We start from the raw sequence: 115,343 nt of genomic DNA, 5'->3' as shown, positions 1-115,343 counted from the left end.
AGCACAGCATTGGCACAAGGAGAACTACTTGCATTCCATATGACACAAAACTCAATGAACAAGCATAGTGAATCGATACAAAGTGGCAGTAAGCAACAAGGAGATTTTCCAACAAATAATCATTTATGTATCGGTGTTTTACCTTTTGACGTTTTAGAAAACATCCCTGACCTCTCCATCCAAAAAAACAAGGTAAATGAAGTGGACTTTTACCATAGTGGTAAGGATATCGCTCGCTGGTTAATTAAAAAAAGTGAATACAACAAAAATGGATTTGACTTCATTTAAAGAAGTCAAATCCTTTTTAATTTATAACTTATAAAATTGAATTAATTCCCTCAGCTGATCTGCACTAATAGACAACCTTTATGGAATGGTTGTTTTCATAGTACTTCCTGTGCCAGTTGTGCGAGACGATTTTTATCAATAATTTGGTAGCCTGTCTTACGCTTTTCCAATATCCTCTCTTCACAAAACTGTGCCAAGACATATAGTAAATGGCGATAAGAGACCCCTAAATATTCGCAGATTTCCGTATGTTTTTCCTTGTAGACACCTTGGTCGGCTGATAATTGGATAAAGGCTGCTAAGCGATTTTCCAGCGGATAGGCCTGATTTTGTGTATATTTAGATGTCATTTTTGTCGCTTTTTCCCCTAAAAATACACAAAGTCTACGTAAAAACAAAGCATCCGCAAGTAACTTCTCCTTACATGACTGTGTAATCGAATAGCAAATTGTTTTGGTGACGGTTTGTATCCCCTTTGTATACCTAGCCTCGTTTAACAATTCAATTTCCCCCATAAAAAGAGGAGCCTCTAGGTATTCAATAAGTGAAACCTTCCCATTTTTATGTGTCATATAGAGCTTCGCCTTTCCTTCTATCATGTAATACACGGTGTCTGGAAAGGAGCCTTCCTGGAAGATCCACTCCCCCTTGTCAAACTGGCGGACTTCTAAATAGGGATTGATATCAAATGAGAAAAAATCATCAATCGGATATTTTTCAAGATAATGGGTACGGGCTTCAGCTGTTAAAATATGCATTTTTTACTCTCTCCTATAAAAAATATGAGATATCTCACATTATTGTAGCGATGAACATGCTATTATTCAACATAGTTAATGGAGGTACGGAAATTATATGAACAATCAACGATGGCTTTCTCAGAATTTCTTTACATTTTTTATCACTTGGGGCATTTTCTTACCCTACTGGACAGGTTGGCTGGTGGATGCGAAACATCTAACCGTCTCGCATGCAAGTGTAGTGATGGGCTGTGGGCTCCTAGCTCGTGCCACATCCAATCTCTTCTTCTTCCCAACACTTGCAAAATACGTACACAATAAACGACTCATTACAATTTTAGCAATAGGCTCGTTGCTAACTGCCTTGCTCTATATTCCAAGCACAGGCTTTACAGCATTATTAATCGTGACCATTTTATTTAGTGTTTTTTACCCAGCACTATTACCTGCTGTGGAAAGCAGTGCCGCTACGCTTGTGCAGTATGGCAATATTCATTATGGTAAAAGCCGTTCCTATGGTTCATTTGGCTTTGTCATCGCTGTTTTAATTATTAGTATGCTGACAGGCGTTTTTGGAAAGAACATCATCTTCTGGAGCATGATTATAGGGTTGGTGGGCATGTTACTTATGCAACAATTAGCAACACCAAAGGAATTACTCGTAGTACCAACAAAAGAACAGCGTGCAAAATCATTGTCGATGAAAACACTATGGACTATCAAAGGCTTCCCGATTGTTTTATTCATCGTAATCTTGCTACAGGGTGCACATGCCTCCTATTATAGCTACGGTTATATTTATTTAGAAGATTTACAGGTTGATCCATTCTATATGGGTATGATTATTAATATCGCTGTTATTTGCGAAATTCTTTACTTTATGAAGGCTGATACGTTATTGACGAAATGGCGCTCATCATCCTTATTACTCTTAGCAGCGAGCGGCTCTTCCCTACGTTGGTTACTTATCTTTTTGTTCCCAAATGTCTGGGTATTTATCGCTTCTCAAACCTTGCACGCACTATCCTTTGCATTAGCCCATTTTGCCTTTATTCGCTACTTAACAAAAGCGCTACCAAAGGAACAAATCCCCAATGCACAAGGTTTATACTCTGCATTAGCTATGGGCTTAAGTACCGCCATCCTTACATTTTTAGGTGGCTATTTATACGAAATATCACCAGGTCTGTCCTTCGCAGCCATGCTCATTTGTACAATACCAGCCATCGCTATTTTGCTAATGACACGCAAAAAATATCAATATTAAACAAAAAGCAGGTGGAGAACTTCCCACCTGCTTTAATTATTTCGGATAATAGGAAAAACCAGGATATTTTACAACCGGCCATTTTTCTTTTCTGAGAGCCTCAAGCAGCTCAGGACCGACCTGTAAATTACTTTGCACCAATTCTGTCGGCGTTAACGCCATCCATTGATTTAAGGATACATCCTGGAATCGATCACTTTTAAACATTTCTAAAAACCATAATGGCTCTGTTCCAGTATTTTCAATATAATGCCCCGTCGCAAATGGGACATAGCCAACATCTCCCGCCCGATAATCAAATGTTCGAGCCGTTCCATTCCCTGTGAAAACTGTCATACGGCCTTTTCCTTGCAGATAATATTGCCATTCATCGTTGTTAGGATGCCAATGCAACTCCCGCATCGCCCCTGGCTCAATTTCCACCAGTGCAGCCGCGATATTTTTAGAAATTGGGAAATTAGTCGAATCGACAATGCGCACACTGCCTCCAGGTGTTTTTAATGGAGGCTGTGCCAACAGACGATGTTTAAAGGTTTGCGGAACCTCCCCATATGGAGATTGCACTTTCTGAGAATCAATTGGCCCCGGAACCCGATCCTGATAAATATATACCTGTTCACTCGGGATGTGATCGAAAGCATGAATAGGAACCCCAAAATTCGCTGATAACACTTCTTTTGGCGTATGAGCAAACCAATCTGAAATTGACAGTGTGTTCAGATCGGAGAAATGCCCATCATCAAATACTAATAAGAATTCACAGCCATCCTCAAGTCCTTGAATGGAATGAGGAATGCCAGGTGGAAAATACCATAAATCACCGGGTCCCACATCCGATATAAAGTTACAACCATTCTGATCGACGGCTGTAATGCGAGCATGGCCAAGCAGCATATAAGACCACTCTGCCTGTTGATGCCAGTGCAGCTCACGTACGCCCCCTGGTGTCAAACTCATATTCACACCCGCCAAAGTCGTAGCAATCGGTAATTCACGAACCGTAATTTCCCGTGACCACCCACCTTGATTTAAGGTCATATGCGTGTCTGAAAACGAGAATCGTAAATTAGGAATCAAACCCGCATCAGTCGTTGGTGGCACTAGCATATCAGGATTTTCTAAGTCCCTCATAATATCCCGTGGCCCCTTATCCACCCCTCCAGCCCCATCACCTCGTATAGGCTGAGGCACCTGAAAATAACCCGGTGGCAAATTTTCCAATCGTTCACCTCTTTATGTTTGTAATCAAAATAAAATACTTCTATTCTTCTAAAATGTATGGATACACAGCTTGGATTATTCACTTTCTTTTCTGGCAGTGGGTTGGCTGACTAAGCATAGATACTTTATTGAGAGAGGAGCTTGCTACATTGATCACTTTTCGCTAATTTTCGAGCGGGTTCTTCAGTTGTTTGATCACTTCTCATCTACTTTGGAGCGGATTCCTTACTTGTTTGATCGTTTCTCAACCACTTTAGAGCGGGTTTCTCACTTCTTTGATCACTTCTCAACCTATTTAGAGCAACCTTCTCTCGTTTCCCTAACTTCAGGGTAAGTCCTTACTTACTCTTTCGTCCAATAGCCTCCACCGCACATTCATGTAGGATTTGTACTCCTTCCTGTAATTCTTCATAGGTTGCATAGGCGTAGGATAGACGAATATGTTGATGATCTTGTGGATCGTAGATATAGCCGGGATTGATTAATACTTGCCGCTGCAACAGCTTCATAAAGAAGTCTTTATCTACAAGCGGCTCATGAAACTTGAGCCAAATATAAAAGCCTCCCCTTGGTTTGCTCCAATTCGCCACATCTGTAAACTTCTCCTTTAAAAGCTGTTCCGTAAAATCGGCTCGCTCCTGTAATTGTTGACGTAATCCTGCGAGATGCTTTTCATATTTTCCTGATTGCAGCCAATGTAGGACAATTTCCTGAGAAATGGCACTTGAGCCATAGTCTGTTTGCATTTTTATATCGGCTAATCGCTCAATCACAGTGGTTGGACCGATGAGCCAGCCAATGCGTAACCCTGGGCTTAAGGTTTTAGAGACGCTGCCAATATAAAGAACTTGTCCACTATTATCCATGGCCTTAAGCGGCGGTGATGCCTCTTCAAAAAGCAATTCATGATAAACATCATCTTCTACAATCGGAATCCGTGATGCCTGACAAGCTTCATATAGCTGTTCTTTTTCTCTTGTTGTCCATACATGACCTGTTGGATTATGTAAAGTAGGAATGGCATAAAACACGGCTTGTTTCTTTCGTTTCCTTTGCGCTAATGTTTGAGCAAGCTGTACATCGCGTTCAATGCTAATCATTTGCATGCCAACTGACTGAAAAGGGTGAACAGAATTTAAGTAGGAGGTTGGCTCCTGAAACACAATAGACCCTTGCTCTAATAAGCCAACAGCAATCAATTGTAGTGCCTGAAGTGCACCTGAAACAATACAGACGTTTTGAGGTTCAGCAGGAATGCCTCTTTTTTGAACATATTTACAAATAGCTTTACGAAGCTGATCATTACCTTGTGGCGAAGAGTAGCCTAATGCTTTAGGTTGAAAGGATAACTCTCGCAGTGAAGCTTCTATTTGCTCCGTAGGCAACAAACTGGGTGCTAGCTCTCCCGTTCCTAAACGAATTACATCCTTGCGCTGTTCGTATTCGTTAATTAATTGGATGGTGTGGTAGTTTGGCTTGTGGATGCTTGTTTCGATATAAGTTTGCCAATTCGGCTGTGTTTGTTGGATTAATGCATGCCAGGAATTGTGCGTAACATAAACACCAGAGCCTACCTTTGCTTCAAGAATGCCCATTGCTTTTAATTCCTCCAAAGCCTGCTGAACTGTGCTTCGATTCACATCGAACTGCATGGCCAGCTGTCTTTGGGTAGGTAGTTTTGTCCCTGCTGCCCAGTCTCCTCGCTCCACATTGGCTGTTATCCACTGTACAATCTGCTGCTGTAATGTATTATCACTTCGTCTATTCGGCTGCCAGCTCATGTTCCTTCTCCTTCCATGCAATGAAATTGGGTGGATAAAAAACCATCCAATTGGTCGTTTTCTTTTAGTTATACCATATCTAAAATAAGTAAAGAAAGGAGGAATGGTCATTGGAAGCTTTTCTTCATGGGATCATTTTAGCATTTGGACTCATTTTGCCATTAGGTGTACAAAATGTTTTTGTTTTTTCACAAGGTGCTACACAACCAAGTTTATTACGCGCTTTGCCAGCAGGTGTGACTGCTGCGATCTGTGATACACTGCTTATTCTACTTGCGGTATTCGGTCTGTCATTAATTGTTCTACAGTTTGAATGGTTGCGTATCACTTTAATGACTATTGGTATTATTTTTTTACTTTACATGGGCTATAGCATTTGGCGTTCAAATCCAGCAAACACTGAAAATAGCGAAGCATTGCCTATAAAAAAACAAATTCTCTTCGCACTCTCTGTATCACTTCTAAATCCACATGCTATTTTAGATACAATCGGTGTTATTGGTACAAGCGCATTAAAATATAGTGGAACCGAGCAAATAATGTTCACTGTTGCTTGTGTGTTCATTTCCTGGCTATGGTTTTTCGGTCTCACATTGACTGGCGCCTCGTTCAAAAAACTAGACGGCTCTGGAAAATTGATGCGACTATTTAATAAATGCTCCGCCGTCTTTATTTGGGCAACAGCATGTTATCTCGCAAGTGGCTTATTTTAACGTACATAGAAAAAGCTCAGGAGGTAACCCTGAGCTTTTCTTTTATAGAGAAACAAATAAAGTGAGCTTTTCATTAAACAATGCCGTCTCAATGGATTTTGCATGAGGCCATTGCTCACCATAATGAATTGCTTTAACTAATACATTTTCTTGTAATAAAGCTTCGTGCTGCTGAATCATGAAAAGTACCCCTGCACTACCATTAAAGGCAATCGATACATATTGCGCCACTGGTAGCTGCCATTTTTTTCGTGCATCTTGTATAGTACGAATCAATTCTCGTATTTGCCCTTCTTGTAGTAAGCTCTCTGTAAGTTGAACATTCATCAAGACACGGCAAGTGCTATCCTCCGCTAAAATATAATGGTCCTTGACGATTGATTCAGCTATTACATGTTCTCTTAATAATGTTAGCTGTTGACCGTCCATCATGAGATCCACAGTTTCATGATGTTGTAACCTTTGTTTCTCTTCCTCTGTTAATGCCAACACATACTCTTTTACTTGATGAACCTTTGGACCAAATGCCGCTCCCGCTGTTTTAAAATTCAATTTATAATGCACGCTTTCATAGGCTGAAAAATCATGTGTCCATCTACAAGCTTTGATGTTTAACTCATCCTGAATGAGTTCGCTATAGGCTTGGTAATCCGACAGTTCACCTTTTAGGGCAACAATGAGTTCACTTAAAGGCTGCTTGACCTTTATTCCCTGACTATTGCGAATGCTACGTCCAAGTTCCACAACTGTTAAGACCGTTGCCATTTCTTGTTCAAGCTTCACATCCACTAGTTGATCGTCGAATAGTGGATATTCCTCAAGATGAACACTTTTTCCACATAGTTGACGGTAGATATCCTCTGCTATAAATGGTGTAAACGGTGCTATTAATTGACAAATGGATGTCAGTGCCTCGTAAAGTGTGCTAAATGCACCTCGTTTATCTGCTGTCATTCCATTTGCCCAAAATCTAGCACGTGAACGACGTATATACCAATTGCTTAACTCTTCCACCAATTGACCAATTTCCCTTGTAGCCTGTGTAAATTGATAATCATCCATAGAGGTTGTGACAAGCTGGATAGTGTGATGTAAGCGAGACAATATCCAATGATCTAGCTGTGAACGTGTACCTGTATTTGTAGCATCATACGTAAAGTCATCGATCTGGGCATACATGTCATAAAATTTAAACGTATTGTCGAGTGTATCCACCAGCTTAGATTTCGCATCTAAGACAATTTTCTTCGAAAAACGCTTTGGATTCCATGGGGAGCTATCAACTAAAAATGCCCAACGTAGAGCATCTGCTCCATACTCCTGTATTAACTCAACAGGCTCTAATGCATTGCCTTTACTTTTGGACATCTTCTGTCCATGCTCATCGAGTACATGCCCTAACGATAGCACATTTTTATAAGGTGGTTTTCCTGTAAACAAGGTCGATACTGCTAATAAGCTATAGAAAAATCCTCGCGTTTGGTCGATGCCCTCAATGACCACATCTGCTGGAAACTGATGATGAAAGTTCGCTACGTCTTCAAAAGGATAATGCTGTTGGGCAAATGGCATCGAGCCACTGTCAAACCAAACATCGATAACTTCAGGCGTACGTTTCATGTCGCCCTGGCAGACAGGACAGGTACAGACAATAGCATCTATAAATGGCTTATGGAGCTCTAATTGTTCATTGACTGCTCCTTTGGCTAATTGTTGTAGCGCTGCAACACTGTTAGGTGCCTCCTCATGATTGCAATCCTGACAGATCCACACATTGAGTGGTGTCCCCCAATAACGATTACGACTAATATTCCAATCCACTAAGTTTTCTAGGAAGTTGCCAAATCGTCCATCCTTAATATGGCTAGGGTACCATGTCACCTGCTGATTATTTTGTAAAAGCTGCTCTTTTAATGCCGACATTTTGATAAACCAGCTATCTGTTGCATAGTACAATAATGGTGAATCACAGCGCCAGCAATGCGGATAGCTATGCTCATATTTTTCTTTAGCAAATAAAAGCTCTTTTGCTGCAAGCAGTTTAATGATATCGACATCACAATCTTTCACAAATCGTCCAACAAGCTCAGGTACCGCTTCTGTATAACAGCCTTTAAGATCAACTACATTGACAAAGGACAAGCCATGTTGCTGCACCGTTTTATAATCGTCCTCTCCATAAGCAGGTGCTATGTGTACAATTCCTGTTCCACTATGCTCTGTCACATAATCTGCCATGACAATGATATGCCCTTTATCGACGGTTACATAGGAAAATGGCGATAGATAGGAAACACCTGCAAACTCCTGTCCGTCATGCTCACTTAATATTTCTACAGGCTCTGAAAAAACCTTTGATACCAACGATTTAGCTAGTATATAGATGCTGTTTGCATGCCTTACACGGACATATCGAAGATCAGGATTCATAGCCAAGGCTACATTGGCTGGTAATGTCCAAGGCGTCGTTGTCCAGCCTAAGATATATTCGTCTCGATCCTCTAGCTTAAACATTGCAGTAACGGATAATTCCTTAACATCCTTATAGCCCTGTGCCACCTCATGAGAGCTTAAGGAAGTTTGACAGCTAGGGCAATAAGGTGAAACGCGATGTCCTTTGTATAACAGTTTTTCCTTGTGAACATGGCTTAAAATATGCCACACAGATTCAATATAGTCATTACTTAATGTTAGGTAAGGATCATCCATGTCAAGCCAGTAGCCAAGCTGCTCTGTAAAAGTACGCCATTTTTGCTCATAGGTAAAAACGCTCTTCTTACATGCTTGAATAAATTGCTCCACCCCATAGTTCTCAATCTCCTGCTTTCCTGAGATTCCTAATGCCTTTTCTACCCCTAATTCCACAGGCAACCCATGTGTATCCCAACCTGCTTTGCGTTCAACTAAATAGCCTTGCATTGTTTTATAACGTGCCACCACATCTTTTATGGTTCTACCAAATGCATGGCCGACATGTGGTAAACCATTCGCTGTTGGGGGTCCCTCATAAAATACAAAGGGCTGCTGTTCAGCACGATTACTTACAGATTTTGCAAAGGTCCCTTCTTGCGCCCATAATGTACGAATCCTTGTTTCTCGTTCAACCGTTGTTTCTTTCTTTTGTTCTTTCTGCATATTAGTTCCTCCTATACAAGCAAATTTGTATAAAAGGCATACAAAAAACCCCGTCCCAAGGAAAAGGGACGGGGTTAACCGCGAATACCACCCTAATTCTATTGACACGATGGCCAATAGCACTCAGCAACGTACAATCATACGTGTTCTTTTTAACGGTAGACACCCGGATTAGCTTACTCCATTCAGCTAATCTTCTCAGAGAGGATTTTCATGTAACACCTGCACACCGACTTCCACCAAATGTCGGCTCTCTGTAGAACAAAGTGAAACACTACTCTTTCTCATCAACGAATTTGTATGCTTTTATTGTCCTTCATCTTAGCAAATTACCAATTGTCTGTCAACGGTGGACAATCTTAAAAAATTTCGTTGAAACAAGTGGCAATACTTTGATGGAGATCAGCATATTGTGGCTGTTGAATGGTTTGAATCAAAAAGCTCTTCAGCAATGTTTTACTATTGAATAGCACGAGAATGTCTAGCTTCTTGTTAGTGAGATTCCTTTATTATTTTCATCTCTACGATATCCTTATAATCAATGAATGGCTGAGCATCATCGTTCCCAATCGACTGTATATATTGAACTTCTACTCGATCTCCAACTGATAGTGTTTGCGGGACATCCACTAGAGGAAACCATGTACCATTACTATGTTTTTGCACTAATTCATCGACAGATTTTTGCCCAACCTCGCTAGCCAATACGCCTGAGACAACTAAAAATTCATGTTCCTTGATCGCTAAGACGGTTCCACTTCTGATGAGCTTCATTTGGCTGTCCTTTTCAGGGATTTTATATTTTTCTCGTAAGGAAGCAATGTCTTTATGATAATGTTGTTCTAAATAATTCATGGCTTCTTGCTCGACAAGCCATGTACGAATGGGATTACTTACATCCTTATAATCGGCTTGGCTTGCCTCCCATAACAAGTCAAATGTAGCCATTTTATAGGCAATTGGCTTGCCATAGTTCTCTATAAACCCTTCGTTTGTGACTTGCAACATTTGCAGAAGCTTATCATAAGTTGGCCGAGTATCATCCTCATAGCTCCACTCTTCCATGAACTGTTCGAGTGCCTTATCTACTTGCTCTTGTGTAGGTACTAGTTTTTTCGATTGTGCATAAGCAAAGGTCGATTCAAAATATAAAAAGTTATCAAAGCTTGCCTTATATAAACGATTCTTTCCGTTCATAAAAGAATCAAGTTGTAAATATAGCTCTAAAATCCGCTCATCTAATACGGGTGGAATAGTAGAAGCTTGCTGTTGTTGTTCATTATATTGCTGATATATAAACAGCCCTATGCAGACACTTAAAATCATAGCCAAAACACCATATGGCCAGCGTTTTGCAGATTTTTTTTCATGGCGTTGCTGTAAATGCTGAACCACATTTGTCATCACACGCTTTTTACTTTCTGATAAATCCCTTACTACGCGTGCATCCATTTTACTCATGCAGGAGCACCTCCCATTCAACATGCTGTAATTGTAGCTTCAATAACTCTCGCCCACGACGTAGCCTTGTTTTGACGGTGCTTTCAGGAATCGTTAACAGCTCTGCAATGTCTAATACAGGCATTTCTTCAAAATAAAAATGTATAATGACCTCTCGCTGTTTGAAAGGGAGAGCTAGAATCGCATTTTCAATCAAAGTACGTTCATCTTGCTGTACAAGCATATCTCTTCTCATAACGGTTTGCTGCGGAAAAATCTTCTGTTGCACTTGAATTTTCCGATAGGTCCAGCTGCGTAAATAATCTTTACTTCGATTACTAACTAATTTCGATAAATACGCCTTTAGCTCCCCGCGTTCCTCATAGTTTTGCTGATTATCATAGAACTTAATAAAGACATCCTGTACGATATCTTCAGCACTTTGTAAATCTCTCACATAGTAAAAGGCAAGACGAATAAGCCTCTCTGTATGCTGTTCCATTATTCTTTCCAGTTCATGAATTAGCAACATTCTTCCTCCTCTCTACCCTATAAACGGTGCTCACGGCTTCGAGGTTTGCTTTTTTTGTCATTTACTCCAAATCATTGTCAGCAAATGGTGTAATCACTTGTTTTTCCGTTGAAGATAACACGATATTAGTAGAAGGTGTGCCATAGGGCATAGCCGCATCAATAAATTGTTCTAATGTTTCTACTGAATAGGTCGCTAATTTAACAATATAGCTAATTTCCCCAGCCACTCGATAACATGCCAAAACATCAGGATGAGCATTACAAAATGAAGAAAGACTTTTACAATCAATGGACTTAAATAAAATAATGGCTTCAATCGTACGCTCCATCTTTTTCAGATTTACCTTTGCATGATAGCCCTCAATCACACCCTGCTCCTCTAGCTTTCTGATTCTTTCAATAACGGCAGGAGAGGATAAATGAACGGTAGTGGCTAATTCCTTCATAGAGATTTTGGCATTTTGCTGTAACTGCTGTAATATTTGTGTATCAATATGATCCATGGTCCTTCACCTTTCTAAATAAATTATTTATGACATAATACCTTTTCAAATAAAGTTTTTTACCTAAAATCCATTATACAACGTATGTAATCTTTTCTCCCTTTTGTTTACAATAATATCAATAAAGGAGGCAAATCAAACATGAAAAAAATATTGTTACTATTAGCAAATGGCTTTGAAGCGGTAGAGGCAAGCGTCTTTACTGATGTGCTCGGCTGGAATAAGTGGGAAGGTGATGGTACAACAGATGTGGTTACGGTCGGCCTGCATGAACAGCTGCAATGCACCTGGAATTTTAAAGTCACTCCTGAAAAATTGCTCCATGAAATTGTATTAGAGGATTTTGATGCATTAGCGATTCCTGGAGGCTTTGAGGAAGCCGGTTTTTATGAGGATGCGTTTAGCGAGGAATTTCAGGCAGTCGTTCGTCACTTTGATGAACAGAAAAAACCGATTGCAACAATCTGTGTAGCTTCTCTTATTTTAGGCCACAGTGGAATTCTTCAGCATCGTCAAGCAACAACCTATAATCATCCAACAAGTAAACGTTTAGCACAGCTAAAGGGCTATGGTGCAGCAATTGTCAACGAGCGCATTGTGCAAACTGATCATATCATCACCTCCTCCAATCCAGGAACAGCCTTTGATGTTGCCTTTCGCTTACTAGAAACTCTAACATCTGCTCCAAACACAGCGAAAGTAAAAGAATTAATGGGCTTCCACTAAAGCATAAAAAAAGTAGGCTTACACCAATATACTTGGCATAAACCTACTTTTTGTATTATTTACTTACTGGTGCTGTTTCTGATGCACTCAAATCCATTTCCTTTGCATTGTCTAGCACATCTTTTGGAATCGTAATTGTCGTTACCGCATTGAAATCATGATATTTGATCGTTGTTTGCTGTCTTGTTTTGATCGAATTGCCTTCTACTTGCATCTTTAATGTCATGTCCATAGCAATTTCTTCTACATCGAATGTTTCTTTATTAATCAATAATTTATATGTGAGACCATCAAAGGAAATATTGCCTAATTGTGCCTCTAGATCCGCTTCCATTCCTAAATCCATTGCGCCAAGCTGCTGCTTCACTAGCTCTGTGAATTTATCGCCAGAGCCTTTTAATGTTAATTCATAACGGTTTGCTGATTCTACTAATGTAAAATCTTCGGCAAATGCTTGTAGCATCTCCAATTGTTCAGTTGCATCTGGCTGCATCCCTGTTTGGCTCAATACATCTTCAAATAATTGTTTCGGGAACTTTACCCAGGCCTTTTGTTCTGCCTCATACATATACATACCATCTTTAGCCGTCATATACATTTTAATCGGCAAATTAATCGCTTCACCACTTGTTGGATCTGTTAAAGCCATTGAACCATCAGCAAAGAATTGCATTGGCTCTGTAACAATTTCCATCTTCATGTTGCCTTTAGAATCCATTTTCATGGTTTCCTTACCATCGTTTGCCTCCACTGTCTGAGAGATCGTCATGGTAGCCTTCATGCTTTTTAGCTCTTTTTGCTTGGCTAATGTTTTCGTAAATACTTCCTCTAACAAAGCACTATCCTTTGTTGTAGTAGGTTGTTCTTCTGTTACTTGCTCCTCTTTAGGCTCTTCCTCTTTTACTTCTGTTGTAGGCTGTGTATCCTCAGCTATGCCTAATGCGTTCACAATAAATGTTGCTAACTGACCACGAGTAACATTTTTATCTACACCAAATTCTGTGGCAGTAACACCCTTCGCAATGCCTGCCTCATACAGAGCTGTTACTGCATCTGCAAATGGACTATCTTGCTGTACATCTGTGAATGGACTTTTACCTTCTGCTGTTAAACCTGCAGCCTCTGCTACCATTACTGCCATTTGACCACGAGTAATAGTGTCATCTGGACGGAATGTATCATCCTCATAGCCTTGTACGACGCCAAGATTAACTAATGTAACAATCGCTTTATAGTATGGGCTAGATGAGTCGACATCCTTGAAATTCGGATTCTCGACAGCCGTATCCGTTGTAGTTAGATGAAAAGCACTTGCTATCATCTTTGCTGCCTGTCCACGTGTCACATCCTTTGAAGGCTTAAATGTACCATCTGGAAAACCATTAATGATGTCTGCTGCATGCAATGTAGAAATACTATTAAAATGCGCATAATCCTCACTCACATCTGAAAATGGACTAGCCGCCGATACAGGTACTACCGCAACAGCAGTAACCGCCATTGCCGCTGTTGCCGCTGTATAAAACTTATGTTTTTTCTTTGTCATAATCAATCGTCCCCCGTTTATGTAAATTTAATGCTTACCTATTAATTTTAGCGAAAGAATTGGAAAAATGCTAGGTTCATTGGAAATTAAATTATAATTATCCATTAAATCCGTCATTTGGTGCTATTTATACATATTTTGGTCACTTCTATCCAACACTCTCTTAATAAATAAAAAAACCGACCTCCTAAGAGATCGGTTTTTATGGTGATGATTACTCAGCAGCTTTTGCGCGTAGAACCATTTGTAGGATACCACCATGGCGGTAGTAGTCTACCTCTACTTCTGAGTCGAAACGAGCTAAAGCTTGGAAAGTTTTAACTGTGCCGTCTTCAGATTTAGCAGTTACTGTTAAGATTTCACGTGGTTTTACGTTGTCAGTAATGTTAACAGAGATTTCTTCTTTACCAGTTAAGCCTAATGTATCAGCAGATTCACCTGGCATAAATTGAAGTGGAAGAACACCCATCATTACTAGGTTAGAACGGTGGATACGCTCGTAAGATTGTGCGATAACAGTTTTCACGCCAAGTAGGAATGTACCTTTCGCAGCCCAGTCACGAGAAGAACCCATACCGTAGTCGTTACCAGCAAGTACGACTAAGCCAGTACCTTGCTCTTGGTATTTCATACATGCGTCATAGATGTACTCTACTTCGCCTGTTGGCCAGTAAGTAGTGAATCCACCCTCTGTACCAGGAGCAACTTGGTTACGGATACGGATGTTTGCAAATGTACCACGCATCATTACTTCGTGGTTACCACGACGAGAACCGTAAGAGTTGAAGTCACGGATTGCAACACCGTTTTCAATTAAATATTTACCTGCAGGTGTATCTTTACCGATTGCACCAGCTGGAGAAATATGGTCAGTTGTGATTGAGTCACCGAACTTCGCCATAATGCGTAAGCCGTCTAAGCCTTTAATAGCTTCTGGCTCTTTTGCAAGACCTTGGAAGAATGGTGGGTTTTGGATGTAAGTTGATTTGTCATCAAATGTGTATAGAGACTCAGTTGATGTTTCAATTGCATTCCATTTTTCGTTCGCTGTGAATACAGTTTCGTATTCTTTTTGGAATAACTCACGGTTAACAACAGTACCTAATACTGCATTAACTTCTTCAGTTGATGGCCAGATATCAGCGAAGAATACTTCGTTACCATCTTTGTCTTTACCGAATGAATCTTTTTGTAGATCGATATCCACTGTACCAGCAAGTGCATAAGCAACAACAAGTGGTGGTGAAGCTAAGTAGTTAGCTTTTACAAGTGGGTGTACACGGCCTTCAAAGTTACGGTTACCAGAAAGAACTGAAGTTACGAATAAGTCATTTGCTTTAATTGCTTCTTCGATTTCAGGTAATAATGGACCTGAGTTACCGATACATGTTGTACAACCGTAACCTACAGTGTTGAAACCGATTTGGTCAAGGTATGTTTGTAAACCTGAATCTTCAAGGTAACCAGTTACAACTTTAGAACCTGGTGCTAAAGAAGTTTTTACCCATTTCGGCACTGTCAGACCTTTTTCTACAGCTTTTTTCGCCACTAAGCCCGCAGCAATTAATACGTATGGGTTAGAAGTATTTGTACAAGAAGTGATCGCAGCAATCGCAACAGCACCTGTTGGAATTTCTACATCGCCTTCAGCGAATTTCGCTACAGAAGTTTTTTCGAATTCATCTTCTGTTAAACCGAAACCTTGTGTACCTTGTGGTGCCACTACTGCTTCTTTGTAACGAGAACGCATTTGAGATAGTGGAATTAAGTCTTGTGGACGTTTAGGACCAGAAAGGTTTGGTTCGATTTCAGCTAAGTTTACTTCTAAAACGTCTGTGTAAACTGGCTCTAATGTTGGATCGAAGAACATGTGGTTCGCTTTTAAGTAAGCTTCTACAACCGCAATGTGCTCTTCGTCACGACCAGTTAAACGCATGTAGTTTAATGATTCTTCGTCGATTGCGAAGTAACCACATGTAGCACCATATTCAGGAGCCATGTTAGAGATTGTCGCACGGTCAGCTAGTGGTAATTTAGATACGCCAGGTCCGAAGAACTCAACGAATTTACCAACTACGCCACGTTGACGTAATACTTGTGTTACTTTTAATGCTAAGTCAGTAGCAGTTGTTCCGTTTGGAAGATCGCCAACTAATTTAACACCGATAACTTCTGGAATTGGGAAGTATGAAGGCTGACCAAGCATACCTGCTTCAGCTTCGATACCACCTACGCCCCATCCAAGAACGCCGATACCGTTGATCATTGTTGTATGAGAGTCAGTACCTACTACTGAATCTGGGAATGTTTCGAATGTGCCGTCAGCATTTTCGTTTACGTGTACAACTGGAGCTAAGTACTCTAAGTTTACTTGGTGAACGATACCTGTTGCTGGTGGTACAGCACGGAAGTTATTGTAAGCAGTTTGAGCCCATTTTAAGAAGTTATAACGCTCAGCGTTACGTTCAAATTCTAGGTCCATGTTTGCTTGTAATGCAGATGCATTACCATATTTGTCAACTTGTACTGAGTGGTCAATTACAAGGTCAACTGGAATAGCAGGGTTGATTTTGCTTGGGTCGCCGCCCATTTCTTTCATTGCAGAACGAAGAGATGCAAGGTCAACAACTACTGGTACACCAGTAAAGTCTTGTAATACAACACGAGAAGGTTTGAATGGTACTTCTGCCTCTGGGTCAGCACCGTTACCCCATTTTGCTAATTCGTTTACGTGTTCTTCTTTAATTACATACGCATCATATTGACGTAAAACAGATTCTAATAATACTTTAATTGAGTAAGGAAGGTTTGAAACTTTTGCAACGCCAGCTTTTTCAATCGCAGCTAAGTCATAGTAATTGTAAGTTTTACCATTCACTTCGAATGATGCACGGCTGTTGTGTAAATTACCTTGTGCCATTTGCGGATCCCCCTAATATATCTTTTTGAAAAGGCTTTAAAAATGTGTAGCATCTTTTCTCCAATACCCATGATAGCGCATTTATATTCATAAGTAAATTACATTAATATTATCTTTTTTGATAAGCATAACTTATGACCTTGGTTTCTATCCTGATATTTTTAATTTTTTGATGTGCATAGTATCAAGGTTTTGTATTAATGAGGGTTTCTATACCTGTCTAACGAAGTGTATCTAAATGTATTTAACTGCGGTACAGATTGCGGTACGAGCTGCGGTACGCGGACTTTTTGTAAAAAGTGTACCCCAATTTGTAAAATGTAAAACATGAAGGTTTTGGCAGGTATTATTATAAGGAAAGAACAATATGAATTCCTTTAAAGTTAATAGTATTTCTTTGTCACAAACTGTGGCATTTTTATTTTTTAATATACAAACAACATTCTACTATATTAATACTTTTTTATGATTACAAATAACTACCAAGAGAGTAATTCATTATGAAGATATTCTTTTTTTTATTCGACACTTTTAAAATTAGGAATAGTATACTTTTTCTACTTTATATAATGTCTGCTCGATAGTCGAGCAGAGAACGGCATCCGCTTTGTAAAATTTAACTCGAAAGTATAAACTTTTCAAAAAGTTCTTTATATTATTTTTTTGCTTAAAGGCAGGGAGAAATTCTGAATTTTTCTCCACATCACCAAAACTTTGAATCCACTGCTCTACACAAGTCTGACTAAGTATTTTTCTATTTAAAACACTAATTATGGATTTGACCATTCTCTCATCTTCCCCATCGGAGTAAATTCGCTCTGTTATAGTCATCTTTTCGTAAACCAAATCGAGGATAGTTAAGAGGTCGCTTTTATCCAGTTCGGAACATTGAGCCAAATCATCTAAAGCATCTGCTGCATGGGCTATGGCATGAGCCCAGCCTTTTTCTTCATCATACCCACGGTAATCTCGTTCTTCTTGTACATTGTAAAATACTTTCTCTTTTATGTGATGAATTTGCTCTCTTGAGAGAAATGGTAATTCTCTATGCCTCGTTAAGAGGAGCGGTATGACTAGCATGGAGAAAGACCGAGTGAAGACAGAGTCTGTATTTGTTTCACCAAGCTTAAAAAGCAAATGGTTTTTATCCAAAACAACCGGTAAAAGTTGTTCTAGTTCGTTTGCGGTGAGAGATTTATCAAGAATCCAGTGTGATAAGGTTGTATAAATTAGCTCATCACGTAGTTGGGCATCCAAAGAGCCAATGTTATTTATCATTTCTAGTATCAACTGAAATCTATCGGGAGGTGCTTGGTACCCATTTTCTTTTATTAATATCAACTTTTCTTTTAAATTCATTTTACACGCTCCTATTAGAAAAATTTGTTTGAAATCAACCCTTTATTGATTAGTAAAGTATTCAACTTACGCCTTTTCTTAATTCGCTCAGTTTTTCTACAACAAAATCATTCAAATCTTTTAGTAATTTATTTAAATCATTTATGTAATACTTATTTTGCCATCGGAACGTTTCTTCTAGTTCATTTAAATTACCTATCGAATCTAAACTATTAATTATTATTTCGATATTCTGATTAACTGTATGTTCGTAACCATTAATTTGGTCTGATAAAATTCCGATGTAAATATTTTTTATAATTAAAGTATTTAAACAAACTGTTAATTCGTTTCGCAGTTTTTCGAATTTCAGATTGTTTTCGACCAAATCCCTTTTAGCCATATCATAAATTCCGTCATCTTTACGTTTTAAAGAAAATCTATCCTCATATGTGTTAATTAAGATTTGGTGTGTTTTAGTAATTCTGAAATTATCCATTATTTTTTTGTAGATTTGAGTAGATTTTATAATTTCATGGTTCAACTCCTCTGCTTTGGTAAGGATTAATGCAATGTAATCTCTATCCCTTGCCTGCTTATCTTGTTTTTTTAACGAATCCTCCACTGATTTTTTGTTTGCTTCGATAATGAAATAAGTAGTTACAATTACGCCTGCCATTCCTATTATCCCACCCACTATACTACCTATAAGTCCATTATCAACTTTTAATCCATCGATCAATATTGTATCAATTACGAATGATGTCCCTAAAATTATGACAACAAAAAATATGATTCCAATAAAAATGTTTTTAATTTTATCTGACATTATTTATCCTCCCACTAAATCATAATCTGAGAGATAATAAATTGGAACAATTTTCTACAAATTCCACTTTCAAAACATCACCAAACCCTGCCATCTCAACTCATAGCGTTTTGGCTGTTTGATGCTGTTTTCAAAGCAAAAGAAAAAGCCACAACCCATATAAAGTGTACCCTTTGTAAAGGGTACACTTTAATTTTAGACGTGACCTTTAATATTGTTTTACATTAGATTTGTTTTATGGAATTTTCTTCTAATTACTTTTTCAATGGATTCATATTTGGTAATTCCATTTTCTATTAGTGTTAATTTCGGAAGTGTAAAGTAAATTATTATTGCAGAAGTAATTCCAATAAGAGCACCTACCATTACATCTAATGGATAATGAACTCCTACCCAAATTCGTGAAATTCCGACTAATATAGCAAGCAAAATCCATAGAATCCATTTTCCTTTTTTAAATAACCAAAAGGACATACAGAATGAAAAAAATAATATGGTATGATCGCTTGGAAATGAATTATTTATTGCTTTTTCTATCAACTGATTTGTATTCGAAAGGACAGCAAATGGTTGGTGATTAAAATGTAATAACCCTGCAAATTTCCCTATAATTTCAGCCAAAACGAAAGCTATGCTTGCGCACATGAGCATTATTTTATTTTCTCTATCTTTGGTAAACCAGAACAGAATAACAAAAATAGCTAAAAAAATAACTGTGTATTCAGCAATAATAATCATTGGTAAATTGAAGAATTGAAATTCTTTTCCTAAACTATTAAGCATTCTAAATAAATCATTATTTATTTCTAATATATTCAAGACATTCTCTCCTTTATAGCTTAATAAAGCTATGTTAAGAAAAAATGTATCTTTAAACCATCGTAAAAGGTGACAATTAATTGCTTAAGCTAACATTATTGTCACTTTGATTTGAAAGCCTTTATGATTAGTTGTATCAATTGCTCGTTTCTGACATACACGTACAAGTGAACGTGTTTATTTTACATATTCATAATGTATATTGACTCAATCTGAATAGTGAAATATTTACCAGTTTATGTTATCCTTATATAAATTATTAGGAAGCCTCGGGGGTTGTTTTGTGTTGAAAATACATTCTACAAATAGATATATCATATTTATTTTTGGCATTACTTTGATGATAACTGGATTAGGAAGATTATCTGGTTTCTTTGAATATGATTCAGTTATTCCAAATCAATCTGTTGCACTACTATACATATCTATGGGCGTTTCTGTAATGTTCATTTCTTACTTTGTTAAACCCAAAAAAGAAAAAAGTTAAACGTTTACCATTCCAGATCTTTCAAGCATGTTCCTCATATTGTGTAGTTAGAAACTGTAAACAACCATCCTTGAAATATCTCTTTAATTCTCTTTTCCTAACAACCATTTCTTTATTGTTATTTACTAATCTTACATACTATTCTTTGTTAGCATGAAAGTATAACTTTCGTCTGTTTCTCCTTTAAAACCTATGATATAGGTTCTGCGATACTCTAATTTGTTAGGTAGCCAACCCAGTTTATGCCGTAACATAAATGGTTTCATAAAACATACCCCTTTATTATAAATTCATATAATTTACTGACAGCCCATATTGACTTTTGTACTTCTTCCATCAACCTCAAATACTCCTATTGTGCAATAATCAAACCGAACCATATTTTCAAATATTACCTAATCATGTTATCCTTTTGTAAGTTATTACCTAAATATCAGGAGTTGTTATAAAATGAAAACACCTTCTAAAATTGGACATATCATATTTGTTTTAGGCATCTTATCGCTTTCAATCGGATCAGCGAGATTAACAGGTGCCCTAGAATACAATTCATTTATTTCAAATAAATCTGTTGCAATACTTTTCATTGCTATAGGGGTTTCTGTTATGTTCATTTCATTCTTTGTAAAACCTCTAAAAGTTAAATAACTTTACAGAACAATATCTTTTAAATATCTAACTCCAATTGACCTGTTATTTCTTGTACATGATCATTCCAAGCAATTTGATAATTACTTGCTATCAGAGTTAGCTGGAACAAATTTAAAAGCCTCTAACAGTCGAAGGGATAGTTGCAAACTACGTTTTAAAAAGACCATTAACGATATAACCAGTACTCATATTATTTTATAAGTGACCTGACTTTACTGAGAAAGTGAATTAATATCTTTATTACGAATATGAACAACTCCTGTATTACTAACTTTTATATTCACTTCTGTAATGCCTCTTTTTAAAATATGTTCTATTGCATATCTAATCTCCCATTCTTTAACTTGACCAAGATCATTTGAAATACTAGCATGGCTGGATTTCTTATTTTCACTATGAATAATGACTGTCCCTTCACATTCATATACCTTTACAACACCACCCATAAAACCAGAAGCAAAAGTTACAACATCGACTCTTTCTTTTGTTATATCTCGAAATGCTTTAGTTGGAAAATTATATATTTTCGCCATTTTGACCTCTCCTTCCACAGAACGTTTGTTTGTATTTATATTAGAACAAACATTCGCTCTTTAGCAAGGAGAAATTTATGAAAATATAAAAAGTATGTTATGTAGATTTTTTTGAGATTAACGCTTATTCTATGTACAAATTAATCTGCTAATTATTGATAGTTCTTTAACCACTCATAATGCATGTGTAACACCTACTTTTTAATCAATTTCATAACCAATAGCCACCATCCGTTGCTATAAATACCAATATATGTTTAAATGTAAATTACTAGGGGATTATACTAGAATGGAGGAATAATAATGGTAAAAACAATTAAAGGTCGCATTTTTGGTTTTGCTCTACTCTCAGCTTTACTTGTTTCATTTTTCATCTATCCATCAGGTAATGTTTCAGCAGCCGAAATCAACGTTGTTCAAAACTCTACTAGTATAGACAATGTTAGTCCAGCTGCTGTGTATACTAAATATGTCACAGTTAATACAAGAACTTCAACGTTTCCACCTGGACAAATTTATCATGTTGAATGGGATGGAGATTTTAAATACGCAGGATACCTAACAAGATTTGATTATGCATACGATCCTGATGCAGGTATTTACTTTGCAACATATAAAGGAAATATTACAATTCAATAAAATTGAATAAACACCTAATCCCCTAGAGTTTTAATAAAGCATAACTAAGCATCCTGGTCACTTTTAATAGAAGTGACCTTTTTCTTTCGATTAATCCTCGATAAACTTAATTAATTGTCTACCTTCTCCTCGCTAGTACGCTTTTGATGTCAAGTAAAACTTGATAAATTTATCATCAATCTTGAATTGTTTATCGTTTATCACTTTGTACAATGCACATTCAGCTGCTATTGACTCCCCACTTTCTTTCCAGTAGTCCAAAGAGCAATTTTCGCATTTTTTTAAGTAGTTTCTTTACAAATCATTAGTAAATTGCCATCTAAATCTTTGAACACAAAATAAAAATTATCCTGAATCTCTGTAACCAGTTCAACATTATTCTCTTTCATAAATTGATAAGAAGCTTCAATATCATCGGTCAAAAGCTGAATTGATGGAACTTGATAAGTGGTAATATCACCATCTTCTTTTCTCCACTTTGGCATGGAATCTAAAATTAATCCAGCTGTACCTTTCATGGGTACCACGAATAAATGTCCAAAATATTCTTCTCCCCCTTCCAAACCAAGTATTTTTCTGTACCATTCTTTTGCTTTCTCTAGGTTACGAACTGGAACAAATACACCGCCGATTCTGTTTTTTATTGGTGATTTATAGTCATGGCTAGTCACAAATACATCCTCCTTACTAATTTATTTCTACTTCTATTTCAACGTGATATTCTACTATTCCTTCTTGCACACCTTCTCGATAAGTTGAAGAAACAACACTTTTAGAAATAACTAAATAGAAGCAGCTTAAAATATTGTTTCTCACCTTCAGACGTTCGTTTCAAACGTTCAATTAGAACGTCAAACAGCTTTAATTATTGGTACATTCTTTTTCTTTATTTTCTAAACACATCGTTAAAACCAGCAATTTTCTTCTTTATTTTTCTCTAAAAGGTGCTTTATTTTATTATCTATATTTAATAAAACCTGTTTAATTTGTTTAAGCTGATGTTCTCTTTGTAACATCTGCTCATACTTTTCTTGGAATATAACTTTTATTTCAAGTAGATTTTGTATTTCTTCTTTTGTCAGTTTTTTATTTTGATCAATATTTCCCGACCAATCAAAAAGCATTTTGATTTCTTGGAGAGAAAATCCCGTTTGTTTAAGTTTAAGAATTGCTTCTACTGTATCAATGTCTTTCTTGTTATAATAGCGGTGCTTATTTTTAATTTCCGGTTGCAATAAATTCATTTTTTCATAATAACGAATAGTATCTTTACTAAGACCAGTACATATTGCAAATTCACCAATTTTCATTAAAATCTCCTTCTATAATATAAATTTATAAACCATTAGGGCAATTATACAATGGAAAATGAAGCGAATGATATGATGGCTGAAAGTAATTCGTCCATTTGTTAACTTCCCTTCTATAACTGCTAGTATATGTAACAAGATAAACGCAATTATCAGTAATATAAATAACCAACCTTTGCTTGGTATACATAATATTAAGAGAATACTAATTGATATGATAACAAATATGAATGTTCGTACTTCAAATCCAACTTCTTTCCATTTTTTTATCCCTGCCACTCCTATTAAAACCGCATATAACACAATTAGTATAGTTGTCAAAATTACCATCCCATCACTCCATTCTTTGATTTCATTCATCTTAAAAGATGGAGCCGACTCCATGTCAACAGATAAGAAATAGTTCCAAGCTCAAGTATCTTAATCTTCCTCACGAAACGCCCTAGTCTAGCCCTTGACATTTCAAAGTAAAAGAAAAGCCTCCATTTAGGAACCTCCCTAAATGTTTTTTTATTCGCTTAATTAGTACAACCGTGCTAAAATAAATACATGAGTAAAAAAAATAAAACAACTAATCAAAAAGAAATGTCATTTATTGAAAAAGCTCGTAGAACTCAAATTGTGGAATGTGCTATTGAAACCATTGCAGAGGTGGGTTACGCTCAAGCTTCTTTAGGTCAAATTGCAAAACGGGCACAAATCAGCAAGGGGGTTATCTCCTATCACTTTGCAAGTAAGGGGGAATTGTTAGAGCAAGTAATTTATGATTACTATATGGCATGTCAAGCTTATACTGCTCCTCTAATCGAAAATCAAAAATCTCCTATAGATATGCTTAGCATTTATATTGAATCAAACCTTAGATTCATAGATGAAAATCGGCAACATGTATTTGCTGTCATTGAAATTGTTTCTAATGAAAGAACTGCTGATGGCAAACTTCGATTTGCGGCGGATCATGATGATACTATTTTTCTACCCATTGAAAACATACTTACACTAGGAATGCACGCGGGTGTCTTCGGAGAATTCACCAAATTGGCTTCAAGAGTAATGGCGTTAACGATACGAAATTCTATTGACGGATTCACTATTGAATTAATGAGAAATCCCCAGTTAAATGTTGAGGAATATACGAGAGAACTGATTACAATATTCGATAAATCAACTAAAAAGTAATATGTCAGAAAACTTGAGGAGGATAGCTATGCATTACTATGAGGTAATTTGTTCTAGTTGTAGAAATAAATTCAGAGTATACGAGGGGTCACTGAGATTTAGACAGTTAAAGGAAAGAACCGATAAGATTTTTCGTTGCGAAGAATGTTACAGCAAAATTCGTATGGATGCTATTAAAAATTTCTTTAGATAGCTCCTTCAGCCGATTTAGAGAATAATAAAAGGGATTACAAGTTAAATAAGTATAAAGCCCAGGCTCAAAATTAATGAGTATCTGGGCTTTGTGGAATCATTTAGTTCTATCTCTACTTACAACTATGCTATCGTCAGTCGTTTCTCAAAACAAATTCTATCATTTTATTATGCCTATCCATGTTTGCATTAAGAATTTGCTGCTGACATTCTACTTTGAACACAAAACCTTTGCAAAAATAAAAAGCCATCAAGAATCAGGAACAACTACTACTGCCCAACTCGATTGCACTCAAAGCATTTAAAAAGAACACCTATGTTAGGTGCTCTTCCGATCATTTTTTCTTGTTTAAATCATCTGGATAAACTATCGTGTTAATTACATCTCCATTTGATTCATCTTTAAAAATTACTTTGACTTTATAATCCTTTTCATCCACACCATTAAATAATTGATAGTACATACCTGTTAAAGCTAGCCCGAATGAGGCCATTGTGTCAAGACTATTATCAAATTCTTCTTTGTTTACAGATAAAGTGAATTCTGAAAAAGACTTGTCATAGGTTACATCTTTAATAGATTTGAACTCTTCACTTGCTTTAAGCTCATCTACACTTGCTAGAATGCCTTCTTTTAAACCTTTCATCATTTCTTTATGTTCTGTTTCAGACATTTTATAAGTTAAAGAACCATCCTCATTCTTACTGACTTCCTTCATCCCACTGCTTTTTGCCTTTGAAATAACAGAATCAATGTCCTGACCCTCAAAAAATAGAGCTGGAATAGTTACTTCTACATCACCACCATCTTTGCTACCTTTTTCCTGACCCTCACTACAACCAGAACTCAAAACACCTAGTAATATAAATAATGGTAGCATCCATTTTCTTGCCATTAAATCTCCTCCTCATACACCAATATACAGAATATAAAGATATTACACTATACTTTATTAACATAAAGCTCTATTTCTTAACCGCTTCTATACATGAAAAATCATTTCTTTTTTGAGAAACTGATTATCGTTATCTTAATGTGTTTGGTGACGTTCCACATCATAAATAAAATCTATTTCTTACTTAGTGTTCAGTGCTTAATTTTATAAAATTCAACACGTACTCTGATATAATCAATCATGCGTTGTTTTACATTTCTTTTTCTTTACATTTTCTTCAACAAAGGTTGTGATGAATTTTTATGTTTGCAGTACTTTTGGCTATAAGTATTGGAGCTATTCTTGCTGTGCAAACAGCCATTAATGCTCAATTAAGAAAGTTTGTGATTTCTCCTTTTTTAGCTTCAATGATTTCCTTCGCTGTTGGTGTCATCTTCTTAACTATTACATTAGTAAGTAGTGGTTCATCACTGGGGATTCCATTAGATTTATTGTTGAACCAACCTATCTATATATGGTTGGGGGGAATTGGTGGCGCTATTGCGATAACTACTAACATTCTCTTGTTTCCTAAATTGGGAAGTGTGCAAACAACTATCCTACCGATCTTTGGAATGACTCTCATGAGTATGTTAATCGATCATAATGGCTGGTTTAATGCAACACAATATTCCTTTGGATGGAATCGAATCTTTGGCATATTACTAGTCTTACTAGGCGTCCTTTTAGCTACAGCTATACGAAGCAAGAAAAATGAACAGTATTCTCCCCAAACAAATAAGGAGAGTGTGCGGAATCTATGGATTTGGCGCATAGTAGGGATTCTAGCAGGAATGTTACTAGCTATCCAAATCGCTGTTAATGGACAATTAGGAAAAGTTCTTCACTCTTCTTCTCATGCTGCCCTTGTTTCATTCTTTGTTGGTACTATTACCTTGATTATAATTGTTGGGTTAAAAGATCGATCTTACACAAGTATTAAAGAGCCTTTTAAACAAGCTGCTCCTTGGTGGATATGGATTGGCGGGATCTTAGGAGGATCTTATGTTCTCATCAATGTATTTCTTGTCAATCAAATTGGAAATGGCCAAACTGTAGTTCTTGCTTTATTCGGTCAAATCACTGGTAGCTTGCTGGTACAGCAATTCGGATTGTTTAACTCGCTAAAGAATCGAATTCAACCATTACAAATAATTGGTTTAATGGTGATGATAGCCGGTGTATTTTTAATCAGGATATTTTAAATAATTTTCTTTGCTAATTTTGATCGATGAAACTCTTTTTCAAGAATGGATGCGACATTTCCCCAAAACATAAAACCAGAGTTCATCTACAAAATGTAGCATAAACTCTGGTGACAATGGTGGTCTAACTTTATTTTATGAATTGCCTCATGATTATTTCTTCGCCGATGCGTCCTATTAGCCTTTCATTCGTATCTTCAAAACCTACTTTTACATATAGTTTCTGTGCTGGAATATTAGCTTTGTCTACAACTAAAACAATTTCATCGCAATTTGGAAATTCTGCTTTAACAAACTCAACTAGTAATGTCATTCCTTGTTTTGCATAGCCCTTCCCTTGTTCTGTATGATTAATTGATAATGCAGATAATAGCATCGCATTTCTATTCGTAGAATATTTCTTAACTCGTTCATTTGCATTTAGGAGAAAGAAACCAACAGGTGTATTTTCACTTAGAATTACAATGCGATGCTGTCCTTCATTAATTTCCTCAAAATTGCTCGGCAGTGCAGAAAATTGTTTTTGCTCTTCAGTAAGTACAAAAGCGTTCAGTCCTTGCATATATTCACTTGAAAAATGTTTTAATTCAACCTTCTTCAGTTTTTCCATTACATAATTCTCCATTCACTTTTTCTATACTTTACCACTTTATTAGGTTGTGGTCATTCATTTATTTGAAATTTCGAAAAACAACACGTTCGTTAGATAAATAAATCACGTAAAAAATGCCCAGGCTCAACATTAATTTGAGTACCTAGGCTTTGTTGTTACTTAGTATATTCATTCTAGTTACGTTTGTGGATTTGCCGCTAACACTCTACTGGCTTCATGTTGTACTTTTGTTAGCAATGTATGTAATCTTTACTTGATTTCGTTCACTAACACTGCCGTATTTGGAGCAACAATCGCTTCAATGCCCGAAGCTTTGTAGCTAACTCGAATTGAGTCGTTGCTTTTATATAAATGGAAAGTATCCGAACTAAAAACAAATTCCCCGTTCTCATCTAAAACCGGTGAATAGGTGATATCATAATGGAACTTTATGTCCTTTGCATCGGCTGGCATATCTGGTTCAGGTTGATAATCCTCAGGAACTTCCGTTGTAACGTATCTAAAAAATAGTTGTATGTCGTTATCATCTATTTTTTTCCAAAGGTCATATGTATTTCCTTGCGTCTTCATACCATCAAAATAAGTTGTTTCCTTTTCTTTATCAGTAAGGGGCAGATAGGGAACGGCCGCTTTTGCTAATTCCGTTATTTTTATTCTTTTCGTTTCTTTCCCTACGGCATTATAAACCAATAGTGTTTTGTCTATACTTCCAAGCAAATCATCTCTTTTTCCAACGAGAAGATGATTTTGAAAGGTTAAAAACACCTCATCAGTTTGCAAATTTACATTATATTGATTTACAACTTTATTCATCTCTTTATTCATTAAATGTTCTTCAAGGATATATTTTAAATTTCCAAATCCCAATAAAGGAATTATTGCTGCGATGATCATGCTTAAAAACAACAAACCAAATTTTTTGGATAAACTAATCTTATTTTTAATAAAGATGATTGGAATACCCACCGCAAAAGTAAAACCTAATAAGCCAATATATGCAAAAAATTGCATCAACCCTAATTCATCTATTTCGTACATATTAATATATACACACACACCAAGTAGAGCGATAGCGATTATTCGTATCAATTGATTTTTCATAAAATACTTCCCTTCCTTTTACAAACCCTCTAAAAGCTATGGTCGCACTAAGAAAAGTTCGGATAATTTCTCTACAATAGTTTCTCTATTCTCAATTATCAGCTCTGTTTTTCCTTTCTTTATTACGTAAGGACTGCCATTTCTGCTCCTATATTTTATTTTGACTACTTTTTTAATTGTCCCTAAGTTTAGACCTATGTACCATTTTTTAAAGTTTGTAATGACTAATTAGCGTTCCATTCCAATTCCATCGAATACTTTACCTATCAAATCTTAACAATGTCTCACCTAATTTTATATATGTAATATTTTCCTTTTTCTACTTCCCTTCTTCATAAATGGAAGGAGCATTACTTTTAGAAATGTGCAACTAACTAAGAAACGTTAATGTAAATATTGGAGAAGACTGAAATGGTGCATAAGACATTTTTCTTACTTTATCGTATATTGTTTATTTTGTAATCGTACTTTTCTTAACTTATTGTATCCAATGGGTGACTGTGCTTTTTATGGGAGGTATTTGATTTACAGCTGCAGAAAGTTATCCAGGGGATTTGAGTAGTATTTCTTTAGTTATATGGAGCTTCTTATTTTCTTGCATTCATTTTGTTATTTTAACAATGTATTTATTTCTTCATCATTTAGTGTTGTCTCTCTTTAAAATTAGGTTTCAAAGCAAGATAGCATTTTTGTTTAATACTTTTGTGACTGTTTAATTTTCTATTACTTAAAATCATTTTTATAGAACGTATCAGCAAGATAACTCGTTACTTATGAATAATACTACTCTTTAGGATCAATATCACAAGTGTGTCTCTACAATCTCTAGACACCAAGTATTTAAATCTCAATGGATTACTTTCTCTTGGATATTGTTACAGGGAGAGTGGCAACCATTAATATTAACCCTAGATAGAGAGGATATTTTAAACATTCATTCGTTGAATACCCCAATAAATAAGGCATACCTATTAAGGCCATTACTACTCCAATTACAAACAAACCCATTTCAATTTTTCTAATCATATTTTTCTCCTATCCCTTAACATTTCTTATTCATTTCTCCCTACAACCAGAGAAGCTTAATCTAAGAAGCTTCTTTAAAATAAAAGACACCCCTCAGAAATAAGGAATGTCTAACTTTTTATCTATACACATCTAACAGATTTAACAAATATCTTTCTAATTCATTAATCGCAAACAAAACTTCCTTATGAAGTCTATCCTCGACGACGCTCTCATCATTAAAGACCTCTAAGTATTTATTCACTTCTACAAAGAATTTTTCATACTCCTGTAAAAACTTATCAATCGTTTGATCACCAGGTGTTACAGATAAATAAATTGTTTTAAATAAATTAAAATCACTATACGCATTACTTAAAAAATAGATAGCCAGTATTCTATCGCTATTAATATACAATTTCACAAAAGATAGATTTTGCTTCAATTTTTTCAATGCATTGATAAGATTGTTCGTTTGCTTCAACATATTTGCCGTATTACTATACATCTGATAATCACCTCCATCTTTATAATAAGCAGAAAACCAACAAATTGGAATAATTTTCTGCAAATTACTAGCTGAAAACTTCCTTTATAATACAATTAAGTCGAAATATTAATTAAAAATACTAAATGTATGACAGAAAGGACCCCCATTGGATAAATAATGGATCTTGAAAAGCTATTTTTAAATTCATTTCGAGGATGCCTTTCAAAAAATAAATGCAGGATTGCATGAATGATAAAGAATAGATCAAGGACCCAAAAAATGATGGTTTGATACTGACTGAAAAGTAAGGAAAGGATTAATACGTATAGAAACAGGTGAATAAAAGTGAATACTTTATAAGCCTTTGAATCTTCCATATCTTTAAGTATTATAAACAATCGCCACTCAGAGCATTTTATTGCATCCATTTCGTGCAAAAGAAATAAAGAAAAGTTAAATAAAAAAAGAACGAGTAATAAATCAGGCATATAAAACCTCCTACAGACTATATACCAAATATTACTATAAAACAACTTTCGAAATACTAAGTAAACATGCCTAAATATGTCGATTTGTAGGCATATGGAGGCTTTCATTCTTTCCCTTATATTAAGCAACATAACCTTTTTACTTCATTCATTTTTGCATAAAGACATTTAAATCCATCTTAAATTTAGTTCCAAATGATATTTTATCAAGTGGGCACCATTCTAAAATTGTCCACTTTCCTTGAGTAATCTTCTAGAAGTAAACAAAAGCACACAATCAGAAGGCTTTTCGTTGGTAAATAATATGTGTAATTCCCCAAGAAATAATATAGATTAGCATAATAAAAAACGTCGCCCCTGTATATAAAACCGTAACGGATGTATTATCTACAAAATCAATAATTGTTGTTAAGTGTTCATTCATATACAATGCAATCGGTCTTGAAATCCAAGTTAAGAGGATAAAGCTAATAAGTATAACCGTTGTAATATAACCCTGTTTAAATATCTGAAATAATGGGAAGGTAAGCGCAGCAAATAGTAAGAATAAGCCACTACCAATGGCAATGTCAGATACCGTAAAATGTTTATTGAAAGCTAGAAGCGCTAGACTTGTAACACCTATGGATAAAATCATATAGACAATCGCTCCAAGATAGCGGGATGCGATAATTTCTGTACGTGTGTATGGCAAGGAGTTTAATAATATGTTCGTCTCAACTTTTTCATCGTATGCATACGTGTTAAAGGGAATAAAAATACTGGCGACCAGAAAAATTAAAACGGGCGGTGCCCCCAACAAAATAAAAACTAAGATAAAAGGAATAAAAAGCAATAGCTGCCTTTTCTGTAGTATGACATCGCGTTTAATTAAATTAAGCATGATGGATGCCTCCTTTAAAGTAATACATGATATCTTCCAGAGAGGCACGTTCAATAATAACTGTGTCTCCAAAAATATTTTTCGCTGCTTTAATATTATCCGTTAATGCTTCAAATCCTGTGGATGCACGATGAACATGGACAAATGCTTTTTCAGTGTCTCTATCAAGTAGATTCAACTCACCTTTAACGAGTGCATAGTTTTCAGCTACATCGTGTATAGATTGATTAAATACTAATTCCCCTTTCTGTATAAAAGCTATGTAATCTGCGATACGATCTAAATCAGTTGTAATGTGCGTAGAAAAGAAAATAGTGCGATTGCCATCAACCATTAATTCCTGTAATAGATCTAACAGCTCCCGTCTAAAAATGGGATCTAATCCTGCTGTCGGCTCATCCATAATGATTAGCTCTGCATGATGTGAAAGGGCTATTGCTAATGAAGCCTTCATTTGCATCCCTTTAGAAAATGTTTTTATTGCTTTGTTAAGTGGTAATTCGAATTGTTCTACGTATTGATAAAATATTGTATCGTCCCAGCGTTTGTAAGCAGGTGCAACTATACGTTTTATATCTTTTAAGTTCAACCCTTCAAAAAATATATTGCCATCGTATACAAACCCAATGCGCTGCTTAATCTCCTTCTCATGCGTCTTGTAGTCTAATCCGAAAAGCTTTACTTCTCCAGCATCTGGCCTTAATAGATTCATCATCGTTTTTATCGTTGTAGACTTACCAGCTCCATTTGCTCCAATGAAACCCGTTACAAAGCCTCGCTTTACCTGTAAATTTATATGATTTACGGAAAAGCCTTTGAACCTCTTTGTGACATTCTTTAATTCGACTACATTTTCCATACCTTTCACTCCTCGTATAAAATCTTCAATAATTCCTTTAGTTCATCAAGAGACAGGCCTATTTCTCTGCTATTCGCAATGACCGCACTTAGCTGTTCCTCAATAACCTTCAGCTTCTTTTCCCGTATAACCTCCAAATTTTGCTCTGCTACAAAAGATCCTTTGCCAACAATGGAATAGATAAAGCCCGCCTTCTCCAATTCTTCATAAGCCCGTTTTGTCGTTATTACACTAATTTGTAAATCCTTTGCGAGGTTACGCATGGAGGGTATTGCTGTGCCCTCCTGTAGTTCACCTGCTAAAATAAGTGATTTAATTTGATTCGTAATTTGTTCATAAATTGGCTCCTTTGAACTGTTCGAAATAATTATTTGCATGCCAATCCCTCTTCTTTATTTTTTTGAGAATATCGTTGAAATAATATTCCCTAGTGCTGCAATCAGTATAGCAATAACATGGATTGTGATGAACATATTAAAAAAAGGAAAGGAATAAGGTGTTATCCATTCGGTGAAAAGCCTCGAATCCAAAATCCATCTTCCCATTCTGGCAACTAAATTATTACTATCGTTCATGTTCGGCTCAAGAGCAGTGCCATCGACCGCGATAAAGATCAATTGAACAATTAAAAATATACCAATAGTGATGATCCATCGTTTTAACAGATTACTTTCATCCGCTTTTTCAGTGCCTATCACTTAAACAATTTCCCCCACAAATTTATTATATTGTATATATACTATATAAACATTATATACACAAATAAAAAATTTGTTCAACCACTTTTTTTAAAAAGGAAATTTTATACCATGAAAAGATCTATGACATTCAAATACAAAGAAGGAGCCTGTTTTGATAGCTATTATCAAAACAGGCCCCTATTAACAACTTGCCATTCATTGTGTCTTGTCATTCAAATATGTTCATTCTACAGTTGCAATCTGATAATTTATGATATAATGAATCATCTGACTAAATTGGCAAGACAATGGCTGTAGCGTGTGACGACGCTGCGGCTTTTTCTTTGTTTTTTCCTTACATGATTAATTTAAATATTTCCCCTGCTTGGGTAGTGCGATTTGTTCAAAATCATCGACAAGTTTTTTTAGGTTGCTTGTCAGCTCTTCGCCCTTCATTGGTAATCCATGCCCTGTGATGGCAACTGAAGGTTTTAGTATTGCTAATTTTTCGATAGATGCTCGAGCAGCCAGCCAATCTGTTGTAAAATATTGAGGGGGACCACTGATTTCTTTTGTCTGCGTAATCACCTTATAAAGAGATTCTTGTTTGACCGTAACAAATGCATCTCCAGCAATAAGCACCTTATCCTTCTCACGGAATAAAGATATATGCCCTGGTGAATGGCCTGGCGTATGAATCCATCGGAAACCTGCCATAAATGGAACACTACCATCAGAAGGTAAAACTTTGAGGTTACCACCTAAATTTATAGCTTCATTTGGAAAAATAGGTGACATTTTAGCAACCAAGCCGTTATTTACCGTTGGATCAGGCTCGGGATAATTTTGTTTTCCAGATAAAAAGGGTATTTCCAATGTATGCGCATAGACAGGAACACCCCACCGCTCTATTAATTCTATGATTCCTCCGACATGATCAAAATGACCGTGAGTCAGTATGATTGCCTTCGGTCGAGACTTAGAACCATAACGTTCTTCAACAACTGAAATGATCTCATCCGCACTTTTGGGCATCCCCGCATCTATTAGCACAAAATCTTTCATCTGCGGTTCACCATAAAGTACAATATTTACAATTTGAATCGTGTATTGATATAAATCAGGTAATATGTCTATACCTACACCGCTTCCAACAGAAGTTGCTGGGATAAATTTATAATCTTCCCCGTAATTCAAATTCTTGTCCATTTTAAATCATCTTCTTTCAATTAAGTCATTGGAGGTTCAAGCATTAACTATATGAAAATGCCACAACCATTGATGATGGCATACTTACCTTCTTACTTCTTTTCTTTTTTATTGAAGGGCTGTTCTTTCTGTTGCTCTTGTTCCTCTTTTACTGCTTCTAATTCTTCAGGATTAAATTCCATTGCTATTTCTTCTTGCTCTACTTCATTCTTTTGCTTTTCTTTTGTCAAAACACTCACCTCCAATATGCTTTAAAGTGGCCTTTCTTAAGAAAATCTATACTTTTCACTTTTTCAAAGCTACATTAAACGTATAACTAAACAAAAAACATCCATTCTATAAGTGCGTAGTGTCTCACTACTTAAAGAGCTGCAGAGATTTCTTTCTCTGTGGCTTCTTTTAATTTTTACATTAAAAATTTTATTAAAAGTGAATTTTACTTATTTTTTCAGCCATACTAACATGGCTTTAATGGCGAAAAATAAGAAAAGGATGTGTACAGATGGGTATTCTTGGTGGAAATCCAAAAGATGAACCGTTGCATTATGGTGAGGTATTTAGTGTTTGGTCGGGTTTAATTGCAGACTATGGCATGATTTCTGGCTATCAAACGTTTTATAATCATGCTGGTGATGAAGATCTTAAAAAAATTATTGAAGATATCATCGAAACATGCAGGGAAGAAGTAAAGCAATTAGAAAAAATTCTAAAAACAAACGGGATCGCACTACCTCCTGCATCACCTGAAAGACCTGTAGCAAGACTGGAAGATATTCCTCCAGGTGCAAAGTTTAATGATCCAGAAATAAGCGCTGCTCTAAGTGCTGACCTAGCAGCTGGATTAGTTGCATGTAGTCAGGCAATGGGTACTTCTACTCGTGAAGATATCGCATTAATGTTTGGGCAATTCCATATGGCTAAAGCTCAACTTGGTGCAAAGCTTTTACGTTTAAACAAAAATAAAGGCTGGCTTGTACCACCACCATTACATGTTAATTATCCTGAAAAATAAAGACTATTCCCCTGAATTGAGGAAAGTAAATGTATTATTATAAAGAAGAATTGATAAACATTATTAAACCTGACAAACCAGATCCTCAAGCAGCACGAGTAATGCAAGAAATACTTGGTGGTCATTATGGTGAAATGAGAACCATGATGCAGTACTTTTTTCAAAGCTCTAATTTTAGAGGCAAAGAAACCCAATATCGTGATTTATTACGGGGTGTTTTCTTAGAAGAAATTGCACACGTTGAACTTGTACAAAATACAATCAACCAATTACTAAATGATTCTGGGGAATCCTCTGCTCCTGGAAATAACGGCATGGACCAAGCACCTTTAGATGAGGCAGTTAAACATGCCAATCCACACCATTATATTGTGGGTGCACAATCATCTTTGCCTGTAGATGCAGCAGGTAATCCCTGGAATGGTTCGTGGGTTTATGCACATGGAAACCTTATTGCAGATTTATTGGATAATTTAGTATTGGAGTCAACGGGTGTACTTCAAAAGACACGTATATATGAGATGAGCTCTAATCAGACATTTAGAGAAACACTTGCTTTTCTAATTGTTCGTGACAATGCTCATCAAAATGCATTTGCCAAAGCATTAGAAACTTTAGGGGTAGATTGGGGAAAATTATTCCCTGTACCGAACTACGATATCAACAAATACCCAGAGTGTAGAAAGTTTGTTGAAATGGGTTATCACAATGCTCAATTTAACTTTAGATTAGATCCAACTCGTATCGGGGAAATCTTTCAAGGACAAACTCCAAGTAGAAATGGTGGAGAATTAAATGTGACCCCTCCACCAGAAGGATTCCCCGTACCTGTTATGCCAGAGATGCCAAATGAACACAGTCCTGGCCTGAAGGATATGAATAACTAAAATACTTTTAGCTGTAGCGTTTGTCGACGCTGCGGCTTTTTGAATGTATAAATCCCTATATTTACACAAACTATTAATAAGTGTATCGCACAAACTTTCATAGGCTGTGGCGTTGTCATAGTCTTATTTTTATTTTAAAGGCAATAAACTATGCACAATGAGTTAACTTTTCATATAAATAGTAGTGTTAAGCTAATCTAGTTTAACATGTACCTCCCGAATTGTTACTTAGGGTCACTTTCAGCCGAGTGACCCTTAAATATTTATTCATTTATATAAACCTCGTTTTAAAGGAGATTATTTGGCCTGAAGCTTTCTATACTTTACATATTCTAGATTTTCGAAAGGAGGGACTTTCATATGGGATATGAAGTATACGGTTCAAACTATGGCAAGCATGATAATTTATCATTCGCTCTAATTGTTGTCCTCTTTATTCTTTTAATTATTGCTGGTGCTACTTTCTTATATCATTAATAATTACCTTCTATTATCCTCAAATATTCATGCTATGATCAAAGGGTCGTCTTACACCCTGGTGACCCTTTTTTACTACTTACTTTGTTGCATAGAAGAATGTATGTAGGAAGTTTGTTGCTTAGTGTACTAATCTAACAAACAGTTCATAAAATATATCAAGCATAATTTGGGCTAAAAATAACAAAGGAGAATGCCTATGAGCATTGATTTTATTACACTTGCCCCAACAGTCATGCAGGTGTTTAAAGCAGGAGATGCAAATCCCAAAAAAGTAAAGCGCATTGTTTATGGACAAGCTACCTCTGATGCAAATGGAATAGCCACATTATATTTTACAGACAATGCATTAGCGAATGGCAATCCTCTCTTATCTACTATTGACTATGCAGTGGCAAGTGTATACTCGACAAATCCAACGATAAACTTAAGACCGAGGGTTCAAATGAGAGAGAAGAATATTAGTGGGAAATATGTCTCTGCTAATATTACAAATATTAGTGGTGTGACAGTATTGGGAATTAATGTATTAGGATCGGAAAATCCAGTAAGTGGCGTGATTGTAGATTTTATGATTTTAGGTAGTTTTGATTTGTAAACAGATCATACTGAACAAACTCCCTCGTACATTCTTCTTGGTAAAACCTCATATCCTCACTTCTTTCATCGAGAATAGGCAAGGAACAAATGTATTTTGATTTGAAATGTAATGAGAAAAAAATAAAGACAAAGTCGAAAAAATCGACTTTGTCTACTGAAACCACTCTATTTAAGAATGTTTTTCTTCATTTAAAAATTAAAGTTTAACGATGTTAGCAGCTTGTGGTCCACGTTGACCTTCTTCAACTGTGAATTCAACTTTTTGACCTTCTTCAAGTGATTTGAAACCTTCACCTTGGATAGCTGAGAAGTGAGCGAATACGTCTTGTCCGCCTTCTACTTCGATGAAACCAAAACCTTTTTCTGCGTTAAACCATTTTACTGTACCTTGTGTCATTTAAATGACCTCCAATAATGTTATTAAATAAAATCATACTACTTCCAAAGAAAAAAATTCACATATTACAAAAAGTAACTAACAAAACACGATTACTCTTTGTAATATGTGAATTTATTATTTCTTTAAGAAAGATTCTATTACATACAGTATATGATAAAAAATCGTATTAGTCCAGTGAAAAGTGAATTTTTTTATCAATGAAGGCTAAAACCTGCACGTACAACCATTTTTAAAGGTTAAAATTAGTCATTTCACCGCATTAAGTAGCTAGAGGCAATTGTTTTTGTATTTCAATAGCGACATTCCTTCCCCTCATTAATCCGTATATTTTTTGAAGCTGAATATTACATTTTAGGACTTATTTGCCCTTTGCATCCTTAGGCTCTACATGGACATGCACTTCATAAACCCCTTGCTCTTCCACCATATTTTTTTCAACAACCGAAGCAACATCATGCGCTTTCGTGATATCTAACTTTGCATCTACAAGTATAACGACATCAATTACCTCATTATTCCCATAATTTCTTCCTCTGATTTCTTTCAATCCTTTAACGCCATCTATTTTTAAAATAATCTCTTTGTATGTTTGAAGAATTTTCTCATCAAATCCATCCGATAGTTCATGAGAGGCTTCCTTGAAAATCTCCCAAGCTGTTTTACAAATGATGAAACCTACGACAATCGCAGTACCCGTATCTAACCAAGGCATATGTAGTTGTGACCCTAAAATTCCTACAGCGGTTCCAATACTTACCCAAGCGTCTGACAAATTATCTTTAGCTGCAGCCATAACGGCTTTACTATTGATTTTTTTAGCCAATTGTTTGTTGTAACGATAGACTAAATACATCACCAATGCTGATCCTATCCCTACATAGGCTGCGACCATATCCGGCGATTCTTTTCCACCTTGAAAAATGGAAGAAAACCCACCGACCAATACTTGAATACCAACGGCCATCATAATAAATGAAGCGACCATTGATGCAATGGTTTCACTTTTCCAATGACCATAGCGATGATCATGATCTGCTGGTTTTTGTGAAAGCTTTAGTCCAATAAGTACTGCAATAGAGGCAATAATATCTGTCGTATTATTCAAACCATCCGCTTTTAAAGCTTCTGAACCACTCAAGTAACCAATGCCAACTTTTATGATGGATAAAATTATATAAGCAATAATACTGATAATGGCACCACGTTCACCTAATTTAAGATTATTATATCTTTCTGCTTCCAATTCACTTACCTCCCACTTACGTACATCATCATCATAACAACCCAACATCGAGTGGGTCTACAGCAACCTTTTTGCCTTGCTATACATAAGTAGGAGGACTATAAAAGTGTTGATGTGGGGAAAAAATAAAGCCCTTAGGAAGATACGCTGTCACTGGTTTAAAGCCTAGAAATTATTATACTAACCGAATAAAATAGTAGTGTATCTGTTCTTTAAGATTTTTTCCTCCAACGAACACACCTAACAAACCTTGGTCATTTCCAATTTCGGGAGTGACCCTTTTTACGTACATATAAGCACGTAGAAAAGCCTCGCCACAACTGTAGCAAGGCTTTTAATCAATTATCCTCGTAAAAATCCGCCCTCTGAGTGGATTATTTGACCAGTTATCCATGTAGCCTCCTCGCTAGCAAGAAAGCTAATCACCTTGGCCACATCCACTGGTGTCCCAATCCGCCCCATTGGAAATTTGGGTAACAGATAACTTCTAATCTCATCATTCATCCATGTAGAATCTGTTGGCCCTGGATTGACAGCATTGACGGTAATGCCCAGCGGTGCTAGCTCCTGTGCTAATGATCTAGTAAAGGCTGAAATTGCCCCTTTCGTTGCCACATAGGCTAGCTCTCCCATCATAGGACCTAAATCTTGACCAGAAGTCATATTAATAATTCTCCCTGAGTTTAAATTAGCTTTTTCAAAAAGACGTGCAAATTCCACACAAAGTAGTAGGGTTGACCTTATATTCACCGCGTAATGCTCGTCTAATGTTTGAGCATCTAATGCTAGATAACCATCTTGTGCTGAATGGGCAGCATTATTCACTAAAATGGAAGGTACACCTAGTTTTTCGAAAACCGTTTGGAGTATCGTTTTTGGAGCTTGGGAATCTGATAAATCAATCGACAATTCTTCACATGAAACACCCTTACTCAAAATTTCCTGTTTGAATTCTCCTATCCACTTACGATCAGCATGCCAGTGTGTGAAAAAAACATTAACACCATCCATAGCCAATCTTCTACAAATAGCTGTTCCAATATCTTGAGGGTGGCTTGCACCCGTAATGATTGCTATTTTATGTTGTGTTTTATTCATTTCTTTTTACCCCCATGGTTATTGAGATTATTAATAAAAAAAGAGCATCACCATAATGGTCCGCTCCGTTTTTAGAAATCAAAACCCTTACACTGCACTTCTTTGAAAATGACCATCATACCTTGACACACACCTATAAAGGAAAAAGATACAGAGTTTGTCACATGTAGAGTATGTATTCCCCTCTTCATCTAATCTGAATTATTTTTTAATCTAAAGTTTTCATCGTATTTTGAACATCAATAGAAAAGGCTTCTACATCAAATTGATGCTGCTTTATCGTATCTTCCGCTAACTGTTGAGCCTTCTTTTTAGCCTTGTGATTTTTCTCTTGTGTTAAATTAATTCTTACTTGAATTTCCTCAGACGTCATACTATGGTCAATGCTGAAAGTGCCAAAATTTTCTGCAACCATCGCCTCAAATAGATTGGCCATGACATCATTATAACTTAGCCGAGTTGAGATCGCTTCTACTGGCTCATAGAGTTGTTTTAACGTTATTTGAAAAGAGATGGGGTTTAATTCATTAGCTTTGATAACGTCCAGCATTGTTTCTTCTATATGTTGCTTTGTCTTGTGATCGACCTTGTCGGGTAATGACACAAGGAGCTCTATTTTTCCATTAGGTAAAATTCCATAATCTAATAGAAAGCTATAGGATTCTTTGCGCAATGTATAGGAAATCTCACTAATTAAAAATTGATATTGCTGAATATAACGCAATAATTCATCATTACTAGGCTGTGGCATAGAAACATTGGTTTTTTCAGCATATTGAATAGGTGCATTTGCCAAAAAGAAAAATGCACCACAAACAATGCTTAAAAGTAGAAACCATAACGTAAATAACCTTTTAATAAACATGTATAGCCCCCTTATTCGGGACTATATGCCAACTATCGAAAGTAAATTACGGTAGAATTTTATAAAACAACACACGATCTTGATTTTCACCACCATAATTACTATGAATGGACATATTATCTAACACTTTGTCACCTTTTTCCATTCTAAAACCCAGATTCGTATGGAAGGCGATGGATACTTCATTAATAGGCGACGTGACACATTTCACAATATTTCGATGGTATTGCTTCACCACATGAAAGAATACATCATATAATCTTTTTGCAATATTCTGTTTTCTGTAATCAGGATGGACCCCAACAAAATGGATGAACGCTTCATTTGTTTTGGACTGCGATAAAAAGCCAATGAGGAAACCGATTATTTCGCCATCCTTCTCCATAATAAGACTTGTATTTGTAAAGTGATCAAAAAATAATTTAGGCAGCTTGTCTGACATATTCCTACCACCCCACCACTCATTAATCAATGGAGATAAAGTATAGTAATCTGAACTCTGTACACTACGAATGTTCATGGAATCCCTCCTCCTTTTCAAGTCATACAACATATTTATAGTCTGAATGTATCTACAGCTAATATATAAATGGTGACAATCACCATAGCATACCCCACTACAAATGCATATTTAAGTTATTGTGCTGAGGCTCATACAAACTCAAAAACAATCACCACAACCAGATATGGATAAAACAATGTAGATGAATACTATCTCTATACCCTCCATCTAGGAAGGTTAATCCTTCTCTTATTTTACCCTACCATTTATTTCAATATCAATGGTTCTATTATACCTTTGCCATCACTAATGCCTTTAACGTGTTACTTAAAGCCTGAATATGATTTGTTGTATCCGTCATGCTTACTAGAAGCTGATTTTCGTCCTCCACTGAATGTAGAATAGCACCAGTAGAAGCCGCATTTTGCTCGGTCATGTGATTCAGTTTTTCAATTTGCTTTTGGATTACCTCGAATTGTGAGATGGCACTGCTTAATTCATGCATCCCTCTTGTTAAATCTGTATTCGTTTCCGTAAAAGAATCCTTTAAACTATTAAAGAAATGACTGACATCCTGTAAAAGCTGTTCTCCATGCTGGAGTGCCTTTTCACCGTCATCAGAGCGCTGATGAGCCTCTGTCGATTTTTCAAACAAGGTTTTTGTGACATTGGTAATGCTGACAGTAATTGCAGCGCTTTCCTCTGCTAGCTTACGCACTTCATCTGCTACAATAGCAAATCCTTTTCCATGTTCTCCCGCTCTAGCTGCTTCTATCGCCGCATTTAAGGCCAATAAATTAGTCTGTTCTGCAATATGGGTAATCCCCTTTAATAGACTATCCACTGTTTGCAGGCTGTGTTGCAGCTCGTTGACAGTTTCCGCAGTTGAGCCCATCGCATGACTCATGACGCTCATTTGAGTCATTGCATCCTGCATTTTATCCCACCCTGCTAATACTTCTTGTTGTAGATCAGTAGATTTAGCGACCGTATCCTTCGAAATCGTCAATGTTTTATTGACAAAATGAACCGAGTCACCCATTGTGCCATGAATCATTTGTAAACTAGATGCCTCCTGCTGAATACTTGCAGAAATATCCTCTGTCGCTACTAAAATTTGCTTACTAGAGCCAGAAATCCTTTGCATTGTTTGTTGGAATTGCGTGACATGTTTGTCCAATGCCTGACTGCTCTTTTCGATTTCCTGAAATGTATTTTGTAGTTGATTGAAGGATGCTTGCACTTCATTTTGCTGGATTTCTGCATGTTGAATCAATTCATTTCCCCATTTTGCCAGCAAATAAAAAGCAATAATGACCCCATTCATAATTGCCAGAAGTGTCACAAAGACAATGGTGTCATCAAATGGTCCTAACAATGATGATGAGTTGACCATATATAAAATGAAAAAACTAAAATTGGTTAGAATCCCAAAGAAAACAATCAATTCTTTTTTAAAATACAGGGCAATAATGGCCACTGTGCACAGTAAAATATAATGTTTATTTAATGAGAAGCTATCAAGCAAAAATAAGGTAAACACAACACTTGATGGAATGAGACCAAAAATAAAGCCTTTGACATACGTTTTTATAGGTAAAAAATAATTACATACCGCCAAAGCAATGACAGCTAACCCAATAAATAAAAAATGGATGCCCTTTGATAGAATCATAGGTCCACATATTAGAATGGCCAAAATTGAGATAATAGCCAAATTTACACGATGAACTTTTCGTGTATCATAACGAATTTTATGCTCCATTACTATCCCCCTAAAAAAATGAATAGACATTCAGTTTAATTTTCTATTATTATATAGTATAACAACTACTTTTTGTAGCTAAATATTGCATTTATAAGCATAATTAGCTTATTTTTGAAAAAAAGGGGGAAATTGAATTGACTAGCGTCCAACAAATCGCACCAAATTTCTACTGTATCGATACACATGATTTAGGTCGAGAGCAGCGAACAAGCTCCTATCTATTAATCGATGAAAAGATTGCTCTCATCGAAACTTCGGCCAGTCCATCCGTACCTTATATTATGGAAGGGTTACAGAAATTAAATATTGCCGTAGAGGATATAGACTATGTCATCGTGACACATATTCATTTAGACCATGCAGGCGGAGCAGGGTTATTTTTGCAAAGCTGTCCCAATGCTAAATTAGTGGTTCATCCACGAGGCGCAGCCCACATGATTGATCCAAGTCGTCTTATCCGCAGTGCTAAAGGGGTTTATGGCGCTGAATTTGACCGCCTTTTTGATCCAATTGTGCCCATTGACGCTACAAGAATTATTGAAGTCCAACACGAACAGCTATTACAATTAGGTCAACATCATTTAACGTTTTATCATACTGAGGGGCATGCTAAGCATCATGTTTCAATGCTTTATTCCGCAACAAATGGCTTGTTTGTAGGAGATACAACAGGTGTTCGCTATCCCGAAATGGATGAGGAAGCAATTGATTTAATCATTCCGTCCACCTCTCCAAATCAATACAACCCTGAAACAATGGAACAATCCTTAAAATTGTACGAAAAGCTACAAGCAAGTGAATTATACTTCGGTCACTATGGGGCTTATAAAAATCCAGCTGAAGCCTATCGTCAGGTGCGCTATTGGACACCGCTCTTTTTAGAAGAAGGTAGAAAAGCGCAAGCAGCATCCAGCCAGTTCCAAGAACAAGTTCACTACTTAGATGCTCGCTTAAAGGAACTTTTATTTAACTATCTACAGGAAAACGGCATTCCGTCCGATCATCCTGTCTATCAAACCATCCCATTCGATACCATTGTGTCCGCAATGGGCATACTGGATTATCTCGAAAAAGCAAATGCGCAGATTCCACTTTAACGGCAATAAGAGGTGTTCCCAATGACATTGGGGACACCTCTTTTTTAGAAGCGTTTATAGTACTGGTCAATGCAAGCTTTTTGTAAAACCTACCCTTTTACATCGGAGGGCACTCTTTTTTCAGGTGAACCGCTCGCTTTACATCGCACTGCGCTTATGCCTGTCCAAGCTTTCCCTATCTCCATAAGTGTCCTCATTCCTTTAATTGATCTAGAACTGCTTGAAAATTTTGTTGCTCCCCTACTTCACGAAATAATTGAAAGGGATTGCTCATTTTTTTCATGCGCTCCATGACAAAGGGAATCGTAAAAAGTGTTGGCGTTAGGTTTTCATTGACCTCCTCCCATAGAAGCGGTGTTGCTACTAAACCCATTTCATTGCCACGAGTGGAATACGGGGCAATGATAGTCTTGCCCTCTGCATGTTGTACATAATCTAAATATAATTTTTCATGACGATTCTTTTTTAAACGCTCAATTGTATATAGATTTGGCTTTTGCTCACATAAAAAGCGACAAACAAACTCTGTAAATATACGTACCTCTTCATAAGTAAATGTATTTGCGGGTAAAGGAATATACAGCTGTAAACCTTTTCCACCTGATGTTTTGACAAAGGATTGGAGCTGAAAATAATCAATAATGTTCTTTAAATCAAGTGCTCCTGAAACGGCTAATGAAAAATCTTGTACTGAGGGAGGATCTAAGTCGAAAACGATTTCTGTCGGGTACGAAGAATGATGTGTTTGAAATGGAATGTGGAGCTCTAATGCCAGCTGATTTCCAAGCCACAATAACGTTTCCAAGTTATTACACACGATATAATCAATATCATCCATCACAGCTGTTGCCACAAAATTAGGCATTTTTTCTGGTTTACTTTTTTGATAAAAACTTTCGCCTGGAACACCATGTGGATAGCGTATTAGCGTTAGAGGACGATCCTTTAGAAAAGGCATTAAATAGGGCGAAATATTTTGCAAATAGAACAAGTATTGATCCTTTGTAATACCCATATTCGGCCATACAGGCTTGTCTGGATGTGTGATAGCAACTGAATCAGGGATAGGATACAGTTGACGTTGCATGTGCAGCCAATGACATTCCTTAGGTGATATCTCTAATCGAAAGGCATGAAATCTAGGTTCCCGAAGCTTACTACCATCAAAATCAATACAGGCAATATCAACACAAATAGAAGGCTCAAGTGCCCATAGCTCCTTTTTACGCAGTCCATTAGTCTGAAAGAATTTGACAAGTGTTTGATGCTCTTCCTCTGTCATACCATGCTTAAACGTAACGACCTCTCGTAATTGATTGTCCTCAAAAACTGCACCATGAAAATAACTATTGCTATGGTCATATTGTGTGACAATGACTGTGACATAACGCCAATTTTTTATCTTTAACCAGTGATTTGATCGTATGTTTTCAAGCCATTTACTTGTTTTCTTCTTAGCAACAATGCCTTCCCCATTGTAAAGTTTGATGGACTGCCATAAGCTCTCATGCTCCTCACTACCATGTATGACTTGGATAGGCGTTGGATTCTCATAGTTTACGCTTGGCCATTTGAACTTCGTCGCAAGCTTGCCCAATTGCTCCTTACGCGTTTTTAAATAGTGGTTTTGGAGAGATTCTCCTTTAAGGGTTAAAACATCAAATGCTAGATAGTGAAAAGGACATGAATGAGCATGTTCCTGAATCACGTCTTGATTTTGCATTCTCCCCCTCTTCTGAACAACGGCAAAATCACTTTTATAATGATTGCGTAAATAAACTAACTCCCCATCCAAGGTTAGGGGTAAAAAGGTTTGGATGGATGTATATATTTGCTGACAAAAAGCTAAAATTTCGGGAAACAAGTGATTTAAATGTCGTCCATTTCTGCTAATGAGCTTCGGCTCCTCATCCCAAACTAATAAGCAGCGAAAACCATCATATTTCGTTTCAAATAGCCATTCATCTCCACTAGGAATATCGTTTGTTTCGGATAAAAGCATTGGTTTCATTCCGCTATACCTACTTTGCTTTTTATATTCAGTGTTTGAAGATTTCATTTTAAGATACATAAAAAACCTCAAAATACATCATAGTAAGAAAAACGAGGTGACAACAATGCATACAGTGTGGAAAGGCAGTATTTCCTTTGGACTTGTTAATATTCCTGTGAAACTACATGCTGCAACTGAAAATAAAGATGTCAAATTGCGTCAGCTTCACAAAGACTGCCATACGCCGATTAGCTATAAAAAGGTTTGTGAGGGCTGTAACCAAGAGGTAACAGATGAGGATATCGTGAAGGCTTATGAATATGCCAAAAATAAATTTGTTGTGTTGGATCAAGAGGATTTAGAAAACTTGCGTAAGGAAAATGAAGATAAGGCTGTGGAAATTATTGATTTTGTGCAATTAACTGAAATCGATCCAATCTATTTTGAACGCACCTATTTTTTATCACCCGATTCGACGGGAGCCAAAGCCTATTCATTGTTACGAAAAACATTAGAACAATCAGGGAAAATTGGCATTGCCAAAATCGTTATCCGCTCTAAAGAGCAGCTTGCCATTGTGCGTGTTTATCAAAATGCCCTTGTGATGGAAACAATTCACTATCCAGATGAGGTAAGAAGCATTGGCGATGTCCCTAATATTCCAAGTGAACAGGATGTAGTACAAAAGGAGCTCGATACAGCCCTCATGTTAGTGGAACAGCTAACAACTACATTCAACCCTGAAAAATATACAGATGATTACCGCAATGCTTTATTAGAACTAATTGAAGAAAAGAAAGCTACAAATACGATATCTACAAGCGATAAACAACGTCCAATTCCTGAAAATGTCACGGATTTAATGACAGCTCTACAGGCCTCTTTAGAAAAAACAAAAAAGCCCGCTACAAGAAAACGGACTACACGGACAAAGAAAAATGCCTAAGAACAAGCGTATCCTGACATCGGGATACGCTTTAGAATTGTCGAAAATAGGAATCTAAATCCTTTTTGCGCTGAATCATTAAAAGTTTAGCCAATACAGCATGTTGCTGTATAAAGAATTTAGGCTTTCCTACCCTTTCAAAGCGTTTATTCCAACGAAACATTTTAAAAAAGATCGAAAAAGTAGGTTGATAGTGAGCTTTTTCGAAGCCCATTTTTTGTTTTATAAATCTTTTTATTATACGAAAGACTCGAATTTTATAAGGCGTATCGAGAAAGATAATGCAATCAGCTTGCTGGAAGCTATCAACAACCCACTCCTCCTGATGGATCTCCTCTATAATCCAACTGTTCGTTTGGAGAATGGTTTGTAAGTGCTCCTTTTTTTCTTCATCTGTTCTTAGAATATCCCCTGATTCCTTTCGCATCCATGCCACATTATCAAGCTCATAATAAGGAATCTGCAAGGTTTTAGATAACTTCCTCGCCAATGTCGTTTTCCCACTGCCAACGGACCCAATGATATGTATTTTTTGTGGAAACGCTTTTGTCACAGAACCCCTCCATTATATGTACCTTTGTAGAAATAGTTCCTTTATTATACAATAGATTTCAGCTTACATAACGATAGTTTCCCAAGAACATTCGTTCCTAATTATGGTATAATAAGGGAAAAACTAGGAGATCTTTATTCATGACAATACATGAGCAAATGTCGCAACAACAAATAGCTGGCCTCAGCATTGCCTATATAAAGGATGGTGAGCTTCAGAAAGCAGAGTGCTTTGGTCTATTAGAGGTCGGGAAAACTAACAGAATCAATACGGAAACCATCTTCAATGCCTGTTCAATTAGTAAACTAGTTACAAGCATTTTAGTGATGAAGCTGGTCGAGCAAGGTATAGTAGATTTAGATGAGGATATTAATCAAAAGCTCACATCTTGGAAGATGCCAGAGCATAGCTACACTCAGGAAAAAAAAGTAACATTACGACATTTGTTAAGTCATCAGGCCGGAATTATTGACCCTAAAGGCAGCTTCTCTCCCTTACATTCACTATGGCAGAGGCCTTCGATGGTCGACTTATTAAAAGGTACAACTCCTTATTGTTCCATACCAATCGATAGTACTTTTGAGGCCGGGCAAGAATTTCACTATTCTGATGCTGGCTTTTGCATTGTTCAATTGCTAATTGAGGATACAATAGGCTCAAGTTTTTCAACACTTATGACAGACGTGATTTTCCGACCACTAGCCATGACAAATAGCTTTTTTTCTTCCGCAGTCCCAACTGCCAATACAGCAAGTGGTCATCAGAAAGATGGCACCCTAACAGCACAAAGATACCCTATTTACCCGTATGATGCAGCTTGTGGATTATGGACAACACCGTCAGATCTAGCAAAATTATTACAAGAGGTAATACAGGCCTTAAAGGGAAAGGGTACACTTGGTTTAGCTTCAATCCATGAGCTAATTCGTCCTCAGGGCTGTAAAGAATGGATGGGCCTTGGTGTATTTCTTGATGGTGCTGGTGAGCAGCTTGAAATATCCTCGCTTGGCTGGGGCGTTGGCTATCAATGTATGCTAGTGGCCTACCCCCACCTAGGCAAAGGCTTTGTTGCCATGACTAACACCGATACAGGCGTCCATCAAATGCAAGGTCTCTTAGGAGAAATCTATCGTTCCTTTATCAAATAAAGAAGAGGCTTGATTCAAGCCTCTTTCCTTACCTCATAATGTAGTTGTACCATTTGACCATATCGTTTTGTTTCCAATAGCCTTAAGTTTTCGAATGGACGGGGAGATTTAAACAAGGGTATCCCTGAGCCTAGTAAATGGGGTGTAATCGTAATAATCCATTCGTCAATTAGCCGCTCCTGTAAAAAAGCATCTAGAAGGTCCCCTCCCCCTACCATCCAAATCTTTGTGCCTTCTTGCTCTTTTAAACGTTGAGTAAATGTGATGACATCCTCTTGGATAAACGTCACATGCTCATTTTCCCCAGTTTGAGTTGTTGAAAACACATAGCATTTTTTATCAGGATAAGGGAACGGTTTAAGATGTTCTAGGATATAATCATATGTCCGTTTGCCCATAATGACGGTATCAATGGTTTGATACATATCAGCGTAGCCATTATCACCCTCTCCCTCTGTTTCCTCTAGCCACTGTAGATCATCATTTTCCTTGGCAATAAATCCATCTAAACTCCCTGCAATAAATACCAGTATTTCTCGTGACATTACGTCAGCTCCTCTTCTTTTGAAAATCTCTTGTACAATCTCTATACTAAATATAAAACATGACAACTATTGGCATGATTAAATAAAAAGGTGAAAAAATATGACCAAAGCTAAACGATTAATTGATATTTTGCTATTCGTCAGTGTGAAAAAGAAATTTACAGCGCAGGAAATTGCCGACACCTTCCATATTTCCGTGCGAACGGTGCATCGTTACCTTTTGGATTTAAGTGATATGGGGCTACCCATTTACGCGGAACAGGGAAGACATGGGGGCTATACGGTGCTATCCAATGCCATTCTCCCCCCGATATTATTTACTGAGGAAGAGGCGGTCGCCATTTTCTTTGCATTCCAGTCTTTGCACTATTATCGTGATTTACCCTTTAATACTGAAATGAAGTCTGTCTCTCAAAAGCTGTATGAATCCTTACAGAAGGAAGCCAAGAAAAAGGTGGATACGCTGCAATCCTATATTGCCTTTTGGAACCCTAAAAGAGCCATTACAACACCACTCTTAACGGACGTTTTAGAGGCTATCATCAACCAATCACAATTGCATATCCAGTATGAATCGAAGTCTGGTATCACCTCTAAGCATATCCAGCCTATTGGCGTGTACGCTCATGATGGCTTATGGTATATGCCTGCGCTACTGCTATCAAATGAAAGAATATTACTCTTCCGTGTAGATCGAATTAAAGGGATAAAAATTAGTGAAGCAACCCATAAAACGACGATGAATTTGCAGCAATGGCTTGAAACTGACTATGAGCCACAGCTGCCTATTCGGTTATATGTAGAATTATCAAGCGAGGGCGTTCGTCAATGTTTAAGTGAGCCCCATCTTGAAAAAGCGGTTGTTCGACATAGTGATGGAACAGGCTATATCGATACGATTATCGATCAACATGAGCTCCACTTTAATAGCTCCCTATTCTTTCGCCTTGGTCAACATGCAATTGTCAAAGAACCATACGCACTAATTCAGCTTATACGTCAGCATGCATATGAGCTATTAGCGATTTACCCTGAGCCAATAGAGCCTCTATAAGATGACAATTTTGTTAGATTCACGTAACATTCATCGTTACTACTTTTAAAAGATCTTCCTTATAATTGGTCTTGAAGGAGGAGATATACGTTGCAACCGACCAACAGTAATAAACGAATTGATACATTAGATTATTTAAGAGGGTTCGCCTTACTGGGCATTATTTTAGTCAATATCCCCTCATTAATGTGGATTGAACCACCTGAATTGGCAAACGATATTGCCTATAGCCGCTTTCTGACACTTTTTGTAGAGGGTAAATTTTTTATCATTTTTTCATTTTTATTTGGAATAGGATTCTATCTCTTTATTTCACGCGCACAGGCAAGGGGCGAAAAAGCCTATGCCTTATTTAGTCGTAGGCTTTTGATTTTACTGTTTATGGGGCTAGTGCATTTTTATTTCCAACCAGGTGAAGCCTTAACTGTCTATGCTATCTTTGGCTTTGTAGCCTTACCTTTTTATAAAATGCGCAAAGACATCAATCTCATCCTTGGATTCATCCTATTAGCCATCACTGCCTATTTTGGTCTAAAAATTTTAATGCCATTTCCACTGATTTTACTTGGTCTAGCTGCTGGTCAATATCATTTATTTGAAAATATCTCGTTACATCGAAATAAAATCATGTTCGTGACGATTGTAATGGGCTTTATAAGCATGGCTAGCTGGTTTTATCAATGGCAGTATGTCCCTGAGCCTCTTGTAAATATTCAGCATTTGCCCAAGGATCAGCTAGCGGCTCATATTACAAATATTGAGCAATTTTCATTAATTGGACTACAGTTTAGCCCATTCGCTTCTGCCTTTTACATGGGAACAATCATCCTATTATTACAAAGCACTTTGTTCCAGCGACTATTGGCACCGTTAAAAGCATATGGGCGCATGGCCTTGACTAATTACCTGGGGCAAACAGCGCTCATTCTCTTAATTGGCCATACTTTCGGTTTAATTGGACAACTTCGCTATCTTGAATCTTTGTGGATTTGTCTAGGCATTTATGGTTGCCAATTGCTCTTTAGTAAGCTATGGCTATACTTTTTCCGCTTTGGCCCTATGGAATGGCTATGGCGAATCGGGACATATTGGACAATTCCTCCCCTACGACAAAGTACGAAAGATTATTTATCGTAAAGGATAAACACCTATCAGCTTGGTGGTAAACATCATATATTGGTAATGTACCCTACTCGCTTTCCATCTTTGCTCATATCTTCAGCAAGAAACACATCCCCATTTTATTTAGTCACCAAAGTGACTAATTTAAAAACAGCGTTAAGCCATTGTTAACGCTGTTTTTTTACTTTTATTACATCTAACCTAAGTGAATCATTGGGGTTACTTTGTGGGGAATAGGTATTAAAAGCTAATAAAGTTACTCGGACATAAACATACAAGTCACTGGATTTTAAAATCCAGTGACTTGTATTCATTACCATTATTTTTCTCTTGCAAGCAAGTATAGCTCTTCATCTTGATAATTGGTTCACTGTACTAAATACGGGTTAATGCGCCATCAGGTTTGGGAATTTCTTGAACTGTTAGCTGATTCATTTTACAAAAATGTTTAAAGAATTGTTGTGCCAACTCCAGTTCTTTTGGGTCACTTTTCAACGAAATGATATCAAGTAAAATTTGAGCCATCCATAAATTTTCGAAATAACGATATTTCCCTGTTTTCCATGTCATTTTTTCGGGGAATTTTTCATTGATATAATATTGCCAGAAAAGTAACTGATCCGATTCCTGTTCTGTCAGTTGAATTCTGTATTTTGAATGAGCAGGAATATGTCCATCTTCACACAGCTTGCCGACGAATTTTTCATTCACCATATAGACACCTAAGATGCGTCTATCACTTTCAGGCTGGCTGGAATCTCTTGCTGTTAAAAGGACAGCGCTATTTTGGTGCAAGCGGCTCGGCTTGTTTGGCTTCCCTTTATTATTACCACTCTTTAATATACCTGAAAAAACATTCCACTCTGAAACAGAACTATTCTGTTCCTCTGAATCACACCAAAAAACCATCTGTGATGCGGGATGAAGTTTATGATTACTCATAAGTTTTTCGTGTTCCAAGCGAAGCAAGAGTTCTTTCCGTTGAAGTTCTTTGGCCTCTTCCATCCGCGATTCTTCTTCTTTTCGTTCAATTTCTTTTTTTTGTATAATTTCCTCAAGTAACTTAGCATCACTTTTATCATGTATTGTTAGGTGCTTTCCAAATACATCTGGAAAAACAAACCTTTTATTTTCTGATGCAAAATGTATTTCAATACTTGAATCATTTTGATTAACTATACTACCTATGCCAAAACGCTTGTGTGTAACTTTCTTATTAATTAGATTCATTCATCTAGTCCTCCTTATGGAATAAAAATTAAGTTACTATTAGATAGTAAAATTTCAAATAACTTCTTTAAAACAATTTCGAATTTTTCTTCTGTTTAAAAATAAAAAAACGTATCCAAATTCTTTCTGCAAAATAGGACATCGGAATTCGAAATACGTTTATAAAAAAATGATCGTAAGACTATTATAACATTTTTTAATAAAATTACAAATTTATTATTGACAACACATTTTTACATGAGTTAAAATATTTATTTATTCTCTGAATGTCATTAGAATCCTGTTAGACCATAAACTTCTAAAAAACGCCTTATAAAATCCAACTTTTCCTTGTTACCTATTTGATGCCCATAAATTCTTCACCTGTTTCTTATTCTTAGCATACAATGCAAATAATACCCTTTTTTGTAGGGAGGATTATATGAAGCAAAATAAAGGTAATCGGAATAATGAGGGATTGGAATCCGTGAGTCAAGCAGCTAAGTTGGCTGTCATTGCGGGGGCGATTACAACACTTGGAGACGCTCTAGCGACCATTGCGGCTGGTCTTGCTCTAGAGGATGAGTTGAAGGAAATTGAAAGTAATAGCAATGATATTGACAAACTACAAAAGCAAATTGACGAATTAAATTATGAAATGAAACAATTAAAAAGGATGTTACGTTAATACCGTCTGTACACAAAAACGACAATACCACATGGATATTGTCGTTTTTTAGGCTATTTAGCAGCCCAAAGTTCAATCTCTATTTTTATATCTGGTAGCCCCAATGCAGATACATAAGCAATAGTCATAGAGGGATAGGAATGACCAAACATTACTTCCCATTGCTGATAGAAATGATGCCAATCAATCTCCTCTGTCGCCCATATATTCACCTTTACCACATGAGATGCATCCAATCCCTCAGTTGCTAAAAGCGCTTCAATATTTCTAAATGTATTGGTGGTTTGTTCAATTAAATCTACTGGCAGTTGATCATCTTGATCAACCCCAATTTGTCCAGAGAATGCATACATTGTTGCATCTTTCGGGATGATTGTGATGTGGCTATATTTCCCAACAGGGCTAGGTACCTGCATTGGATTTTTACGTACTATGTTAGTTTTCATATTCTTTTCTCCTTTAGGATTGTATTTTTTTCTAAAAAAGGGCAGACTTATCCCTTGTTTGTTGATTTTAGAAAAAAACAGCTGTGGAGAACCCTATACCCATGCTTAAAAAACGAATAGCTCTTTTTTTCATATGAATTCTCCTCCTTGTCCCTAAAGTTATGTTCACTTTACCATTTCTATCCTAGACAATCAATGAAATACCCAAACTCTTTTGCATTTCATCGATTATTTCTCAGGCAATTAACTATTCAACCATAGCAATCACAACATATATATAGTAGTGTAAAGCTAAATTAGCCTTACACCTCCGAAATTGTTACTAGGGTCACTCCATCCCAAGTGTCCCTTTGCATAAAAGAACTAGGTACCCCTCTTTGGCGGTACCTGTTTTTTTTGTTATTTGGGGTCGAGTCGCACTTATGTTGGCTAAGTTTTGTCCACCTGCATTACAGCTAGTTTTAATTCATCTGCAAGTAATGCTGAGGTGTAGAATTCTTATACGGAAATTTACCATTGCCAATACAAGAACTATAAACTTAAATATAATTACACCGCACACTTCCTTAATGCGATCCTTTTGCTTTAAGCTCAAATACTAGAGATTCTTTGTCTAAGCATTGTTTATACAACAAATATAGAAAATGAATGCAGTATGCAACAAAAATGTTAAGCTTAGTAATTATGAGCCGAGTCATGTTTACATAATTAAGAGATAAAAATATGAATCCCTCCTGTAATAACACTTAATGCCGCTATTGAGATATGGATTGTTCGCAAGCTTCGATTTTTTCTATAGTTGAATAAATTCATTCCTATAATAGCAGTAATTGATAAAAGAATAATTGCAATTAAGCCAATAATTCCTTCATTCTCCAATTCACCCTCATTAAAGTACATGATTATCCCATGACCAATACCTAACAACAATGCCATTGTGCCAAAAAGAATATGATATCTACCTATTAACTTTGCTACGTATAAATATAGCCCTTTAGATTGTGGGAAAGTACGAGTTACAGACTTCAAGAAAGTTCTAATAGGAAAAATCATACCCGCTGCACCAATTCCTATGAATGTACACCAACCAATTAATTCACCAAGGTCCTCATAACGCCCTTCTTCGTGTTGTTGTCTACCGTTACCCTCATCATACTCATCTTTTCCTTCAAAAATATCATCTGCATAAATGGGATTTACATCATACAAAAAAAACATAACTACCAATACTATCCCAAACATTTTTAAATATCGCATAGGAGATCTCCTTCCATATTGAGGTTCAACATTAGTCTAAGCAACCAATATGAAAAAAATCTGAAAAACGGTACTAGAAAAAATTACGATATTTAATTTAAATTTCTTTTTTGGCTTAGAATAAGTAGAAGATTGGTCGCACAAAAAATTCAGGTGGATTTCATAATGTTGTTATAAATTAGTTATATTGAATATAAAAAAGGTAGGAGGAGCTTCGTTGAAAATACTGATAGCAGAAGATGATAATCGATTAAGAAAAAACATTGTTCACATCATTCAAAAAGAATTTCATCAGGTGGATGCTGTAGATAATGGTCAGCATGCATTAGAATACATACTGTTTCATACATACGATCTAGTCATTTTAGATTGGATGATGCCAGAAATAAGCGGTATTGATGTGTGCAAAGAAGCTAGAAGAAATGGTTATGAAGGTGGCATTTTAATACTAACAGCAAAGGATGATTGCAATGACATCATCTGCGGATTAGATGCAGGTGCTGACGATTATGTTGTTAAACCATTTAAAATGGAAGAACTCTTAGCTAGAATACGTGCCATTTTAAGAAGAAAAAATAAATCCATTCATCAAATCATTCAAATTGATGATTTAAAGTTATATTTGGATTCCAGAACACTTTTTAAAGATAATCAAGAAATACTATTAACTAAAAACGAATTTTTATTGTTAGAGTACCTTTTTATCAACAAAGGCATCATTCTTACTAGAGAACAAATTTACACACAAGTATGGGGCTTTGATCATGAAATGACAAACAACAACCTTGATGCGTTAGTAAAATTAGTTCGTAAAAAAATCGATCATAATCGTCCAAAATCCATTATTGAAAACATTAGAGGAATAGGATACAGAGTGAGGTAGCATGTTTAAGAAAACTCGTAAAAAACTAACTTTATTTAACTCCATTTATTTTATAGGCTTTTTCTTTGCTTTTCTTATTATTCTATATTTTTCATTAGTTCAACTAATGGATTATCAACAAATAGAAGAACTAGAAACTTATTATAAAGAACAATATCATGACTTTTTTGAGCACAAAAATGATAATGAAGGGAAATTAGAATTTAACCCAAATGGTATGTATTTTTACTATATTTATACAAAAGACCAGATACTAGTCCACGGTGACGAAAACTATCAAGGTTTATTTAAAGACCTAGAAAAAATCATTCGAACGGAAGATCCTTCTAAACGTTTTGTAAAAAATATTAAGTGGCGCGATAAACATCTTTTAATTTTATCGAAACCCATTCAGCCGAACGATGAATTTCTTGGATATATTGTTATAGGCAAATCGACCACATCACAATATCATTTTTTTCAAAAAATGATCTTACTGTTTATTGTTTTAATTATAATTTTTACAATAATAATTGGATTCTTAAGTTACTACATGGCAGGAAAAGCCATGATTCCCATTCAACATGCACTTGAAAAACAGAAAAGCTTTGTTTCAGATGCTTCTCATGAGTTAAGAACACCGCTAAGTGTATTTTATAGTTCACTCGATATTTTAGAAACTGATGAAGCTAATAATATGAGTGATTTCTGTAAAGAATTGATTGAAGATTTAAAGCATGAAGCAGAGTTAATGAAAGAGCTATTAGATAAACTATTATTTTTAGCCCGACATGACAAAAATCGTATTCATTCAACTAAAGAAAAAATCTCCTTAACAGAGTTGCTACTAACGATTAGTAGGAAGTTTAAAAGAGCGTTACCGAAATCAATCGTTTTCGAAACAGAAATCCAACCTGATGTTGAATTTATTGGAAATTCAAATAATATAACTGAATTAATTTATATATTATTAGATAATGCCGCTCAGTACACACAAAGAGGATCAATCTATCTAAAGCTTTTACAAACTGATAAAATGATATATATCTACATTGAAGATACAGGCATTGGGATTTCTAAGGAAGACCTCCCTTTTATTTTTGATAGATTTTTCCGGAGTGATGCTGTGAGAAACAGAAACGGAACAGGACTAGGACTTGCTATAGCTGATTCTATTGTTCAAGATCACGGAGGAACACTCACAGTTCAAAGCGAATTGGAAAAAGGTACAACATTTTGTATTCAATTTCCTCTTTATACTAAATCGTTACATGATGGATAAACCATAGAATGGCATTACATGTATCAGTAGTGCCATTCAACTAGTTTATTTTTTTGAGCTACTTTGGCAGTCTAGCTAACATGGAGAAACTGCCTTTCATCCATTCATGCACCGCTTACTTGCTAACCCCTTGCTTTTGATCTTTCTTCTTAAATCCATCACTCATCAATCTTACAAGTAGTGCGGTAATTATAACCATTACCGTACTGCTATAAAATAAAATTACCAACATTTGATTAGAGTCAGTACCAATGAATAGCCCATGAATAAGTGATAATATCCAAGCAGGTAAAACAAGAAAATGTATCTTCTTCCAAAGTGAAAAGTTCATTTTATTTATCCATATATCTGATGTTAAAAGAACTATTAAAAATAAATAAAAAGCTATGGTTCCTAGCCCAGACAACAATGCCTGATAGTTAGCGCTAAAAGGTAATACGATTTCAGAAATAGTATAGGGTTCGTATTGATCAATCATTAGTAAAAGTAAATGTACAATAACAGTTATAAATCCCATCCATCCACTCATTTGATGTAATTGAAAGTATAAGTTTTTATTGGACTTGAGAGTAGAAGATTTCCTTAGTAAACCAAAAAAAATTGACATACTGAAGTAAAAATAACTTAAAAGCCCTAATAATCGAATCCATTCCCAAGTACTAAATAACATCTAATTTTTCTCCTCCTTTCAGCCAATATATACTTCCATCATCTTTTGCTATTAAGCAAGCACAAGGCATCTGTAGTTTGTCAAACCATACTTGTAATTCTTGTTCATTTAATAAAAAAGCCAGTTTTGTTGCCACTTCTGCTTGACATAATGAGTTTGTTATTATCGTTGTTTGAAGGATTGGGCTAATGATTACCTCTCCGGTTCTTCCATCTAATAAGTGATGCTTTTCTTTCCCCTGCTGTTTCCAACTTCTGAATATACGATTCGATGTGGCAATTGCTCCGTTTTGAATTCTAATTGAACTGATCTCTTCGTGTATATGAAATGGATGAGCAATCCCAATGGTCCATGTCTTTTTGCCTGGCGACCACATTTTCATATCTCCACCACCATCTACAATTCCAAACTCTGGAGAAACCTGTCTAAGCCAATCAGCTATTTTTTCAACTACGTATCCTTTGGCAAATCCACCTAAATCAATTAATTGATTATCCGTTTTTAAAACTTCATTGTGATCCAAAAAAAGAAATGGCTTATTTGTTTTTTTTTCTATTTGTATTGGCTTATACGTTGATTCTTGAAAAGGAAAGGATCGATCATACCCATGTTGTTCTAAATGTAATTTTAAATACGGAGAAAATATATTATTAGTTAATGTATAATAGTTGTCTGCTGCTTTTAAACAATCATATAATGCAGGAGAAATTCTACCTATTTCTCCTACCTTTAGTTGATTAATTTGATTTAACTCATTATTTGGCTCAAATCTCGACCACTCTCTTGCAACGTGTTGCAACCATTTCACCACTTTGTCTTTCCAATCCATTTTTTGCGTTCCAGCAATTTCAATATAAAAGTTTGTATTCATCGTGTTTAATGAAAGGGTATCCAAGCAACTTCAACTCCACTTCAAACTAAGTTTAGGATCGTTTGGTAGTTCGATCGGTACGAATTTTATTTTGTTGTAGTTGATTCACTCCAACAATTTCAAAATTTGTCCAATCTAATTGAACAAGTTCCTTTTCTCGGTCTGACATTTTTTTTGATTGTTCATTTGTCAAATTTAGATCAGCTATGTTTATATCTGATGGAAAATTATTAAATTGCGTTAATAGTAAAGAAGATAATATTACTCCAGAAGTGCCTAATATCCATTTAGCTTTCTTTTGATCTTTCATTCAATCATCTCCCTTTTTTATTTTAATAACTTCAATACAACAGCGTTATTCATTTCTTGCCATTCAGCCACATAGCCCAAACCATTTGAAATTACACTAATTGGAACATATATATTATCATTCAAGTAAAATGTAACAGCTGGTATCGGTGTTTTTATCTCGTTATAGTACACTACATTTGTCCCCGCACGAAAAATTAGTTCTGTACCAGCTTTATTAATTTCTAATATTTTACTATCATCATAATTAACTACTTTTGCACCTAAAAGTTCAGCAACAATTTTACCTGGCACATATATTTCACCATCTAAAGGAATCAAGTAAAGTGACACTGTATTATTATTATTTTCTAGTTTTAATTGAATTTCTTTTGCTTCTTTTAGGGGTAACTCTCCTTTATTTACATAAGTCGATCTTGTCCAAATATTCCATGTATTACTATTTGTTTCAGGGTCTCTTTGGTCATAATATTCATATTCATCCTCTTCTTTATAATAATCATAATCATCATCTTCCTCGTCATCATCATAATCATCATTGTGCTTTTTATGAACATCACCCTCGTATTTTTTATAATCTTCTTCATCATCCGCATTTGCTATGTTGGCATCAAGAAATGGCCAAATTAAACTAATAATTAGCAGTATTTTGATAATCCTCATTTTTTCAGCTCCTTTATGATATTTCCATCTTAATTAAGCTAAATGAAAAAATACTGAAAAAACAAAATCATTCATTACAAATTTAACAAATGTATAGACTGCCATTTTTGTTTCGATAGAGAAAGTTAATTTTCTATGAGAACTTAAATAGCATTCTTGATTGAAATCAAAAAAAATTGCCTTCTGCAAATATAGAAGGCAACTTCAGTATTTTACTAGGCTTTTAGGATTCTCCCCCATAATACCTAATACATTTAATTAAAATAAATAGATCGAATTGCAATTTGTACCCATGAAATGTTGTCACTAAAGAAATTACTAATATTATCTAAAGATTTTATGCTCATAAAGATAGTCATAGGAAAGGTCAACAAACAAATATTCATGCTCGTTGATGGCAATGGAGAATGTTCTTGTAATTTCTCCTGTTTCAATATCCCGATACAATTCAGAGATTTCCCCACTTTGATCGTTGCGCATTTTGATAATCGTTTGAAGGAAATAAGGGCGCCAGCTCCAATTTTTATTGATGGCACGTGGCTGTAGCTCCCAGTTCCCATCAATTCGCATAACGTTAGGCGTTAACTGGAACCCATCCTCATTACAAATATAGAGACGGAAGGAGTAGTTATCCAATAATTCAGCTAAATACTCTAAATGGGAGACATTGTCGCTTGTTGGTTTCACACGGTGAACAATCGCCTCTAATTCCTCCCTTAATTTTTTCAACTGCAAATATTGCGCCTCCAGCATTTTCTTTTCGGAAGTAATAAATTGCTGGCATTCTTTTTTAAAACGTTCCTTTAATATATCCTTATCGACAAAAGTCATAGCTGGATTTGCTAGGTATGGCCCTTGATAAAATCTACCGCCATTTTTCCAAGCAAATTGTAGCTGATAAACCGTTTCAATATCTTCAAATAATAGATTCGCTCCAATTTTATAAGCTAGGCTACCAATGGCAGAAATCATGTCCGATTGAGCGGACCAAGAATCGTAATTTAAATCACGTGTATTGACCTTTAAGATATGTGGTGCCAATAGCGCAATATGCTCTAAATGACTTTCGGCTCCTACTTCCTGAACGGCAATTTTTACCCCAAACGTCGTAAAATAGCGTAGGGCGTGATGTAATTTGTTAATATCCCCTATAAAACGATGCTCTGATACCACAAGTACGATACGCTGTAAATCTTTTTCCTCTATATATTGTTGGATAATATTAAAATGACTTTCACCAAAATCTTGCATCAATAAATTTGGATTGCTTGGGATATAAATATCAATTTCTGGTGCAATTTCATCAATTTTGGCTAATGCCGCATGTAAAATTTTATGTTCCATATCAATTCGATATTCTTCTGGAATATCTTCATTGTTGACAAAATCCTTTAAATTAATTTGCTGACCTTGAATTTGTAGATATCCGGAAATTTCGTAGGCAATCACCGTATGCGCATCTGCGCTAAATATCGGTTGATAATACCCATGTATTTGATCTAAATTTGTTAACACTTCAATTGCGTCCATCATCGAAACCTCCAATATGAATAACGTTTTCATTGTTATTCAAAAATAACATTACATTTATCATGACTAGCTTAAAAAATGCTCTCTGACTGTATAATAAGTTGTTTAAAGTAAAATCGCAACTTCACTTCTCATCATTAAAGGAAATCCGTCCTAATTTTTAACCACCATAATTGCATTATTTCTAACGACTTTCCTACATAGTAGGTTGCTTGTTACACCATCTTGCAACGTTATGCTTTTGTCCAACCAAGGCTGTTCTGATATTTTACTCTCCCTTTAATCTATGCAACTTGACGCAATGACAGCCGTGATAATGGATGATGATTATCCTATACCAGTCAATTAATTCAGTCATTTACCCAGTATTTAAGGACATTTTTATGAAAAAAACAGTATCCCAAAAGGACAATAAGAGGCTCCTACTGGCATACTGTTTATTATTATTCAGACATAAAGAAATACCAAATCAGAGCGATTACTGCTAATGATAAAATAACTGCAATTGTCACCCGAAGCGGTGAAATAGGGGCATTACCACCAACTCGACCCGTTTGTCCATTCACCATAAAGCGGTAAATCTTCTCCTTATAGCGGAAAGAAGATAACCAAATCGGTAACATTAAATATTTGTATGTAATATCATCATGGTTTGTGGAAAAGCGTAGATTGGATACTACATCCGCCCTATTTTCCCAACGGATTTTGGATGTAATCTGCGCATGGAGGTGATCATGGATTTCACTTTTTGCTTGGCTCCAGCCATCCTGCAAACCAACACTGTAACGCTCTGATAAAAATCCAGCTACATATTGAGGTTTATAGGCCTTATTATTAAAAAGATTAAATGGTTCAATTTTTCGCATCATATCTCGATCATAGCGTGTTGTGGCACTCACTAAATGATCGTCTATAAATTCCTGATAAAACCCACTTGTTGAATACCAATCCGTTTCAGTATGCGTTTTACCATCTTTATCCGTAACCGTTCGATGTCGTCCATATCTTGCGGAGTATCTGGAGCTTGTTTTTGAATCAAACGTCCAATACGGGAGGTATACCCCTTTAAAGGCATCAGGCTTTGCACTTATTTTGGCAGCCTTTGGTGTAAACCATCGACCTTTGATCCATTTCTGAAAATGTTCTCCTGCCTGCTTATCCGTTACTTCAAAAGCACATACGCCATTGGGAGCAAGCGTATTTTCAGCGCTCGCTTCCATGACCTGATTTGAGCCGCAGTAAGGACAACTATCAGCGACCTGCAGAGCATCATAAATTGTCTCGGCCGCGCAAGCTTTACAAATAACTGTTTTCTTCTCCACGCCCCAATTGAAATTCCCACGTTCCTCTGCTTTTAAGAAGTCCATTTCCTGTGCAACCTTTTCCTCTTCTTGCTCAGGGGTTGCAATTTCAGATTCAAATCCACAATACGGACAGGTCAGCTTACCTGTAGCAGGATTAAACTCAATTGATGCACTACAGGATGGACATTCCGCATCAAAGTCAAGGTTTACTTGTTTGACATGTTCAACTTCTTGCGTTGACATAGGTCATCATCTCCTTACTTGACATCCTTTTCATCAAAAACATCGCCGCATTCTGGACAGAATTTAGGCGGATTGGCAGGGTCCTCTGGTGCCCACCCACATTTATCGCATGCATAGAGTAAAGCACCAGCTGGTTTTTTAGAGCCACACTCGCTACAAAACTTTCCTTTATTCACCGCTCCACATGTACATGTCCAGCCCTCTTCCGCTGGTTTTGCTGCGCCACAATTTGAACAGAATTTCCCTGTGTTGTCATGACCACATGCACATGTCCATGTACCAGATGCTTTGGCTGATTGATTTTGCATCGCAGCCTGAGCCATTTGCGCTTGCTTATTTTGCTCATTCATTTGATAAAGCTGACCAGCATTGACTCCACCTGCTTGTGCAGCCATATTCATCCCCATAAAGCCTGCCATAGCGCCACCATCATTGTTAGCAGCTGCAATCATCGCTTCTGCCTGAGCGCCTGTTAAATGGGCAGCAGCCATACCTGGATCACGCATAACCGCATTGCGTTGTAGTTGTTTTATCATGGCTTCGTCTTCCTCAGAAGCCTTTAGGGTACTAATCCCAAATGACACAACAGCTAAACCACGTGTAGCAAGCCACTTTTCTGATAATACCTTATTGAGTGCGTCTGCTAACGCAACCGTATGCGCAGGTATTTCACTATAACGAACGCCACTTGCTGAAATTTGTGCAAAGGCTGGCTGTAACGCTGTCATTAATTCTGATTTTAACTGGCTATCAATTGCCTCTCGCGTATATTCACGCTCTACATTTCCACATACATTTGTATAGAATAATAATGGATCAATGATTCTATAAGAATACTCACCATGACAACGAATGGCAATGTCGATATCTAATCCGATATTACGATCAATAACACGGAACGGAATTGGTGCCGGAGTACCATATTTATTGCCAACAATCTCCTTTTTATTAAAATAATAAACTCGCTGATCTTTAGCAGGTTCTCCACCAAATGTAAAACGCTTGCCTATCTGTTTAAATGTTTCCATAATGCCATGAGATAAATCTGAGCCGTACATAATCGAAGGCTCTGTAGATGTATCATAGACATATTCCCCAGCTTCTGAAGAAAACTCTACAACCTTCCCCTGTTCAACAATCATCATACATTGCCCTTCATTGATGGCAATAATCGAGCCATTGCTAATAATGTTGTCATTTCCTTTATTTGAACCTCGTTTAGAAGTGCGTTTAATACCTTTAGTTACTAGAACATCTGAGGATAATGCCTCACAATAAAAATATTCACGCCATTGATCCTCTAAAACACCTGTTAATGCCCCTACGCCTGCTTTCAATAAACCCATAAATATTCCCACCTTCACATTGATGTTTAGCTTATTTTAACATCTCTTCATACTATGTAATACGCAAAATCAGACAAATTGTTTCATTTTCTTCTTATCAACAAAAAAACGAGAAGCGCCAATGATATAAATCATCAGAACGTTCTCGTTACTTTTTCTGTATTAGGATAAGGCAGCAATTATAACAAGCACCCACGCAACAATAAATAACATGCCACCAATTGGCGTAATCGCACCTAGCTTTTTCACACCTGTCACGGCTAGCACATATAGACTACCAGAGAAGAATACAATCCCTGTAAACATCAAGTAGCCTGCCCAAGAAAGTAGACTTGAGCTTCCTAAAAATGCATCATTGGATAGAATGCCAAGGGCTAGAATCCCTAAAGCATGATACATCTGATATTGCACAGCCGTTTCCCAAATGGCTGCATAATGCGGTGAGGCAAACTTATCCTTGAGTGCATGTGCACCAAAAGCACCTAAAACAACACCAAGAGCTGCCAAAATAGCGCCTAAAGCTATAAACATTTCCATCTATTGTTCTCCTATTTTGCCTCGACGGCAATTTCTTTATATTTGGCATCCCAAGCTGGGTCAATCTTACTTAATGATACCGGTCGCAATGTATCCTTATGCGCAAGAATATGTACGGATTGAGCTGTGGCTGCTACCGTGCCATCCTCATGTAAAATTTCATAGCCATACGTCGTTCGTAAACGATCATGCTTTTCTACCCAAGTGCGCACCGTCGCCACTTGTCCATAATGCATGGCTGCTTTATACGAAATCGATAAATCCATCACTGGCGATACATAGCCATCTTTTTCTAAGGCAGCATACTCAAAGCCCGCATCACTTACAAGCTGGGTACGCCCAATTTCCATCCAAATGATATAGTTTGCATGGTACACCACGCCCATTTGGTCGGTCTCTGCATACCGTATTTCAATCTGTTTTTCACTCACAAACATTTTCTTCACCTCGTCCTACATTATAGCGCAAAAGTGTTGATTTGGTGGGGTTTTTGCTCTACTGATTAGAAAAAGTTAATAAATTGTAATTTAAAAAAATTTGAAATTAGATTCAGAAAAATATTTAGTAAAAAATGTTGGTTTCCGTTTTTACCCGTTGTGCCCCATTTATTTGGGGTACACTGGGATACAAAAATTTAAAAATAAAAGATACTGGGCAGGTGCTGGAAATCAAAAATGTAATTTTTTTTAACAATGGAATTCGAAGCAAAAAAAGTTTTAGTTTATAAGTTTTCGATAAATATGATTGAGAAAAACCACTCATCACTTTATTAGAACTGCCCCGTAAAAGTTAAACATCAATCTAACTTTACGGGGCAGTTCACACACAGAGTTGTCTTTTATTCATTTATTATTTTATTGACTATCCAAAAATTATAAAAAAGGCAATAAAAAACATCATTGCGAATGAACCTATAGCAATTAATACATTTACATATGACAGCAATTCACTCGCTCTTTTCCATCCTTCTAAATAGACCCATGACAAAAGTAAACATACCTATATTAGCAAACACACTTGTTAACAGCTTTCCTACCCAATCTTCCTTCTTTGCAAAGGTTGAATGTGCAATGCGAGATGATATAATTACAATAGCTATTAGACTAACATAGAAAAAAATCCATAAATCTCCAATATATCATTTGGGTGCAAAATCCATTAGATACATCCTTCACTTTGCATGAAATCTTCAATCTTTTTCCGTACTACTGCTGGGGAAATTAGTTGAATATGTTCCCCTTTATCGTCACATGTAAAAATTCCTTTGAAAACTTCAGGCATAGCGTCGTACTGTTTTCTTAACTGTTCATTAAATTTTTTGAAACAGTCATATTGATATTTTTCCAATAAATAAGGTATTAGAAAAGATGAACGCAAGATTTCGTATTCCTGATAATTATATGGTGTACTTTCTGGTCGCCTTTTTAAGATTTCCAACATCTTTTTCATTAAAATCGCAACTTCTTCTTCGCTTGCATAGGCAGCATATCCTCTAATCGCAGTTAGCCGCATATCCAAATATCTCTCTTTTTTATATACTTTGAGAAAAAAGTCCTTTCCGTTCTCAGGCAAGTCAAATACTATTTGTTTTAATAATACATTACGTTTAGCAATATCCTTTGTATTAAAATATATTTCCATTATTGAATTTCTTTTGTCCATATTTCACACATCCATTCCTAAGCTACGAAGTTACATTTTGTTTTTTAACAATACGGTACGAAATAGTTACTATATTTCTGTTATGTCAAGCGTACCATTTCCAACATGTCTTTACGATTTTAAGTGTTAATTTTCAATATCGTTTTTAACATAAATATCTAAAAACTTATTCCTAGGAATGACTACTTCCTATCCTAAATTGTTGACTCCATTCCTCGTAACTTACGAATGGTACTACAACACTTGGAGGCTTCACCTCTTTGTACGCCTTATTAAAGGCTTGTTTGTAATTTAACCCTAAATCATTCATATAAGCATCAATACGAACAGCCGATTGCTTTTGGTAGGTATCGTCCATGTAGTCTCTGCCTCATCGATACTCTGGTAACTTGCCATTCCATATATATTTTGTGCCAGCGACACTGACTATCCATCGATGCAATGCCCCATACCATAATGTTAGTAGCCTTCATTATCAGCTTTCTGACCATCTAGCTTTCTATGTGACTTACGAACCCTTGTATCAAGTGATGACATCCAGACTTTAGTGAGCCGTTTTAATTGTACTAATACTACTATTTATTGTATTTTTCGGCGAAGAAATATTAGAATTTTTCAAAGATGCCCTTCCTGAAGACGATTTCTCATATTGTGCAGTAGTTTTTTGATTAGCAGTTTAAGCTCGCTATGCTAATCTAAATTAATAATCGAAACCGTAATAATATGTTAAGATTAACTTATATAAAATTAAAGGAATGATCTTATGAAAAAAGCAGTCAAATTAGCTTCCTAAAATTATCTAGATTTTAAATTTTAGGAGGCTTTATAAGATGAAATTCAATAAAATTGATATTAATAATTGGGAACGAAAAGAAATTTTCAATCATTTCTTAAATCAACAAACGAGCTTTAGCATCACCAGAAATATTGATATTACTGAACTTTATAAAATTACAAAAGATAAGGGATATAAATTCTATCCTGTATTCATCTTTTTAATTACTCACGTGGCAAATTCAAATAAACATTTTAGAATGAACTTTAATTCTGCTGGAGAGTTTGGCTACTGGGATAAGGTAGTCCCAATGTATACTATCTTTGATAAGACATCAGAGTTATTTTCAGCCATTTATACAAATACAGATGAAGGTTTTAAAAAGTTTTATGAGAACTATATTTCCGATACAGAGAAGTACAATGGTACAGGAAAACTGTTTCCTAAAACACCGATACCTGAAAATGTCGTCAATATTTCTATGATTCCATGGACTTCTTTTACTGGTTTTAACTTAAACGTGAATAATAGCCCAAATTATTGTTTGCCGATAATCACTGCAGGTAGGTTTATCAATAAAACTAGTAATATTTATTTACCTTTATCCTTGCAGGTTCATCATTCTGTCTGCGATGGTTACCATGCAGCTCTATTTATGGATAGATTTCAGACTCTTGTAGAAAATAAACTAGAGTTTCTTATATAAAGAAAACACGAAACACTGACTAATCTCTTTTAGTTGGTGTTTTTTACTAACCTGTAGGAAAACAGGGTAGTATTATGTGCCTTATTTTGTGTTCCTTGTATCTGATTATTGTCTTTCTGCTTTCCTTCTATATCCACTCAAGTTACTGAACAATATCTTTCTAGTAATCGATTAACCAATTGAGTTCAATGCTCCTTGCATCTGCGTTTTCGCATAGCCAATCATTGTTTTAAGGTTTTCCAATTCCCTTTCAACTTTCAGGCGGTTACCCTTTTCATTTTCATACATTTCAAGTATTTATTCTTTTGTATTTTCCTGCTTGCCCAATTTAGTGATCTGTAAGAATCCCTAAACTGTTCAAACGTGTATTTCCTATCGTTCTTTATAGCGTCTGCCAGTAAAAAAACAGAATAAAAAGCCACTCAAAATGAATGGCTCAATCACAAACTTAGTATTAAATTCTCGGACTAAAAATTATTACTTATCTTGCCAACAATTTTGTTAGTGGCACTACATTTATTGTAATCGCTCTAAATCCTGATATTCTTTCATATAAGGACCATCTTCTGCAACAAATGAATGATACAATGCCTTTACTGCGAAATTTTTCTCTAAACCCATTTCAGATTTTAGCTTTTTTAATTCATCATGCAATGTTCGATGTTCATTTATAAGCTTTAGCATAACTGTCTTATTATATTTCATTACATCCGTCCTTTTTATTTACAACATGAAAGCTATAATACACTATTTTCACTTATAATCGCAAGAACAGCCTTGAACACCCCCACCTCCATCGTCATTTGTTTGTTTTGGAATGTTTACATCAAGTTTCTTTATATAATAAAAACACCTCATATGAGATGTTTAGTTGCTTCAATCTAGTAAATTGTATAAATTCTTCATAAATCTATATTACTGTCCTAAAATCTCCTGGATAGATTGTTCTAAAATATCCATAGCCAGTTCTAATTCATGTTCCTTAATGATAAGTGGTGGAGTGAGAGTAAGCACATTTCCTTGGGATACTTTAAAGCTTAATCCCTTTTCCATACATTTATACATTACTTGCTCTGCTTCAGATATAGCTTTTTCTTTCGAATTTCGGTTTAATACTAATTCTACTCCGTATAAAAGACCGATTCCTCGAACATCACCTATAATTTCATACTGTTCTTGCATCTTTTCAAGACGTATCCTCATATAATTTCCTAATTGATTAGCCTTATCAATTAATTTAAACTCCTCGATATAATTAAGAGTAGCCAATGCTGCTGCACAACCTAATGAACTTTTTTCATGAGTGTAATGACCAAGTGCAATATCTTGGGCAACATCAAGTTCTCCTTTTACCAGCATCGCTGCCATTGGAAAAACGCCTCCACCCAATCCTTTTCCCAATAATACAATATCTGGAATAACTCCAAAGTTTTCAAAAGTGAACATTTTACCTGTTCGCCCTAAAGCTGTTGGAATTTCATCAAAAATCAATAATATATTGTTCCTATCACAAATATTACGTAAACGTTGATAGTACTCTTTTGGTGGGATATGCACGTCTGTACAACGAACAGGCTCTAAAATAATTGCACCGATTTCATTTTCTCTTTCAAGTATATACTCAAGATAGTCAAGAGATTTAAATCTACCATTGTCATCATCAAACAAACCACGATATGAATTGTAAGGAGCTATATGCAGACTCCCTGGCATTAAAGGACCCATACCGTTACGGAAAAGTGCTTCTCCTCCAACTGAAATAGCGTCTAAAGAAGCACCGTGAAATGAATCCCACATAGAAATAGTTTTAAATTTGCCTGTTACCTTTCTAACAAGTTTTAAAGCCATTCCAACAGCTGAAGTTCCCCCAGGAGTCAACAGTACTTTATTTAAACTTTCTGGTGCAATATCAACTAATTTTTTTGCTAGCTGGATCGCAACTTTATTTGTATAACGTCTTGGTGAGAATGGAAGGATATCTAACTGCTCTTTTACTGCTTGAATAACATATTCATTACCATAACCTATTTGATGAACATTATTTCCATGAAAATCCATATACTTTCTTCCATCTATATCCTCTATGTAAATTCCATAGCTTTTTTCAATAATATTTAAACAAGGAGTAGAAAGAGATTGATGTAAATAATACTTGGAATCATCGTTTAAAAGCTCAAATGATTCTTTGCTCAAGTGTTTTCCTTGCCATAAAGTACGAGTTTTTGTTAAATTAATGTCCCCTTCTGTTCTTAAAACTTCAATGTTTTTTTCCATTATTTCTTCTCCTCTCATTATAGGTAATTAATTTTTTTACTTAAACAAAATAACATTTGTTTTTTAATTAGATATTAATATCTTGTAAATCTTTTCACCTAATAACATTTAGACGTAGTTGTTGTGAATCAATAATAATAATCTATGCTCAAAGAACACCGTTGAATCAAAGGGGGGGAAAATTTGGTCGAATTTCCAAATAAGAAAGTAAAGTTCCCTGAGCACTAGCTTCAACTTTAAGCATTGGTAATAATTTGCTCTCAAAACCACACCAAACACTGACCTCTCGACTCGAAGTGTTTTGGCTGTATGACGCAGTTTTCAAAGCAAAAGAAAAAGCCTCCATCATAAGATGAAAGCTTAAATATTATAGTAATCCTCTTGGCAAGAGCTCACTTGTAACTCGTGATAGAGCGACACCACGTTATATGCCATACTCCAAACAGAATTATGGAGTGCAGGTCGATCGTTGGTCTGTCTTTCCCTAATATTGAGGTTATTGAAAATACCACATGACCTACCTCCGAGTTTACATCCTATTTTTCTTATTACAAAACATGCTGCAAGTTTTGCATTTGTTCAAAACATTTTATTAAAGCATTCATTTATAACAATTGCGCCTATCTTTTTGAATCCCACATTTAATCCTCTAAATAATCAAACTTTCTCGCGTGTTCTACTTCCTGAATGGAAACTTGACGTGTTAATTCATCTGTTTCAGAGATATGGTATGAATCCCATTCGTCATTAACGGCAATTTCTTCAGGATCTTCATATAATTCATCATAATCTTCAAAATCTCCTTCAAAATCGGAAGGTGTTTCAGAAGTTCCATATTTTGCTACAACTTGAAACATATCTTCATAATCATGAATATCATCCTTGTCATCACGGCCAGCAAAAGAATTGTCAACTGGAGGAAGCATCACTTGCTCTTCAACCGGTCGATCTGTTGGAACGTCTTTTGCAGTATGTTCAATACAAAAAGAGGTATAAGGCAGTGCCACCAATCGATCATATGGGATATCTTGTTGACAAACTTCACATACGCCATAGGTACCATCCTCAATCTTTTGTAAGGCCGTATTTACTTTTGCTAACTCATCATTGTCATGGACTTTTAACGCCATATCTTTTTCACGCTCGTATAATTCGGTACCCAGATCTGCTGGATGATTATCGATTGTGGACAACTCATCAACAGAATCCCGTAAACTACCTCGTTCTAAATATTCATCATCTGTATCCATTCTTCGTTGGAGCGAGTGTTTTTGCTCAATTAACATATTTTTTAGCTTTGATATCTTCTTCTCATTTAGAATAGTCATCACGTCCTTTTCATTATTATGAACGAATTTGATTGAATTATTTGTTTTAAAGGATAAATTTAAAGACAAAAACGAAACTATATTCTTTGATAAATATGCTATATATAATTAGTTTAGCGTGCGATAAGGACATATTAAATCCGCATGTTTTTTATGCCCTTTTAGATTGTCCTAAAAGTTATTGCCTTCGAATAAAATGCAATTACATTTGATTATTGGAGGCTATTTTATGGATTCTATATTTACTTTTATCTTTTTAGGCATATCAATGGCTGCAACAATTGGACCTGTTAAGACTGTCCTATTGAATACAGGTTTAAAAAATGGCTTTTTTCATGCATGGTTTTTTAGTCTTGGTGCCATAGCGACTGACATTATCTATATGTTTATCGTATATTTTGGAATTGGCCAATTTATCAATTCCATCTGGTTAAAAACAATCCTTTGGTCCTTCGGCTGTTTTGTTCTTTTGTACACCGGTATCGAAAATTTACTGTCGCTACATAAAATTGAGATGGATTCGAAAACAGGGAAAAGGACACGACTGAGACAATCCCTCATGACTGGATTTTTCATGTCTTTTTTGAATCCGCTAACCATCCTTTTCTGGCTGGGAATATACGGCTCCATACTCGCAAAAACGGCTGGTATCTCAACAGGGTATGAAATCATTTTGGTGAGTATTGCCATTTTAATGGGCATTATTTTTGTAGATTTTATTTATGCCTTTTTATCCAGTGTCGCTCGAAAATTATTATCTATACAGCTTTTGAAAACGGTCTCTTTTATCTCAGCCTTATTAATGATTGGCTTCGGGATCTACTTTGGGATGCAGGCTTACCAAGTGTTATTCCAATAAACTCACCGACAGCGCATAAAATAAACACGAAAGGAAACCATACCTTTAAAAGAATATTAGTCGAGGTGTGGTAATGGACCAAGAGAAGGTTAATGTAAGTGTCTGGTGTATTGTAAGTTTGACTTCTATTCCGCTCATCATGACACTTGGAAATTCAATGCTTATTCCCGTGCTCCCTATACTGGAGGATAAGGTCGGGATCACATCATTTCAGTCGAGCATGATCATAACAAGCTATTCAGTCGCAGCTATTTTTCTGATCCCCGTAGCTGGCTATTTATCGGACCGCTTCGGCAGAAGAATGGTCATATTACCAAGCTTAATATTAGCTTTAATCGGTGGTCTGATTGCTGGATTTGCTTCATGGAAAATGGATGACCCCTACGCAATGATTATCGCTGGAAGAATTATTCAGGGAATTGGGGCCGCTGGTGCAATGCCAATCGTATTGCCTCTTGTAGGTGACCTTTACCAGGATGATGACGAAAAAATAAGTTCTACATTAGGGATAATTGAAACGTCTAATACGTTTGGGAAAGTGTTAAGTCCCATTTTAGGATCAATATTTGCTGCGTTTTTATGGTTCCTTCCCTTCTTTTCCATTTCAGCGCTTAGTTTGATTTCGATTGTACTTATTTTTTTCTTCGTTAAAGCTCCTAAAGATGATGATGAACCATTGAAGCTCAAAGAGTTTTTACGGAATACAAAAAAAGTTTTCAAGGAGGAAGGTAAATGGTTATATACCGTATTCCTTAACGGGGTCCTTGTGATGCTCATATTATTTAGTATGCTATTTTTCTTGTCAGAAAATCTGGAAAAAGTTCATGATATAAAAGGGATTAAAAAAGGGTTTGTCCTGGCCATCCCACTTTTATTACTTTGTATAGCTTCATTTATATCTGGTCGAAAAATTAAAGGAAACATAGGAAGGATTAAAAAAATAATCATTGCCTCCTTGATTGCAATGTCTGTCAGTATTGTCTTTGTTGGGTTTACAAGTAAAAAACTGATTCTTTTATTAGTAGTTACGAGTATAGTGGGGATTGCTATTGGTGCACTATTGCCCGCACTTGACACAATTATTACTGACAATATTAGAAAAGAGTTAAGAGGAACCGTATCCTCTTTTTACAGCTCAGCACGATTTATAGGCGTTGCAGCAGGCCCTCCTATTATGTCTCTCGTCATGAAAAATTATCTCAATGCCAGCTATATTACGGCAGGTGTATTAGGATTTATTCTCCTGTTTGTTGTCTTAAAGTTTATCAAAGTAGAGGATATTGAAAAAAACAATGAAATGGCATAAAAATAAAGAGCTTTAGACTGAATGACCTTATTTGAAAGCACATTGTTTATCCAGATCTCATACTAAAATAATTCCGCTTAAAAATACTTTTAGAAATAACTTATAAGAAGTAGTCTCTCGGCTACTTCATCATTTGTTGTCGTACTGGATAATTTCATGAGCTTCCAATAGCGCGTATGCTATCCCATCAAGCAATCTCTGAAGTACTTCAACCTCTCAATCCCCATGCACTATCGAAATTTGCTTTTGCACCTTTTCCTTAATTCGATAATTTAATGAATATATACGACATTGTAATTCCTGTATACAACGGTTGTGCCCACATGCCTTTGGTAATGTTGATTCAATCACTCCAATTTAGCTATTGTTATCAGCTTTCGTTATTGGCTACCTTGCTTCCTCGATTGTTTCAGCCATCTTTAGTAACTGTAACTGTTGTTTGCCCTGTTACATAGTTTCGTCCTCCTAAGTTACGATATACTACGTTTACTAGATTGACTTTAAAGGCATCAACCAATTCGAGCTGTAGCGTCTGCAAACACTACGGCTTTTTTATGTATCTTTAATTGCAAATTAATAATTGAGTGTATCTCACACCCTTATTCGTTTGTGGTGCTAGTTGACCGTCACGGCCTCTCTCATGTTAGAGTCACTACCAATCCAGTGACACTAGTTCACTAGTTTCTTTCCTCAGATTGTTCAATAGCTCCACTATTCAATGTTCTACTAAGGTGCTATGTCATGAGATATAGGTTAACCTTCACTTACATACTTCGCATTACTTACTAAACCAATCCACACTTTTCTTAAATTTATAGATATGATTAATAAGACTAGAGAGTATACAGAATACTTCATACTATGAAAATATAATCTGCAGATTATACAAATTTTGTTTATTTGGAGGTGAAATAAATGAGTTTAACTACTGGCCCAATTGAAAATACAGGAAATCAACCAGCTAATGCAGCTAGTGTTCGTGTCAAAATTCTTAACCTTACGGGAGGTTTATTAACTGGCGTAGTAAGAGTTTTTCGACTAGATGGGTCAAGACAATTATTATCAACAACTCCTTTTGCCGCTATTGCGAATGGTTCTACCTTTGTAACGCCTGGTGTAGTTGGAGCTCAATATGAAGTTGAAATTATTCCAAATCAAAATGGTGGAATATATAGTGTTTATGGACGAACAGCTTCAGGTGTAATTATTGCTGCCCAACGGTTTGTGAACTCAGAATTAACACAGATTCTTTAGAATTTAATGTTAAGATTATAAAAGCCCTATACCAGTGTATAGGGCTTTCCATATTCATTCATTTACCTCCAGCTTATCACTCCTTACAGCACATTTTCTTTCTGACATGAACTTCAAATTGTCCAGCTAATCCCCATTCATATCCGAAATTGTAAATCTATCTCACCCTACTATTAGCTTCTAATGACTTCAGACCAGAAACTATTCTTCACTCCCCCTCCTTAATGTCCAAACAACTGTATTTGATATGAATAAGATATTTAGAGAATAGGAGGTGAATATAAAATGGCATCATTTGAAATAGGGGCGAGAGGTCTTTTCAATTTTCGAAACGAACGCTTTTTCGTATTAGTTGAAGATGAAATTACAATTCCAGAAAAAGGTGTGGAGATTGATCCAGTTAATATCTATGAGATTGACCAACAAACTTTCGATTTTATCAGAGATGAAGGAGATACACCTCTAGTTGTACCACGTTTTAATCTTCCTCCTGTACCACCTGGATTTGAATTAGAACGAAAATGTATTTTTACAGTCGATAATTCATACTTTGTGATCTATGAATTAGAAAATGGCACTGATAACTTTGTTATTTTAAGAATCAGTGCAGCTTTATTTAACTCATTGAGAAATTCTGGTGTTCGTGAATGTATTCCTCAAAATTTTATTAATTAATAAAAAAATTATTATATTTATAGTAATGTTCAGCAAGAATCCTCTTCCTTGCTGAACATTTTATTCATTAAATAGACTAAACTAATAAGAGGATAATATGTTCAATATATGAGCATATATCCTCTTTTTCAATACATATTAGATTTATTAACTCGATTTAAAAATATTAGTCTAATATGTATATAATATAAGTGAACATACATTTGTTTTTGTGGTTATTATATTCCATATCGAAATATAATCTGTTAGAAAATGAGCGTTACTATTACTTTTTAGGGGGAAGTGCTATGAGAGTTCAGGAGGTTATTTTAGAAAATAACATTAAGCGATATATATTACTCGACCAAGAAGGAATTCCCGTACTAGTAGCCATGAAATACATAAAGTATTTAGATAAGACGGGGAAAAGCTCTAATACGCAGAAATCGTATTGTTATTCCTTAAAGCATTTTTTTACCTATTTGAAAGAAGTGAACAAAGATTATAAACATATTCGATTAGAGGATTTGGTGGACTTTGTGGGGTGGTTAAGAAGTCCTTACGGAAATTCCAAAGTCGCTCCGATTAAACAAGAAATAGCAATACGAGCAGAAACAACTGTTAACCATACCATCACAGTTATAGCAAACTTTTATGACTATTTATTTCGAAATGAAGAAGTACAAAATGACATGATGGAAAAGTTAATGAAACAAGTGTTCACTGGAGGTAACACACGTTACAAAAGCTTCTTACACCATATTACTAAAGATAAGCCCTCCGCAAGAAACGTACTTAAATTAAATGAACCACGTAAAAAAGTAAATACACTAACGAAGGAACAAGTACAACAAGTATTGCAAGCAACTACGAATATCCGAGATAAGTTCCTGATTCAATTGTTATATGAAACGGGATTTCGTATTGGTGAAGCTATAGGTCTCTTTATGGAGGATTTTAAATTTGACTTTCAAAAAGGACATCGAATTCGCCTTGTTGAGCGAGGGGAATTGGAGAATGGCGCTAAGTTAAAAACCGGAGAAAGAGAGATATACGTGTCACAATCCTTAATGGATTTATACGATGATTATTTGTACGAAGTGTTGGATGAATTAGATTTAGATTCAAACTTTGTTTTTGTGAAAATACGAGGTGGAAATGTCGGGAAACCAATGGATTATTTGGATGTAGAATCTCTATTTAAGCGTTTAAAAAAGAAAACAGGAATAAAAAAGCTACACCCTCACCTATTTCGGCATACACACGCTACAATTTACTATCAGCAAACAAAGGATATCAAACAAGTGCAAGAACGATTAGGACACGCTCATATCCAAACAACAATGAACTTATATTTACATCCTTCTGACGAAGATATTCGAGAAGATTGGAATAAGGCACAATCTGCATTTAACCTAAAGAAAAATGACTAAAAGGAGTTACTTAGATGAAACAAATGAAGATTATTGGATCAGAAGAAATAGGATTTCATGAAGGCTTAGAAAGTGAACTTTCAACTTATTTTGATAAAGTAATACACGAGGATGGCTCGGTTTTGGTTGAACAAATAAGTAATCCCTATTTCCTCGTCAATGACAAATGGAAAATCAACGATATAGGTAAAATTAAACAATTTAAAGAAGAGGTAGAGAACTATAAGCATTCAAACCAAAATGTTCATTTTCGATTCAATAATCCTTTGGTTAACTTAGAAGTGAAATATGTCTATTACCAACATTTATTTAACGATTATTGGTCAATCACGTATGCCTTTGTAAATCAACCGCCATTAAGACGAGTGACGGAGTTCATAAACGAAAAGTACCCCAAACTATCATCAATGTTGGAATTGGATATTGAAAAAGCAGAACGAGAGTATATATTTTGGTTGAATGAAAAAGGAATCCAAACTCAACAAATAAGAAGAAGAAAGCTCCAGAAAGACGATATAGGTAAATCTCCCGTTGCACGTTTTCTGAGAACTATTTATACAGCCCTTTTGTTGAATAAAATGACTAACATTTATAAAGGTCTTTATTATTTTTGAAAAGACTTTATTAAAGTACATTAAGATTCGATATTTTAAATAGATAAAGACCAAACATATTAGTCATATAAAATATGTTTGGTCCATTAATTTATTTAATTTTTTTCGATTTTAGTCTTGATAATACTCAAAGTGTACAGTAAAGTTTCTTTGTTTTTATGACACTCACCAATAAACATAGAATAGGTTAACTAAAAATACATTTTGTGTTAACCTATATACATACCATTATTTGGAGGTGTGTGTGTTGACTGACAAAAATAAAATATTACTTAGTTCGGTTGGCAGTTTGGCTTTATTTACTTTAGGAGGATACAGGATATTCACTAACAACTTAGAAGTTATGTCCATACTAGTAGCCTATATTTTCTTTATTTGTGGAGTTATAGGCTTTGTTTTTAATGTAGTAAGGTTGTCAAAAACTCCACGTACTTAGCATTGCTTCGTTGCAATGCTTTTTTCGTTTCCCATAGTCATTCATTCTTTCATCTGCACAAAATATTGATTTGGTCGAGTTTTGATCTAAGGAAATTGGAACGTTGAAAAAAAGAGGGATCCTTTTCTTGATGGTTAAGATAAATAGTGATTTTTCTAATATATTCACTACCATCTAAACTTCTATAAATCCTTTTAAGTGGGGTATACTTATAAATAGTTTTATGCATTAAGCATGAGTAGTTACTCTTATAGATACAATGCGTCCCTCATTTACCTCCAACTGAAATAATTGTATTGAAAGAAAGGTTGGATGCTAATCTTTGATAAAAAGAAACTGCTTTGGGAGTGGAGTAAAAATTAGTGCTTATTTAAATAAGGGGATGATAGATTGAAATATATTTCTGCTTTGATTGGATTTATTTTTATTTCCTTTGGCAGTTTACTAATGAATATCACTGAAAATGGAGAGACATTTACAAATGTAACATTAAGGATTTCAGGGTTCTTTGCTTTAATTATCGGTTTAAAATTTATTTTTCCTAATATGGGCTTTATAAAAAGTAAAAAATAACCAAGTAATCATATGGACACTTGGTTATTTTTTGATTAATGAACAACTTTTCAGTGTTATAGGTTAATTAGCAAACAACCCAGCACCAAATCAATATAGACTAGTGCTGGATTGTTTTTTAGATACTACTTAAATTCAATTTCCTCTGCCGAAGCCCCTTTAGTATACGTAATGGTCGCTCCATCAGGTAAATTTCGTATTTCTTTTACATTTTTTCCTTCGATAATAATTTCACCAATTTTCGTACCTTTAAAGTCAATAATCGCATTTCCTTTTTTTGGACTAATCGTTACTGTTTTATCCGCAAATCCTTCCCCATGGAATTCAGCATATTCACTAAATACCGCAATTCCATTTTTAATATTCGTATTTTTCCCTAACGATAGCGAAATGCTTGGGCGATTCATGATCAGTTTACCTGTTTTGTAGTTATCAAAATTGTATACATTTTCAGGTGTTATTGGTGTTGGTATTTCCTCATTGTCTGCTTTCAAATCAATTTGAACTAATACTGGGTCATGATCTGATGCACGGCCTTGTGCTTCTGTAAAGTTCGCATTTATATGAATCAAGTCAATTTCTGTAACGTCAGCAAGCTTATTCGAAACTAAAATATGATCCAACACTTGATTGTTTCCTTGGAAGAAGTACGTAAAACGATCTTGCTCCGGGGCTTTATCTATCATATTCGTTAAAACATCACCCTTTAACGTTTGAAGAGCTGGTGTGAATTCAAAGTCATTCATGTCCCCTGCTACAATGATATTTAAATCTGGATTAATGGCAAGTCCTTCATCGATAAAATCATTGATGGCTTGAGCAAGCTGAATACGTTTCTTTACTGATTCTAGCACTGGTGGCTGAGTTGGTCCCCAAAGTGAACCATCTCCACCTTTAGAGTTTAGGTGAGCTCCGATAATCACTACACGTTCTTTCTGGAATTCAAATTCGGCTGCAATTGGTTTTCGTGTATCTACAAATTTTGATGGATCAACAAAGCCAGGATTTAAAGCGAGACTTCCATCTGCTGTCCACGTATTGGTTTGGTCACCCATCCCTTTTATACCTGACACTAATGAAACACGTTCTGGATTATATAGGTAACCTACACGAATATTACCGCCAGGTGCACCACCTACTGTATTGTTAATTGGCATGACATCAATCCAATCATACGCAGGACCACCCGCAGCTTTAATTGCATGAATTAATCGCATATAGCTTTCCGATGCATCCGCATTTCCTGAATCAGTTTGTCCATCATTATCTTGAACTTCGACTAATGTAATAATATCTGGTGATTTCATATTATTCACAAATGTCCCTGCAATTCTGGCTACTTTTTCGTTTGTTGTATTGGCAGGATTATTTGAAAAGTTTTCGATATTATAGGAAGCGATATTTAACTTGTCCGCTACTGGTTCAAGATGCGTCACTTCTTGCTGAAGATTCGCTTTTGTCACTTCTGGGAAGACTTTATTTGTGTTCAGTCGATAGCCATCTGTAAAATTCTCTACAAATCCGATAAGGGCATCATTAAAACGATCACCTGAATCATAATTTTTACCAGCTACCCCTTCAAGCATAATTTTTTCTGGGTTATAATCATCGGCCGCTATATTTAAACCACCATTCACATTGAATGTATTATTAGTTGTGCTCGGTACAACAATTGGAGAATCATTATTATAAATCGGTCCTATTACTCTCGCATCCGGGAATGATACCAGCATATACTCGATAGATTCCCAAAAATCGATGCCATCTTCTTGTGGGTCAAAAATTGCAAAACTATCATTATCGATAATTTTATTTGGTGGCAACAGATCCTCCCCTATCACAAGGGCTTCTGGAGTTCCTGCTATACCTGTTTTTGTAATATTTGTTGCTGCAATTTGTGTATCTGTCAATCGAGAGTTGCCACCCGCCTCAACTACATTTCCTGAAACGTTAATAACGTCCCCTACTGCTACATTATGTCCTGTCTTATTTACTTTGATAGCAGTTGATTTTACGCCATCAAATGACGACTCGTTTTCTTGCATAATAAAGCTAGTTGAATTTAAAACGAATGTTACAATTCCCGCCACATCATTTACTGTTAAATCGACATATGGTGATTTATGGCTTGCCCCTTGAATATCGCTAATCTTGGCATTTTTAGTATCAATAATTTCATAAACAAATGTAGCAATTGCACTGTTCGTTAATCCTTCTTTCACTGCAATCGCTTTAAGCGTCATTGGTTTATTAACAAGGATTTCCTCTGTATACTTTGCACTAGCTGTTGTTGGCGTTGAGCCATCCACTGTGTAATAAATCGTTGCTCCTTCCGTCATTGTAGAAAGGGAGACTTTCGTGCCAGCTGTTACGCCCCCGACGTGAGAAGCTTTGATATCCTGCACCTTTGTTACATCTTCAATAACGCGAAGAGGGAGCAATTGATGGTTTGTATATTGACCAACAATCCCTGTAATTTCCCCATAAGTTTTTCCACTCACTAAACCAGAATCTCTTGTTTTATCGTAAATAGCAAATGGGCCTACTTCGTCAGTACCTGTAAAGTTTTGACCCGAACCAGTAATAGTAACATTTTTAATTGTAACTAGTTTCGATTCATTGTCTTCCGCAACCTCATTACTTTTAATAAGATGTGGCTCTGGTATTGTCGAAGGAACAGGCATACCAACAAGTGAAATATTCGTTAATTGCTTTAGACCGCTATATTCATCTACTCGTCCTTGCACCGTCACTCGATCACCGACATTTGCGGCAAGACTATCCACAGGATAAATGGCTATCGCCGCCCCATCTTCATCTTGAATGTGCGCTGTAGCCGTTTCTAATTTTGCTGTCACGATCCCTGATACGATAACAGTTTGCCCGATTTCTTTATTACGAGCTTCCGTAATAGATATAACAGTTGGCTCTTCTTTAACCGTATAATCAAAGGATGCAATGTCACTATCGTCTAGGCCTGTTGCAGTAGCAAATGCTTTTATAGTCATGGCTTCATTTATAACAATCCCCGCTGCTGCATCATAAACCTCACTAGCTACTGACGGTTCAGAACCATCGATTGTGTAATAGATGGTTGCATTTGGGGTATTTGTAGATAATGTTACTTTCGTTCCTGCATAAACTTCGCCTGTTGCTGGTAAAGCCTTAATATTCTCTACTTGTGTTGGCTCATAGTTTGATACTAATTGGAAGCTTTCCGCGCTTAACGTTTTTAATTGATAGGTCCCGTTAAAAATTGACGCAATCCCTGTCACTGTGATGACATCATTGTTATTGAAACCATCTGCTTCAAACTGAGAGAACTGATAGCCTGTACGGTTATCATGGCGAATTAACAGCTCGTTATTTGCTGCATCGACTGCTTTAAATTCAAATGTACCATACGTACCAGATGGCGCTAAATCTTTAATCTTCACATTTTCAAGTGTGATTAATCTTCCTTGTGTGCTATCATCCGCAATCGGTAAATTTACTGTCTGCGGTGTAGGTGCCGTCCCTGTAGAAATCCGTTCAATTGTCGGTGAATTAAATTGAACTTCTCCACTATATAAACTAGTTTTCCCTGTGATGCCGACAATATCTCCAACAGCTAAGCTCCCTGCTTCTGCAGAACTAGAGAAGACATATACCCCTGCTGTCTCATCCTGTACATAGAAGGCCTTGCCTCCCCAGCTACCAGGTAATGTCGTAACCGTCCCTTGAATTTGAACTGTGCGGTCTGTTCCAACAGCTGCACGAGCTTCGGCAATTGTTGCTGTCTCGGGAGGATTTGGTTCAGTAGTATCGTCCCCAACAAACTCCATTGAAGTTGGTGATTTTAGCCCTGCATGGTTGCCAAAATATTTTTCCAGTGAACCTGTTATTCTAACTTTTTTCCCAAGATTACTTGGGTTAGTAAATAATCCAAAATTGGCTCTATAGGAGCTTGGTAATTGAATATACAGCATTTTCGTGACATCTGTTTCATCTGGTGTATCAGCAATCGCAATATTTGTGTCACTATCTGCTATCACAGAATAAGAAGTTTCACTTTTGGCGAACCCTACTATATATCCCTCTACAGTAACATTACTCTTTACTGCGGTTGGATCAAATTGATTGACCGCTTCCCCCACTCCAATTGCTTCTGTCGTTTCGGCCTTTACAACTGTGAAGTAAGGTGAAATCATAGAGATTACAAGTAAAAATGATAACGCTATTTTGGTAACGACATTACATTCATATTTCTTCATTCGCTTAGCTCCTTATGATTTTAGTCTAAAATAATCTTTTCCTTAGGTTTTACATGGAAGTTATTATTCAATTACTGTGTTCCCTACAACGGTTAACCCATCTAAAGAGAGGGTTACATTCGGTGCATAAATGATTAAATCTCCCGAAATAGTACCTGTACTACCAGTGCAATCGGTGTTACTACAACCGCTGAAGCTGTTAATGCGTTCAAATACTTGGATTTCCCCACCTACTCATACTTTGCGTAATCCCTCCCTATTCCTGTTTAGTAAAGATAAGTTTTAAATCCTCTTAACAAAATTATCGGTAATTATCAAACAATACCAAAATATTGTTTAACATAATAATTTTAACAGAAAAATAATAAATACTTTGTTATTTAATATGAATATTCTAAATTCTATGTAAAATAGTACATATTTATCTTTTACAATAGTCATTCGAATAGTAGTTTTATATTATGTAATTACATTTTCGTATGAGCTAATGTACCAGCTCAGTTCCGGCGGCATAAAAAAACTTCACTACTTTTGTAGAGAAGGACTGACATGACACCATAATAGCAGCTCGCTGAAAGATTGTTGCTTGATTGATTCCCTTCCACCTCCTTCATATGAAGCATCGAGATACAGTAAAACGTACCATAACCCATCGCACTTGTTGTCATAGTGGATAATAAAAAGCCCTCCATTTGTGGAAGGCTAAAGTCAATTCGTTTGGTTTGTTATAGTAAGGAACATCTAATCTTTTAAAGGTTCATCTTCTTCCATTTTCGAATTTTGGTTCTGAAATTTGTAAATGGAGCAACTGAGTTAATATGAACCCACTTCCAAACGGGCCAATTAGCTTGTGTTTTTGCCCATCGTCTTTGATCAACTTCAAATAATTCCTTTTCTGAAAGGGTATTTAACCACTCACATAAATGATTGACAGCTTCATTAAGCATTGCTTGTTGTTCCTTCAAAGAGTACTCTCCGTATTGTTTATAAAAAGAGTTATACAATCCACTTAGATTATTCCATTTATAGCCTTCTGCAGGTGTATGTACTTCTTCGCACTTTTGTTCTTTTTGCTCCCAGTGAAGCAAAAGATTTATCCAACCAAGTTGATAAGAAAGATTTTCAGATGGCGTTTTATCAACTTCTTTAATCCGTTTGTTTTTCAAGATTTCTGGTATATCATGAAATTCGGCAATATATTTTTTATACTTTTCGTTAATCGTACTAATCAATTCTTCTTTGTTGGCATACTGTCTCACTCTATTTCCGTCCCTTCCACCTATTTCTTAAGTTCAGTCTAACATAACGCGAATACGCTAATTTTGAAATTTTTTTTAAAAAAGTTGTTATATGGTAAGTGTTACCTTCTATTTTTTCGGTGGATGTATAAGTAACCAAAATTTACACACACTAACCTTGAGTGTATTACCCATAACGAGTGAAACAGAGGGTTTTATTACGTTCTTCTTTTCTTATGTGTGATGATTAATAATAGAGGTGCTTGAAGTGACTACATTCGGAAAATGCTTATATATCGCATTCTTCATCATTATTTTTTTATTTACAACCATTTGGAATTATATTAAAAATGGTCATTGGGCTTTGCTAGAAAATTTATTCTTTGCCTTTTGGGTGGCCAGTTTCTTATTCATGGCATTACTACTTAGAAGTAAAAAAGAAGAATCGGAAAAAGCTGAAAATAGAAGCTGATTTGCCTGATTTAACTAGTGTTAAAATCCGCATCTATATTTGCTGTAGCTCTAATAAGCTGCAGCTTTTTTATTGTTGCATTCATAAAAGCTAGTCAGAACTACTATTTTATCGGTATATTAAAACTTAAAATGTTATACTATTCAATAAATTACTTTGAAGAAAGGAACGTGAATGATGGAGGCTAAGACCATTTTGTTAGATCAACTTTTAGCTAATGCAAATGACCCAAGTTGGTATATCTCATTTTCTGAAGTCGTAGAAGGGTTATCTGAAGCAGAAGCCTTTTGGAAACCCGATTCTTCTAGCCATAGTATGGCTGAAATTGTCCAGCATCTAATCTACTGGAATGAAATTTGGCAAATACGGTATCGAGAAAATCAAGTGAAGGCTCCTTCGCAAACAAATAATGCGAATACGTTTCTAGTTAAAGAGGAGGTAACTTTCTATGAATTAAAAGAAAAGTTATTACATATCCTACTTACGTGGCAAGAATTAATTGAGGAAGAGCAACTTTTATCTATCGTAAATGGGTTCCCTGTGAAAGCGCAATGGTGGGCCATCATATCTAATGCCGCTACCCATAATGCCTATCATATTGGACAGCTCGCCTATTTACGTAAAATGGAAAAATAGACATTTATATGCTATACTCTTAAAATAGGACTACTGTTAATAGTCCTATTTTTATTTGTTGCCGCTTATTTAACTCAAATAACACCAAAGGGAGATGCATGTGAGCCTAGAAGAAATTACACAGATCTATTCATTTTTCTTAACAACGCCACTTATAGTAAGGCTAGTTGTATTTAATTTTATTTTTAAAGCCTACAAACATACTATGGTTATTTTATTGGATGCGATTGTTTTAGTATCAACCACTATTTGGTTAATATTGATTAGAGAGGTCATTTTCCCTCTGCCTTCGTTAATTTTAAATGTATTTAGTGTACTCTACATCCTATTGATTATTGACATTTCTCTCAATTATTATCGCTTAAAAAGGCAGAGTTCCTTGCAGTGAAAAGCCCAATTTATACATATAAACAAGCTCCAAATAAAAGAAAAAAGCATCTTTTTTCAAGATGCTTTGCTCTTACTATTGGGGCAATTCTTCTGGTGTTTTCTCAAATTCAAGTATATGTCCATCAATTTTTGCTCTTTCTAGTTCCTCAATAAATTCTTCCTTACGTTCATCAAGTCTGGAGTCAAGTGTGTTTTGATAACCCGGAAATAGATTGTAATCTACTGGTTTCCCCATAAGTTCACCTCTTATTCTCAGCTTTTTTATTTATTATAGGGTATATTGATATTTTCTGACAATTGTTTATGTCAATTTTGATTACAAGGACTGACAAGACAATACAACGGAAGTCTTATAAAAAATGCCTACCTATACTTTATTGCCCATAAAATTATGCTGATAAATCGAAACAGCAAGGTTTATCTTTGCCTCTAAACGTGCAATTTTCACAAACTTTGTTGATAATCCCTAGACTGTTCCTCCCCTTTTTCACGGAAAATAAAAGCATTTTCCCTCAATTAGGTATGCTACAAAATCTTAAGAAATCTTCATAATTTTTCTCAATAATTATTAATAATTACCATTTACAATAAGAAAAGTCGACAATAGATTAACATAGTTAGGAGCATCTTGTCTTGGGCGTTACAGATATTATGAATAACATTCGAATTTTAATGTTGCCAGTCATCCTTATAGTTGGTGCTGAGTTCTTACTTATTGGACTTTATTATTTCCTCTATCATAAAAAACATCAGTCAAATCGAAAAAAAATAAACTTTAAGCAACTGATACTTGTAGCACTCTTTATCGGCTATATTGTATTTGTGTGTGAACTAACGATTTTTGGGCGTGGTTCTTCCCATTTCATGCAAATGAATCTACAACCATTTAGTGGCTATATAGATGCATGGAAGAAATACTCGTTACGTGATCTTCAAAATTGTATTTTTAACATTTTAATGTTTGTGCCACTAGGCATTTTCTTACCTTTACTTTTCTCTAAATTTAAATTGTTTAAATGGCTTCTTCCTGTAGTGGTGATGGCAACCTTATCCATTGAAACGTATCAAACACTTACAGGAGCAGGGATTTTCGAGCTTGATGACTTAATCAACAACTCGCTTGGTGGGATTATTGGATACCAGTTCTATAGACTAGGATCTTCCATTGTTCAGCATAAAAAAATAAAAATGAAAAGTTTGATCGGTAACCTAGCCATTCCTCTCATGATGGGTTTGATTTTTATTGGCATGATGATTGTCTACGCTCAACAGGAATTTGGTCATTTAGCAATTAATGCCTACACAAAATCAAATATGTCGGATGTTGATGTAACAACCTCATTAGATTTACATACAGCATCTACCGTTGCCCCCGTGTATAAAAAAATAATTCATACAGATGAAGTTGAGACTTTGTTGCAAAAGAAATTTGATTTATCAGAGTTAAGTCGGCAGGATATTAGTGGTGATCGTGAGCTCTTATTGAAAGATAAAGCCGAGAACTCGTATACGCTATTTATTAATTCAGAGGGAAATTGGTCGCTAACAGACGATCTTTATACGCCCGTGCAACCTTCCTTAGCTGTGCAAGAGACACTTGTGAAGAAGGCAAAGAGTATGATGGATAAGCTTTCTCTCCTTCCTAAAGATGGGGAGTTTACAGCTTTGGATAATGGCGTATTTGAATGGACGCTTCCTGACCAAGCTGAATTGAACCAAGATTATTGGCTTGGTGAGGTAGAGCTCGGTTTGAAACCAGATGGTAGTTTGTATTCATTATCGTATAATATTCATGAGCATCAATTGATCCGTGAAGTAAATATTTTGTCACCTGCAGAGGTGTATGAGCGAATTAAAAAGGGCGAATTTCCACAGATAAAATATAATGCACTCGTAACAGAAGAAGAACTGTTGATAAAAAAAGGCGATCAGCTTACTGTCGATTTAATAGAGCTCTCGTATATGTATGATACAAAAGATTTCTATCAACCCATATACAGAGTTTCTGGTACATTAAATGGAAAAAGTTGGTTCACCTTGATTCAGGCGAGAAAGTAGCTTTTTTGATACCGCTAACTAAGGAAAGCCCAGACTTGATACTGGGCTTTCTTTTTATATGAGTTGAAATAACATCTCAAACTTTGGAATACTTCTAACAAAATGGAGACCATCAACAAATAACTACTTAAAAATACTAGTGTTTTTAGATTTTATCTAATCTGTAGCCTAGGTGTCCGTTCAATTAAAGATAAGAGAGTTGAATATAATATTTATATTGAGAGCATAAAGGAGGGTTAGAGAATGTTCGGTAAACATACATGTCAGAACTGTTGTCCAAATGAAATGAAATATTTTCCAAAAATTGTTGCACTTCCTGGTCCTGTTGTTCCTGTCCCTTCACCAGATCGAAGTGTTTTAGCGTACGGATCCCTTAGAGGAGATACATTGGGCCCTTTATCACCTGATCCAACACCCGTCACTTTCCAAGTGGTTGGTGCGCTATCAAATGTTACGGTTAGCCCATCTGGGAATGAATTGGTCGTTCAAAATGACGGTGTCTATCAAATCACCATTTCGATTAATGCGCAAGCAACAGCAGCCCCTGATCCTGATCAACCATTTTTCACAGTTAGCATTACCGTCAATGGTCAACCGATTTTTCTAAACGGCATTGCAGTCTTTAATGTTGTCAATAGAAGTAGCTCGGCCTATGTGGTCCAAGCTACATTAGCCGCAGGGGATTTGGTGGGAGCCAGTGCAGCTTCAGATTCCTTCGTCGCTAGTTATGCTAACCGCTCCTTAACGATTGTTCAATTGAGTGGTTAGATTAAAAGTATATAAAGGACATTAGCTCTCATCTCTAAATTTTAGAGATGGGATCTTTTTGATTTGACGAGGAGTGTATTCAGCTTCCTCTAATACTTATTATTTATTTCTTACTCATAATCAAGTGACGCCAAGTCTGTTCTTCTCCTATTTTTTAGGTACGCCTGAATGATCATGTGTTATAGTAAAAAAAATAGTTACATGAGGTGGAACAATGGTTAGAAGAAGATAGCTAGCCTCCTAGGTTGTCAGTAGATTTAGGGGGCGAACTTAATTGATAGGAGTGTTCTATACATGAAACAAAATAAATATGATGAAATCAATTTCTTTTCCGAATATGAAAAAATGCCACGTTCTGTTCAAGGACTAGACGCGGCAGGTGAATGGCACGTATTAAAAGCACTTCTTCCAGATTTCCAGGATAAGACCGTACTTGATCTAGGTTGTGGCTTCGGCTGGCATTGTCGCTATGCCCGTGAACAACAGGCAAAATCAGTAATTGGTGTGGATTTATCAGAAAAAATGCTGCAAAAAGCGCAGGAAAAAACGAATGATCCTTTTATTACCTATTTAAAGATGCCGATCGAAGATATCCATTTCTCCGCTTCTCAATTTGATGTAGTAATTAGTTCATTAGCGATTCACTATGTACAATCCTTCGAAGCACTTTGTAAGAAGGTTTATGCTTATCTAAAACCTAATGGTTCATTTGTCTTTTCTGTAGAGCATCCTATATACACATCACGCAATGAACAAGATTGGGTCTACGATGAGAATGGCAACCGCCTGCATTGGGCAGTTGATCATTATCAGACAGAAGGCATTCGAGAAACGACCTTCCTTACCGAAAATGTTATTAAATACCATCGCACACTGTCTACTTATATGAATGTCTTAATACAAGCTGGATTTACGATAAGTGCGGTGAAGGAACCTATGCCTTCAGAGGAAATGCTAAAAAATATTCCGGACATGCAAGATGAACTACGGAGACCTATGTTTTTAATCATTGTAGCTGAGAAAAAATAATCACTGTGTGCTTAGGCAATATGGATCGGGTATCGCTAAGTATACAGCTATATCGTATATAAACAAAAAACCAGATGCTCTCTTTTGGGGAGCACCTGGTTTTATTGTGAAAGTGAATCTTACTAACTTACTTAGTTTTGATTCGTTATAATACTACGACAACTTGAGGCGCTGAACAAGTTAAAATATTTTCCAATAGGATTTTAGGGGGAATTAATGCTTTTTCGAGAAAATAAATCATTCTATCAAATTTTAAGTCTTTCTTAGTTTCATTAAAATAAGAAATAATGAAATCTCATAAATGACTAACCATAGCTCATGACACAGGGTCATTTACCAATGACAGCCCCACTGTATAGGTGGTTGACTGTTTGCTATTTTCACATAATTTAAAGTATGTTTCTACAAACTGAAATTGATAACAATGCTCTCCCTGCTCTAACTGAAAAATTTCTGCTGAAAGCGTGAAATCCACTTCATCATTCTCGCATGGTGATGGGAAAGCAATACAAGCAAGACATGCGCTGTTACAACCATACAGGTCTCTATGGTTTTAACTATGATAGGTGAAGCTACTAATTTTTCGTGCTATTCATAAAATATGTTGAAGAAACACGTCTGTAAAGGAACATTAAACAAAAAGACCAGTCACTCTTTTAAAGAGAACTGGCCATTTTGCGTTTAGGTTGAAGACTATGAAATATCTTCATTCACAGATTAACATATTATACTGAACAATATCTGAACAACCATACAAAAAAGACTAGACTCTCACATGATGATGTAAGCTCTAGTCTTTTAAGTGAAAGTGAATCTTACTAAATCTTGTCTAGCTTTAGATTCAAATTACAATACGAATGAACAGGCTAAAGGTTTCATAAATTCTTTATTTTTTCGTTAAATTATAGGACTACCACCACAAAAAGACCAGGAAACACGAAAAAATGTGAATCCTGGCCCTTTTGTGAAAAGTGAATGTTACTAGTTTGCTTTAGTTCTTTGTATTCTACTGATGAGTTAGACGGCTGATGTTTTAAAAAGTTACACATTCTTAAAAATTTTTTACTCTACTAATTAAATGGCAAATCAAACACGCCGTCAGCTCCATCTATAGCACACGCTCCTCTGACTTATATCGGTCTTTTTCCAGTAAAGATATTTGTCCTTCAGCAGCTACTCTACCTTTAGCCCAAAGCCGTGACACTCCAGTTAAATTGTTGTGTGCCTTTATTTTTCACCTCATATCAGATACCGAGTTCTTCATCAGAATGGTCACTATAAAAGGAAGTGTGAAATTCACCATTCCCAGTTGGTTCATCTACATAATTCACAGGGAAGATCTATGCTGTATCCCTACTTATTTAGCTTGTGTTGGATACTAACTAATTCTGTGAATCTTCCGTTGCTTTTTCTAAAAGACTAAAAAAAGCGTGATCTTTTATCAGTTCAAAGCTTTCATTTGTGTTAAGGAGAACCAATATTTTATTTTTAGAATCAATGAACATCGGGTAGCTTGTATTGAGTGAAATTGTCATTCGGTAATCGTAATCAATAGTTTTTATGGCTGTTTTTTTGAATGTTGCCTGTTGAAAAGACTGTATCAATTCTTGCTGTGTTTCTTTTGATATTTTCATTTCAGAAAAGATATCTTCTGTATCTGTATCTATACGATGTAGCGTAACAGTGGAATTTTCCACATGAAAATTAGCATTTTCTAATAGATCAATAGCAGAATAGCTTTGATCTTTCCATGTAATGAGCATAACACTAACAATTACTGCTAAGAGTAAAGATAAGCCTATTTTAAATTTTTTCATATTACTCCTCTTTCTCAGTACCTAAAACTTGACAAAAAAATGTTTTTATGCTAAAATTTACATTTAAATAAATATTATATATAATAGGATTCTCCTGGCCAGGGGAATCCTATTTTTTGTTAAGGAGTGTTGGTATGAATCAACAGGAATCTAGTATCACTTCATTAGTGGCTGCCTTTAGTAGAGCCTACCATAGCCAATTTGATACACCGAAAATTTTTGATGATTATATAGCCAAGGAATTGATTTCACAAGAAGAATATCAAAATATCCAAGCTAATTTGATACAAGGCATTGCATTTTTTAATAAAGATATCGCTACAAAGTTTAAAGACAATTCAAAGGAATTAATAAAATGGATTACACAAGTTCAACTCTCACCGACTCCTTTGGCACGTGCTGCTTATTGTGAAAGGGTCTTGCATAGCGAAATACAGCTTGGTGTCGAGCAATATGTCATCTTAGGTGCTGGCTTTGATACTTTTCCGTATCGTCAGCAGCAAGGGCAAACCATGCTAGAAATTTTTGAGGTGGATTATCCCGCAACACAGGCATCCAAAATGAAAAGATTACAGGAAGCTTCTCTCCCCCTCTTGAATCATCTGCATTTTGTACCGATGGATTTTACAAAGCAATTTCAATCTCAATTATTTTCAGAGCAAGGCTTTCAATCTAAAAAAACATTTTTTAGTCTGTTAGGTGTGTCCTATTATTTAACAAAAGATGAATTAGCAAGTTTACTCAATCATCTATTTGCCTTAGTTCCATCAGGTAGTTCCATTGTTTTGGATTATGCTGATGAAACACTCTTCACGGAAAAAGGACTCTCCAATAGAGTAGAAAACATGGTCAAAATGGCCGCAGTTGGTGGTGAACCAATGAAATCATGCTATGCTTATGAGGACATGGAGAGGATGCTAGATCGATTAGGTTTGCTTATATATGAACATCTATCTCCTACAGCGATTCAAGAGCTGTATTTTCAAAATCGAACAGATTATTTATGTGCTTTTGAAACTATACATTATATGCATATTGTTAAAAAATAGGTCCATCCCATTTAATTTTATAAAATTCTAAATTTTCTTTTTATTACCCAGGCAATTAACTATTTCAATATAGAGAATTAGTATACTATAGTAGTGTAAAGCTAATTAGCCTTACACCTCCTAGATTTGTTACTAGGGTCACTGTTAACGCAGTGACCCGCTTATAATGATTGACAAACACCTAAAGGATTCCCATCAGGGTCATAGAAGGTAAAAAATTTGGTGTCCCCTTCTCCTTCTAAAGCCTCGACTTGAACATGATGATCTACTAGAAATAAATAGGTCTCTTCAATATTTTGAGAGAGGAAGTTTACATATTTCCCCACACCAAAGTGATTGTCTGGAAAATGACATGGCTGATGCTCCTTAGCTTTTACTAAGCAAATGACCGTGGGGGATTGTTCAGTGATTTTCATAACTGCTGCGCCCTCTTCTATATATTGAAGCTTAAATCCGAGTATTTCCTCATACCATTTAGACGATAATTTAGGATCTTTTATTGGAATAAAAATGGCCTCTACACCTTTAAATAAGGATTGTTTCATTTTTCTTACCTCCATTTCACAGTTTGTTTTCTTCATTTTATTCTCCTTCAAAAAAATTCATTGAGATTTTCATTATTGATTATTTTACCTGTCTTTTGCTTATCCTTAATAGTATCGGAAATGTCTTCTTTTCCTAGAGGAGGTGTCCACCATTAAACACAAGGTATCATTCATCCTATTGCTGTCAGTACTTCTTTTACTAGGTGGATGCTGGAATAAGCGGGAGTTAAACGAACTAGCTATTGTTACGGCTGTTGGTGTGGATAAATCGGACGAGCAATTCGAAATTTCTGTTCAGATTGTTAATCCAAGTCAAGTGGCTTCGAACAAAGCATCTGGCATTCAGGTCCCTGTTTTTACCTACCATGCAAAAGGTAAATCATTATTTGATGCCATTCGAAAATTAACAGCGCTAACACCTAGAAAGCCTTATTATGCGCATGCCCAAATTATTATTATTGGTGAAGAAATGGCTGAGGAAGGTATGAATAGCATTTTAGATTTATTTCAAAGAGACCCAGAAGGACGAAGTGATTTTAACTTTATTGTTTCTCATGATTCGACTGCACAAGAAATATTAAGTGTTTTAACCCCTTTAGAGGATGTGCCTGCTAGCAAAATGTTTAAATCATTAAAGGTTTCTGAAGCAGTATGGGGGACAACAGAATCTGTTATTCTTGATGATTTAATCCAATCTTTAGGCAGTATTGATCATAGTGCCGTCTTACCCTCTATTCATATACACGGTGATGCGGATGCTGGAGATTTTAGCTCAAATATAGAAAAAATTGATAGCCCTGCACAATTAAAATATGGTGGACTGGCTATTTTTAAAAATTATAAGCTCATCGGCTATTTAACAGAACAAGAAAGCAGAGACTATAATTTTTTAAATAATAATATAAAAAGTACATTTGAAATTATTGCTTGTCCTGAAGAAGGGAAAATCTCAACAGAAATTATTAATTCTTCTACTAAAGTGACAGGTCATTTTCAAAATGATATACCTTCGATTTCCATCAAACTTGATATTGAGCAAAACGTTGCAGAGGTAAGTTGTTCTTTAGATTTAACAAAATCAAAAACCATCGATGCTTTAAATAAAGAAACGAGCAGACAAATCAAGGAACGATTAGAACGTACACTTCAAACAATTCAACAAACCTATCAAGCCGATTTATTAAAATTTAGTAATGTACTACACCGAGAGGACTATCGAGCATGGAATCGAATTAAAAAGAACTGGCAAACCCTCTACCCTAATCTTGAAGTTCAAATTGAAGTCGATGTGCATACAAAAGGAGTAGGAACTGCAACAAAATTAAAGCTTGACTAATTCGTAAAAATGACCAGTACTCTTTTAAGGAGTACTGGTCATTTTAATTAACGTACCGCTTCAAACGTTATGAGTGACGTTTCTTCAGTTGGTTGTTGAAGGAACTTATAATTCGCAGAACAAGTTATTGCAGAAAAGCCAATACTTTGTAATAGAAGCTTAAATTCTTCAATCCCATACCAGCGTAATAAAAACTTTTGTAGTTCCGTATCACTTAATGTGCCTTGTTGCCACTTCTCATATTTTAAAACCATCAGCGTATATTGCTCCACCCAATTCATGGCAATCGATTTTCTTTCAAGGGCAATTCCTTCATCTTGTGAAATTTGATGGTAAGATGTCGTAATTTCTCCTGTTTTCCAGTCTGTAGGAAGTAATAAATCTACGAGGAGTCTCCCACCAGGGACAAGGTGCTGATACATAGAGGTTAAAGCTGATAGTGCTTCTTGATGATTTTCAATTAAACAAAATGAGCCTGTAGGCATAACAATGGCTTCGTATTGTTGCCCTAAGGTGAATTGGCAAACATTCCCTTCATACAGCACTGGCGTCAATCCTCGTTCTTGGCATCTTTTTCGACAGGATGCTAGCATTTCAGGGGAATGATCAATTCCCTCTATATCAAAGCCTTTTTCCATAAAAGGAATATAGAAACGTCCAGAACCAACCCCTGCTTCTAGAATCTTCCCCTTTACACCTTGCAGTCGTTCTAGATAATATTCAATATCTCCATCAAGCGAGTATCCAACTGGTTTCGTAAAATCATAAAGTGCTGTGCTTAACGGTCCGTAATTTTTGTACATATATTCTCCTCCGATTGTTTGCGGAAGAAATCAACTAATCTATTTATTCTCCCGCACCTTAATTATATTCAATGGGAAAACAGAGCTGACTATCATCATCTATCACTCACTTTCTTGTAAATTTAGTTAAATTATACATTTAATTGTTGTTTTAATCAATGTTTCTATTGATTTCCTATACATTACAATTTAATGTACAAATTAGCACAAATTATCAAAAAACCCTTCCCATTAAACGGTACCATTGAGTTAAGAAAGGATGATGGTATGGATTATTTTGAAAGAATTCAAAACGCCATAGAGTTTATTGAGAAAAACCTACGTGAAAAGTTAACGATTACAGATATTTCTTCTCAGTCTTACTTTTCAGCATTTCATTTCCAACGACTTTTCCAAGCCATTACAGGTTTTTCTGTGCAGCAGTATATTCGCAACAGGAGGCTTTCTGAAGCAGCTTCCTTATTAGCAACAACAACGCAGAATATACTTGAGATTGCAATCAACTTTCAATATGGTTCTCAGGAGGCATTTACACGGGCATTTGTTCAGTATTTTGGTGTCACACCTGCTAAATACCGAAAAGGAGCCAACTCCATACCATTTCAAACCAAAATAAACTTTTTGGATTATAAACTGGAAGGAGAACTCCCTATGCAGCGACCGGAAATACTTCACTTATCTAAAAAACGTATTACAGGCTATGAATACAAAACGTCCTTACAAGACGAACAATACTATGCAGAAATCCCTGGCTTTTATTTGGATTTTGGTCAGCAGCAATATTATGAACGAATCTCCCATAAGGTAGCCCCTAATATGGCGTATGGCATTTCTACAAACTTTCAGGAGGATGGCCGGTTTTCTTTTATTGTAGGAGAGGAAGTCGAAATCTTTGAGGAGCAATTAGAGAAAGGCTTCACCCACCTTGAAATTCCTGCTGGTAAATATGCGGAGTTTACATTGAATGGTACTGCGGAAGGAATTCAAAATACAAGACGTTTCATTTACGGCGTATGGTTACCAAATTCTAATTATGAGCGCGATACGGGTCCTGATTTTGAAATAACGGATGTCATTCAATCGATCTACCCTCATGAGATGAAAATGAAAATCTACATTCCCATTAAAGAATAATAAAGGAGCAAGGTCGATGATTATTGAGAAAGTATTTAAGCAGTTCCCTACCCTACATTCAGCTAATTTACAATTTAAAAAAATTGAAGACTCACATATACAAGAGCTATTTGCTATTTATGATAATGACAAGGTATTTGAGTATTGTGGCATCATCCCAAAACATAACCTTCAAACTGTTCAAAAAATGATTGGCCATTTTGAACGTGATTATACGAAGAAAAGCAGGATTAAATGGGGGATCTTCGAAATATCACAGCGTGAAAAACTAGTAGGGATTATCGAAGCGATGGACTTTAATCAAAAAGTAGATATGGTAACAATCGGTTACTATTTAGCTGAAGCATCCTGGGGAAAAGGCATTGCATCAGAGGCAGTTGCAACAATCGTAAAATTTTTATTGGAAGAGGTAAATGTTAATCGAATACAGGCAGAAGTCATGCCTTTAAATGAACCCTCGAAAAAGGTTCTGTTAAAAAATGGATTTTTAAAAGAAGGTCTTCTGAGACAAGCTTCATTATGGTCTGGTAAGGGTGTTGTTGATTTAGAGATATATGGCTTATTGAAAGGCGATTACAACTTGAAAGACTAAACTCTACTAATGAGTTTAGTCTTTTTCTTATATTGTACAGATAAATGGACATTTTACCATCTCCTAAAGGGCTCTTTAACATAGACTAGAAATAGATGGCTCATGCTAGCATGACATTGTAATCATAAAGGAGCGTTTTAGAAATGGATGGAAACAGATATTTAACACGAATGAATTGGGAATTTAACAATTATCATAAATTTTCTAAATGCTATTGTGACTCAAAGAATGTTTACTTTGGTCACTCTCCCAGCGTAGATCATCCTATTATTGAGGAAGATTCTTATAAAATAAAATATTATAATAGTCCCCAATTTGAAAAAAAATATCAGAAACAAAATCAAATTGAAAAGCATTGTAAAAGCTGTATTTGTAGTCACTTAGAATGTTTTGAACCAGGGACTTTAGTAGATGTATACCTTTCAGATGGCAGCCAATTTCTAGGAATATACTTTATTTATCTTATTCCGCAAAGCTGTTGCGGGTACTTCCTTCAAATCGATGATATGGCACGGCCTGTCATTATGGACTGTCAAAACATTGATGCGATACGTAAAACTTGTTGAGGTAGTTGATACTTTGGCTTTTCTCTTTTTATTATTAAAATAGGCTGGTTAATTGCTATACAAGCATAACCAGCCATTCGACTACCCCTCGTTTATCCATTGAATTAGTTGTTCATTAAAAAATACAGGCTCTTCAAACATAGGATTATGACCACTTTTTTCAAAAATGACTTTCTTTACATAGGGAATATGATCTACTGCATCCCATAATGAAATAGGGGCTACTAAATAATCATACCTGCCTAGACCTAAAAAAATTGGCTTGTTAACTTGTAGCATTTGTTGTAAAAGGTTCTGCTCCGCAAAAGCTACTCCCCATAGATAATCAATAATTTCCATATTCGGATGAACGTTATCCCACATAGAGGTAGCATTGAACATAAAATCATAAAAACTATGCGCCCCCATACGAATACACATATGAACAAAGCGTCGTTCAGGCTCCTTCTTTAGATCCTGTTCCAATAAGGCTATTTCGTGCGCAAATTGATGTTTACGCTCCATACTTGCATGTGCCTCAAAATAAGACAAGCTTTGTTGCTGTCTTTCTTGACTATTCGATATTGCTGTATTTAAGAGTACGAGTTTTTGAACATGCTGGGGATAAGCTGTGGCATACGCCATTGCCATAAATGCATGTCCTGAATGTCCTAACACTATTAAAGTATCTAGCTGTAGGATTTGTCTCGCATACTCCATATCCTTCACTATTTTGTTTAATGTGTAATCTTCTTGCGTAAATGCTTGAGCTGGCTTACCAAAACCTCGATGATCTAAAAAAATCACCTGGAAATGTTGATAAAAGTCTTCTGAGAACAGACGTGGATAATAAACACTACTCCCCACCACTAAAATTGGTTGGCCTTGCCCCTTTATACAATAGTTTAATTCAAATCCATCACACATAAGTTTTTGATATGTCATTTTCTTAATCCTCTTTTCTATTTTTGTATCATCACTCCCTTCCCTCTTGGTTTTCCCGTGTTTTTTCCATTGAACGCTCTAGCATTCTATCACCCCAGTAGATGTTATTATTTACAATAACAATATCATTTCCTCAGATTCCTAGCAATGAAGGATCGTGTATACTGAATAAAAGGAGAATGTCTATGAAGGAAGATCTAATAAAGCGTTTGCGGTTATTTTTATTTAATGAGAAGCATCAAACGTTAGTGGGTAAACCTGCAAGTCAAAGGGAAATAATAGAGGCACAGCAACAACTTCATGTACAATTTCACAGCGACTACGTAGCGTTCATTGAAACGTTTGGTGGGGCATATGCAGGTATAGCAATCCATGCTTTTTCTAACGGCTCAAGTCTAGGAAACGAAACCGTTGTCGATTTAACACTGGATTTCCGTCAACAATATAAAGAGTTCCTATCTCCAAATGTTTTAGAAACGAGCTATGTTATTTCAATGGATGGTGGAGGTAATCCCATTTTCATCGATCCATCAGGCCATGTTTTTATTTGCGATCATGATTGTGGAGAAATTAAGCGAATAGCTGATTCATTTGAGTTGCTGATAGAAGATTGTTTTTATGAATGGTAAGTTACTTAAGTAAAGAAGAGGTTAAATATAATGGACAAACAATTAGAACACATACTTACATTAAGAAAAAACGGACAGCTTGAGGAAGCAAATCAATGTATGGTGGCACTGGTCAAGGAACATCCTCAAAATGCTTATTATCAATTTCAATGTGCTTGGACATTTGATTCTTTAGGGCAGGAAAAAGAGGCTGTTCCGCACTACGAAGAAGCGATAAAGTTGGGGCTAGAGCCAGAAGTTTTAGTGGATGCCTATCTTGGTTTAGGGAGCACCTATCGGACTATAGGACAATACGAGCAAGCAAAACGGATCTTTGAACAAGCCATTCACGAGTTCCCGAAGGCGGAGCATATCAAGGTCTTCTATGCCATGACACTTTATAATCTTGGCGAACATGCAAAATCAATGGAAACATTATTGAACACGATATTACGCACAGCCAATCATCAAGGCATTCAAGATTATAAAAAAGCTATTCACTACTACAGTGATAAGCTAGATCAAACATGGTTATAAAAAACAGGCCCTATTTAGAGCCTGTTTTTAGCATTATTATATGGAAGTTTGCTTTTTGAATGTAGAAGATAACGCCACAATCAAGAATGTAAGTATACCGCTAAAGAAAAATAAATAGCTCAATGGAATTAAAAAGAAGTTTTTCTCCACTATCGTACCATCTGCTAGTATCTCATCTCCTATAAGGCCTTTTATAAATAAACATACGATCCCCATGATCATCGGAATTGTGGCAAGTAAATATTTCCCCATTATTTCTTCCTCCATTTGTTAAATCCCTGTTGTAATTGATGATAGCGTTATTTTTATTGCAAGCCAATTATTTTTTATCGAAAAACAATAAATCGTTATTGATTAACACTCCCACCTAAAAGAACAAACGTTCCCTCCTCTTTTAATTTCTTGTACGTGATTTATTATGTTTTTTGAGTAAATTTTGTGCGAGTTAGTATAAATAATTATATAAATTAATGTCGGATAATCTGTTATAATGGGCTATAAAAAACAGCTACTTTATTAAAAGTAACCGTTTTTCCATAAAATCATATTGATTGAGAAGCTTGTTGTATGAGGGCAGCGACCATTTTATCCATCTGAGCAAAGCGATCATCCTGCGTTTGTCCTTGAACATAGCGATAATAGATTTGCTGACAAATAACGGCTAATTTAAAATAAGCAAATGTACAGTAATAATGAATAGCTGACACATCTCGCCCACTTTTCTCTGCATAACGATCAATAAATTGCTGTCGGGTATAAAAGCCTGGTAATACAGTTACTGGTGGTTCACCAAGTGCATATAATAGCATTTTCGGGTCATCCGCTTGCATCCAATAACTCATTGCTACACCAACATCAGCAAGTGGGTCCCCTACTGTTGCCATCTCCCAATCAAAAAGGCCAATTATTTCGGTATAGTCCTCAGAGAACATTGCATTATTCAATTTATAATCATAATGAATAATGGTTGCCTCATGATTGGACGGAAGATTGTTTTTTAACCACTCTGTTAACATCGCTACTTCTGCATGTTCTGCTGTTTTCGCATTTTCATAACGCTCAATCCAGCCATACACTTGTCTTTCAAGAAATCCGTCAGGCTTCACGATATCCTTTAACGGAGTGTCCTGATAAGGAATAGCATGTAATGCAACTAAAGAATCAACCATCAGTTCGGACAATTGACGTGCTAGCTCCTCTGTTGGTTCTGTGCCTTTTGGAAAATGTGTATCAAGGACGATTCCTTTTTTGCGCTCCATTAAAAAGAAATCACTACCGATAATGTCTCGATCCTCTACATAGACATATGGTTTTGGAACCGATGGTAAAAATGGATGCAGTGCCGATAAAATCGTAAATTCCCGCTTCATATCATGCGCTTTTTTGGCAACTGGTCCAAGCGGAGGACGACGTAGAACAGCTTCAAAATCAGCTATTTTTAAACAATACGTCAAATTGGAATGCCCTGCACTAAATTGTGCTATTTCAAGCTTCCCCTGTGGAAGCTCAGTGAAATAACTCTCTAAAAAGGCATGTAGTTTATCAACATCCAAACGTTCACTTGACCTTACTTGCATCGTATCCATTCTATTTCCCTCCTTAAATAATGGAGCTCATGCCCCCATCTACTACAATGACATCCCCTGTTACATAGTCCGAAGCTGGTGCTGCTAAAAATAAAGCTACGCCCTTCAAATCATTTTCGGAGCCTAAGCGTTTCAACGGTGTAACACCCATCAAATAGTCTTGTCCACGTTCGATTAAGACATTGGACATTTTCGTAGGGAAAAAACCTGGTGCAATAGCGTTGACATTGACTCCATGTGGCCCCCATTTGACGGCTAAATCCTTCGTTAAAGTAATGACAGCCCCTTTACTCGCGTTATAGGCAATCGTATCCATAAAGGCTGGTAGCGTCCCACCTAGTCCAGCAATAGAAGCAATATTAATGATTTTGCCGCTTTTCTGCTCTAGCATAATTTTGCCAACGGCTTGGCTGAATAAAAATGTCCCGTTGACATTGACATCAAATACTTTTTGCCAGGCTTCGTAGGGCATATCAATGGCAGGTGTTCCCCATGATGCGCCACTGTTATTGACTAAAATATCAATTCTACCAAATGTTGTAATCGTTTGGGCTACCACATTGGCAATATCCTCAGGCTTTGTGACATCACAGGCTAGAGCTAATGCTTGAACACCAAGCTTTTCGAGTCCTGCGGCAACCTCCTCACATGCCTCCACCTTTCGTGAGCATAAGACCACATTGGCTCCAGCCTCTGCAAATCCTTGAGCAATTTGCGCACCGAGTCCACGTCCTCCACCTGTCACAATCGCTGTTTTACCTTTTAAGCTAAATAACTCTAGGACCGTCATTTCACCAGCTCCTCTTGTTTGTTGGCATGCTTTTTCAATTCTAGTTTAGCAATGGTATTACGATGCACCTCATCTGGTCCATCCGCTAAACGTAATGTACGAGAATTCGCCCATTGTGCAGCAAGCGTAGTATCGGGACCTACCCCAGCAGCACCAAATGCTTGGATAGCTCGATCAATGACTCTGAGTGCCATATTTGGAGCAACTACCTTAATTATAGCAATTTCAGCTTTTGCCTCTTTGTTGCCTACTGTGTCCATCATATAAGCAGCCTTCAATGTTAAAAGTCTTGCTTGCTCAATATCCATCCGAGATTCTGCAATGCGCTCCCGCATTACCCCTTGATCTGCTAGTGGTCGATGAAATGCCTGTCGCGCTTGTACACGTACACACATTTCCTCTAATGCACGCTCTGCGGCACCAATAAGACGCATACAATGATGAATTCTACCTGGTCCTAGTCTTCCTTGCGCAATGGCAAAGCCTTTACCTTCACCCCATAAAATATTTTCCACCGGTACACGCACATTGGTAAATGTAACCTCACCATGTCCTTCTGGCGCATGGTCGTAGCCAAAAGCCGTTAGCATACGCTCCACTTTTACTCCTGGTGTATCCATCGGTACAAGAATCATAGACTGCTGCTCATGGATAGGAGCCGTTGTATCTTTATGCTTGCCCATAAAAATAGCCACCCTACAGCGAGGATCCCCAGCACCAGTTGTCCACCATTTATGGCCATTTAAAATGTATTCATCTCCATCGCGTTCAATGCTTGCCTCAATATTTGTAGCATCACTGGATGCAACGGCTGGCTCCGTCATCGCAAAGCAGGACCGTATTTCACCTCGTAATAACGGTTCTAGCCACTGTTTTTTTTGCTGTGCCGTTCCATAGCGTACAAGTACTTCCATATTGCCTGTGTCAGGTGCATTACAGTTAAACACCTCGGGGGCCAGAAGTGAACGGCCCATGATTTCACATAAAGGTGCATATTCTAAGTTGGTTAAACCTGCCCCATATTCACTATCTGGTAAAAATAAATTCCACAAACCTGCCTGTTGCGCCTTCTGTTTCAGCTCCTCCATAATCGGTGGAATCGCTCCCCAACGATCCTCCATTGCCTCAACCTGTGCAGCATAAACGGCCTCATTTGGATAAATGTATTGCGCCATAAAATTCTTCAGCTTGTCCTGTAACTTCTCAACTTTTTCACTATAGGAAAAATTCATTAGAAGATACCCCCTTTGCTTGAACTTCGCAAAATGAATGAATGTTCATTTTCATTCTTACAATAAATGTTACCGCTATTTTTCTAGTAAAGCAATGTTCTATTTTTGAATTTTCTAATAAAAGAGAAAATTCATTACTATGGACTTACATCATTTATTTTCAAAAAACTGTACTATATCCTTCAGTAATTGTCGGATGGCTAATGGTAAATGACGGTTTTTTAAGTACACTAGATAGACATTGCGACTTAAATTCAGACCCTCTATTTCTTTTTTTACAATCGTTTTAGCAGTCGGTCCTTGCAAGTAATTTTCAGGTAATATGGTCACTCCTAAATGTTCTCGTACAAGCGATACAGCGGTTTCAAAACGCTCAATTTCAAATTGAATATTGATGTTTTTACCAGCCTGTTCAAATGACGTTAAGATATCTCGTCTTGTTTGAAAGCCCTCGGTACTAATAATAAATGGTTCTTCACAAATATCTGAGATGGTTAAAGTATCCTTTTGGGCTAACGGATGATGTAAAGGTAATACTGCGACCAACCGTTCTTCATATAAAGTTTGAACTTCCAACTCTGGATCATCCATTAGCTGATTGGTGATGATTAAATGAGTTTTATAGCTTTTCAAGGATTTTTTCACCCGCTTACTACCTAAAATATCGACTAAGTGAATTTTCATGTGAGGATAGTCTTTTTTATAGTTGGCGATTACCTTTGGCAGCCAATGCTTAATAGATTCCATGACACCAATGGTGATGTCTCTCGTGCCATGAACAATTACTTCATCCATTTCGATTTTTAGCACTTCCATATTTTTTACAATAACTTTTGCTCGTTCAAAAAGTAACTCTCCAGCTTCTGTTAATTGCAGATTTCTAGTATTTCTCTCTAATAAAGGGGAGCCAATCTCTTGTTCTAATTTTTTGATCGCATTACTTAAGGAAGGCTGCGAAATATGCAGTCTTTCTGCGGCTTTTGAGAAATTCATCTGTTCTGAAACAGCGATAAAATAGTGTAATTGTTTAATGTCCACCTATAGATACCTCCCAGATTTATAGTTAAAAGCTATAGATTAATATTAATTATATATTAGTAATTATAATTATGTGAATATATAATGAATTACAACAATACTTTTTCTACAATAATATTCACAATGGGGTTGATAAGTTTATGTACACAATGACAGATCAAAAACAATGGAAAGGCCGAATAGATTCAACGACAAATACAAGCAGCTTTCGTTTACATCAACAAGTAAAAAGAGTTGCGATTAATGATGTAAGCGCTTCAGATAAGAAAAGTGCTGCTCTCGTTGGCTTTATCTGCGATGAAGGGGTACGTCGAAATCAAGGCCGTGTAGGGGCAGCAAATGGTCCAAACGCCCTACGAGAAGGCTTAGCCAGTTTACCGTGGACATTTGAGGACGATCAGCAAATTATTGATGTTGGCAATATCGTTTGTCTAAACCATGCTTTAGAGGAGGCGCAACGTGAGCTTGGTGAAGTCGTAGCAACAGTACTACAAAAAAACATATCATGTGTGGTGCTAGGTGGCGGGCATGAAACGCTGTATGGCCATTATTTAGGCGTTCGTTCTGCTCTACCAAAGGAAGCTAAAATCGGCATCATCAATATAGATGCTCACTTTGATTTACGACCATATGATGAACAACCTTCGTCAGGTACGATGTTCCGTCAAATTTTAGAGCAGGATCCACACGCTGACTATTTTGTTGTTGGTATTCAACGCTACGGCAATACAAGAGAACTTTTCGAAAAAGCTGATGAATTAAACGTGAAGTATGTTTATGAGGATCAAATGACGGTAGCCTACCAACAACAATTAACGGATGCATTACAACATTTTATGGATAAGCATGATTATATTCTTTTAACATTATGTATGGATGTATTGAATGCAGCATTTGCTCCAGGTGTAAGTGCTCCATCACCGTTTGGGCTTGACCCATCGACTGTGCGCTCCATTTTGCAACAAGTCACTTCACACCCTCACACCCATTCATTTGATATTTGTGAGGTCAATCCGTTATTAGATGAAAACGGACGTACAGTGAAATTAGGTGCCTATTTTGTATATGAGGCACTGAACAACTTACTTAGGGGGCAAGGTTCATGATCGAAATTAATCAAATTACAACGGTATTCCTAGCTGTTGCACTCTTTGCATTAGGAAGCTTTCTTATCAATAAAATAGGCTTTTTAAAGCGTTTCTGTATCCCAGCACCAGTGGTTGGTGGTTTATTGTTCGCTGCTCTTACCACTATCTTAAAAACAACGGGTATTTTAGAAATATCACTTGATACTTCTTTACAAAGCTTATTTATGATTACTTTCTTTACGACAATTGGCTTAGGTGCAAGCTTTAAACTTGTAAAGCTCGGTGGTAAATTACTGATTATCTACTGGCTAGCATGTGGCTTCCTAGCGTTAATGCAAAATGTCATTGGGGTATCTCTGGCCTCACTTATGGGGATCCATCCTTTAATCGGTATGATGGCGGGTGCCGTTTCTATGGAGGGTGGTCATGGCGCTGCAGCTGCATTTGGCCAAACCTTAGAAGATTTAGGGATTTCTTCAGCTATGACAATTGGTGCTGCTGCCGCAACATGTGGTCTAGTTGCTGGTGGCTTAATTGGTGGTCCAATTGTCAAATATTTAGTAGGTAAATATAATTTAACACCAGATGAACAAGAATCGGAAGAAGTCCAATATGAAAATAAACATGAGCAAATTACATCGGATTCGTTCTTTACACAAGTCTTATTAATTACTTTCTGTATGGCTGTTGGTACGTACGTCGGCACACTATTCTCAGAAGCAACAGGTTTCGTTCTACCTGGCTATGTAGGAGCAATGTTTGTGGCTGTATTAGTGCGCAATATTATGGATAAATTCAAACCTGAAGCCATTAATATGAAAAGCATCTCATTAATTGGAGATGTCACATTAGGTGTATTCCTTTCCATGGCTCTCATGAGTATTAAATTATGGGAAATTGCTGATTTGGCACTACCATTATTCATCATTGTTTTTGCGCAAGTATTCTTTATTGTTGTATTTAGTATTTTTGTGTTATTTAAATTACTTGGCAAAAACTACGATGCTGCTGTTATGGTAGCAGGTTTTGCAGGACATGGTCTAGGTGCAACACCAAATGCCATGGCCAATATGTCAGCCGTTGTGCAACGCTTCGGTCCTTCTAAAAAAGCCTTTCTTGTCGTACCGATTGTCGGCGCATTTTTAATTGACGTATTTGGGATTCCTATTATTATTACGACTATCAATTTATTTAAATAAAAAAGAGCTTTGCATTCGTTCTGAGTAGACGATTGCAAAGCTTTTCTATTATTGTAATATCTCACTTACTGTAACAAATTCATAGCCTTGTTTTTGTAAATAAAGAATAACATTTTCTAAACCATTGGCTGTCGTTTGATGGATATCGTGCATTAGAATAATACTCCCATCTTTTACAGAGGCTTTGACATACGCTAAAATTTTATCTGGATTGTGATGTTTCCAATCCAGTGTATCAATCGACCACAAAATCGAGGGGATTGTCATGACAGAACGTACTTGGTCATTGGTCGCCCCATAGGGTGGGCGGAAAACAGTTGGATACTGCCCGATGGCTGCATAAATAGCATTACTTGTGCCATTGACTTCTTGTTTAACGCCTGCTATTGATAAGGTCGTTAATTTTTTATGGCTCAAGGTATGGTTTCCGATTTCATGCCCTGCTTCATAGACTTGTTTAACGATTGCAGCATTTCTTGACACATTTTTACCTACCATAAAGAATGTAGCCTTGGCATCGTATTTCTTTAACGTTGCCAAAATTTGTGGTGTCACCTTAGCATCTGGCCCATCATCAAATGTTAAGGCTACCCGTTTTTTTGCGCCTTTCGCTACTGGCACACCTTTATTATAAACTTTATTATCTATTAACTGAATATCGGCTAGCTCAGAAGCTTTGACATACCCTTTTTGGTCGCCTGCTTCTACATAAGCCCAACCAGCAAGTGTTATGTAATACTGGACATTTGTTTTATTGGGAAGTGTACCAAGAACTTCTCCGTCTGGACTAGCTGTTAAACGTAATTCAGCACCAGCAACAGCATTAATTTTTTTCTTCGTTGGAGCTGGTTTTTTTAATGCGTTTGTCGCTACATATCCTATCTCCTCGCCATATTGAACGAAAGACCAACCACCAGGTGCTGTGCCATATACATAAATTATTCGTCCTTCATAGAGCTGTCCTACATGCTGGGCATGTTGACTTGGGGCTGTAAATAATGTTGTACCGCCCTTTTGAATCACTAGGTATCCCTCAGACTTCAACTTAACTAAAGCATCAGATGTGACATAGCCCTCCTGCTCTGGCGTTTGAATATGTGTCCAACCTTTACTTACTTTTGTTACTGAAACAAAGCTACCTTTCGAAAGTTCCCCGATCTCCGCACTATTCGTAGAAGCTTCTTCAAAAATAACCGTATCTTTGACTACCTTGTGAATCACCACTGACCCTTCAGCATTTACTGAAAGTTGCCCTGCCAAGATGCACATCATAAACGTCAAAACGATGGCAAAGGGTAAAAATTTTTTCATTGTTCTACACCGCCCTTAGATGTCTTCCATGTCTGTTTGCTAAAAAATTGCTAAGATTTAACTTTTATTATAGAGTAAACAACCCTGCCATAAAATAGTAATAATCAACTAGATTCCCTTTTACGATGCTGCTAAAATTCATATTTTAGTAAATACTTATACATTCCTCCTTCCCTTTTTACTGAGAAACTATGCATAGGTTATGATAATTAAATGATGGTGGCTTATTTTGTAGATTTTTTGTTAGCTCCTTTTTCTCATGCTGCTAAACGGCCTACGGACTTAGGTGAGTGACCTTCTCCTTACTGGGAGATGGCTCCCCTCTCTTTTTGAACTGCTCCCTCACTTTTAGCAGCAGCTCTCCCCGTATTTGATGGTTCCTATAAAAAGCTGGTTATCCACCACCAAACCTCAGCTATATAATTCCCCTTTCTATTAAGACGTTAAAAACCATGAAAAAGTTGAGGTTTTTTCATTATTTTTCCTGCTATAAAGCTTCGAAGGCCGTTAGGGCATCTTCAATATGTGGGGGTGGGTTCCATATATAGCTAGGAGCATTGGTTGTAATGAATAAAAAAGATTTCCCTTCTTTCTCGATTATGGTCGCCAGACACAGTCCTGCTTCTGGGGTATAGCCTGTTTTTCCACCTATTATCGGACTGTCTAGACCCGGTAATTTTGTAAATAATGAGTTTGTGATGATTAATTGATTGGGAACATAGGTTGTGTAGTTTTTTGAGGTAAATATTTGATAAAAGGTAGGATTTTCCAATGCATATCGCAGAAGCTTGCTGATATCCCGCACGGTGGATACATGTGCCTCATCATGTAGGCCACTGGTATTAACAAAATGTGTCTCATGCATGCCTAATTCTTGCGCCTTGTTATTCATCAACGTGACAAATTTGTCCTCACTGCCAGCGACAGCATCTGCAAGTGTTCCTGTTGCATCGGCACCTGAGGCAAGGAGTGTACCATACAATAAATCCTCCATCGTGACAAAATCTCCTGCTTGAAAGCCTGCCATCGAAGCATTTTGTGCCGTATAGTTCGCAATCGTTTGGGGCTGTACAATGGTTTGTGTTTGTAAATTATCTGTCATCTCTATGGCAACGATGGCTGTCATGATCTTTGTTAAAGATGCAGGATAAATAATAGCATCCGCATTTTTTTCGTATAATACATCGTCCTGTTCATTGAGTAACAAAGCATTTTGACTATGTAATGATGGCAGTTCTAGATGCGTGAATTCATATGTTTTGCTTGTATAATAAAATAAGAAAACCATGATACAAATACAGCCTACTAACATCCATTTTTTCATAAAAAACGCCTCCTACACATTATAAGAGGCGGCATTTCTGAATATTCCTTGAGAAAAATGGGATGCGCTCAAATATTTTCACAGGTAAAAATCATCATCGAAATTTGAACTAATTCTTGTAATCTCTTTATTTTTTAATTTGAACATTACATCTTGAGAAACCTCTAACTTGAGCGTCTCTTCTTTGCTTAGACTTGCATAGACGCCGCGTAAAATACGACCAGTTAAGCCATGCGAGACAATAATCACTTTTGAAAGTGGTTGAATCGTTTCAAGCAAAGCAGTTAATCTGCTTACAACAGCTTCATAGGTTTCCCCATCTGGTGCACGAAAATACCAATTGAAGGCATCTGTGTTCGTTAACAAGGCAGGCCATTGTTGCTGTATTTCCGCCATGGTTAATCCAGCCCATTGTCCCACAGCAACCTCTGTTAAACGTGGATCCTGCCTCACCTTGTTGCTGTCATAGCCCAGTGTTTCACAAAGTATGGCTGTGCTTTGCATGGCTCTTCCCATTGGACTTGATAGGATGGTCCATTCATCTGCATCGCCAATGAGTGATTTCAGCATGCGTGCATTTTGCTGAACCTGCTCCCGACCACGCTCAGTGAGTGGTGAATCAAGCTGTCCTTGATATCTCCCTTGTGTATTATAATTTGTCTCACCATGGCGAAGTAAGTAGATCATTTGCTCCATTTTATATCCCCCATTCTGCTCCCCTTATTAAAGTAAAATTGCTGTTAAACTAACACCAGCACATAAACAAAGCTAAGAAACAAGCATAAAGGACTATACCATTTTGAATCATTTTGAGCAAATGTGGAATGCTTAATCGTTTTAAAAATACCAACATACTTAAAATCACCAATTGCTCGTAGCAAAAATACTAGCGCACAAACGATACTTCCTACTTTTGAAAAAATAGAGGCTTGAAAAAATGGCATGAAGCCTCCTTGAACAAGGATGATACCACTTGCTAGCATCAACAGCATTGCAACAAAGAGCGTTCCCCATTTTCTAGGCGTAAAAACGGCTTGTTGGCTGCCTTCTTTCATAGGAATAACAGCTTCTGTACCCCATCGACCACCAAAGGCCCAATAAATATGTAGGATACTAATGAGCCCTAATAGTCCCACTGCGACAATTGATAAAATAAACATGTTCTACCTCCTCTTCATTTACATACGCTACCGTATGTTCTGGCGTTAAATATAGTCCCTCAAAGCCCATGTTAGCTCTGAGAGACCTTCTTACTGTATTAACAGCTTAATCATTTTTTCAAGATCGAAATGAGGATTGGCTTCAAATCGTGTCATCCAGCCTATATAGGTTAAATAAGCTAATCTTGCACGATCAGTGGATTCGTCTATGCTGATACCACTTTTTTGATAGAGTGTCGCCACACAGGCTATTCGCTGCTCCTCTATTTGAACGATACGCTTTGCGACATCTGAATCATATTTGGCCCAAGCATAAATGCCTATCTCCATCTTTTTATTTTTGTGAAAACTTATCCGTAAAAGCTGCTCTAGAGTAGCATCAACTTGCTCCATATTTTGAATAATGGCCTTTGTTGCGTGGTTTTCCCAATAGTCTAGCATGGCATCTAATAGTTGTTGACGATCAGGAAAATAATGATAAAAGCTACCTTTACTAATGTTTAATGATCGAGCAAGTGCTTCAATACGTACTTTATGAATCCCCGCTTCTGCTAATTGCTCTAGACCCGCTCTAATCCAATCCTCTTTCGTAACTTGCATAATTGCCCTCCAAAAAATACGTTAGCGTATGTTTTGTCTTATATTACCACTTTATACATCACTCATCAACTTTTATCGTTTTTATGGCGTACATTAATATGATTATTCACTGTAACATGAACTGTTACTAGTCGTGGTAAAATACATGCACACACTAAAATAAACACTAATAGCTTTTTCATGAATTTACTCCTTGTCTTAAAAAGTATTGTCAAACAACTTTTCTGCAATGCCCTGTAAAATATCCTGCTCCTCAAATGTCATGAGTTCTTCTCTCGAGATTGTTGCCTGTTGAATCAATCGGTTTGATTGGATCGTCACTAGTTTCTCAAACAAGTTTCGAATATAACGACCATTCGAGAAATTAGGGATGGTTTCAATTGGCATATGACGTAGCTGTGTTTTCATATGTTGGGCAAATGCTTCGCCAAATTGATAATCGTTCGTTTGACAAAGCATCGCAAAAATATCATAGAGTTCATCCGTGCTAAAATTATCAAATTGTACAAAATGATTAAAGCGAGATTTAAAGCCTGGATTAGATTGTAAAAAATCTTCTATTAGCTCTGTATAGCCCGCAACGATAATTACTAAGTCATCACGTAGATCCTCCATTGCCTTTAATAAACTATCAATAGCTTCCTTCCCAAATGCATCCTGTTTATCATTTATTAATGAATAGGCTTCATCAATAAAAAGTACCCCGCCCTTTGCTTTGTTAACGACTTCCTGAACCTTTAACGCTGTTTGTCCAACATAGCCAGCGACTAAACCTGCACGATCTGTTTCCACAAAATGCCCACTTGAAAGGACGCCAAGATGCTTGTAGATTTGGCCAATAATGCGTGCCACTGTTGTTTTACCTGTGCCTGGATTGCCCGAGAAGACAAGATGATACGTAATAGGAAAGCTTGCTAAACCATGATCCACACGCAGACTTTGAATTTTAATAAAGTTTATTAAATTATGTAATTCCTTCTTTGCATTCGGAAGACCTACAAGACTATCTAATTGTTTTTGTAGCTTGGCAATCTCTTGCTCGACTTCAGGTGTAATGCGTAACCGCTCATCGTTAATAAATTCACCACTATAGATAATTTTGCCTTCTTCATTATAATAATCGCCTCGTCCATGTTTTTTGCCTTGAACGAGGTCACCAATATAGGAAGCTTGCCCATTGGCATAATAGAGCGTTCCTTGCCCTGTCATCATATCCTCTTTAAATTGCCCTTCCGCTTCTAAAATTCCATCCCTAGAATATACTTTGCCTTTACCATGCTTTAGGTCCTCAAAGAAATGACCTTCATAGTGGAGATTAGTTACACCACGTGCAAGCTCCTCAGCTGTTGGTGATTCCGTAGGGTAATATAGCTTCCCTGCCCCTTGCATATGATGCCAAATAAAATCACCCTCATATTGTAAAAATCCATTTGGATAGTATTGCTTGCCTTTTCCCTTTTTCATGCCATGGACAAAGTCACCCTCATACTGCGGTTGATTTAAATGTGGATACTGTGCTCGTAGTGTTTGATAAGGGCTAATTACTTCTTCTTCATAATATAAAACACCATAGCCATCCATTAAATCATTGCGAAAATGACCTTCATAATGGATATGACCATCCTTATATAAAATGCCATGACCCTGTTTTTTATTTTGTATGAATTCACCCTGATAAATGAGTTGTCCTTTCAAATACATAATGCCATTGCCTTGCTTCATATGATTGACGAATTCACCCTCGAATAATAATTCTCCCTCTTGATCAAATAGCGAGCCTTTGCCGTCATAAATATCGTGACCGAAATCATTCTTCTTGACGCCACCTCGATACATGATGATTCCACTTGGGTAAAATAGTTCTTTTTCTTCATGATTATGTGTCATTTAATTGCCTTCCTTCATCATTTCAGTATATGCTCAATTATAGCGTGGAAAAGAATACATATGTGTGAATTTTTAGAATTTAAGGAGACAAGCATGAAAAAAAGATACAAACTACTTCTAGGCATTTTACTACCACTACTTATTCTGTATATCTCGACAATGCTGTTAACACGAGACACTGATTTTACAACAGAGGTAACAGAACGTCTCGAAATGGAGGAAATTCATGAGATTGAAATTATTCGTTCCTCAGATGAAAAAACAGTAACGATTACTGACGCAGCAGAAATCAATCAAATTATGCAGCCATTCAAGGACCTACCTTTAAAAAAGGTGTGGTTTTCAAATTCTGATTCTCATGAAGCATACTGGCTAACACTCTCAATTAATGACAACAGAGAAATTGGCTTGCGTTTAGATGATGACCAGCATTTATTTGTGTATTTATATGAGGAAAATTACATGAAAGATTATAAGCTCACTAAGGATATCGATACGACATTTATCAAACAATTGTTTCAGTAAACGTAAAAACCCGTGCATGTACGCACGGGTTTTTATATGTAACGATAATTTTGCTGCATAGCTTGTAAGGTCTCAATGATCTCTTCTCTCAGTTCAATTGGCTCTAATACCTCCATATCGGCTCCTTGACTTAACAACCACTCTTTCACGCCATATTCTAACACTTCTGCCTCAAAAACATATTCATGATTGTTTTGTGAAACTAGGTGGGCTGTTGGGAAACGACTGTAGACTATTTGAGGAGAACGGCCTTTATAGAGAAGACGGATATGAGTAAGGTCATTAGCGTCCTCTACTTGTAATGGGTGTACAGATGGAAATTCAAAATGGATATCCATTTCACGAAAATGCTGAATACGATCCATTCTGTAAACAGTTGGGGTGTCTTGATTATCTCCTATTAAATAAAAATAATGTGTTGAAAAGATAACAGCGAGCGGCTTTAAAATTTTTGCAGTTGGAATCGCTTCACCCTCCTGTAAATAATCAATTGTAATGACCTTTCTCTTTTGAATAGCTGTTGAAATTCCCCATATCAAGGACAATAATGACTTGTTTTGATGGATATCTTCATATACAATTTTTTCATTTAATAACAGTTGATCGTCTGCTACACGTGAGAGAAGTTGATTAACGATCTCACCGATATCCGATTTTACGAGAGCTTTTGAGGCAATGAGTATTTTAACGATGACTAGTACCTGTTCTTTAGATAAACGATTGTTTTTTGTATGCATTAATTTATACACTTTTTCTGTACGTACATATTGTAAATGGTAATCTAGCTTAGCCTTTTCCAGATACGTACGAATTTCATCGATATCCCGTTGTATGGTTTTTTCACCAACCTGATGTGTCAATGCTTCTTGCTTCTTGTTGATTCCTTGGCCATCCATCAATCGATCAAACATCGATAGTACGCGATAGCCTTTGCCTTGTTGTGAATCTACCATATATCCCACTCTTTCTTCTATCATGCCCAGCTTGCAGTATATTGGCCATAAATAGCCCTTCTACTGATTGCGTCCAGATTTTTTTGCGAGTTGCTCAAAAAGCTTTCTCTTCAAAATCTGTGACCTCCGCTTGGGCTTTTATCTTGATTCAGTTGGTGTTTTGACACCCACTCCATTTGTGCATTCATCTCATTATCTATAAACTGAATCAAGATAAAACTTCTACTTTATTGGTATAATTTGTACTATACGCATCCTATAATAAATCACCATTCAAGCAGCACAATAGACTGTATTTTTGACATAATTAACTAAAATTTTACAGCATTTTAGATGAATGTGTCACTTTTTAACCATTGAAAAAGGACTTCCATTGAATGAAAGTCCTTGTACTCTTTTATTTGAATTTTACAGCTGTTCCATATACCAATACTTCGGATGTACCATCCATGACAGATGAAGTAGCATAACGAACGCCTACAACTGCATCTGCACCTAATTGTTTGGCTACCTCTACCATTGCCTCTGTGGCAATTTCACGAGAGCGCACAAGCATCTCCGCATACTCCTTCATTTCTCCACCGACAATATTGCGAAGACCTGCTATCATGTCACGACCAATATTTCTAGATTGAACAGAATTCCCTTTCACTAGCCCTAATGTTTCCATGATATCTTTTCCTGCCACCATGTCTGATGTAGCTAATAGCATCATGATGCCTCCCCGTTCTGTAGTTTTTGTATGGCTTTCACAGCCTCTTCAATAGAAGATGTAATCACGCCATTGCGTTTAATTAACCCCACAACAAATAAATTACGATAAACAAACTGATTCTCTAGCCCATCTCGGATCAGTGCCTCTATTTTTTGCATATTGTCCCGCCCTTGCTGACGAACATCTGTTAGCACACCAATAATGGGACGATTCAGCATCGAAAACGCACCTATCTCTGCGGCAACGCCTGAATCAATTTCCACCCCATCTAATACAGCTATCAGAACATCGCTATCCTGTAGCATCTCTAAATCTGCTTGGGCAATCGCTAAGCTATCTGCATAGGCAGATTTATCATTGATGGCCTCATTCTCCTGAGGTACATATAATGCGATGCCTGGTGCTGCCTCGCGAATAGCTGCTGCCAATTGTTCATTTACAAAACGATCGCCTAACGAAAATAACCCATTTGCTAAATATGCTTTCATGTATAAAACTCCTTAATCAATTGTTTTTTCAA

General features: G+C 36.3%; 120 protein-coding genes and 1 other annotated feature (2 of these 121 only partly in view). Of the genes, 45 read left to right on the top strand and 75 right to left on the bottom strand.

Features of this window, described 5'->3' with window-relative positions; translation table 11 throughout:
* Nucleotides 1-288 carry the 3' portion of a hypothetical protein gene (locus AAJG31_RS01195; protein WP_048393103.1) on the top strand. 24 nt of this gene lie to the left of the window's left edge, so 288 of the gene's 312 nt are visible here — the last part of the coding sequence; the start codon falls outside the window, past its left edge; it ends in the stop codon at nt 286-288.
* 95 nt (nt 289-383) lie between these two features.
* On the opposite strand, the gene yeiL is transcribed toward AAJG31_RS01195, so the two are convergent.
* Nucleotides 384-1,046, bottom strand: a complete 663-nt coding sequence (gene yeiL / locus AAJG31_RS01190) for a transcriptional regulator YeiL (protein ID WP_279495168.1) — start codon at nt 1,044-1,046, stop codon at nt 384-386.
* Between the two features lie 97 nt (nt 1,047-1,143).
* Here yeiL and AAJG31_RS01185 point away from each other — a divergent pair, with 97 nt between their 5' ends.
* On the top strand, nt 1,144-2,295 hold the full coding sequence (locus AAJG31_RS01185; protein ID WP_279495169.1) for an MFS transporter: 1,152 nt from the start codon (nt 1,144-1,146) through the stop codon (nt 2,293-2,295).
* Nucleotides 2,296-2,331: 36 nt separating this feature from the next.
* Here the strand turns inward: AAJG31_RS01185 and AAJG31_RS01180 are convergent, their stop codons facing one another.
* Both AAJG31_RS01180 and AAJG31_RS01175 read right to left on the bottom strand, forming a co-directional pair.
* Entirely contained in the window at nt 2,332-3,516 is a 1,185-nt protein-coding gene (locus AAJG31_RS01180) for an oxalate decarboxylase family bicupin (RefSeq protein ID WP_345803566.1), read from the bottom strand.
* A gap of 338 nt (nt 3,517-3,854) precedes the next feature.
* Nucleotides 3,855-5,297, bottom strand: a complete 1,443-nt coding sequence (locus AAJG31_RS01175; RefSeq protein WP_279495172.1) for a PLP-dependent aminotransferase family protein — start codon at nt 5,295-5,297, stop codon at nt 3,855-3,857.
* 110 nt (nt 5,298-5,407) lie between these two features.
* Here AAJG31_RS01175 and AAJG31_RS01170 point away from each other — a divergent pair, with 110 nt between their 5' ends.
* Nucleotides 5,408-6,010 (top strand): LysE/ArgO family amino acid transporter, encoded by a 603-nt coding sequence (locus AAJG31_RS01170; protein WP_054550253.1) that lies wholly within the window; start codon nt 5,408-5,410, stop codon nt 6,008-6,010.
* Nucleotides 6,011-6,052: 42 nt separating this feature from the next.
* Here the strand turns inward: AAJG31_RS01170 and ileS are convergent, their stop codons facing one another.
* From ileS to AAJG31_RS01150, 4 genes are all read right to left on the bottom strand, one after another.
* Entirely contained in the window at nt 6,053-9,145 is a 3,093-nt protein-coding gene (ileS, locus tag AAJG31_RS01165; protein WP_279495174.1) for an isoleucine--tRNA ligase, read from the bottom strand.
* Nucleotides 9,146-9,206: 61 nt separating this feature from the next.
* Nucleotides 9,207-9,445: a binding site (T-box leader), on the bottom strand.
* Between the two features lie 192 nt (nt 9,446-9,637).
* Complete coding sequence (locus AAJG31_RS01160) at nt 9,638-10,606, bottom strand: DUF3221 domain-containing protein (RefSeq protein WP_279495175.1); 969 nt, start codon at nt 10,604-10,606, stop codon at nt 9,638-9,640.
* Entirely contained in the window at nt 10,599-11,114 is a 516-nt protein-coding gene (locus AAJG31_RS01155; protein ID WP_341715404.1) for a sigma-70 family RNA polymerase sigma factor, read from the bottom strand. The genes AAJG31_RS01160 and AAJG31_RS01155 overlap by 8 nt, the downstream gene beginning before the upstream one ends.
* A gap of 64 nt (nt 11,115-11,178) precedes the next feature.
* On the bottom strand, nt 11,179-11,622 hold the full coding sequence (locus AAJG31_RS01150; RefSeq protein ID WP_048393120.1) for an Lrp/AsnC family transcriptional regulator: 444 nt from the start codon (nt 11,620-11,622) through the stop codon (nt 11,179-11,181).
* 141 nt (nt 11,623-11,763) lie between these two features.
* On the opposite strand from AAJG31_RS01150, the gene AAJG31_RS01145 reads away from it, so the two are divergent.
* Nucleotides 11,764-12,348 (top strand): DJ-1/PfpI family protein, encoded by a 585-nt coding sequence (locus tag AAJG31_RS01145; protein WP_066037380.1) that lies wholly within the window; start codon nt 11,764-11,766, stop codon nt 12,346-12,348.
* A 55-nt stretch (nt 12,349-12,403) separates the two neighbouring features.
* Here the strand turns inward: AAJG31_RS01145 and AAJG31_RS01140 are convergent, their stop codons facing one another.
* The 5 genes from AAJG31_RS01140 to AAJG31_RS01120 form a co-directional block, all read right to left on the bottom strand.
* Nucleotides 12,404-13,894 (bottom strand): S-layer homology domain-containing protein, encoded by a 1,491-nt coding sequence (locus AAJG31_RS01140; protein ID WP_279495180.1) that lies wholly within the window; start codon nt 13,892-13,894, stop codon nt 12,404-12,406.
* Between the two features lie 214 nt (nt 13,895-14,108).
* Nucleotides 14,109-16,814, bottom strand: coding sequence for an aconitate hydratase AcnA (gene acnA, locus AAJG31_RS01135; protein WP_048393126.1), 2,706 nt, complete (start codon nt 16,812-16,814; stop codon nt 14,109-14,111).
* 537 nt (nt 16,815-17,351) lie between these two features.
* Nucleotides 17,352-18,173 (bottom strand): DUF2785 domain-containing protein, encoded by an 822-nt coding sequence (locus AAJG31_RS01130; RefSeq protein WP_279495181.1) that lies wholly within the window; start codon nt 18,171-18,173, stop codon nt 17,352-17,354.
* Nucleotides 18,174-18,234: 61 nt separating this feature from the next.
* Nucleotides 18,235-18,981 carry a hypothetical protein gene (locus AAJG31_RS01125; RefSeq protein ID WP_066037319.1) on the bottom strand — a complete coding sequence of 249 codons (747 nt, stop codon included), beginning with the start codon at nt 18,979-18,981 and terminating at the stop codon, nt 18,235-18,237.
* 219 nt (nt 18,982-19,200) lie between these two features.
* The gene (locus AAJG31_RS01120; RefSeq protein ID WP_066037318.1) at nt 19,201-19,800 is read right to left on the bottom strand and encodes an undecaprenyl-diphosphatase; all 600 of its coding nucleotides are present in this window, start codon (nt 19,798-19,800) and stop codon (nt 19,201-19,203) included.
* Between the two features lie 283 nt (nt 19,801-20,083).
* Between AAJG31_RS01120 and AAJG31_RS01115 the strand changes: the two genes are divergently transcribed.
* Complete coding sequence (locus AAJG31_RS01115; protein ID WP_231595622.1) at nt 20,084-20,287, top strand: hypothetical protein; 204 nt, start codon at nt 20,084-20,086, stop codon at nt 20,285-20,287.
* A 450-nt stretch (nt 20,288-20,737) separates the two neighbouring features.
* A complete protein-coding gene (locus AAJG31_RS01110; protein ID WP_048392664.1) occupies nt 20,738-20,935 on the top strand; it encodes a hypothetical protein in 198 nt (65 codons plus the stop codon).
* Nucleotides 20,936-21,150: 215 nt separating this feature from the next.
* Here AAJG31_RS01110 and AAJG31_RS01105 read toward each other — a convergent pair whose 3' ends face one another.
* Nucleotides 21,151-21,471, bottom strand: coding sequence for a DUF1827 family protein (locus tag AAJG31_RS01105; protein ID WP_279495184.1), 321 nt, complete (start codon nt 21,469-21,471; stop codon nt 21,151-21,153).
* A gap of 303 nt (nt 21,472-21,774) precedes the next feature.
* On the opposite strand from AAJG31_RS01105, the gene AAJG31_RS01100 reads away from it, so the two are divergent.
* A complete protein-coding gene (locus AAJG31_RS01100; protein ID WP_054550262.1) occupies nt 21,775-22,110 on the top strand; it encodes a hypothetical protein in 336 nt (111 codons plus the stop codon).
* A 281-nt stretch (nt 22,111-22,391) separates the two neighbouring features.
* Here the strand turns inward: AAJG31_RS01100 and AAJG31_RS01095 are convergent, their stop codons facing one another.
* Both AAJG31_RS01095 and AAJG31_RS01090 read right to left on the bottom strand, forming a co-directional pair.
* Entirely contained in the window at nt 22,392-22,781 is a 390-nt protein-coding gene (locus AAJG31_RS01095; RefSeq protein ID WP_066037316.1) for a VOC family protein, read from the bottom strand.
* A 234-nt stretch (nt 22,782-23,015) separates the two neighbouring features.
* A complete protein-coding gene (locus AAJG31_RS01090) occupies nt 23,016-23,420 on the bottom strand; it encodes a MerR family transcriptional regulator (protein ID WP_053075698.1) in 405 nt (134 codons plus the stop codon).
* 549 nt (nt 23,421-23,969) lie between these two features.
* Here AAJG31_RS01090 and AAJG31_RS01085 point away from each other — a divergent pair.
* Together AAJG31_RS01085 and AAJG31_RS01080 are read left to right on the top strand one after the other, a co-directional pair.
* A complete protein-coding gene (locus AAJG31_RS01085) occupies nt 23,970-24,599 on the top strand; it encodes a TetR/AcrR family transcriptional regulator (protein WP_279495186.1) in 630 nt (209 codons plus the stop codon).
* 28 nt (nt 24,600-24,627) lie between these two features.
* Nucleotides 24,628-24,792 (top strand): DUF2197 domain-containing protein, encoded by a 165-nt coding sequence (locus AAJG31_RS01080; RefSeq protein WP_066037314.1) that lies wholly within the window; start codon nt 24,628-24,630, stop codon nt 24,790-24,792.
* A 334-nt stretch (nt 24,793-25,126) separates the two neighbouring features.
* On the opposite strand, the gene AAJG31_RS01075 is transcribed toward AAJG31_RS01080, so the two are convergent.
* Nucleotides 25,127-25,687, bottom strand: coding sequence for a hypothetical protein (locus tag AAJG31_RS01075; RefSeq protein WP_279495188.1), 561 nt, complete (start codon nt 25,685-25,687; stop codon nt 25,127-25,129).
* Between the two features lie 302 nt (nt 25,688-25,989).
* Here AAJG31_RS01075 and AAJG31_RS01070 point away from each other — a divergent pair, with 302 nt between their 5' ends.
* Nucleotides 25,990-26,931, top strand: a complete 942-nt coding sequence (locus AAJG31_RS01070) for a DMT family transporter (protein WP_048392645.1) — start codon at nt 25,990-25,992, stop codon at nt 26,929-26,931.
* A gap of 130 nt (nt 26,932-27,061) precedes the next feature.
* Here AAJG31_RS01070 and AAJG31_RS01065 read toward each other — a convergent pair whose 3' ends face one another.
* From AAJG31_RS01065 to AAJG31_RS01015, 11 genes are all read right to left on the bottom strand, one after another.
* Nucleotides 27,062-27,541 carry a GNAT family N-acetyltransferase gene (locus tag AAJG31_RS01065; RefSeq protein ID WP_048392643.1) on the bottom strand — a complete coding sequence of 160 codons (480 nt, stop codon included), beginning with the start codon at nt 27,539-27,541 and terminating at the stop codon, nt 27,062-27,064.
* A gap of 252 nt (nt 27,542-27,793) precedes the next feature.
* Nucleotides 27,794-28,645, bottom strand: a complete 852-nt coding sequence (locus tag AAJG31_RS01060; RefSeq protein ID WP_048392641.1) for a hypothetical protein — start codon at nt 28,643-28,645, stop codon at nt 27,794-27,796.
* An 855-nt stretch (nt 28,646-29,500) separates the two neighbouring features.
* Nucleotides 29,501-29,671, bottom strand: a complete 171-nt coding sequence (locus AAJG31_RS01055) for a hypothetical protein (protein ID WP_197078717.1) — start codon at nt 29,669-29,671, stop codon at nt 29,501-29,503.
* A 118-nt stretch (nt 29,672-29,789) separates the two neighbouring features.
* Complete coding sequence (locus AAJG31_RS01050) at nt 29,790-30,158, bottom strand: hypothetical protein (RefSeq protein ID WP_279495190.1); 369 nt, start codon at nt 30,156-30,158, stop codon at nt 29,790-29,792.
* 95 nt (nt 30,159-30,253) lie between these two features.
* Nucleotides 30,254-30,628, bottom strand: coding sequence for a DUF6713 family protein (locus AAJG31_RS01045; RefSeq protein ID WP_279495191.1), 375 nt, complete (start codon nt 30,626-30,628; stop codon nt 30,254-30,256).
* 277 nt (nt 30,629-30,905) lie between these two features.
* Nucleotides 30,906-31,511, bottom strand: coding sequence for an ABC-2 transporter permease (locus AAJG31_RS01040; protein ID WP_054550271.1), 606 nt, complete (start codon nt 31,509-31,511; stop codon nt 30,906-30,908).
* Nucleotides 31,504-32,370, bottom strand: a complete 867-nt coding sequence (locus AAJG31_RS01035; RefSeq protein ID WP_048392631.1) for an ABC transporter ATP-binding protein — start codon at nt 32,368-32,370, stop codon at nt 31,504-31,506. Before AAJG31_RS01035 ends, AAJG31_RS01040 begins: the two co-directional genes overlap by 8 nt.
* A gap of 5 nt (nt 32,371-32,375) precedes the next feature.
* Nucleotides 32,376-32,747: a GntR family transcriptional regulator gene (locus AAJG31_RS01030; RefSeq protein WP_004225203.1), complete on the bottom strand. Its 372-nt coding sequence runs from the start codon at nt 32,745-32,747 to the stop codon at nt 32,376-32,378.
* Between the two features lie 15 nt (nt 32,748-32,762).
* Nucleotides 32,763-33,068 (bottom strand): YfzA family protein, encoded by a 306-nt coding sequence (locus tag AAJG31_RS01025; protein WP_048392629.1) that lies wholly within the window; start codon nt 33,066-33,068, stop codon nt 32,763-32,765.
* A gap of 345 nt (nt 33,069-33,413) precedes the next feature.
* Entirely contained in the window at nt 33,414-34,259 is an 846-nt protein-coding gene (locus AAJG31_RS01020) for an MBL fold metallo-hydrolase (RefSeq protein ID WP_279495193.1), read from the bottom strand.
* A gap of 92 nt (nt 34,260-34,351) precedes the next feature.
* On the bottom strand, nt 34,352-34,489 hold the full coding sequence (locus tag AAJG31_RS01015) for a hypothetical protein (protein ID WP_155483390.1): 138 nt from the start codon (nt 34,487-34,489) through the stop codon (nt 34,352-34,354).
* A 272-nt stretch (nt 34,490-34,761) separates the two neighbouring features.
* Here AAJG31_RS01015 and AAJG31_RS01010 point away from each other — a divergent pair, with 272 nt between their 5' ends.
* The 4 genes from AAJG31_RS01010 to AAJG31_RS00995 all read left to right on the top strand — a co-directional run bounded on the left by AAJG31_RS01010 (nt 34,762) and on the right by AAJG31_RS00995 (nt 37,233).
* Nucleotides 34,762-35,271, top strand: a complete 510-nt coding sequence (locus tag AAJG31_RS01010; RefSeq protein WP_048392625.1) for a DUF3231 family protein — start codon at nt 34,762-34,764, stop codon at nt 35,269-35,271.
* 29 nt (nt 35,272-35,300) lie between these two features.
* Nucleotides 35,301-36,158, top strand: coding sequence for a manganese catalase family protein (locus AAJG31_RS01005; protein ID WP_048392622.1), 858 nt, complete (start codon nt 35,301-35,303; stop codon nt 36,156-36,158).
* A gap of 360 nt (nt 36,159-36,518) precedes the next feature.
* Nucleotides 36,519-36,635, top strand: coding sequence for a YjcZ family sporulation protein (locus tag AAJG31_RS01000; RefSeq protein ID WP_004225198.1), 117 nt, complete (start codon nt 36,519-36,521; stop codon nt 36,633-36,635).
* A 199-nt stretch (nt 36,636-36,834) separates the two neighbouring features.
* A complete protein-coding gene (locus tag AAJG31_RS00995) occupies nt 36,835-37,233 on the top strand; it encodes a hypothetical protein (RefSeq protein WP_048392620.1) in 399 nt (132 codons plus the stop codon).
* A gap of 198 nt (nt 37,234-37,431) precedes the next feature.
* Here the strand turns inward: AAJG31_RS00995 and AAJG31_RS00990 are convergent, their stop codons facing one another.
* The 6 genes from AAJG31_RS00990 to AAJG31_RS00965 form a co-directional block, all read right to left on the bottom strand.
* The gene (locus AAJG31_RS00990) at nt 37,432-37,632 is read right to left on the bottom strand and encodes a cold-shock protein (protein ID WP_004225195.1); all 201 of its coding nucleotides are present in this window, start codon (nt 37,630-37,632) and stop codon (nt 37,432-37,434) included.
* A gap of 361 nt (nt 37,633-37,993) precedes the next feature.
* Complete coding sequence (locus tag AAJG31_RS00985; RefSeq protein ID WP_103118246.1) at nt 37,994-38,878, bottom strand: cation diffusion facilitator family transporter; 885 nt, start codon at nt 38,876-38,878, stop codon at nt 37,994-37,996.
* Nucleotides 38,879-39,220: 342 nt separating this feature from the next.
* Nucleotides 39,221-39,976 carry an SDR family oxidoreductase gene (locus AAJG31_RS00980; RefSeq protein ID WP_112118529.1) on the bottom strand — a complete coding sequence of 252 codons (756 nt, stop codon included), beginning with the start codon at nt 39,974-39,976 and terminating at the stop codon, nt 39,221-39,223.
* Between the two features lie 208 nt (nt 39,977-40,184).
* Nucleotides 40,185-40,841, bottom strand: coding sequence for a hypothetical protein (locus tag AAJG31_RS00975; RefSeq protein WP_279495194.1), 657 nt, complete (start codon nt 40,839-40,841; stop codon nt 40,185-40,187).
* A gap of 46 nt (nt 40,842-40,887) precedes the next feature.
* Nucleotides 40,888-41,361 (bottom strand): GNAT family N-acetyltransferase, encoded by a 474-nt coding sequence (locus AAJG31_RS00970; protein WP_103118249.1) that lies wholly within the window; start codon nt 41,359-41,361, stop codon nt 40,888-40,890.
* Nucleotides 41,362-41,632: 271 nt separating this feature from the next.
* Nucleotides 41,633-43,108, bottom strand: a complete 1,476-nt coding sequence (locus AAJG31_RS00965; protein WP_066037302.1) for a methyl-accepting chemotaxis protein — start codon at nt 43,106-43,108, stop codon at nt 41,633-41,635.
* 137 nt (nt 43,109-43,245) lie between these two features.
* Here AAJG31_RS00965 and AAJG31_RS00960 point away from each other — a divergent pair, with 137 nt between their 5' ends.
* Nucleotides 43,246-44,208: an MBL fold metallo-hydrolase gene (locus AAJG31_RS00960; RefSeq protein WP_048392607.1), complete on the top strand. Its 963-nt coding sequence runs from the start codon at nt 43,246-43,248 to the stop codon at nt 44,206-44,208.
* Nucleotides 44,209-44,401: 193 nt separating this feature from the next.
* Here the strand turns inward: AAJG31_RS00960 and AAJG31_RS00955 are convergent, their stop codons facing one another.
* A complete protein-coding gene (locus AAJG31_RS00955) occupies nt 44,402-46,219 on the bottom strand; it encodes a DNA ligase D (protein WP_279495195.1) in 1,818 nt (605 codons plus the stop codon).
* Between the two features lie 106 nt (nt 46,220-46,325).
* On the opposite strand from AAJG31_RS00955, the gene AAJG31_RS00950 reads away from it, so the two are divergent.
* On the top strand, nt 46,326-47,147 hold the full coding sequence (locus AAJG31_RS00950) for a Ku protein (protein ID WP_004225181.1): 822 nt from the start codon (nt 46,326-46,328) through the stop codon (nt 47,145-47,147).
* Nucleotides 47,148-47,178: 31 nt separating this feature from the next.
* On the opposite strand, the gene AAJG31_RS00945 is transcribed toward AAJG31_RS00950, so the two are convergent.
* Nucleotides 47,179-47,700, bottom strand: coding sequence for an AAA family ATPase (locus tag AAJG31_RS00945; RefSeq protein ID WP_279495196.1), 522 nt, complete (start codon nt 47,698-47,700; stop codon nt 47,179-47,181).
* Between the two features lie 140 nt (nt 47,701-47,840).
* Between AAJG31_RS00945 and AAJG31_RS00940 the strand changes: the two genes are divergently transcribed.
* Nucleotides 47,841-48,848: a serine hydrolase gene (locus AAJG31_RS00940; RefSeq protein WP_279495197.1), complete on the top strand. Its 1,008-nt coding sequence runs from the start codon at nt 47,841-47,843 to the stop codon at nt 48,846-48,848.
* Between the two features lie 14 nt (nt 48,849-48,862).
* Here the strand turns inward: AAJG31_RS00940 and AAJG31_RS00935 are convergent, their stop codons facing one another.
* Nucleotides 48,863-49,393 carry a dihydrofolate reductase family protein gene (locus tag AAJG31_RS00935; RefSeq protein WP_048392599.1) on the bottom strand — a complete coding sequence of 177 codons (531 nt, stop codon included), beginning with the start codon at nt 49,391-49,393 and terminating at the stop codon, nt 48,863-48,865.
* Between the two features lie 100 nt (nt 49,394-49,493).
* Between AAJG31_RS00935 and AAJG31_RS00930 the strand changes: the two genes are divergently transcribed.
* Together AAJG31_RS00930 and AAJG31_RS00925 are read left to right on the top strand one after the other, a co-directional pair.
* Complete coding sequence (locus AAJG31_RS00930) at nt 49,494-50,447, top strand: YafY family protein (RefSeq protein WP_279495198.1); 954 nt, start codon at nt 49,494-49,496, stop codon at nt 50,445-50,447.
* Nucleotides 50,448-50,537: 90 nt separating this feature from the next.
* On the top strand, nt 50,538-51,584 hold the full coding sequence (locus AAJG31_RS00925; protein WP_279495199.1) for a DUF418 domain-containing protein: 1,047 nt from the start codon (nt 50,538-50,540) through the stop codon (nt 51,582-51,584).
* Between the two features lie 360 nt (nt 51,585-51,944).
* Here the strand turns inward: AAJG31_RS00925 and AAJG31_RS00920 are convergent, their stop codons facing one another.
* Nucleotides 51,945-52,799 (bottom strand): hypothetical protein, encoded by an 855-nt coding sequence (locus AAJG31_RS00920; RefSeq protein WP_054550286.1) that lies wholly within the window; start codon nt 52,797-52,799, stop codon nt 51,945-51,947.
* A 421-nt stretch (nt 52,800-53,220) separates the two neighbouring features.
* Here AAJG31_RS00920 and AAJG31_RS00915 point away from each other — a divergent pair, with 421 nt between their 5' ends.
* On the top strand, nt 53,221-53,466 hold the full coding sequence (locus AAJG31_RS00915) for a hypothetical protein (protein WP_048392591.1): 246 nt from the start codon (nt 53,221-53,223) through the stop codon (nt 53,464-53,466).
* A 53-nt stretch (nt 53,467-53,519) separates the two neighbouring features.
* On the opposite strand, the gene AAJG31_RS00910 is transcribed toward AAJG31_RS00915, so the two are convergent.
* Together AAJG31_RS00910 and AAJG31_RS00905 are read right to left on the bottom strand one after the other, a co-directional pair.
* Entirely contained in the window at nt 53,520-53,912 is a 393-nt protein-coding gene (locus AAJG31_RS00910; protein ID WP_016992195.1) for a RidA family protein, read from the bottom strand.
* Between the two features lie 708 nt (nt 53,913-54,620).
* Entirely contained in the window at nt 54,621-55,169 is a 549-nt protein-coding gene (locus tag AAJG31_RS00905) for a hypothetical protein (protein ID WP_054550288.1), read from the bottom strand.
* Nucleotides 55,170-55,386: 217 nt separating this feature from the next.
* Between AAJG31_RS00905 and AAJG31_RS00900 the strand changes: the two genes are divergently transcribed.
* Nucleotides 55,387-56,052, top strand: coding sequence for a response regulator transcription factor (locus AAJG31_RS00900; RefSeq protein ID WP_036076407.1), 666 nt, complete (start codon nt 55,387-55,389; stop codon nt 56,050-56,052).
* Between the two features lies 1 nt (nt 56,053).
* A complete protein-coding gene (locus AAJG31_RS00895; protein WP_279495202.1) occupies nt 56,054-57,313 on the top strand; it encodes a HAMP domain-containing sensor histidine kinase in 1,260 nt (419 codons plus the stop codon).
* A 115-nt stretch (nt 57,314-57,428) separates the two neighbouring features.
* On the opposite strand, the gene AAJG31_RS00890 is transcribed toward AAJG31_RS00895, so the two are convergent.
* The 11 genes from AAJG31_RS00890 to AAJG31_RS00840 form a co-directional block, all read right to left on the bottom strand.
* Nucleotides 57,429-57,983, bottom strand: a complete 555-nt coding sequence (locus AAJG31_RS00890) for a ferric reductase-like transmembrane domain-containing protein (RefSeq protein ID WP_103118258.1) — start codon at nt 57,981-57,983, stop codon at nt 57,429-57,431.
* Nucleotides 57,973-58,878, bottom strand: a complete 906-nt coding sequence (locus tag AAJG31_RS00885; protein ID WP_345803565.1) for an FAD:protein FMN transferase — start codon at nt 58,876-58,878, stop codon at nt 57,973-57,975. The genes AAJG31_RS00890 and AAJG31_RS00885 overlap by 11 nt, the downstream gene beginning before the upstream one ends.
* Nucleotides 58,879-58,906: 28 nt before the next feature.
* Nucleotides 58,907-59,164 carry a hypothetical protein gene (locus tag AAJG31_RS00880; RefSeq protein ID WP_279495204.1) on the bottom strand — a complete coding sequence of 86 codons (258 nt, stop codon included), beginning with the start codon at nt 59,162-59,164 and terminating at the stop codon, nt 58,907-58,909.
* Nucleotides 59,165-59,181: 17 nt separating this feature from the next.
* Entirely contained in the window at nt 59,182-59,826 is a 645-nt protein-coding gene (locus AAJG31_RS00875; RefSeq protein WP_279495205.1) for a copper amine oxidase N-terminal domain-containing protein, read from the bottom strand.
* A gap of 324 nt (nt 59,827-60,150) precedes the next feature.
* Nucleotides 60,151-61,356, bottom strand: coding sequence for an EAL-associated domain-containing protein (locus AAJG31_RS00870; protein WP_036076413.1), 1,206 nt, complete (start codon nt 61,354-61,356; stop codon nt 60,151-60,153).
* 443 nt (nt 61,357-61,799) lie between these two features.
* A complete protein-coding gene (locus tag AAJG31_RS00865; protein WP_279495206.1) occupies nt 61,800-62,903 on the bottom strand; it encodes a hypothetical protein in 1,104 nt (367 codons plus the stop codon).
* Between the two features lie 14 nt (nt 62,904-62,917).
* Nucleotides 62,918-64,249 (bottom strand): SPFH domain-containing protein, encoded by a 1,332-nt coding sequence (locus AAJG31_RS00860; protein WP_048392584.1) that lies wholly within the window; start codon nt 64,247-64,249, stop codon nt 62,918-62,920.
* 162 nt (nt 64,250-64,411) lie between these two features.
* A complete protein-coding gene (locus AAJG31_RS00855; protein WP_103118262.1) occupies nt 64,412-64,786 on the bottom strand; it encodes a DUF423 domain-containing protein in 375 nt (124 codons plus the stop codon).
* An 11-nt stretch (nt 64,787-64,797) separates the two neighbouring features.
* Entirely contained in the window at nt 64,798-65,223 is a 426-nt protein-coding gene (locus AAJG31_RS00850; protein ID WP_004225136.1) for a thioesterase family protein, read from the bottom strand.
* A gap of 721 nt (nt 65,224-65,944) precedes the next feature.
* Complete coding sequence (locus tag AAJG31_RS00845; protein ID WP_279495207.1) at nt 65,945-66,448, bottom strand: hypothetical protein; 504 nt, start codon at nt 66,446-66,448, stop codon at nt 65,945-65,947.
* 172 nt (nt 66,449-66,620) lie between these two features.
* The gene (locus AAJG31_RS00840; protein ID WP_279495208.1) at nt 66,621-66,806 is read right to left on the bottom strand and encodes a hypothetical protein; all 186 of its coding nucleotides are present in this window, start codon (nt 66,804-66,806) and stop codon (nt 66,621-66,623) included.
* Between the two features lie 472 nt (nt 66,807-67,278).
* Here AAJG31_RS00840 and catA point away from each other — a divergent pair, with 472 nt between their 5' ends.
* Nucleotides 67,279-67,929: a type A chloramphenicol O-acetyltransferase gene (gene catA, locus AAJG31_RS00835; protein WP_054550359.1), complete on the top strand. Its 651-nt coding sequence runs from the start codon at nt 67,279-67,281 to the stop codon at nt 67,927-67,929.
* Between the two features lie 516 nt (nt 67,930-68,445).
* On the opposite strand, the gene AAJG31_RS00830 is transcribed toward catA, so the two are convergent.
* The 3 genes from AAJG31_RS00830 to AAJG31_RS00820 all read right to left on the bottom strand — a co-directional run bounded on the left by AAJG31_RS00830 (nt 68,446) and on the right by AAJG31_RS00820 (nt 71,525).
* Complete coding sequence (locus tag AAJG31_RS00830; RefSeq protein WP_054550360.1) at nt 68,446-68,634, bottom strand: hypothetical protein; 189 nt, start codon at nt 68,632-68,634, stop codon at nt 68,446-68,448.
* A 210-nt stretch (nt 68,635-68,844) separates the two neighbouring features.
* The gene (locus AAJG31_RS00825) at nt 68,845-70,203 is read right to left on the bottom strand and encodes an aspartate aminotransferase family protein (protein ID WP_054550361.1); all 1,359 of its coding nucleotides are present in this window, start codon (nt 70,201-70,203) and stop codon (nt 68,845-68,847) included.
* Nucleotides 70,204-70,844: 641 nt separating this feature from the next.
* On the bottom strand, nt 70,845-71,525 hold the full coding sequence (locus tag AAJG31_RS00820) for a TraR/DksA C4-type zinc finger protein (RefSeq protein WP_103119087.1): 681 nt from the start codon (nt 71,523-71,525) through the stop codon (nt 70,845-70,847).
* A 235-nt stretch (nt 71,526-71,760) separates the two neighbouring features.
* On the opposite strand from AAJG31_RS00820, the gene AAJG31_RS00815 reads away from it, so the two are divergent.
* From AAJG31_RS00815 to AAJG31_RS00785, 7 genes are all read left to right on the top strand, one after another.
* A complete protein-coding gene (locus tag AAJG31_RS00815) occupies nt 71,761-72,390 on the top strand; it encodes a LysE family transporter (protein ID WP_048392575.1) in 630 nt (209 codons plus the stop codon).
* Between the two features lie 73 nt (nt 72,391-72,463).
* Nucleotides 72,464-73,696 (top strand): MFS transporter, encoded by a 1,233-nt coding sequence (locus AAJG31_RS00810; RefSeq protein ID WP_279495210.1) that lies wholly within the window; start codon nt 72,464-72,466, stop codon nt 73,694-73,696.
* Nucleotides 73,697-74,611: 915 nt separating this feature from the next.
* Nucleotides 74,612-74,950 carry a hypothetical protein gene (locus tag AAJG31_RS00805; protein ID WP_048392571.1) on the top strand — a complete coding sequence of 113 codons (339 nt, stop codon included), beginning with the start codon at nt 74,612-74,614 and terminating at the stop codon, nt 74,948-74,950.
* A 285-nt stretch (nt 74,951-75,235) separates the two neighbouring features.
* Entirely contained in the window at nt 75,236-75,625 is a 390-nt protein-coding gene (locus AAJG31_RS00800) for a hypothetical protein (protein ID WP_048392570.1), read from the top strand.
* Between the two features lie 287 nt (nt 75,626-75,912).
* On the top strand, nt 75,913-77,037 hold the full coding sequence (locus AAJG31_RS00795; RefSeq protein WP_259950421.1) for a site-specific integrase: 1,125 nt from the start codon (nt 75,913-75,915) through the stop codon (nt 77,035-77,037).
* A 14-nt stretch (nt 77,038-77,051) separates the two neighbouring features.
* On the top strand, nt 77,052-77,651 hold the full coding sequence (locus tag AAJG31_RS00790; RefSeq protein ID WP_279495213.1) for a hypothetical protein: 600 nt from the start codon (nt 77,052-77,054) through the stop codon (nt 77,649-77,651).
* An 826-nt stretch (nt 77,652-78,477) separates the two neighbouring features.
* The gene (locus tag AAJG31_RS00785) at nt 78,478-78,660 is read left to right on the top strand and encodes a hypothetical protein (protein WP_269898312.1); all 183 of its coding nucleotides are present in this window, start codon (nt 78,478-78,480) and stop codon (nt 78,658-78,660) included.
* A gap of 125 nt (nt 78,661-78,785) precedes the next feature.
* Here the strand turns inward: AAJG31_RS00785 and AAJG31_RS00780 are convergent, their stop codons facing one another.
* Together AAJG31_RS00780 and AAJG31_RS00775 are read right to left on the bottom strand one after the other, a co-directional pair.
* A complete protein-coding gene (locus AAJG31_RS00780; RefSeq protein WP_279495214.1) occupies nt 78,786-82,913 on the bottom strand; it encodes a chitobiase/beta-hexosaminidase C-terminal domain-containing protein in 4,128 nt (1,375 codons plus the stop codon).
* A gap of 749 nt (nt 82,914-83,662) precedes the next feature.
* Nucleotides 83,663-84,172 carry a ClbS/DfsB family four-helix bundle protein gene (locus AAJG31_RS00775; RefSeq protein ID WP_115673276.1) on the bottom strand — a complete coding sequence of 170 codons (510 nt, stop codon included), beginning with the start codon at nt 84,170-84,172 and terminating at the stop codon, nt 83,663-83,665.
* Nucleotides 84,173-84,419: 247 nt separating this feature from the next.
* On the opposite strand from AAJG31_RS00775, the gene AAJG31_RS00770 reads away from it, so the two are divergent.
* Both AAJG31_RS00770 and AAJG31_RS00765 read left to right on the top strand, forming a co-directional pair.
* On the top strand, nt 84,420-84,623 hold the full coding sequence (locus AAJG31_RS00770; protein WP_048392560.1) for a hypothetical protein: 204 nt from the start codon (nt 84,420-84,422) through the stop codon (nt 84,621-84,623).
* A 174-nt stretch (nt 84,624-84,797) separates the two neighbouring features.
* A complete protein-coding gene (locus AAJG31_RS00765; RefSeq protein WP_048392558.1) occupies nt 84,798-85,259 on the top strand; it encodes a DinB family protein in 462 nt (153 codons plus the stop codon).
* A gap of 463 nt (nt 85,260-85,722) precedes the next feature.
* On the opposite strand, the gene AAJG31_RS00760 is transcribed toward AAJG31_RS00765, so the two are convergent.
* Nucleotides 85,723-85,884, bottom strand: coding sequence for a hypothetical protein (locus tag AAJG31_RS00760; RefSeq protein WP_279495215.1), 162 nt, complete (start codon nt 85,882-85,884; stop codon nt 85,723-85,725).
* A 398-nt stretch (nt 85,885-86,282) separates the two neighbouring features.
* Between AAJG31_RS00760 and AAJG31_RS00755 the strand changes: the two genes are divergently transcribed.
* The 3 genes from AAJG31_RS00755 (at nt 86,283) to AAJG31_RS00745 (ending at nt 89,504) form a co-directional block, all read left to right on the top strand.
* Nucleotides 86,283-87,707 (top strand): VanZ family protein, encoded by a 1,425-nt coding sequence (locus AAJG31_RS00755; RefSeq protein WP_279495216.1) that lies wholly within the window; start codon nt 86,283-86,285, stop codon nt 87,705-87,707.
* 243 nt (nt 87,708-87,950) lie between these two features.
* The gene (locus AAJG31_RS00750) at nt 87,951-88,475 is read left to right on the top strand and encodes a hypothetical protein (protein WP_103118271.1); all 525 of its coding nucleotides are present in this window, start codon (nt 87,951-87,953) and stop codon (nt 88,473-88,475) included.
* 294 nt (nt 88,476-88,769) lie between these two features.
* Nucleotides 88,770-89,504, top strand: coding sequence for a class I SAM-dependent methyltransferase (locus AAJG31_RS00745; protein WP_103118272.1), 735 nt, complete (start codon nt 88,770-88,772; stop codon nt 89,502-89,504).
* Nucleotides 89,505-90,886: 1,382 nt separating this feature from the next.
* Here AAJG31_RS00745 and AAJG31_RS00740 read toward each other — a convergent pair.
* Nucleotides 90,887-91,321, bottom strand: coding sequence for a hypothetical protein (locus AAJG31_RS00740; protein ID WP_279495217.1), 435 nt, complete (start codon nt 91,319-91,321; stop codon nt 90,887-90,889).
* A 134-nt stretch (nt 91,322-91,455) separates the two neighbouring features.
* Between AAJG31_RS00740 and AAJG31_RS00735 the strand changes: the two genes are divergently transcribed.
* Nucleotides 91,456-92,370 carry a class I SAM-dependent methyltransferase gene (locus AAJG31_RS00735; RefSeq protein WP_269898306.1) on the top strand — a complete coding sequence of 305 codons (915 nt, stop codon included), beginning with the start codon at nt 91,456-91,458 and terminating at the stop codon, nt 92,368-92,370.
* A gap of 161 nt (nt 92,371-92,531) precedes the next feature.
* Here the strand turns inward: AAJG31_RS00735 and AAJG31_RS00730 are convergent, their stop codons facing one another.
* On the bottom strand, nt 92,532-92,915 hold the full coding sequence (locus tag AAJG31_RS00730; protein WP_054550489.1) for a VOC family protein: 384 nt from the start codon (nt 92,913-92,915) through the stop codon (nt 92,532-92,534).
* Nucleotides 92,916-93,057: 142 nt separating this feature from the next.
* Here AAJG31_RS00730 and AAJG31_RS00725 point away from each other — a divergent pair, with 142 nt between their 5' ends.
* Nucleotides 93,058-94,251: a Ger(x)C family spore germination protein gene (locus AAJG31_RS00725; RefSeq protein ID WP_054550372.1), complete on the top strand. Its 1,194-nt coding sequence runs from the start codon at nt 93,058-93,060 to the stop codon at nt 94,249-94,251.
* A 47-nt stretch (nt 94,252-94,298) separates the two neighbouring features.
* Here the strand turns inward: AAJG31_RS00725 and AAJG31_RS00720 are convergent, their stop codons facing one another.
* On the bottom strand, nt 94,299-95,054 hold the full coding sequence (locus tag AAJG31_RS00720) for a class I SAM-dependent methyltransferase (RefSeq protein ID WP_279495218.1): 756 nt from the start codon (nt 95,052-95,054) through the stop codon (nt 94,299-94,301).
* A gap of 267 nt (nt 95,055-95,321) precedes the next feature.
* Between AAJG31_RS00720 and AAJG31_RS00715 the strand changes: the two genes are divergently transcribed.
* The 3 genes from AAJG31_RS00715 to AAJG31_RS00705 all read left to right on the top strand — a co-directional run bounded on the left by AAJG31_RS00715 (nt 95,322) and on the right by AAJG31_RS00705 (nt 97,346).
* Nucleotides 95,322-96,188: an effector binding domain-containing protein gene (locus AAJG31_RS00715; RefSeq protein ID WP_054550374.1), complete on the top strand. Its 867-nt coding sequence runs from the start codon at nt 95,322-95,324 to the stop codon at nt 96,186-96,188.
* A gap of 16 nt (nt 96,189-96,204) precedes the next feature.
* Nucleotides 96,205-96,780 (top strand): GNAT family protein, encoded by a 576-nt coding sequence (locus AAJG31_RS00710; RefSeq protein ID WP_048392543.1) that lies wholly within the window; start codon nt 96,205-96,207, stop codon nt 96,778-96,780.
* A gap of 143 nt (nt 96,781-96,923) precedes the next feature.
* Nucleotides 96,924-97,346, top strand: coding sequence for a hypothetical protein (locus AAJG31_RS00705; protein ID WP_279495219.1), 423 nt, complete (start codon nt 96,924-96,926; stop codon nt 97,344-97,346).
* Between the two features lie 81 nt (nt 97,347-97,427).
* On the opposite strand, the gene AAJG31_RS00700 is transcribed toward AAJG31_RS00705, so the two are convergent.
* A complete protein-coding gene (locus tag AAJG31_RS00700) occupies nt 97,428-98,270 on the bottom strand; it encodes an alpha/beta hydrolase (RefSeq protein WP_279495220.1) in 843 nt (280 codons plus the stop codon).
* Between the two features lie 185 nt (nt 98,271-98,455).
* On the opposite strand from AAJG31_RS00700, the gene AAJG31_RS00695 reads away from it, so the two are divergent.
* Nucleotides 98,456-98,899, top strand: a complete 444-nt coding sequence (locus tag AAJG31_RS00695) for an SMI1/KNR4 family protein (RefSeq protein WP_054550378.1) — start codon at nt 98,456-98,458, stop codon at nt 98,897-98,899.
* Between the two features lie 30 nt (nt 98,900-98,929).
* Entirely contained in the window at nt 98,930-99,415 is a 486-nt protein-coding gene (locus AAJG31_RS00690; RefSeq protein WP_279495221.1) for a tetratricopeptide repeat protein, read from the top strand.
* Nucleotides 99,416-99,451: 36 nt separating this feature from the next.
* On the opposite strand, the gene AAJG31_RS00685 is transcribed toward AAJG31_RS00690, so the two are convergent.
* From AAJG31_RS00685 to AAJG31_RS00665, 5 genes are all read right to left on the bottom strand, one after another.
* On the bottom strand, nt 99,452-99,667 hold the full coding sequence (locus AAJG31_RS00685; RefSeq protein WP_244205579.1) for a DUF3955 domain-containing protein: 216 nt from the start codon (nt 99,665-99,667) through the stop codon (nt 99,452-99,454).
* Between the two features lie 290 nt (nt 99,668-99,957).
* On the bottom strand, nt 99,958-101,001 hold the full coding sequence (locus tag AAJG31_RS00680) for a phosphotransferase family protein (RefSeq protein ID WP_269898298.1): 1,044 nt from the start codon (nt 100,999-101,001) through the stop codon (nt 99,958-99,960).
* Nucleotides 101,002-101,014: 13 nt separating this feature from the next.
* Nucleotides 101,015-101,791 carry an SDR family oxidoreductase gene (locus AAJG31_RS00675; RefSeq protein WP_048392531.1) on the bottom strand — a complete coding sequence of 259 codons (777 nt, stop codon included), beginning with the start codon at nt 101,789-101,791 and terminating at the stop codon, nt 101,015-101,017.
* On the bottom strand, nt 101,788-103,023 hold the full coding sequence (locus AAJG31_RS00670; protein ID WP_279495222.1) for an acyl-CoA dehydrogenase family protein: 1,236 nt from the start codon (nt 103,021-103,023) through the stop codon (nt 101,788-101,790). Before AAJG31_RS00670 ends, AAJG31_RS00675 begins: the two co-directional genes overlap by 4 nt.
* A 150-nt stretch (nt 103,024-103,173) precedes the next feature.
* Nucleotides 103,174-104,061 carry a LysR family transcriptional regulator gene (locus AAJG31_RS00665; RefSeq protein ID WP_048392528.1) on the bottom strand — a complete coding sequence of 296 codons (888 nt, stop codon included), beginning with the start codon at nt 104,059-104,061 and terminating at the stop codon, nt 103,174-103,176.
* Between the two features lie 140 nt (nt 104,062-104,201).
* Between AAJG31_RS00665 and hutG the strand changes: the two genes are divergently transcribed.
* Together hutG and gltS are read left to right on the top strand one after the other, a co-directional pair.
* The gene (gene hutG / locus AAJG31_RS00660) at nt 104,202-105,167 is read left to right on the top strand and encodes a formimidoylglutamase (protein ID WP_054550383.1); all 966 of its coding nucleotides are present in this window, start codon (nt 104,202-104,204) and stop codon (nt 105,165-105,167) included.
* Nucleotides 105,164-106,348: a sodium/glutamate symporter gene (gene gltS, locus AAJG31_RS00655; protein ID WP_054550384.1), complete on the top strand. Its 1,185-nt coding sequence runs from the start codon at nt 105,164-105,166 to the stop codon at nt 106,346-106,348. Before hutG ends, gltS begins: the two co-directional genes overlap by 4 nt.
* A 48-nt stretch (nt 106,349-106,396) precedes the next feature.
* Here gltS and AAJG31_RS00650 read toward each other — a convergent pair whose 3' ends face one another.
* The 6 genes from AAJG31_RS00650 to AAJG31_RS00625 form a co-directional block, all read right to left on the bottom strand.
* Entirely contained in the window at nt 106,397-107,659 is a 1,263-nt protein-coding gene (locus AAJG31_RS00650) for a polysaccharide deacetylase family protein (protein ID WP_259419593.1), read from the bottom strand.
* Nucleotides 107,660-108,146: 487 nt separating this feature from the next.
* A complete protein-coding gene (locus AAJG31_RS00645; RefSeq protein WP_279495225.1) occupies nt 108,147-108,983 on the bottom strand; it encodes a serine hydrolase in 837 nt (278 codons plus the stop codon).
* Between the two features lie 78 nt (nt 108,984-109,061).
* Nucleotides 109,062-109,679, bottom strand: a complete 618-nt coding sequence (locus AAJG31_RS00640; protein ID WP_016993289.1) for a histidine phosphatase family protein — start codon at nt 109,677-109,679, stop codon at nt 109,062-109,064.
* 44 nt (nt 109,680-109,723) lie between these two features.
* Entirely contained in the window at nt 109,724-110,143 is a 420-nt protein-coding gene (locus AAJG31_RS00635; protein WP_054550386.1) for a DUF3995 domain-containing protein, read from the bottom strand.
* A 90-nt stretch (nt 110,144-110,233) separates the two neighbouring features.
* Nucleotides 110,234-110,743 (bottom strand): TetR/AcrR family transcriptional regulator, encoded by a 510-nt coding sequence (locus tag AAJG31_RS00630; protein ID WP_279495226.1) that lies wholly within the window; start codon nt 110,741-110,743, stop codon nt 110,234-110,236.
* A gap of 198 nt (nt 110,744-110,941) precedes the next feature.
* Nucleotides 110,942-112,630, bottom strand: coding sequence for an AAA family ATPase (locus tag AAJG31_RS00625; protein WP_054550388.1), 1,689 nt, complete (start codon nt 112,628-112,630; stop codon nt 110,942-110,944).
* Nucleotides 112,631-112,723: 93 nt separating this feature from the next.
* On the opposite strand from AAJG31_RS00625, the gene AAJG31_RS00620 reads away from it, so the two are divergent.
* The gene (locus AAJG31_RS00620) at nt 112,724-113,155 is read left to right on the top strand and encodes a hypothetical protein (RefSeq protein WP_048392515.1); all 432 of its coding nucleotides are present in this window, start codon (nt 112,724-112,726) and stop codon (nt 113,153-113,155) included.
* A 32-nt stretch (nt 113,156-113,187) separates the two neighbouring features.
* Here AAJG31_RS00620 and AAJG31_RS00615 read toward each other — a convergent pair whose 3' ends face one another.
* The 4 genes from AAJG31_RS00615 to AAJG31_RS00600 form a co-directional block, all read right to left on the bottom strand.
* Nucleotides 113,188-114,108 (bottom strand): WYL domain-containing protein, encoded by a 921-nt coding sequence (locus AAJG31_RS00615; RefSeq protein WP_279495227.1) that lies wholly within the window; start codon nt 114,106-114,108, stop codon nt 113,188-113,190.
* Nucleotides 114,109-114,505: 397 nt separating this feature from the next.
* Nucleotides 114,506-114,820, bottom strand: coding sequence for a YbjQ family protein (locus AAJG31_RS00610; protein ID WP_279495228.1), 315 nt, complete (start codon nt 114,818-114,820; stop codon nt 114,506-114,508).
* Nucleotides 114,820-115,311: a nucleoside 2-deoxyribosyltransferase gene (locus tag AAJG31_RS00605; RefSeq protein ID WP_115673287.1), complete on the bottom strand. Its 492-nt coding sequence runs from the start codon at nt 115,309-115,311 to the stop codon at nt 114,820-114,822. The genes AAJG31_RS00610 and AAJG31_RS00605 overlap by 1 nt, the downstream gene beginning before the upstream one ends.
* 12 nt (nt 115,312-115,323) lie before the next feature.
* Nucleotides 115,324-115,343, bottom strand: the 3' end of a protein-coding gene (locus tag AAJG31_RS00600; protein ID WP_048392511.1) for a GNAT family N-acetyltransferase. 415 nt of this gene lie beyond the right edge of the window; only the last 20 of its 435 coding nucleotides appear in the window; the start codon falls outside the window, past its right edge — the gene reads right to left on this strand; its stop codon occupies nt 115,324-115,326.

It is taken from the genome of Lysinibacillus sp. BS3 (assembly GCF_039614735.1).
Taxonomy (GTDB): Bacteria; Bacillota; Bacilli; order Bacillales_A; family Planococcaceae; genus Lysinibacillus; species Lysinibacillus capsici.
This window is presented reverse-complemented; position numbering and strand designations above follow the sequence as displayed.

Coding starts and splice junctions, on each gene's coding strand:
- AAJG31_RS01105 (WP_279495184.1), bottom strand. CDS start 21,471: ATGGCGAAAATATATAATTTTCCAACTAAAGCATTTCGAGATATAACA.
- AAJG31_RS00860 (WP_048392584.1), bottom strand. CDS start 64,249: ATGGGTTTATTGAAAGCAGGCGTAGGGGCATTAACAGGTGTTTTAGAG.
- AAJG31_RS00975 (WP_279495194.1), bottom strand. CDS start 40,841: ATGTTTATTAAAAGGTTATTTACGTTATGGTTTCTACTTTTAAGCATT.
- AAJG31_RS01070 (WP_048392645.1), top strand. CDS start 25,990: ATGTTTGCAGTACTTTTGGCTATAAGTATTGGAGCTATTCTTGCTGTG.
- AAJG31_RS00630 (WP_279495226.1), bottom strand. CDS start 110,743: ATGCAAGTTACGAAAGAGGATTGGATTAGAGCGGGTCTAGAGCAATTA.
- AAJG31_RS00970 (WP_103118249.1), bottom strand. CDS start 41,361: ATGAACATTCGTAGTGTACAGAGTTCAGATTACTATACTTTATCTCCA.
- AAJG31_RS00605 (WP_115673287.1), bottom strand. CDS start 115,311: ATGAAAGCATATTTAGCAAATGGGTTATTTTCGTTAGGCGATCGTTTT.
- yeiL (WP_279495168.1), bottom strand. CDS start 1,046: ATGCATATTTTAACAGCTGAAGCCCGTACCCATTATCTTGAAAAATAT.
- AAJG31_RS00910 (WP_016992195.1), bottom strand. CDS start 53,912: ATGAAAACTAACATAGTACGTAAAAATCCAATGCAGGTACCTAGCCCT.
- ileS (WP_279495174.1), bottom strand. CDS start 9,145: ATGCAGAAAGAACAAAAGAAAGAAACAACGGTTGAACGAGAAACAAGG.
- AAJG31_RS01110 (WP_048392664.1), top strand. CDS start 20,738: ATGAAAACACCTTCTAAAATTGGACATATCATATTTGTTTTAGGCATC.
- AAJG31_RS00760 (WP_279495215.1), bottom strand. CDS start 85,884: ATGGGGAAACCAGTAGATTACAATCTATTTCCGGGTTATCAAAACACA.
- AAJG31_RS00805 (WP_048392571.1), top strand. CDS start 74,612: ATGAGTTTAACTACTGGCCCAATTGAAAATACAGGAAATCAACCAGCT.
- AAJG31_RS00905 (WP_054550288.1), bottom strand. CDS start 55,169: ATGCGATATTTAAAAATGTTTGGGATAGTATTGGTAGTTATGTTTTTT.
- AAJG31_RS01185 (WP_279495169.1), top strand. CDS start 1,144: ATGAACAATCAACGATGGCTTTCTCAGAATTTCTTTACATTTTTTATC.
- AAJG31_RS01035 (WP_048392631.1), bottom strand. CDS start 32,370: ATGGAAAATGTAGTCGAATTAAAGAATGTCACAAAGAGGTTCAAAGGC.
- AAJG31_RS00640 (WP_016993289.1), bottom strand. CDS start 109,679: ATGGAGCAAATGATCTACTTACTTCGCCATGGTGAGACAAATTATAAT.
- AAJG31_RS00980 (WP_112118529.1), bottom strand. CDS start 39,976: ATGAATAAAACACAACATAAAATAGCAATCATTACGGGTGCAAGCCAC.
- acnA (WP_048393126.1), bottom strand. CDS start 16,814: ATGGCACAAGGTAATTTACACAACAGCCGTGCATCATTCGAAGTGAAT.
- AAJG31_RS01030 (WP_004225203.1), bottom strand. CDS start 32,747: ATGCAAATAATTATTTCGAACAGTTCAAAGGAGCCAATTTATGAACAA.
- AAJG31_RS00790 (WP_279495213.1), top strand. CDS start 77,052: ATGAAACAAATGAAGATTATTGGATCAGAAGAAATAGGATTTCATGAA.
- AAJG31_RS01085 (WP_279495186.1), top strand. CDS start 23,970: ATGAGTAAAAAAAATAAAACAACTAATCAAAAAGAAATGTCATTTATT.
- AAJG31_RS00615 (WP_279495227.1), bottom strand. CDS start 114,108: ATGGTAGATTCACAACAAGGCAAAGGCTATCGCGTACTATCGATGTTT.
- AAJG31_RS00915 (WP_048392591.1), top strand. CDS start 53,221: ATGAAGCAAAATAAAGGTAATCGGAATAATGAGGGATTGGAATCCGTG.
- gltS (WP_054550384.1), top strand. CDS start 105,164: ATGATCGAAATTAATCAAATTACAACGGTATTCCTAGCTGTTGCACTC.
- AAJG31_RS01050 (WP_279495190.1), bottom strand. CDS start 30,158: ATGTATAGTAATACGGCAAATATGTTGAAGCAAACGAACAATCTTATC.
- AAJG31_RS00895 (WP_279495202.1), top strand. CDS start 56,054: ATGTTTAAGAAAACTCGTAAAAAACTAACTTTATTTAACTCCATTTAT.
- AAJG31_RS00955 (WP_279495195.1), bottom strand. CDS start 46,219: ATGAAACCAATGCTTTTATCCGAAACAAACGATATTCCTAGTGGAGAT.
- AAJG31_RS00650 (WP_259419593.1), bottom strand. CDS start 107,659: ATGAAAAAATTTTTACCCTTTGCCATCGTTTTGACGTTTATGATGTGC.
- AAJG31_RS01000 (WP_004225198.1), top strand. CDS start 36,519: ATGGGATATGAAGTATACGGTTCAAACTATGGCAAGCATGATAATTTA.
- AAJG31_RS00875 (WP_279495205.1), bottom strand. CDS start 59,826: ATGAGGATTATCAAAATACTGCTAATTATTAGTTTAATTTGGCCATTT.
- AAJG31_RS01040 (WP_054550271.1), bottom strand. CDS start 31,511: ATGCTTAATTTAATTAAACGCGATGTCATACTACAGAAAAGGCAGCTA.
- AAJG31_RS00995 (WP_048392620.1), top strand. CDS start 36,835: ATGAGCATTGATTTTATTACACTTGCCCCAACAGTCATGCAGGTGTTT.
- AAJG31_RS00840 (WP_279495208.1), bottom strand. CDS start 66,806: ATGGACGATACCTACCAAAAGCAATCGGCTGTTCGTATTGATGCTTAT.
- AAJG31_RS00635 (WP_054550386.1), bottom strand. CDS start 110,143: ATGTTTATTTTATCAATTGTCGCAGTGGGACTATTAGGGCTCATTAGT.
- AAJG31_RS01020 (WP_279495193.1), bottom strand. CDS start 34,259: ATGGACAAGAATTTGAATTACGGGGAAGATTATAAATTTATCCCAGCA.
- AAJG31_RS01090 (WP_053075698.1), bottom strand. CDS start 23,420: ATGAAAATTGGTGAATTTGCAATATGTACTGGTCTTAGTAAAGATACT.
- AAJG31_RS01045 (WP_279495191.1), bottom strand. CDS start 30,628: ATGCCTGATTTATTACTCGTTCTTTTTTTATTTAACTTTTCTTTATTT.
- AAJG31_RS00890 (WP_103118258.1), bottom strand. CDS start 57,983: ATGTTATTTAGTACTTGGGAATGGATTCGATTATTAGGGCTTTTAAGT.
- AAJG31_RS00940 (WP_279495197.1), top strand. CDS start 47,841: ATGACAATACATGAGCAAATGTCGCAACAACAAATAGCTGGCCTCAGC.
- AAJG31_RS00800 (WP_048392570.1), top strand. CDS start 75,236: ATGGCATCATTTGAAATAGGGGCGAGAGGTCTTTTCAATTTTCGAAAC.
- AAJG31_RS01075 (WP_279495188.1), bottom strand. CDS start 25,687: ATGGCAAGAAAATGGATGCTACCATTATTTATATTACTAGGTGTTTTG.
- AAJG31_RS01145 (WP_066037380.1), top strand. CDS start 11,764: ATGAAAAAAATATTGTTACTATTAGCAAATGGCTTTGAAGCGGTAGAG.
- AAJG31_RS00990 (WP_004225195.1), bottom strand. CDS start 37,632: ATGACACAAGGTACAGTAAAATGGTTTAACGCAGAAAAAGGTTTTGGT.
- AAJG31_RS00695 (WP_054550378.1), top strand. CDS start 98,456: ATGAAGGAAGATCTAATAAAGCGTTTGCGGTTATTTTTATTTAATGAG.
- AAJG31_RS00740 (WP_279495217.1), bottom strand. CDS start 91,321: ATGAAAAAATTTAAAATAGGCTTATCTTTACTCTTAGCAGTAATTGTT.
- AAJG31_RS00815 (WP_048392575.1), top strand. CDS start 71,761: ATGGATTCTATATTTACTTTTATCTTTTTAGGCATATCAATGGCTGCA.
- AAJG31_RS00750 (WP_103118271.1), top strand. CDS start 87,951: ATGTTCGGTAAACATACATGTCAGAACTGTTGTCCAAATGAAATGAAA.
- AAJG31_RS01160 (WP_279495175.1), bottom strand. CDS start 10,606: ATGAGTAAAATGGATGCACGCGTAGTAAGGGATTTATCAGAAAGTAAA.
- AAJG31_RS00720 (WP_279495218.1), bottom strand. CDS start 95,054: ATGTACAAAAATTACGGACCGTTAAGCACAGCACTTTATGATTTTACG.
- AAJG31_RS00645 (WP_279495225.1), bottom strand. CDS start 108,983: ATGAAAAAATGGATGTTAGTAGGCTGTATTTGTATCATGGTTTTCTTA.
- AAJG31_RS00685 (WP_244205579.1), bottom strand. CDS start 99,667: ATGGGGAAATATTTACTTGCCACAATTCCGATGATCATGGGGATCGTA.
- AAJG31_RS00735 (WP_269898306.1), top strand. CDS start 91,456: ATGAATCAACAGGAATCTAGTATCACTTCATTAGTGGCTGCCTTTAGT.
- AAJG31_RS01140 (WP_279495180.1), bottom strand. CDS start 13,894: ATGACAAAGAAAAAACATAAGTTTTATACAGCGGCAACAGCGGCAATG.
- AAJG31_RS01060 (WP_048392641.1), bottom strand. CDS start 28,645: ATGAAAAATCAATTGATACGAATAATCGCTATCGCTCTACTTGGTGTG.
- AAJG31_RS00780 (WP_279495214.1), bottom strand. CDS start 82,913: ATGAAGAAATATGAATGTAATGTCGTTACCAAAATAGCGTTATCATTT.
- AAJG31_RS00675 (WP_048392531.1), bottom strand. CDS start 101,791: ATGACGGTCCTAGAGTTATTTAGCTTAAAAGGTAAAACAGCGATTGTG.
- hutG (WP_054550383.1), top strand. CDS start 104,202: ATGTACACAATGACAGATCAAAAACAATGGAAAGGCCGAATAGATTCA.
- AAJG31_RS01055 (WP_197078717.1), bottom strand. CDS start 29,671: ATGATTAGAAAAATTGAAATGGGTTTGTTTGTAATTGGAGTAGTAATG.
- catA (WP_054550359.1), top strand. CDS start 67,279: ATGAAATTCAATAAAATTGATATTAATAATTGGGAACGAAAAGAAATT.
- AAJG31_RS00710 (WP_048392543.1), top strand. CDS start 96,205: ATGATTATTGAGAAAGTATTTAAGCAGTTCCCTACCCTACATTCAGCT.
- AAJG31_RS00935 (WP_048392599.1), bottom strand. CDS start 49,393: ATGTCACGAGAAATACTGGTATTTATTGCAGGGAGTTTAGATGGATTT.
- AAJG31_RS00920 (WP_054550286.1), bottom strand. CDS start 52,799: ATGAATCTAATTAATAAGAAAGTTACACACAAGCGTTTTGGCATAGGT.
- AAJG31_RS00620 (WP_048392515.1), top strand. CDS start 112,724: ATGAAAAAAAGATACAAACTACTTCTAGGCATTTTACTACCACTACTT.
- AAJG31_RS01005 (WP_048392622.1), top strand. CDS start 35,301: ATGTATTATTATAAAGAAGAATTGATAAACATTATTAAACCTGACAAA.
- AAJG31_RS01100 (WP_054550262.1), top strand. CDS start 21,775: ATGGTAAAAACAATTAAAGGTCGCATTTTTGGTTTTGCTCTACTCTCA.
- AAJG31_RS00730 (WP_054550489.1), bottom strand. CDS start 92,915: ATGAAACAATCCTTATTTAAAGGTGTAGAGGCCATTTTTATTCCAATA.
- AAJG31_RS00850 (WP_004225136.1), bottom strand. CDS start 65,223: ATGTTTGTGAGTGAAAAACAGATTGAAATACGGTATGCAGAGACCGAC.
- AAJG31_RS00965 (WP_066037302.1), bottom strand. CDS start 43,108: ATGGAGCATAAAATTCGTTATGATACACGAAAAGTTCATCGTGTAAAT.
- AAJG31_RS01130 (WP_279495181.1), bottom strand. CDS start 18,173: ATGAATTTAAAAGAAAAGTTGATATTAATAAAAGAAAATGGGTACCAA.
- AAJG31_RS00700 (WP_279495220.1), bottom strand. CDS start 98,270: ATGACATATCAAAAACTTATGTGTGATGGATTTGAATTAAACTATTGT.
- AAJG31_RS00845 (WP_279495207.1), bottom strand. CDS start 66,448: ATGGACAAAAGAAATTCAATAATGGAAATATATTTTAATACAAAGGAT.
- AAJG31_RS01010 (WP_048392625.1), top strand. CDS start 34,762: ATGGGTATTCTTGGTGGAAATCCAAAAGATGAACCGTTGCATTATGGT.
- AAJG31_RS00765 (WP_048392558.1), top strand. CDS start 84,798: ATGATGGAGGCTAAGACCATTTTGTTAGATCAACTTTTAGCTAATGCA.
- AAJG31_RS01175 (WP_279495172.1), bottom strand. CDS start 5,297: ATGAGCTGGCAGCCGAATAGACGAAGTGATAATACATTACAGCAGCAG.
- AAJG31_RS01150 (WP_048393120.1), bottom strand. CDS start 11,622: ATGGATCATATTGATACACAAATATTACAGCAGTTACAGCAAAATGCC.
- AAJG31_RS01080 (WP_066037314.1), top strand. CDS start 24,628: ATGCATTACTATGAGGTAATTTGTTCTAGTTGTAGAAATAAATTCAGA.
- AAJG31_RS00865 (WP_279495206.1), bottom strand. CDS start 62,903: ATGTCAACGCAAGAAGTTGAACATGTCAAACAAGTAAACCTTGACTTT.
- AAJG31_RS00930 (WP_279495198.1), top strand. CDS start 49,494: ATGACCAAAGCTAAACGATTAATTGATATTTTGCTATTCGTCAGTGTG.
- AAJG31_RS00825 (WP_054550361.1), bottom strand. CDS start 70,203: ATGGAAAAAAACATTGAAGTTTTAAGAACAGAAGGGGACATTAATTTA.
- AAJG31_RS00810 (WP_279495210.1), top strand. CDS start 72,464: ATGGACCAAGAGAAGGTTAATGTAAGTGTCTGGTGTATTGTAAGTTTG.
- AAJG31_RS00705 (WP_279495219.1), top strand. CDS start 96,924: ATGGATGGAAACAGATATTTAACACGAATGAATTGGGAATTTAACAAT.
- AAJG31_RS00670 (WP_279495222.1), bottom strand. CDS start 103,023: ATGAATTTTTCCTATAGTGAAAAAGTTGAGAAGTTACAGGACAAGCTG.
- AAJG31_RS00950 (WP_004225181.1), top strand. CDS start 46,326: ATGCATACAGTGTGGAAAGGCAGTATTTCCTTTGGACTTGTTAATATT.
- AAJG31_RS01065 (WP_048392643.1), bottom strand. CDS start 27,541: ATGGAAAAACTGAAGAAGGTTGAATTAAAACATTTTTCAAGTGAATAT.
- AAJG31_RS00830 (WP_054550360.1), bottom strand. CDS start 68,634: ATGAAATATAATAAGACAGTTATGCTAAAGCTTATAAATGAACATCGA.
- AAJG31_RS00745 (WP_103118272.1), top strand. CDS start 88,770: ATGAAACAAAATAAATATGATGAAATCAATTTCTTTTCCGAATATGAA.
- AAJG31_RS00680 (WP_269898298.1), bottom strand. CDS start 101,001: ATGGATACGATGCAAGTAAGGTCAAGTGAACGTTTGGATGTTGATAAA.
- AAJG31_RS00625 (WP_054550388.1), bottom strand. CDS start 112,630: ATGACACATAATCATGAAGAAAAAGAACTATTTTACCCAAGTGGAATC.
- AAJG31_RS00795 (WP_259950421.1), top strand. CDS start 75,913: ATGAGAGTTCAGGAGGTTATTTTAGAAAATAACATTAAGCGATATATA.
- AAJG31_RS01125 (WP_066037319.1), bottom strand. CDS start 18,981: ATGTCAGATAAAATTAAAAACATTTTTATTGGAATCATATTTTTTGTT.
- AAJG31_RS00880 (WP_279495204.1), bottom strand. CDS start 59,164: ATGAAAGATCAAAAGAAAGCTAAATGGATATTAGGCACTTCTGGAGTA.
- AAJG31_RS00715 (WP_054550374.1), top strand. CDS start 95,322: ATGGATTATTTTGAAAGAATTCAAAACGCCATAGAGTTTATTGAGAAA.
- AAJG31_RS00690 (WP_279495221.1), top strand. CDS start 98,930: ATGGACAAACAATTAGAACACATACTTACATTAAGAAAAAACGGACAG.
- AAJG31_RS00870 (WP_036076413.1), bottom strand. CDS start 61,356: ATGGACGCAATTGAAGTGTTAACAAATTTAGATCAAATACATGGGTAT.
- AAJG31_RS00855 (WP_103118262.1), bottom strand. CDS start 64,786: ATGGAAATGTTTATAGCTTTAGGCGCTATTTTGGCAGCTCTTGGTGTT.
- AAJG31_RS00610 (WP_279495228.1), bottom strand. CDS start 114,820: ATGCTATTAGCTACATCAGACATGGTGGCAGGAAAAGATATCATGGAA.